General features: G+C 52.3%; 110 protein-coding genes (1 of these 110 cut by a window edge). 94 read left to right on the top strand and 16 right to left on the bottom strand.

Translation table 11 applies throughout. The annotated features are described in order from the left end of the window. Nucleotides 1–599 carry the 3' portion of a GGDEF domain-containing protein gene (locus ACFSB2_RS22065; protein ID WP_377945263.1) on the top strand. It extends 586 nt beyond the left edge of the window, so only the last 599 of its 1,185 coding nucleotides appear in the window; its start codon lies off the left edge, out of view; the stop codon is at nt 597–599. A gap of 33 nt (nt 600–632) precedes the next feature. Here ACFSB2_RS22065 and ACFSB2_RS22060 read toward each other — a convergent pair whose 3' ends face one another. Both ACFSB2_RS22060 and ACFSB2_RS22055 read right to left on the bottom strand, forming a co-directional pair. Continuing rightward, the gene (locus ACFSB2_RS22060; protein WP_377945262.1) at nt 633–2,402 is read right to left on the bottom strand and encodes a cache domain-containing sensor histidine kinase; all 1,770 of its coding nucleotides are present in this window, start codon (nt 2,400–2,402) and stop codon (nt 633–635) included. Then, a complete protein-coding gene (locus tag ACFSB2_RS22055) occupies nt 2,384–3,943 on the bottom strand; it encodes a helix-turn-helix domain-containing protein (protein ID WP_377945261.1) in 1,560 nt (519 codons plus the stop codon). Before ACFSB2_RS22055 ends, ACFSB2_RS22060 begins: the two co-directional genes overlap by 19 nt. A 339-nt stretch (nt 3,944–4,282) precedes the next feature. Here ACFSB2_RS22055 and ACFSB2_RS22050 point away from each other — a divergent pair, with 339 nt between their 5' ends. From ACFSB2_RS22050 to ACFSB2_RS21980, 15 genes are all read left to right on the top strand, one after another. Then, nucleotides 4,283–5,143 carry an ABC transporter permease gene (locus tag ACFSB2_RS22050; protein WP_377945458.1) on the top strand — a complete coding sequence of 287 codons (861 nt, stop codon included), beginning with the start codon at nt 4,283–4,285 and terminating at the stop codon, nt 5,141–5,143. Continuing rightward, nucleotides 5,137–5,997 (top strand): carbohydrate ABC transporter permease, encoded by an 861-nt coding sequence (locus tag ACFSB2_RS22045; protein WP_377945260.1) that lies wholly within the window; start codon nt 5,137–5,139, stop codon nt 5,995–5,997. The genes ACFSB2_RS22050 and ACFSB2_RS22045 overlap by 7 nt, the downstream gene beginning before the upstream one ends. Before the next feature lie 23 nt (nt 5,998–6,020). Next, nucleotides 6,021–7,538 carry an extracellular solute-binding protein gene (locus ACFSB2_RS22040; RefSeq protein ID WP_377945259.1) on the top strand — a complete coding sequence of 506 codons (1,518 nt, stop codon included), beginning with the start codon at nt 6,021–6,023 and terminating at the stop codon, nt 7,536–7,538. A 31-nt stretch (nt 7,539–7,569) separates the two neighbouring features. Continuing rightward, nucleotides 7,570–8,394, top strand: coding sequence for a phytanoyl-CoA dioxygenase family protein (locus tag ACFSB2_RS22035; protein WP_377945258.1), 825 nt, complete (start codon nt 7,570–7,572; stop codon nt 8,392–8,394). A 68-nt stretch (nt 8,395–8,462) separates the two neighbouring features. Continuing rightward, complete coding sequence (locus ACFSB2_RS22030; RefSeq protein WP_377945257.1) at nt 8,463–10,703, top strand: FAD-dependent oxidoreductase; 2,241 nt, start codon at nt 8,463–8,465, stop codon at nt 10,701–10,703. Nucleotides 10,704–10,895: 192 nt separating this feature from the next. After that, nucleotides 10,896–11,822: an aldo/keto reductase gene (locus ACFSB2_RS22025; protein ID WP_377945256.1), complete on the top strand. Its 927-nt coding sequence runs from the start codon at nt 10,896–10,898 to the stop codon at nt 11,820–11,822. Nucleotides 11,823–12,011: 189 nt separating this feature from the next. Then, on the top strand, nt 12,012–12,851 hold the full coding sequence (locus ACFSB2_RS22020) for a class I fructose-bisphosphate aldolase (RefSeq protein ID WP_377945255.1): 840 nt from the start codon (nt 12,012–12,014) through the stop codon (nt 12,849–12,851). A 41-nt stretch (nt 12,852–12,892) separates the two neighbouring features. Next, the gene (locus tag ACFSB2_RS22015; RefSeq protein WP_377945254.1) at nt 12,893–14,035 is read left to right on the top strand and encodes a Gfo/Idh/MocA family protein; all 1,143 of its coding nucleotides are present in this window, start codon (nt 12,893–12,895) and stop codon (nt 14,033–14,035) included. A gap of 21 nt (nt 14,036–14,056) precedes the next feature. Beyond that, on the top strand, nt 14,057–15,295 hold the full coding sequence (locus ACFSB2_RS22010; RefSeq protein ID WP_377945253.1) for a carbohydrate kinase family protein: 1,239 nt from the start codon (nt 14,057–14,059) through the stop codon (nt 15,293–15,295). 40 nt (nt 15,296–15,335) lie between these two features. Beyond that, a complete protein-coding gene (locus tag ACFSB2_RS22005; protein WP_377945252.1) occupies nt 15,336–15,884 on the top strand; it encodes a D-lyxose/D-mannose family sugar isomerase in 549 nt (182 codons plus the stop codon). A gap of 119 nt (nt 15,885–16,003) precedes the next feature. Next, nucleotides 16,004–16,765, top strand: a complete 762-nt coding sequence (locus tag ACFSB2_RS22000; RefSeq protein WP_377945251.1) for a DeoR/GlpR family DNA-binding transcription regulator — start codon at nt 16,004–16,006, stop codon at nt 16,763–16,765. Nucleotides 16,766–17,382: 617 nt separating this feature from the next. After that, the gene (locus tag ACFSB2_RS21995; RefSeq protein ID WP_377945250.1) at nt 17,383–18,165 is read left to right on the top strand and encodes a phytanoyl-CoA dioxygenase family protein; all 783 of its coding nucleotides are present in this window, start codon (nt 17,383–17,385) and stop codon (nt 18,163–18,165) included. Between the two features lie 17 nt (nt 18,166–18,182). Next, nucleotides 18,183–19,715, top strand: a complete 1,533-nt coding sequence (locus tag ACFSB2_RS21990; protein WP_377945249.1) for an ABC transporter substrate-binding protein — start codon at nt 18,183–18,185, stop codon at nt 19,713–19,715. 104 nt (nt 19,716–19,819) lie between these two features. Beyond that, nucleotides 19,820–20,749, top strand: coding sequence for a carbohydrate ABC transporter permease (locus ACFSB2_RS21985; protein WP_377945248.1), 930 nt, complete (start codon nt 19,820–19,822; stop codon nt 20,747–20,749). A gap of 56 nt (nt 20,750–20,805) precedes the next feature. Further along, on the top strand, nt 20,806–21,636 hold the full coding sequence (locus ACFSB2_RS21980) for a carbohydrate ABC transporter permease (protein ID WP_377945247.1): 831 nt from the start codon (nt 20,806–20,808) through the stop codon (nt 21,634–21,636). A 306-nt stretch (nt 21,637–21,942) separates the two neighbouring features. Here ACFSB2_RS21980 and acs read toward each other — a convergent pair whose 3' ends face one another. From acs to ACFSB2_RS21955, 5 genes are all read right to left on the bottom strand, one after another. Next, complete coding sequence (gene acs / locus ACFSB2_RS21975; protein ID WP_377945246.1) at nt 21,943–23,898, bottom strand: acetate--CoA ligase; 1,956 nt, start codon at nt 23,896–23,898, stop codon at nt 21,943–21,945. Nucleotides 23,899–24,072: 174 nt separating this feature from the next. Beyond that, nucleotides 24,073–24,492, bottom strand: coding sequence for a DUF1292 domain-containing protein (locus ACFSB2_RS21970; protein WP_377945245.1), 420 nt, complete (start codon nt 24,490–24,492; stop codon nt 24,073–24,075). After that, the gene (locus ACFSB2_RS21965) at nt 24,449–24,832 is read right to left on the bottom strand and encodes a YlbF/YmcA family competence regulator (RefSeq protein WP_377945244.1); all 384 of its coding nucleotides are present in this window, start codon (nt 24,830–24,832) and stop codon (nt 24,449–24,451) included. Before ACFSB2_RS21965 ends, ACFSB2_RS21970 begins: the two co-directional genes overlap by 44 nt. 27 nt (nt 24,833–24,859) lie before the next feature. Next, nucleotides 24,860–25,078 (bottom strand): hypothetical protein, encoded by a 219-nt coding sequence (locus ACFSB2_RS21960; protein ID WP_377945243.1) that lies wholly within the window; start codon nt 25,076–25,078, stop codon nt 24,860–24,862. Between the two features lie 212 nt (nt 25,079–25,290). Beyond that, nucleotides 25,291–25,785, bottom strand: a complete 495-nt coding sequence (locus ACFSB2_RS21955; protein ID WP_377945242.1) for an IDEAL domain-containing protein — start codon at nt 25,783–25,785, stop codon at nt 25,291–25,293. 234 nt (nt 25,786–26,019) lie between these two features. Between ACFSB2_RS21955 and ACFSB2_RS21950 the strand changes: the two genes are divergently transcribed. Next, nucleotides 26,020–26,220, top strand: a complete 201-nt coding sequence (locus tag ACFSB2_RS21950) for a hypothetical protein (RefSeq protein WP_377945241.1) — start codon at nt 26,020–26,022, stop codon at nt 26,218–26,220. Between the two features lie 142 nt (nt 26,221–26,362). Here ACFSB2_RS21950 and ACFSB2_RS21945 read toward each other — a convergent pair whose 3' ends face one another. After that, nucleotides 26,363–26,728 carry a YgaP family membrane protein gene (locus tag ACFSB2_RS21945; protein WP_377945240.1) on the bottom strand — a complete coding sequence of 122 codons (366 nt, stop codon included), beginning with the start codon at nt 26,726–26,728 and terminating at the stop codon, nt 26,363–26,365. Nucleotides 26,729–26,883: 155 nt separating this feature from the next. Here ACFSB2_RS21945 and clpP point away from each other — a divergent pair, with 155 nt between their 5' ends. The 6 genes from clpP to ACFSB2_RS21915 all read left to right on the top strand — a co-directional run bounded on the left by clpP (nt 26,884) and on the right by ACFSB2_RS21915 (nt 32,800). Beyond that, complete coding sequence (gene clpP / locus ACFSB2_RS21940) at nt 26,884–27,462, top strand: ATP-dependent Clp endopeptidase proteolytic subunit ClpP (RefSeq protein ID WP_377945239.1); 579 nt, start codon at nt 26,884–26,886, stop codon at nt 27,460–27,462. 257 nt (nt 27,463–27,719) lie between these two features. After that, on the top strand, nt 27,720–28,874 hold the full coding sequence (locus ACFSB2_RS21935; protein ID WP_377945238.1) for a cysteine desulfurase family protein: 1,155 nt from the start codon (nt 27,720–27,722) through the stop codon (nt 28,872–28,874). A 13-nt stretch (nt 28,875–28,887) separates the two neighbouring features. Beyond that, complete coding sequence (thiI, locus tag ACFSB2_RS21930; protein WP_377945457.1) at nt 28,888–30,060, top strand: tRNA uracil 4-sulfurtransferase ThiI; 1,173 nt, start codon at nt 28,888–28,890, stop codon at nt 30,058–30,060. A 162-nt stretch (nt 30,061–30,222) separates the two neighbouring features. Continuing rightward, nucleotides 30,223–30,462 (top strand): hypothetical protein, encoded by a 240-nt coding sequence (locus ACFSB2_RS21925; RefSeq protein WP_377945237.1) that lies wholly within the window; start codon nt 30,223–30,225, stop codon nt 30,460–30,462. A 322-nt stretch (nt 30,463–30,784) separates the two neighbouring features. Beyond that, nucleotides 30,785–31,408 (top strand): RsfA family transcriptional regulator, encoded by a 624-nt coding sequence (locus ACFSB2_RS21920; protein ID WP_377945456.1) that lies wholly within the window; start codon nt 30,785–30,787, stop codon nt 31,406–31,408. A gap of 147 nt (nt 31,409–31,555) precedes the next feature. Continuing rightward, nucleotides 31,556–32,800 (top strand): Ger(x)C family spore germination protein, encoded by a 1,245-nt coding sequence (locus tag ACFSB2_RS21915; protein ID WP_377945236.1) that lies wholly within the window; start codon nt 31,556–31,558, stop codon nt 32,798–32,800. Here the strand turns inward: ACFSB2_RS21915 and ACFSB2_RS21910 are convergent. Together ACFSB2_RS21910 and ymfI are read right to left on the bottom strand one after the other, a co-directional pair. Beyond that, the gene (locus ACFSB2_RS21910) at nt 32,797–33,279 is read right to left on the bottom strand and encodes a hypothetical protein (RefSeq protein ID WP_377945235.1); all 483 of its coding nucleotides are present in this window, start codon (nt 33,277–33,279) and stop codon (nt 32,797–32,799) included. The two genes, ACFSB2_RS21915 and ACFSB2_RS21910, sit on opposite strands and share 4 nt — an antisense overlap. 161 nt (nt 33,280–33,440) lie before the next feature. After that, on the bottom strand, nt 33,441–34,238 hold the full coding sequence (gene ymfI / locus ACFSB2_RS21905; protein ID WP_377945234.1) for an elongation factor P 5-aminopentanone reductase: 798 nt from the start codon (nt 34,236–34,238) through the stop codon (nt 33,441–33,443). A 556-nt stretch (nt 34,239–34,794) separates the two neighbouring features. On the opposite strand from ymfI, the gene bshC reads away from it, so the two are divergent. The 28 genes from bshC (at nt 34,795) to ACFSB2_RS21765 (ending at nt 64,031) form a co-directional block, all read left to right on the top strand. Then, nucleotides 34,795–36,432 (top strand): bacillithiol biosynthesis cysteine-adding enzyme BshC, encoded by a 1,638-nt coding sequence (gene bshC, locus ACFSB2_RS21900; RefSeq protein WP_377945233.1) that lies wholly within the window; start codon nt 34,795–34,797, stop codon nt 36,430–36,432. Between the two features lie 267 nt (nt 36,433–36,699). Next, complete coding sequence (mraZ, locus tag ACFSB2_RS21895) at nt 36,700–37,131, top strand: division/cell wall cluster transcriptional repressor MraZ (protein ID WP_377945232.1); 432 nt, start codon at nt 36,700–36,702, stop codon at nt 37,129–37,131. Between the two features lie 33 nt (nt 37,132–37,164). Next, the gene (rsmH, locus tag ACFSB2_RS21890) at nt 37,165–38,100 is read left to right on the top strand and encodes a 16S rRNA (cytosine(1402)-N(4))-methyltransferase RsmH (RefSeq protein WP_377945231.1); all 936 of its coding nucleotides are present in this window, start codon (nt 37,165–37,167) and stop codon (nt 38,098–38,100) included. 22 nt (nt 38,101–38,122) lie between these two features. Beyond that, a complete protein-coding gene (locus ACFSB2_RS21885) occupies nt 38,123–38,515 on the top strand; it encodes a septum formation inhibitor (protein WP_377945230.1) in 393 nt (130 codons plus the stop codon). A gap of 6 nt (nt 38,516–38,521) precedes the next feature. Next, nucleotides 38,522–40,753 carry a penicillin-binding transpeptidase domain-containing protein gene (locus ACFSB2_RS21880; protein ID WP_377945229.1) on the top strand — a complete coding sequence of 744 codons (2,232 nt, stop codon included), beginning with the start codon at nt 38,522–38,524 and terminating at the stop codon, nt 40,751–40,753. Nucleotides 40,754–40,968: 215 nt separating this feature from the next. After that, a complete protein-coding gene (locus tag ACFSB2_RS21875; protein ID WP_465252491.1) occupies nt 40,969–42,942 on the top strand; it encodes a stage V sporulation protein D in 1,974 nt (657 codons plus the stop codon). Nucleotides 42,943–43,063: 121 nt separating this feature from the next. After that, nucleotides 43,064–44,587, top strand: a complete 1,524-nt coding sequence (locus tag ACFSB2_RS21870; RefSeq protein ID WP_377945228.1) for a UDP-N-acetylmuramoyl-L-alanyl-D-glutamate--2,6-diaminopimelate ligase — start codon at nt 43,064–43,066, stop codon at nt 44,585–44,587. A gap of 12 nt (nt 44,588–44,599) precedes the next feature. Then, complete coding sequence (mraY, locus tag ACFSB2_RS21865; RefSeq protein ID WP_377945227.1) at nt 44,600–45,568, top strand: phospho-N-acetylmuramoyl-pentapeptide-transferase; 969 nt, start codon at nt 44,600–44,602, stop codon at nt 45,566–45,568. 148 nt (nt 45,569–45,716) lie between these two features. Then, the gene (gene murD / locus ACFSB2_RS21860; protein ID WP_377945226.1) at nt 45,717–47,105 is read left to right on the top strand and encodes a UDP-N-acetylmuramoyl-L-alanine--D-glutamate ligase; all 1,389 of its coding nucleotides are present in this window, start codon (nt 45,717–45,719) and stop codon (nt 47,103–47,105) included. Nucleotides 47,106–47,213: 108 nt separating this feature from the next. Beyond that, nucleotides 47,214–48,290, top strand: a complete 1,077-nt coding sequence (spoVE, locus tag ACFSB2_RS21855; RefSeq protein ID WP_377945454.1) for a stage V sporulation protein E — start codon at nt 47,214–47,216, stop codon at nt 48,288–48,290. 70 nt (nt 48,291–48,360) lie between these two features. Beyond that, on the top strand, nt 48,361–49,458 hold the full coding sequence (gene murG, locus ACFSB2_RS21850; protein ID WP_377945225.1) for an undecaprenyldiphospho-muramoylpentapeptide beta-N-acetylglucosaminyltransferase: 1,098 nt from the start codon (nt 48,361–48,363) through the stop codon (nt 49,456–49,458). A gap of 310 nt (nt 49,459–49,768) precedes the next feature. Further along, on the top strand, nt 49,769–50,692 hold the full coding sequence (gene murB / locus ACFSB2_RS21845; RefSeq protein ID WP_377945224.1) for a UDP-N-acetylmuramate dehydrogenase: 924 nt from the start codon (nt 49,769–49,771) through the stop codon (nt 50,690–50,692). 6 nt (nt 50,693–50,698) lie between these two features. Then, nucleotides 50,699–51,967 carry a UDP-N-acetylglucosamine 1-carboxyvinyltransferase gene (murA, locus tag ACFSB2_RS21840; RefSeq protein ID WP_377945223.1) on the top strand — a complete coding sequence of 423 codons (1,269 nt, stop codon included), beginning with the start codon at nt 50,699–50,701 and terminating at the stop codon, nt 51,965–51,967. 207 nt (nt 51,968–52,174) lie between these two features. Next, entirely contained in the window at nt 52,175–52,951 is a 777-nt protein-coding gene (locus ACFSB2_RS21835) for a cell division protein FtsQ/DivIB (RefSeq protein WP_377945222.1), read from the top strand. Continuing rightward, entirely contained in the window at nt 52,948–53,664 is a 717-nt protein-coding gene (locus ACFSB2_RS21830) for a DUF881 domain-containing protein (protein WP_377945221.1), read from the top strand. The genes ACFSB2_RS21835 and ACFSB2_RS21830 overlap by 4 nt, the downstream gene beginning before the upstream one ends. A gap of 15 nt (nt 53,665–53,679) precedes the next feature. After that, complete coding sequence (locus ACFSB2_RS21825; RefSeq protein ID WP_377945220.1) at nt 53,680–54,417, top strand: DUF881 domain-containing protein; 738 nt, start codon at nt 53,680–53,682, stop codon at nt 54,415–54,417. Continuing rightward, nucleotides 54,414–54,791: a small basic family protein gene (locus tag ACFSB2_RS21820; RefSeq protein ID WP_377945219.1), complete on the top strand. Its 378-nt coding sequence runs from the start codon at nt 54,414–54,416 to the stop codon at nt 54,789–54,791. Before ACFSB2_RS21825 ends, ACFSB2_RS21820 begins: the two co-directional genes overlap by 4 nt. Before the next feature lie 99 nt (nt 54,792–54,890). Further along, nucleotides 54,891–56,120 (top strand): cell division protein FtsA, encoded by a 1,230-nt coding sequence (gene ftsA / locus ACFSB2_RS21815; RefSeq protein ID WP_377945218.1) that lies wholly within the window; start codon nt 54,891–54,893, stop codon nt 56,118–56,120. A 76-nt stretch (nt 56,121–56,196) separates the two neighbouring features. Beyond that, nucleotides 56,197–57,324 carry a cell division protein FtsZ gene (gene ftsZ / locus ACFSB2_RS21810; protein WP_377945217.1) on the top strand — a complete coding sequence of 376 codons (1,128 nt, stop codon included), beginning with the start codon at nt 56,197–56,199 and terminating at the stop codon, nt 57,322–57,324. Nucleotides 57,325–57,592: 268 nt separating this feature from the next. After that, nucleotides 57,593–58,612, top strand: coding sequence for a sigma-E processing peptidase SpoIIGA (locus ACFSB2_RS21805; protein WP_377945216.1), 1,020 nt, complete (start codon nt 57,593–57,595; stop codon nt 58,610–58,612). After that, nucleotides 58,539–59,264: an RNA polymerase sporulation sigma factor SigE gene (sigE, locus tag ACFSB2_RS21800; protein ID WP_377945453.1), complete on the top strand. Its 726-nt coding sequence runs from the start codon at nt 58,539–58,541 to the stop codon at nt 59,262–59,264. The genes ACFSB2_RS21805 and sigE overlap by 74 nt, the downstream gene beginning before the upstream one ends. A 194-nt stretch (nt 59,265–59,458) precedes the next feature. Then, complete coding sequence (gene sigG, locus ACFSB2_RS21795) at nt 59,459–60,238, top strand: RNA polymerase sporulation sigma factor SigG (protein ID WP_377945215.1); 780 nt, start codon at nt 59,459–59,461, stop codon at nt 60,236–60,238. Nucleotides 60,239–60,297: 59 nt separating this feature from the next. Beyond that, nucleotides 60,298–60,594, top strand: a complete 297-nt coding sequence (locus ACFSB2_RS21790; RefSeq protein ID WP_377945214.1) for a YlmC/YmxH family sporulation protein — start codon at nt 60,298–60,300, stop codon at nt 60,592–60,594. A 168-nt stretch (nt 60,595–60,762) separates the two neighbouring features. Then, on the top strand, nt 60,763–61,566 hold the full coding sequence (pgeF, locus tag ACFSB2_RS21785) for a peptidoglycan editing factor PgeF (RefSeq protein WP_377945213.1): 804 nt from the start codon (nt 60,763–60,765) through the stop codon (nt 61,564–61,566). 46 nt (nt 61,567–61,612) lie between these two features. Further along, complete coding sequence (locus ACFSB2_RS21780; protein ID WP_377945212.1) at nt 61,613–62,326, top strand: YggS family pyridoxal phosphate-dependent enzyme; 714 nt, start codon at nt 61,613–61,615, stop codon at nt 62,324–62,326. A 48-nt stretch (nt 62,327–62,374) separates the two neighbouring features. Next, entirely contained in the window at nt 62,375–62,662 is a 288-nt protein-coding gene (locus ACFSB2_RS21775) for a YggT family protein (RefSeq protein WP_377945211.1), read from the top strand. Beyond that, nucleotides 62,659–63,426, top strand: a complete 768-nt coding sequence (locus ACFSB2_RS21770; RefSeq protein ID WP_377945210.1) for a YlmH family RNA-binding protein — start codon at nt 62,659–62,661, stop codon at nt 63,424–63,426. Before ACFSB2_RS21775 ends, ACFSB2_RS21770 begins: the two co-directional genes overlap by 4 nt. A gap of 101 nt (nt 63,427–63,527) precedes the next feature. Continuing rightward, entirely contained in the window at nt 63,528–64,031 is a 504-nt protein-coding gene (locus ACFSB2_RS21765) for a DivIVA domain-containing protein (protein WP_377945209.1), read from the top strand. Nucleotides 64,032–64,302: 271 nt separating this feature from the next. Here ACFSB2_RS21765 and ACFSB2_RS21760 read toward each other — a convergent pair whose 3' ends face one another. Then, on the bottom strand, nt 64,303–64,533 hold the full coding sequence (locus ACFSB2_RS21760; RefSeq protein WP_377945208.1) for a hypothetical protein: 231 nt from the start codon (nt 64,531–64,533) through the stop codon (nt 64,303–64,305). Nucleotides 64,534–64,547: 14 nt separating this feature from the next. Continuing rightward, nucleotides 64,548–65,366, bottom strand: coding sequence for a phosphosulfolactate synthase (comA, locus tag ACFSB2_RS21755; RefSeq protein ID WP_377945207.1), 819 nt, complete (start codon nt 65,364–65,366; stop codon nt 64,548–64,550). A 106-nt stretch (nt 65,367–65,472) separates the two neighbouring features. Here comA and lspA point away from each other — a divergent pair, with 106 nt between their 5' ends. The 17 genes from lspA to ACFSB2_RS21670 all read left to right on the top strand — a co-directional run bounded on the left by lspA (nt 65,473) and on the right by ACFSB2_RS21670 (nt 83,312). After that, entirely contained in the window at nt 65,473–65,940 is a 468-nt protein-coding gene (lspA, locus tag ACFSB2_RS21750; protein WP_377945206.1) for a signal peptidase II, read from the top strand. Beyond that, entirely contained in the window at nt 65,937–66,878 is a 942-nt protein-coding gene (locus ACFSB2_RS21745) for an RluA family pseudouridine synthase (RefSeq protein ID WP_377945205.1), read from the top strand. The genes lspA and ACFSB2_RS21745 overlap by 4 nt, the downstream gene beginning before the upstream one ends. A gap of 255 nt (nt 66,879–67,133) precedes the next feature. Continuing rightward, nucleotides 67,134–67,679 (top strand): bifunctional pyr operon transcriptional regulator/uracil phosphoribosyltransferase PyrR, encoded by a 546-nt coding sequence (gene pyrR, locus ACFSB2_RS21740; protein WP_377945204.1) that lies wholly within the window; start codon nt 67,134–67,136, stop codon nt 67,677–67,679. Nucleotides 67,680–67,738: 59 nt separating this feature from the next. After that, the gene (gene pyrB / locus ACFSB2_RS21735) at nt 67,739–68,659 is read left to right on the top strand and encodes an aspartate carbamoyltransferase (RefSeq protein WP_377945203.1); all 921 of its coding nucleotides are present in this window, start codon (nt 67,739–67,741) and stop codon (nt 68,657–68,659) included. Between the two features lie 59 nt (nt 68,660–68,718). Continuing rightward, complete coding sequence (locus ACFSB2_RS21730) at nt 68,719–70,011, top strand: dihydroorotase (protein ID WP_377945202.1); 1,293 nt, start codon at nt 68,719–68,721, stop codon at nt 70,009–70,011. Then, nucleotides 70,008–71,129 carry a glutamine-hydrolyzing carbamoyl-phosphate synthase small subunit gene (gene carA / locus ACFSB2_RS21725; RefSeq protein WP_377945201.1) on the top strand — a complete coding sequence of 374 codons (1,122 nt, stop codon included), beginning with the start codon at nt 70,008–70,010 and terminating at the stop codon, nt 71,127–71,129. The genes ACFSB2_RS21730 and carA overlap by 4 nt, the downstream gene beginning before the upstream one ends. Beyond that, entirely contained in the window at nt 71,108–74,362 is a 3,255-nt protein-coding gene (carB, locus tag ACFSB2_RS21720; RefSeq protein WP_377945200.1) for a carbamoyl-phosphate synthase large subunit, read from the top strand. Before carA ends, carB begins: the two co-directional genes overlap by 22 nt. Further along, nucleotides 74,359–75,102 carry an orotidine-5'-phosphate decarboxylase gene (gene pyrF / locus ACFSB2_RS21715; protein ID WP_377945199.1) on the top strand — a complete coding sequence of 248 codons (744 nt, stop codon included), beginning with the start codon at nt 74,359–74,361 and terminating at the stop codon, nt 75,100–75,102. Before carB ends, pyrF begins: the two co-directional genes overlap by 4 nt. A gap of 150 nt (nt 75,103–75,252) precedes the next feature. Further along, nucleotides 75,253–75,903, top strand: a complete 651-nt coding sequence (gene pyrE, locus ACFSB2_RS21710; RefSeq protein ID WP_377945198.1) for an orotate phosphoribosyltransferase — start codon at nt 75,253–75,255, stop codon at nt 75,901–75,903. Between the two features lie 151 nt (nt 75,904–76,054). Next, nucleotides 76,055–76,438 carry an ATP-binding protein gene (locus ACFSB2_RS21705; protein WP_377945197.1) on the top strand — a complete coding sequence of 128 codons (384 nt, stop codon included), beginning with the start codon at nt 76,055–76,057 and terminating at the stop codon, nt 76,436–76,438. Further along, nucleotides 76,419–77,945 carry an ATP-binding protein gene (locus ACFSB2_RS21700; protein WP_377945196.1) on the top strand — a complete coding sequence of 509 codons (1,527 nt, stop codon included), beginning with the start codon at nt 76,419–76,421 and terminating at the stop codon, nt 77,943–77,945. The genes ACFSB2_RS21705 and ACFSB2_RS21700 overlap by 20 nt, the downstream gene beginning before the upstream one ends. 150 nt (nt 77,946–78,095) lie before the next feature. Continuing rightward, on the top strand, nt 78,096–78,593 hold the full coding sequence (locus tag ACFSB2_RS21695; RefSeq protein ID WP_377945195.1) for an Lrp/AsnC family transcriptional regulator: 498 nt from the start codon (nt 78,096–78,098) through the stop codon (nt 78,591–78,593). Beyond that, the gene (locus tag ACFSB2_RS21690) at nt 78,590–79,762 is read left to right on the top strand and encodes an aminotransferase class I/II-fold pyridoxal phosphate-dependent enzyme (protein ID WP_377945194.1); all 1,173 of its coding nucleotides are present in this window, start codon (nt 78,590–78,592) and stop codon (nt 79,760–79,762) included. Before ACFSB2_RS21695 ends, ACFSB2_RS21690 begins: the two co-directional genes overlap by 4 nt. A 53-nt stretch (nt 79,763–79,815) precedes the next feature. Next, the gene (locus tag ACFSB2_RS21685; RefSeq protein ID WP_377945193.1) at nt 79,816–80,166 is read left to right on the top strand and encodes a P-II family nitrogen regulator; all 351 of its coding nucleotides are present in this window, start codon (nt 79,816–79,818) and stop codon (nt 80,164–80,166) included. 11 nt (nt 80,167–80,177) lie between these two features. Then, nucleotides 80,178–81,464 carry an ammonium transporter gene (locus ACFSB2_RS21680; RefSeq protein ID WP_377945192.1) on the top strand — a complete coding sequence of 429 codons (1,287 nt, stop codon included), beginning with the start codon at nt 80,178–80,180 and terminating at the stop codon, nt 81,462–81,464. Nucleotides 81,465–81,743: 279 nt separating this feature from the next. Continuing rightward, nucleotides 81,744–82,511: a GDSL-type esterase/lipase family protein gene (locus ACFSB2_RS21675; protein ID WP_377945191.1), complete on the top strand. Its 768-nt coding sequence runs from the start codon at nt 81,744–81,746 to the stop codon at nt 82,509–82,511. A gap of 57 nt (nt 82,512–82,568) precedes the next feature. Beyond that, complete coding sequence (locus tag ACFSB2_RS21670) at nt 82,569–83,312, top strand: SDR family NAD(P)-dependent oxidoreductase (protein WP_377945190.1); 744 nt, start codon at nt 82,569–82,571, stop codon at nt 83,310–83,312. Nucleotides 83,313–83,394: 82 nt separating this feature from the next. Here the strand turns inward: ACFSB2_RS21670 and ACFSB2_RS21665 are convergent, their stop codons facing one another. Further along, nucleotides 83,395–84,642 (bottom strand): Glu/Leu/Phe/Val family dehydrogenase, encoded by a 1,248-nt coding sequence (locus ACFSB2_RS21665; RefSeq protein WP_377945452.1) that lies wholly within the window; start codon nt 84,640–84,642, stop codon nt 83,395–83,397. A gap of 209 nt (nt 84,643–84,851) precedes the next feature. Then, nucleotides 84,852–86,642 carry an Rqc2 family fibronectin-binding protein gene (locus ACFSB2_RS21660; protein WP_377945189.1) on the bottom strand — a complete coding sequence of 597 codons (1,791 nt, stop codon included), beginning with the start codon at nt 86,640–86,642 and terminating at the stop codon, nt 84,852–84,854. A gap of 161 nt (nt 86,643–86,803) precedes the next feature. Between ACFSB2_RS21660 and ACFSB2_RS21655 the strand changes: the two genes are divergently transcribed. From ACFSB2_RS21655 to spoVM, 15 genes are all read left to right on the top strand, one after another. Further along, entirely contained in the window at nt 86,804–89,545 is a 2,742-nt protein-coding gene (locus tag ACFSB2_RS21655) for a calcium-translocating P-type ATPase, SERCA-type (RefSeq protein ID WP_377945188.1), read from the top strand. 141 nt (nt 89,546–89,686) lie between these two features. Beyond that, nucleotides 89,687–90,562, top strand: a complete 876-nt coding sequence (locus ACFSB2_RS21650; protein ID WP_377945187.1) for a YicC/YloC family endoribonuclease — start codon at nt 89,687–89,689, stop codon at nt 90,560–90,562. A 27-nt stretch (nt 90,563–90,589) separates the two neighbouring features. Then, nucleotides 90,590–91,189, top strand: coding sequence for a guanylate kinase (gene gmk, locus ACFSB2_RS21645; RefSeq protein WP_377945186.1), 600 nt, complete (start codon nt 90,590–90,592; stop codon nt 91,187–91,189). A 57-nt stretch (nt 91,190–91,246) separates the two neighbouring features. Beyond that, on the top strand, nt 91,247–91,447 hold the full coding sequence (gene rpoZ / locus ACFSB2_RS21640; protein ID WP_377945185.1) for a DNA-directed RNA polymerase subunit omega: 201 nt from the start codon (nt 91,247–91,249) through the stop codon (nt 91,445–91,447). 87 nt (nt 91,448–91,534) lie between these two features. Then, nucleotides 91,535–92,755 (top strand): bifunctional phosphopantothenoylcysteine decarboxylase/phosphopantothenate--cysteine ligase CoaBC, encoded by a 1,221-nt coding sequence (coaBC, locus tag ACFSB2_RS21635; protein WP_377945184.1) that lies wholly within the window; start codon nt 91,535–91,537, stop codon nt 92,753–92,755. Beyond that, nucleotides 92,752–95,181 carry a primosomal protein N' gene (gene priA / locus ACFSB2_RS21630; protein ID WP_377945183.1) on the top strand — a complete coding sequence of 810 codons (2,430 nt, stop codon included), beginning with the start codon at nt 92,752–92,754 and terminating at the stop codon, nt 95,179–95,181. Before coaBC ends, priA begins: the two co-directional genes overlap by 4 nt. A 127-nt stretch (nt 95,182–95,308) precedes the next feature. Then, entirely contained in the window at nt 95,309–95,788 is a 480-nt protein-coding gene (gene def, locus ACFSB2_RS21625; protein WP_377945182.1) for a peptide deformylase, read from the top strand. Next, the gene (gene fmt, locus ACFSB2_RS21620; RefSeq protein ID WP_377945181.1) at nt 95,788–96,729 is read left to right on the top strand and encodes a methionyl-tRNA formyltransferase; all 942 of its coding nucleotides are present in this window, start codon (nt 95,788–95,790) and stop codon (nt 96,727–96,729) included. The genes def and fmt overlap by 1 nt, the downstream gene beginning before the upstream one ends. Beyond that, nucleotides 96,726–98,102: a 16S rRNA (cytosine(967)-C(5))-methyltransferase RsmB gene (rsmB, locus tag ACFSB2_RS21615; protein ID WP_377945180.1), complete on the top strand. Its 1,377-nt coding sequence runs from the start codon at nt 96,726–96,728 to the stop codon at nt 98,100–98,102. The genes fmt and rsmB overlap by 4 nt, the downstream gene beginning before the upstream one ends. Continuing rightward, nucleotides 98,099–99,148 (top strand): dual-specificity RNA methyltransferase RlmN, encoded by a 1,050-nt coding sequence (gene rlmN / locus ACFSB2_RS21610; protein ID WP_377945179.1) that lies wholly within the window; start codon nt 98,099–98,101, stop codon nt 99,146–99,148. The genes rsmB and rlmN overlap by 4 nt, the downstream gene beginning before the upstream one ends. Nucleotides 99,149–99,183: 35 nt before the next feature. After that, on the top strand, nt 99,184–99,945 hold the full coding sequence (locus ACFSB2_RS21605) for a Stp1/IreP family PP2C-type Ser/Thr phosphatase (RefSeq protein ID WP_377945178.1): 762 nt from the start codon (nt 99,184–99,186) through the stop codon (nt 99,943–99,945). Beyond that, entirely contained in the window at nt 99,942–101,972 is a 2,031-nt protein-coding gene (pknB, locus tag ACFSB2_RS21600) for a Stk1 family PASTA domain-containing Ser/Thr kinase (protein WP_377945177.1), read from the top strand. The genes ACFSB2_RS21605 and pknB overlap by 4 nt, the downstream gene beginning before the upstream one ends. A 19-nt stretch (nt 101,973–101,991) precedes the next feature. Next, nucleotides 101,992–102,861, top strand: a complete 870-nt coding sequence (gene rsgA, locus ACFSB2_RS21595; protein ID WP_377945176.1) for a ribosome small subunit-dependent GTPase A — start codon at nt 101,992–101,994, stop codon at nt 102,859–102,861. 5 nt (nt 102,862–102,866) lie between these two features. Continuing rightward, entirely contained in the window at nt 102,867–103,526 is a 660-nt protein-coding gene (rpe, locus tag ACFSB2_RS21590; RefSeq protein WP_377945451.1) for a ribulose-phosphate 3-epimerase, read from the top strand. 119 nt (nt 103,527–103,645) lie between these two features. Then, nucleotides 103,646–103,729 carry a stage V sporulation protein SpoVM gene (spoVM, locus tag ACFSB2_RS21585; protein WP_377945450.1) on the top strand — a complete coding sequence of 28 codons (84 nt, stop codon included), beginning with the start codon at nt 103,646–103,648 and terminating at the stop codon, nt 103,727–103,729. Nucleotides 103,730–103,803: 74 nt separating this feature from the next. Here the strand turns inward: spoVM and rpmB are convergent, their stop codons facing one another. Continuing rightward, entirely contained in the window at nt 103,804–103,995 is a 192-nt protein-coding gene (gene rpmB / locus ACFSB2_RS21580; RefSeq protein WP_377945175.1) for a 50S ribosomal protein L28, read from the bottom strand. 182 nt (nt 103,996–104,177) lie between these two features. Between rpmB and ACFSB2_RS21575 the strand changes: the two genes are divergently transcribed. The 6 genes from ACFSB2_RS21575 (at nt 104,178) to ACFSB2_RS21550 (ending at nt 110,705) form a co-directional block, all read left to right on the top strand. Beyond that, on the top strand, nt 104,178–104,531 hold the full coding sequence (locus ACFSB2_RS21575) for an Asp23/Gls24 family envelope stress response protein (protein ID WP_377945174.1): 354 nt from the start codon (nt 104,178–104,180) through the stop codon (nt 104,529–104,531). A gap of 151 nt (nt 104,532–104,682) precedes the next feature. After that, nucleotides 104,683–106,728: an ATP-dependent DNA helicase RecG gene (recG, locus tag ACFSB2_RS21570; protein WP_377945173.1), complete on the top strand. Its 2,046-nt coding sequence runs from the start codon at nt 104,683–104,685 to the stop codon at nt 106,726–106,728. A 214-nt stretch (nt 106,729–106,942) separates the two neighbouring features. Then, on the top strand, nt 106,943–107,146 hold the full coding sequence (locus ACFSB2_RS21565; protein WP_377945172.1) for a small, acid-soluble spore protein, alpha/beta type: 204 nt from the start codon (nt 106,943–106,945) through the stop codon (nt 107,144–107,146). A gap of 251 nt (nt 107,147–107,397) precedes the next feature. Further along, nucleotides 107,398–108,198, top strand: coding sequence for an archaetidylserine decarboxylase (gene asd, locus ACFSB2_RS21560; RefSeq protein ID WP_377945171.1), 801 nt, complete (start codon nt 107,398–107,400; stop codon nt 108,196–108,198). A 194-nt stretch (nt 108,199–108,392) separates the two neighbouring features. Then, nucleotides 108,393–109,541: an NAD-dependent epimerase/dehydratase family protein gene (locus tag ACFSB2_RS21555; protein WP_377945170.1), complete on the top strand. Its 1,149-nt coding sequence runs from the start codon at nt 108,393–108,395 to the stop codon at nt 109,539–109,541. A gap of 9 nt (nt 109,542–109,550) precedes the next feature. Beyond that, nucleotides 109,551–110,705 (top strand): glycosyltransferase family 4 protein, encoded by a 1,155-nt coding sequence (locus tag ACFSB2_RS21550; RefSeq protein WP_377945169.1) that lies wholly within the window; start codon nt 109,551–109,553, stop codon nt 110,703–110,705. 111 nt (nt 110,706–110,816) lie between these two features. Here ACFSB2_RS21550 and ACFSB2_RS21545 read toward each other — a convergent pair whose 3' ends face one another. Beyond that, a complete protein-coding gene (locus tag ACFSB2_RS21545) occupies nt 110,817–112,175 on the bottom strand; it encodes an amidase (RefSeq protein WP_377945168.1) in 1,359 nt (452 codons plus the stop codon). A 528-nt stretch (nt 112,176–112,703) separates the two neighbouring features. Here ACFSB2_RS21545 and rsmD point away from each other — a divergent pair. The 5 genes from rsmD to rpmF form a co-directional block, all read left to right on the top strand. Continuing rightward, nucleotides 112,704–113,327, top strand: coding sequence for a 16S rRNA (guanine(966)-N(2))-methyltransferase RsmD (gene rsmD, locus ACFSB2_RS21540; protein WP_377945167.1), 624 nt, complete (start codon nt 112,704–112,706; stop codon nt 113,325–113,327). Further along, entirely contained in the window at nt 113,328–113,804 is a 477-nt protein-coding gene (gene coaD / locus ACFSB2_RS21535) for a pantetheine-phosphate adenylyltransferase (RefSeq protein ID WP_377945166.1), read from the top strand. 27 nt (nt 113,805–113,831) lie between these two features. Then, on the top strand, nt 113,832–114,686 hold the full coding sequence (locus ACFSB2_RS21530) for a patatin-like phospholipase family protein (protein WP_377945165.1): 855 nt from the start codon (nt 113,832–113,834) through the stop codon (nt 114,684–114,686). A gap of 23 nt (nt 114,687–114,709) precedes the next feature. Then, complete coding sequence (locus ACFSB2_RS21525) at nt 114,710–115,213, top strand: YceD family protein (RefSeq protein WP_377945164.1); 504 nt, start codon at nt 114,710–114,712, stop codon at nt 115,211–115,213. A gap of 36 nt (nt 115,214–115,249) precedes the next feature. Beyond that, a partial coding sequence (gene rpmF / locus ACFSB2_RS21520) for a 50S ribosomal protein L32 (protein WP_377945449.1) occupies nt 115,250–115,343 on the top strand: 94 nt, incomplete at its 3' end.

Below are 115,343 nucleotides of genomic sequence, written 5' to 3'. Positions count from 1 at the left end.
CGAGGAAAGTGCCATTCCCGCTAAGCTGGATTTCGGGGCTGGCCTTTTATCTGATAATATGGTTTGAACTTCGGATTGAAATCAAGGAAACGCAGCGCCAATTGAATGTTGACAGCTTGACAGGCGCCTATACCAGACATTACGGAGAATCGTTCCTACAAAAGGTACGCCAGACTGCACAAGTCGGTGTGCTCTATTGCGATATCGACAATTTTAAGCAGGTGAACGACAATTTGGGCCATCCGACGGGGGATGAGGCCTTGGCGCTGTTTGTCAAACAGTTGAAAAAATTATGCCGCAAAGAAGACATCGTCGTGCGCATGGGTGGAGACGAATTTGTCATCATTTTCCCTGGTGCTCAAAAACAGCATGGTGAGCATTTCGTCAAAAGGTTTGAAAATCAACTGAAAGGATTTTCTATATCATCGCGGGATGAGAAAATGGATATACAGGCGAGTTTCGGTTGGGCGTGGATTGATGTCAGAGGGGACGCGTCTGCCGTTCTTGCAAGATCTGATTCCGCCATGTATGAAGCGAAGCAATCAAAAAAGCAACCAGATTCATCGGCGGCGCCAGTGCACCATGTTTTAACCGAGTAAAAGAGGGTGGCATTGTGGCGTCTCTCAAATGAATCATTCGGGCGCGTTGCCCGTATCGCATGTCTGCACAGGGAGGCAGATCCGCGCCACCGTGCCTGTTCCCCATCTGCTTTTTATCCTCAGATGATGGTGTTCACCGAAGTAGATTTGGATCCGTTCATGGACATTTTTTACACCGATTTTGTTCAGTCCTCGTTTCTTGATGTGCCTTTCCGTATTGGCGAACAGTTGACTCACTTGCGCTTCGTGCATGCCGACACCATTGTCGAAGACGTACAGCATCAGCTTGTCGCGCAGAATGTGACCGCGTATCCAGATGGTGCCGTGTTGTTGGTTTGGGAGAATGCCATGGAAGATGGCATTCTCCACAAGTGGTTGCAGCGTCAACTTGGGCACCTTGCTGTCCAAGATGTCCTCGGGGATGTCGATGTTGAGTGAAAAGCACGAACCGTATCTGACCTGCTGGATTTGTGCAAACATCTGTAAAGCTTGAATTTCTTTTGCCAATGTGATGAAAGGCGACACTTTGTCAAAGCTCATCGAGATCAGGCCCACCAAGGAGTGAATGGTTTCACGCACTTTTTCGGTTTCACCTTGTTTTGCCAAACTGCTGATACAAGCAAGCGTGTTGTAAAGAAAATGTGGGCCAATCTGACTCTGCAGCATTTTTAACTCGTAATCTTTTTTGCGCGCCTCCAGTTCTCCATTGGTGGTGAGCAAGTCTTGAATGCGCTTGAGCATTCGATTGTAGCTCAGCGCCAGACGGCCAATTTCATCCGTCCGATCCGTCGACACAAAACTGGGGTTGGTCAACGCTTGGATTTCATCCATTGTGGCCGCAAGTCGGCGGATGGGTTTGCTAAAATTTCTGCTGAAAAAGTAGACAATCAAACAAAGCACAGCAAACCAAATGACACCGATGATCCAATAATAATGGTACATCCGGATCATATCTTGATAAAATACATTTTTGTCGACCAAAGATATAATGTTCCAACCGAGGTAATTCGTGTTCGATTTAATGATCATCAGCGATTGACCTTTTAATTGCACACTTGTCAAGCTGTTTGGCAAAGTCGTCAGCATCTTTAAAAAAGCTTGGTTCAGCCGCGGGGGAAATGTGGAGGCCTCCAGAGATGACAATGTGCTGGGGGAGTCATAGGTGATCAATTTTTCGTCACCTGTCAGGAGTACGAAATTTTCATATTTCCCATATAAAACATTGGATAGACTGTTGTTCAATTGTGCTAAGTCGATCTCGACAATGGCTGTCCCTAAGGCGTTGCCACTGTTGTCGGTAATGGGACGTACGAATGCAATCGTTTTTCCGGATATCGGCGATTGGTACGGTGAACTCGAATTGATGGCCCCATAATTTTGCTTTGCCAGGCGACATAGTTTCGCTAAATATGGATTGCCAATGGTCGCATAAGCAACTTGATTGCTGGCGTACACCGTGCCGTCTTTTTTGACCAGGTAAATGGTCTGGATGATGCCGTTATCTAATGCGCAATATTGCTCAAGCGTTTCCTCGACTTGGATTTGATTGTGGTTCTGCAATAAATCTTTTCTAGACGACAAAAGGAGAAGAATGTCTTCAACATTGGATACGTAGGAGTCAATATACTGATTGGTTTGATGAATGAACACTTGCAAATCGCTGTTGAGTTGATCCTCGAAGATCAAACCCATGACATGCGTATCCAGCGTTGTCAATGGGACAAACAAAACGAGTGAGATCAAGACGAGCGTGATGAATTGTTTGGTGGCCAGTTTCCATCCCTTTACCCATTGTAAGCGCATTGTTTGGCCAGTCCTCTCTTGTATTCCTTCGGTGTGCTACCTGTCCACTGCCGGAATACGCGTGAGAAATAGCGATAGTTGGGGATGCCGACCGCGACAGCAACCTCATACACCATCAGATTGGTTGTGCGCAGCAATTTCATAGCGCTTTCAATTCTGCATCTGGTCATATATCCGTTGAACGTTTCTCCTGTTTCTTGCCTGAAGATACGGCTCAAATAGGTTGGACTCAAACTGACTTTTGCGGCGACAAATTCCAATGTAAGATTGCTCGCCAAATTTTCAAGAATGATCCTTTGGGCATGACGCACTTCAATATGACCGCCGATACTTTGCAGGTCATCCATGGATATATTGTCATTTATCATGCGAACGGCATCCATTAATTTGATAGAGGCGAGAATGTCTTCGATGATTGCTTCTAAGTGAGCGAAGAGATGGAAATCTCGTTGCCATTCTGTGACCCAGGTCACGAGCATTTGCTTCACTTGTGAGACATCAAACTCGTCGGAACGTGCCCATTCAGTAAATTCATGCTGCAAAAAGTGTTTGATTCCACCTACGTGTGTGCAATTTTTTTGTTTTTTTGTCTCGATATGAAGGAGATCTTGTTGCTCGATTGGATGGGCTGCCTGTGGCATCCCTGATAAAATGGCCTGATGTTGCACCGTATGCTGCCACTCATCTGTGTAGAAAAGCGCGCGTTGCAACTCCGGGATACATTGCATGAATTGTACCAGATCAAATGCGGTTTCAAGTCGCGATCCGAGCACGCTGAAGCTGCAGATGTGTGGTATCTCAACCGTGATGGCTGCCTGTAGGCGTTGCAGCAAGTGAAAAATAGGATGCTCTGTCGCATGTATATTGATCTCTTTATCTCTTGTTAGCAGAAGATATTCGTTTTTACGCATCAAAAATACATCTATCGAAAGGTCTGTACGTTGGATTTCTTCAAAAAAGAAATCGCTTACAAATGGTTCGGCCATTTGCATGCTTGCGTGGGGTAAGTGCAACATGATGTAACAAGGCATAGCGGGCAAATGCGCTTCTATTTTCCCTTTTGTTTCCAATTGCATTTCTTGCAGCGCGCCACTCAAGCGCGCGGATTGTAGTTGATGGAGTTCCTTTTCCCATAACAGACGGGTATGTGCCCGTTCCCGCAGCAAGGTTTTTCGCGCTTTATCGAGCACTTGCTCAATCTCTTTATCGCAAAGCGAGATTTTGATGAGATAGTCGAGTGCGCCAGCTTGGATGGCCTCTTGCGCATAGTGAAAATCAAGATGACATGTGAGTAGAACCACTTGGACATGAGGATATTTTTGTTTGATTTTATGCATCAATTCAATGCCATCCATGATGGGCATAGTGATATCGGTCAAAACGACATCTGGAATCTGTGGCGCGTCAAAGTGACACCACGCATCCAAGCCATTGGACGCGGTGCCACACAGTGAGGCCCCAAATGATTCCCAAGGCAACTCGGATAATTCTTGTAGCAATGGCTGCTCGTCTTCGACCACAAGCACCCGCAGTGATTGCATACACATGACCCCCATAAAACATCTTTTTTGCTGCAATATGCAAACTTCTTTCCATTCATATTTTCTTTGGCCTTTGGACAATTTTAATATACACACTATGCCCAAATGCGTCTTGGCTCAGCAGGCAGGTTCACAAGATTGTGCACATAAACGCAAGATATCTGAATATGCGGACAGCTATGGTGCAAGTATGATTTTTGATAAAGAAAGGAGGTGAATAAAATGGCAAAAAGTGAACACGGCATGTCTGCATCCGTTACCGTTGGCACCAACTTGCTTCAGCAGCGCAAAGTAAGCGCCCTCACCAGACGCTTGTGGCGTTTTCGCGCATTTTACCTGATGTTGTTGCCTGGGGTGATCTGGTACATCATTTACAAATACATCCCTATGGCTGGCATTGTCATCGCGTTTAAAGATTACAGCATCTTAGACGGTATTTTTGGCAGCCCTTGGGCACATCCATGGTATGGGGATTTTGTCCAATTTTTTCAATCGCCGTACTTTGCCGAACTGATGCGCAACACGCTTCTCATCAGCCTGTATAAGTTGGTTTTTGGCATGGTGCCGCCGTTGATCTTAGCCTTGTTGATTCACGAGTGCACGATTGGCTGGTACAAGCGTTTGGTGCAGAGTCTCACTTATATGCCGCATTTTTTATCGTGGGTGATCATCTACGGCATCTTGATTGCCTTTCTGTCACAGAGTTCGGGACTGCTCAATCATTGGTTGGTTGAACTAGGTGGCCAGTCCATTCCCTTTATGACGTCGACGCATTGGTTTCGCGGACTGCTCGTGTCGTCAGACATCTGGCAGAGCATGGGCTGGGGCGCCATCATGTATCTGGCTGCCATGGCGAGTATTGATCCGGCGATTTACGAGGCGGCGCGGGTGGATGGCGCGAGTCGCCTGCGCGTCATCTGGCACATCACATTGCCTGGAATTCGCTCGGTCATCGTTTTGCTGTTCATCCTGCGCTTGGGAAGCATCATGGATGCAGGCTTTGATCAGATCTACATTCTCTATAATCCGCAAGTCTATGCCGTTGCGGACATCATCGATACATGGGTTTTCCGTACAGGTCTGCAGCAATTAAATTTCAGTCTGGCTACTGCAGTAGGGCTGTTTAAATCGGCCATTGGGTTGATTCTGGTGCTTGGCAGCAACCGTTTGGCGCGGAGATGGGGGGAAGGAATTTGGTAAAAACCACGCAAGACAGGGTGTTTAACGGCGTTGTCGTGCTGATTTTAGGTGTTGTTGGGGCCATTTGTCTATTCCCTTTGTTATTTGTGGCCTCTGCGTCACTCACACCGTTCGCAGATATTCTGAAAAATGGCGGTTATGTGCTCATTCCTTCTTCCATCACATTCAGCGCTTATCAGGAACTGCTCAAATACGCTGGCGTCGTGCGGGCCTTTGGTGTGACCGTCACCATCACGGTGCTTGGCACGCTGATCAACATGGTGCTGACGACATTGATGTCCTATGCCCTAAGTCGCAAGGAATTGCCAGGACGGAGTTTGTTTTTGTTCATGGTGGTTTTCACGCTGTTGTTCAGCGGTGGGCTCATTCCCTTGTATCTGGTCGTGCGGGCCACTGGGCTGACCAACACCATCTGGGCGATGATCATCCCAAACGCCATTTGGAGTTTTAATGTGCTCGTGATGAAAAGTTTTTTTGAAAACTTGCCTGGCGAACTGTTTGAAGCAGCGCGAATGGACGGATCAGGCGAATTCCGCATGCTTTGGCAGATTGTCATTCCGCTTTCCGTGCCAGTGATGTTGACGATTGGGTTGTTTTATGGCGTGGGCCATTGGAACGAGTACTTTCAAGGGATAATGTATATCACCAACACAAATTTGTATCCGCTGCAGGTGGTCATTGATAACATTCTGACACAATCGCAGCAGTCTATAGAAAATGTGGATGCCACTGTGCCGACCATGACCATTCAGATGGCGGCGGTGGTCATCGCCAGTCTACCCATCATTGTCGTCTATCCTTTTTTGCAAAAGCACTTTACCAAAGGCATGCTCATTGGCTCCATCAAAGGATGATATATCAAGGGGGTTACATTGTCATGAAGCATTTGAGTGGGGGAAAATGGCGCAAAACGTGGGCTTTGGTCACACCGCTTGTGTTGACCAGCGGACTTGTGGCGGGCTGCGGTTCCGCAAAAGCGGGGGACAGCAGCCAAAAGAGCAGCGTGGTTTCGCTGCGCATCATGGAGAACCAATCGACGTCTTTACCATCGCCAGATCAGGACATCATCTTGAAGACGTTAGATCAGAAGCTGGGCGTAAACATTACACTCAACGATTTTTCACAATCGACCGATTACGAGAATCAGTTGAATGAACAAATGGCAGCTGGCGACTTTCCGGATTTGTTTCAAGTGCCGGATCAAAATACGTTGATGACCCTGCAAAAACAAGGCGTGTTGCTCGATCTCACTCCCTATTTGAAAAAGTTAGGCCCGACGACGAAGCTGATTGGCGACAATCTCAAAGATGGCGAGTTAAACGGCCAAGTGTATGCCATATCGAAAGCGCCCAATCTGAACTACAGCACTTACTGGATTCGCAAAGACTGGTTGAAGAAGTTGGGGTTACAGGAACCGACCACATTAAGCCAATTGTTCAATGTGGCCAAAGCGTTTACAGATGATGATCCGGACGGCAATGGGAAAAAGGACACCTACGGCATTACGGGTGTTGGGTTGAGCGCCTTCGCGCCGATATTTGGCGCTTTTGGTGTGGGGATGCCTGGCGATTTCTACATCAAGAACGGCAAGCTCGTTAACGCTTTGTTTGATCCAAATATGCCGAAAGCCCTCGCTTATATTCACACAATGGTCCAAGCTGGTGTGGTGGATCCTTCCATCATGTCGTACGACGGGGCGCCACAGGTCCAAGAGCCTGCTTTTGAGGGGAAAGATGGCATCATGTGGATGGATTGGCCGAATGTGATGAAGGACAATTTCAAGCAGGAATGGAAAAAAGTCAATTCAAATGCGCAGTGGGTTCAATTGCCTGCGCCAAAGGGACCAGGCGGACAATACAACGGTACGTATGATAAAGACTCTTCTTCTGGCATGTACGCCATTCCGAAGTCATTGGCGAAGGATCCGGCAAAATTGAACAAAGTGTTTGATTTGCTGAACTACGTATCTAAGCCAGCAGGAAACGATCTCGTCGATTATGGATTGGCGGGTCGCGACTACAAGATGGAGAATGGCAAGATTGTCACATTGCCAAAATTAGATGAAGAGGGCGGATATTTTTTTGTTTATCAGTTCACGGGCCGCCCAGAGCAGCAGTATCTGGACACCAAATTTTCCACGCTCACGCAATATATCAAGTTTGCGGCGGATCAACCTGTGATTGAGACCGTAAACGGGTTTATCAACTTGCCGCAGAATTACAATGCGAATGATGCCAACACCTATATCACGCAGGAAATCACGAACTTTATCTTCGGCAAGCAACCATTGAGCCAATACCAAGCTTTTCTCAACACGCTGCAGACGCAGTACAAATACAAGATTTATCTGCAGTCAGCGCAGGAACAGATTCAAAAACTCGGTATGACAAAATAGTGCTTCAGTCTCGTAGAGGAGGGCGAATCGCATGCTCGAAAAAGAGATGTTGGCCCATGTCCAACAGTTTCAGCAACAGGGTTTTCTAGTGCTGAAACAGGTATTATCGAAAGAAAAAGTAAAGCGTTTGAATCAAGCCATCGACGAAATCATCAAACACGAGCCGCAATCTCTATCGTATAATATTTATAACAGCGTTGAGAGAAGTCAGGAGATTGCCAGCTTGATGGATGAACCCTCCATCTTGCCGCTCATGGTCAATATTTTAGGGTTTAACATTCAACTTCACATATCCCATCTGACCATTCGCCATCAAAATCCGACACCTGAACAAGCGGTGGGAACGCAAAGTTTCATCAATTGGCATCAAGACGGACCACATCCAAAATTCCCAGCGATGAATGGCATTACACCTTTGTACTATGTGAAAACGTGTTATATCTTGAGTGATTTGTCACAGCCGGATCGTGGAAACACCAAAGTGATTCCGGGGAGTCATCGACGTCCTTTTCAACCGGAGCACGTCGATGTGAATGCTGCTGTGCACGACGAAGTGCAAATCACGGGTGAACCTGGCGATGTGTTCGTATTTGGTCAAAACTTATGGCATGCTGCGGCGCCGAATCGTTCTTCCATCACGAGAAGGCTGCTCTTTCTTGGCTATAGTTATCTTTGGATGAAACCGATTGACTACCGCGCGCCGTCGGAACAGCTTTTACGCGCGGCCACTCCGCTGCAAAAACAGTTGCTGGGCTGTGTTGATGAAGATCCGTTTCGCAATTATGTGCCAAAAGCGGATGAACTGTTGCTCAAGGATCTATATCTGGGTCATGCAAAGCGTGGCGTGTATCAGTAAGCTGAACCTGGGTGTTGCTTGTATGCGCTTTAGCACTTGAAGCTATCGGTGATAAAGAGGGGCTTGATATGAGAACTGAAGTTGTCCAAACTGAGATCACAGTGATTGGCGGCGGGCTTGCCGGGGTGTGCGCAGCCGTCTCGGCGGCTCGATTGGGCCAGCGTGTCGCGCTGGTGCAGAATCGTCCGGTGTTGGGCGGGAATTCGAGCAGTGAAGTACGGGTGTGGGTCTGCGGCGCAACGGCGCATGGGACAAATCGCTACGCACGTGAAACCGGTATCATGGGCGAGATGTTTGTGGAGAACCAATATCGCAATCCAGATGGAAATCCGTATTATTGGGATTTGGTTGTGCTGGAGACGGTTCAACGAGAAAAGAATATTCAGTTGTTTCTCAACACGGATGTGCACGAAATTGAAGCTGACGGTCCGGAGGACCATCGCACAATTCGCTCCGTCACTGGTTGGATGATGGGTTCCGAGCGGCGAATTCGCTTTGAGAGCCAATACTATCTCGATTGTACGGGGGATGGCTTGATTGGTTTTTTGGCTGACGCAAAATATCGCGTGGGCCGCGAGGCACAGCAGGAATTTGATGAAGCTTGGGCGCCGCAAGTTGCGGACGACGTCACGCTTGGCAGCACGATTTTGTTTTACACCAAAGATGCGGGTCATCCTGTCAAGTACATCCCGCCAGCTTTTGCGAAGGACATCACAAAGACGTCGATTCCGCTGCGGCGCGTCATCCGCAGCGGAGACAACGGCTGTCACTATTGGTGGATAGAGTGGGGCGGCGAACTAGACACGGTGCACGAAAATGAGCGCATCCGCGATGAACTCTGGGCGGTGATTTATGGCATCTGGGACTATATCAAAAATTCCGGGCGCTTTGACGCGGACACCATGACGTTGGAATGGATAGGCGCGCTCCCAGGCAAACGAGAGTATCGGCGGCTGATAGGCGACTATGTGCTCCGCCAGCAAGATATCATCCAGCAGACGCCGTTTGCAGACCGGATTGGCTTTGGCGGCTGGTCGATAGATCTCCACCCGCCGCAAGGTATGTATGCGACCGAGTCGGGATCAAAACATCTCCATCCGGACGGCATCTACCATATTCCATTTCGCAGTCTTTATTCTGTCAATGTCGATAATCTGTTGTTCGCCGGTCGGAATATCAGCGCGTCGCACGTGGCGTTTGGCACCACGCGCGTCATGGCCACCTGCGCTGTGATTGGCGAGGCGGCTGGGACTGGAGCGGCGCTCTGTGTAGCGCATCAAGCGGCGCCGCGCGAAGTGGCGGCACAGCACATGGAAGAGCTACAGCAAGTGCTTCTGCGCCAGGATGCTTCCGTCATCGGCTTACGCAACCAGGACGCGCTCGATCTCGCTCGGCAAGCGCAGATTACTGCGTCCAGTCACTTGAAGCGCATTGAAGTGACGGAAGCGCACGAGGCAATCCCGTTGGACGTAAACATGGGGATTCTTTTGCCAGTTCATCCCGCCTTGTCTGGCGTCGAGTTGTTGCTGGATGCGACTGCTGATACGACAGTGACAGTGGAATTGTGGGATACTGGCAAACCGGAGAATTACGTCCCGCAGCAATTGGTGGCGAATGCGACCGTCGCTGTCCGGCAGGGAGAACGGCAGTGGGTGCCCGTCGATATCCAGTGGACGCCGGAAACAGCGCAAAATGGGTTTCTCATTGTCAAGGCAAATGCAGCTATCTCGCTGTATCAATCACACTTGCCGCAGACGGGGATCATGTGTTTTGTCGAAGAAGCGCCAGATCCGCACAATCGCGACGATATGCGCCATCAGGCCGTCGTCAGATGGAATCCTCGCAAATTGCTGCGCACACCGCTGTGTTTGAAACTGACTGGCGATACGGCGGCTTTTGCGCCAGAGCGGATCATCGACGGATATCGCCGCCCTTATGGTGGGCCTCATATGTGGAGTTCTGAACAGATGGTGGCAAACCGGGAAGAATATCTGGAGTTGACTTGGGTGGAACCGATACAAGTTTCGCAAGTACATCTGATTTTTAACGACGATGTGAATGAGGATCTTATCAATTTGCATCATCATCGAACGCCGTTTGATGTCATTCCCGAATTGATAAAGGACTATCGAGTGGAGGCTATGGTGGATGGTATGTGGAAAACCCTGACGCATGTGCAGGGGAATCGTCAGCGCAGGCGGGTTCATGATGAATGGGCCGCTGTGCAAACGGACCGTTTGCGCGTGTTGATGGAGTCGACAAACGGTTGCGCGCGCGCGGAAGTGGCGGAGGCGCGCGTATACGCCTGACGTTGGGGAAGACGCCCTACAGCCTGGGACAGGGCGTCTTCCGACGCATGCACGTTTCAACTGATGCGCCGATTTGAAGCATGATTTCGCATATTGCAAACATATGGTTGGGTATCGATCACGCCATTTCTATCAAGATGTGCAGGATGAAACGGCGAATCTCTCTTCTAGTGGAAGGAGTTAGAAACAAATATGCGGACGATTGAAATTCCAGGACTTGAAAAGCGCTGTTCTCAACTCGTCATGGGGTCGATGGTCTTTTCACCGGAAGATATGGATTTGTGTGAAGGGATTTTAGACAGATTTGTCGAGTATGGCGGCAATGCCATCGATCTCGCGCACATTTACAACGGCGGGAAAAGCGAACTTGCTGTTGGGCAATGGTTACAAAAGCGGGATCGCGAAAAATTGTTGTTGATTGACAAAGGCGCGCACCCGAATGCCGCTGGGCCGCGGGTGAACGCCAAGGACATCGCAGCAGATTTACAAGATAGCTTGGAGCGCTTGCATGTCGAAATGATCGATGTCTATTTGCTGCATCGGGACGATACTTCCGTGCCGGTTGGCGACATTGTCGAAATTCTAAATGAGCACAAGAGCAAAGGCAGAATTGACGTGTTTGGCGCATCCAACTGGACTTGGCAGCGTATTGAGGCAGCCAATGAATACGCTTACGCACATGGGCTGACGGGCTTTGCCTGCAACAGTCCCAATTTGAGTTTGGCGACTGCCAATGAACCAAGGTGGGCAGGATGTATCACGGCAGATGCGGAAACTTTGGCTTGGCACGCGCGTTCTGGAATACCGCTGCTCTCGTGGTCTTCGCAGGCAGGCGGTTTTTTTACTGGCCGTTTTTCACCGGACAAAACCGACGATGCGGAAATGGTTCGTGTCTACTACAATGCGGAGAATTGGCGACGTTTTGACCGCGCAAAGCAATTGGCGATCCAAAAAGGGGCGGATGCCATCACCATTGCGCTTGCGTACGTGCTCCATCAACCTTTTCCTACAGCGGCCATCATTGGCCCGCGAAGTCGCGCTGAATTGGAATCCAGTGTAAAGGCCATTCAGGTGGGTTTGGAACCGGAGGAGATTCGTTGGTTGCAGACAGGGATGTAATGCACTCTGCACGAAGACGAACGCGGGTGAAATTTGAATAGAATATCCATACATCACTGAGGAGGCTTTACCAGGACAGGTAGGGCCTCCTGTTTATTTCATGGACACAAATATAAAGAATAGATATACTTTGTTTTAAATGAACATAATTATGTTAAATTAGAACACGGACGTTTGGAGGTTAGGGATGTGTCTGTAGCACCGAGGATGAATCGGCTGTTTGCCGCAGATGGAAAATGTTTTGATGTGGCTGTCGATCACGGTTTCTTTAATGAATGGGCGTTTTTGACTGGAATTGAGCATATGCAGCGAGCCATTGAAATCATTGTCGAGGCGGCGCCTGATGCGATTCAATTGAGTGTTGGTCAAGCGAAACTTTTACAAGACATCCCTGGCAAGCAAAAGCCTGCGCTCGTGCTGCGGACAGACGTAGCCAATGTCTATGGCAACAGTTTGCCAAGTCATCTGTTCAGTCAACTCATTGCCTCGCCTGTGGAGCAGGCCTTGCTCCTTGATGCCGCCTGTGTGGTTGTGAATCTATTTTTGCTCCCCAATTGTCCTGAACTTTACCATCAGTGTGTACAAAATGTATGTCGCCTGAAACCTGAATGTGAGCGCTATGGCATGCCGTTGATGGTCGAGCCGTTGGTCATGCAGGAGAATGAACAGGCCGGGGGCTACATGGTCGACGGCGATTTGCGCAAGATTGTGCCGCTGGTGCGCCAGGCGGTCGAATTGGGCGCTGATATCATCAAAGCGGACCCCTGTGATGATGTTGCAGATTATCATTTGGTCGTGGAAGCGGCATCTGGAAAACCAGTTCTGCCTCGCGGGGGAGGCAAAGCAGCGGAGCTGGAGATCCTTTCTCGGACACACGCGCTGATGCAACAAGGCGCTCGCGGCATTGTGTATGGCAGGAATGTCGTTCAACATGCCCATCCCAAACGAATGACGCGTGCATTGATGGCTGTGGTTCACGAAAGCGTCACCGAATCAGCGGCGCTGTCGATATTGACGGATGCTCAGTAACTCTGGGCGCTGCACCATTGTTTACATGGGAGGGATTGGTGATGAAGCATATTCGCTTTGGCGTCATTGGCTGCGGCTTGATGGGCAGGGAGTTTGCCAGCGCGGCTGCTCGGTGGTTTCATTTGTCCGATTTGGATTTTGCGCCGCAAATTGTCGCTGTATGCGATGCGAATTTGGCGGCGGCGAACTGGTTTAAACAGCGTGTTCCCACGGTGCGGTTGGTGACGAATGATTATCAAGAATTGCTGATGGACAAGGAGATTGACGCGGTGTACTGTGCGGTGCCGCATCATTTGCACGCCCAAATTTATGTGGACATCATTCGAGCGGGGAAACACCTGCTTGGAGAAAAGCCATTTGGCATTGACTTGCAGGCGAATGAGGCCATCCTTGCCGCAATTGAACAAAACCCCAATGTGTTGGTGCGCTGTTCCTCTGAATTTCCGTTTTTTCCTGGCGCTTATCGCATTGGTCAATGGATTCGGGAGGGGCGATATGGTCAAATCATCGACGTGGAAGCAGGGTTTTGGCACAGCAGCGATTTGGATCCAGGCAAAATGATCAATTGGAAGCGACGTGTCGCGACCAATGGCGAATATGGATGCATGGGGGATTTGGGCATTCACGTGGTGCATCTGCCGCTGCGGTTTGGCTGGCGACCGAAGAACGTACGGGCGTTGTTGGCCAAGGTGGTGCCGGAACGGCCAGATAAACAAGGACAGATGGTGCCTTGCGAAACTTGGGACAACGCGGTGCTCGGTTGTGAGGTGCAGACGCCGGATCAAGCTTTCCCGATGTTGCTTTCGATGAAGCGGATTGCGCCAGGCAATGCCAACACTTGGTTTATTCGGATCAATGGCACAAAGTTGTCCGCTGAATTCAGCACGAAACATCCAAAGCAGGTGAGGAGTCTTCCTTATACACCAGGTGGCGCGCAGGCCTGGAGAATCGAAGATGTGCCATATCAATCTGCATACCAAACGATTACAGGCGAAATTTTTGAATTCGGTTTTTCCGATGCAATTTTGCAGATGTGGGCGGCTTTTTGTGATGAATTGGTGAATGGAAAGGCGATGTTGCAACCTTTTTACTGTGCCACGCCACAAGAGGCGGCAGAAAGCCACAGGCTGTTCACTGCAGCATTGGCGTCGCGTGTAAGCGCTGCGACGGTGGCGATGGCGTAGCGGAACAGGGGGAATCCAGTGGTGCAAGAAAGCTGCGCTCATGTGATTGTAGCTGGCCATATCTGTTTAGATGTCATTCCTGATATGGAGAACCATGGTGTTGATGTGGCTGATTTGTTTGCGCCAGGAAAGCTCGTCGATGTCGGCGCTGCTGTGCTTGCGACAGGCGGAGCGGTGTCCAATACAGGGCTTGCCCTGCATCGTCTCGGCGTGCCGACACGGCTATTGGGCAAAGTCGGCGCTGATTTGTTTGGCCGGGCGGTGTTGGATCTCATTAATGACTATGCGCCGATGTTGGCAGACAATATGATTGTGCGCAATGGTGAACAGACCTCTTACAGCATCGTGATCAATCCGCCAGGTGTAGATAGAATTTTTTTGCACTGCCCAGGCGCGAATGACACCTTTTGTGCGGACGATGTGCCGCTCAAACAAATCAGTGGATCGCGCCTATTTCATTTTGGCTATCCTCCACTGATGCGCCGCATGTACGAAGATGGGGGTGTGGAACTGTCTACACTGCTGCAGCATGCCAAGGCATGTGGCGCGACGACATCCCTGGACATGGCGAGTCCAGACCCGGTCTCTGCCGCGGGGATGGTGGATTGGCAAACGTTTCTTCGCCGCGTATTGCCGCATGTCGATGTGTTTCTGCCGAGTGTGGAAGAAATATTGTTCATGCTGGACAAGGAATACTTGGCGTATTTGAAGCGAACAGAAGCGGGTATCGCGCCCAAACTCAATGGGGCTGTGCTCCATGAGATCACTCAGCAACTGCTTCAGTTGGGGGCGGCGATTGTCGGTTTGAAACTAGGGGATCAAGGATTGTACGTCCGGACGACGGGGATGGCCAGTAGATTATCTGCAATGGGGGGCGCGATGGCGAACGTGGATGAGCGCTGGCTGGACAGAGAACTGTTGGCGCCATGCTTCGCGGTCGATGTGGTTGGGACCACGGGAGCAGGCGACTGCACCATTGCAGGTTTTCTGGCAGCATTGTTGCATGATCTATCACCAGAAGAGGTTTTGACAAGGGCCGTGGCAGTGGGCGCTTGTAATGTCGAAGCGGCGGACGCCACCAGTGGTGTGCCGACTTGGGGAAAAGTGGAGCAACGCATTGCATCTGGCTGGGAACGCCGTTCAGTCGAGCTGGATTTGCCTGGCTGGATATGGGCTGCCGAGTCGTCTATCTGGTGTGGGCCGCATGATTCTGATTTGGGGCAGACGCGCACGCTAGCAAACCATGATATGGAATGTTGAGTCCTGGTGCTTCGCACAACAGTAGTCAGGAGTGGTGAGGATGTTGACAAAGGGGCAATTGCAAATCGCGCAAAGGCAGGCGGCGCACATGTTGGCGCAGGCGCAAATCGTACTGTCGTTGGAAGAGCAGGCGCAAATCGAGATCGCCGATTTTGGCCTAGGAGAATTGGAGCTTACGGGGCTTGAACTGGTGACGTATATCAATACGGACCGCTATTGCGCCAAAGAACTGGTGTTGTTTCCACACCAGACCTGTCCGGAACACAAACATCCACCAGTCGGTGAGGATGTTGGTAAAATGGAAACCTTCCGCTGCCGTTGGGGCAAGGTCTGGCTGTACGTCGAAGGGGATGCCCAAAAGCAGTTGGGTGCGCGCATTCCGGCAGGCAGCGAGGCATATTACACCGTATTCCACGAAATTGAGTTGCATCCAGGGGAACAGTACACCATCCCGCCCAATACCCTGCATTGGTTCCAGGCGGGGGATACAGGGGCGGTCGTCTCGGAGTTTTCCAGCACCAGTCGCGATGAGTTCGATATTTTTACGGATCCACGAATTGAACGCATCCCGCGGCGCTTTGAAGGATGATGAGTGTGCGACGAGTGGATATGGGGAAGGGTCGGAGAGGTGTTGTGGTTTTGATGGAATTTATCACTCATATTGTGAATAAGTCGATTTTGTTGATGGGGATGGAGCTGTGACACTACATGTCTAGTCGCAATCTGAACGAACGTCAGTCTCGCATTTTGGAGATGCTGAGTACGGATGGGGAGATGAAAATCAATGAATTGAGCCAGATCTTTGCGGTGTCAGAAATGACCATTCGCCGGGATCTCGAGAAGATGGAGCAGTACGGCTTAGTGCATCGCATCTTTGGTGGAGCGATCCCGGCGATTGGAAACGATATCGCGTTGCATGAACGTGAGGGGGTGATGACGGCCGAGAAGATGCGGATTGGGCGTAAAGCATCAGAACGAGTGTCCTCTGGCCAGGCCATTTTCCTTGATGCTGGAACGACGACTTTACAAGTTGCGCGTCATCTGCGGCCAGGTATGGATATTACCGTTGTGACCAATGCCATCAATGTCGCCGCTGAACTCATGGAAAAACATATCCCTACCATTGTCATTGGGGGGATTTTACGCGAAGGAACCTCATCTTTGGTTGGCCCAGACGCTGAGGAGGCAATCGCTAAAATGGCGTTTGACGCTGTGTTTTTGGGCGCGTCTGGCGTAACTGTGGAGCATGGGTTCCACAATTCAAACGTGTTTGAAGCCGAAGTGAAGCGTGTTGCCATTGAACAGGCATCTGAAGTGAACATTGTGCTGGATCACAGTAAATTTGGCGTGCGGTCACTCTATTCATTTGCCGAACTGCGTCGTGTACATCGATTATTTACAGACGTATGTCATGATGAACGCTTGCTCGCGGCGTGTCGCAAATGGAGTGTTGAAGTGGTCATGTGTTAGCGCGTTTTATAGCTGTGTAATGTTTCAATCATAACGAATATTGTTAGAGGATCACACCAAACAGTCATGTTTGGTGTATTTTCACGCAAATCTCCAGTGCCAATCTGTCAATATTCTCGTAAATTCCCCTGCATTTCTGATGGTTTATTCGATTTTATATGAGAAAATTCAATGTGGACAAAGAGAAACAGCGCGCGTATAATCTTTGTTACAAATGAACTTTAATTGTCTTAAAGTAACATAGTCTGCTTTGCTAAATGAAAGGGGGCTGCTAGAAATCACAATAGATATAGATAAAAGACAATTTGATTCAAATAGGTTGGATAACAAGCGGCTGGATGCATTCTCTAGAAACGACGATGAACACAATTGTAGTGTCATCGTAATGTAAGCGATTTAAGTGGAAAAGACATCAATTCTGCATGTCACATGGATATCAAAATTCCCAAGGTTAAAATCTCTGAAAATTCGGTTCGGTATGAATTATCGATGGCTTTATGTTCGTATCAACACCTTTGACGCATTTGTATCGATCTCGTTTGTAACTGATGGGTGAGCCATTGTGCGATGCGGGGCAAAATTTGTCACATGAGAATGCGGATCGGGAGGACGAGTTGATGACGAAAGTGCAAACCGCAGCTAGAGAGCAGTATGAAAGAGAAGGTTACGTATTGTTCCCCGAAGTGTTAGATCAGGAACTGATTCAAGAAGCAAGGGAGCATCTAGCGTGGCTATTGGAGAAAAATCCAGGGTTGCGTCCTGAACAATTGAACACTGAGCTGATGACGGATGATCCCTTTTGGGTTCGATTGGTCAGTGACAGCCGCTTACTTGACATTGCGGAACAATTTGTCGGTGAGAACATCGCCTTGTTTGCTTCTCATTATATCAGCAAACCTCCTTATGATGGACAACCTGTTTTTTGGCATCAAGATGGAAGCTACTGGCCCTTGGAGCCCATGGAAGTCGTGACCCTATGGCTGGCGGTGGATGATTCCCTGGAGGAAAACGGTTGCATGCGCGTGATTCCAAAAACGCACAAGATGGATTTGCAGCAGTTGCGCCTGCGCACAGATGTCGCCAATGTGCTCGGCTCGGAACTAGACCCTCAATTGGTAGATGAAGATGCAGCGGTTGATCTCGTGCTCAAAGCAGGGGGTGTCTCGGTTCACCATCCCAACATCGTGCACGGTTCAAATGCCAATCATTCTGCGCTGCGTCGCTGTGGATTGACCATTCGCTACATTCCCACAAGCACGCGTATCGTTTCCGACAAACCATGGCCAAGCGCTTTTTTATTGCGAGGCGAGGCAGTGCCAGGTGTCAACGATTACTTGCCTAAACCAAAGTATGTCGAAGGTGTACACATGCCATTTCGCGGCTGTGCGTCTTGGAAATAAAGACAGGGGGTAAAAAAATGAGAAAGGTTTACGCAGGTGTTGGATTATTTACAGTTGCTGTCATGACGATTGCTACAGGTTGTGGCAACAGCGGAAGCCAGTCCACTTCGACTGGGAGCGTGGCTAAACAGGCCTTGACGGCGTCGGGCATTCCGAAGCTGAACTATAAAGGAGACATCACATTTTTTGCTCAAGCCTATACGCCGGTAGGTCCAGGAATTAAGTCGGTTGCCGGTTCGGCAAAACTCCACGAGTTGGAGACACTTGCTAAAAAATTCGAGAAAATGTATCCGAACATCAAGATTCAGTTTGTGGATCCCAGTTTCCAGGATACCAACCAGCAAGTTCAAACCAAAACCGCTGCTGGGCAAATGTACGATATCTACTTCAACCAATATGAAAATTTCAACTCGGTTTTCCCGCAAGGGATTGTGTATGATTTGAATCCATATTTCAATCAGCCGAATCCGTTCATTCCCGGCAATAAAAAGTGGAAGAGTGTGATGAATCCAAATATATTAAGCGCGACCGAGGCACCGGGTGGACAACAGTATAATTTGGACGCTGATTATGTGGGCGTTGAGTTCTATTACAATAAGACATTGTTTAATAAGGCAGGCATTTCAAGCCCGCCGAAGACTTGGGCAGAACTGATTGCAGATTGCAAACAACTTCAGGCGCACGGCATTCAACCGGGGGCGGATGTGCCAACATATGACTGGTGGGTACGAGTGGCGCTAGGAAATTATCTAGGTTTGTCGACGTTGAAAAAAATCGCAGGCTTTGACAAGCAACCTGGTATTTCAACGCTAGACAATGCGATTGCCTACCACAAAGGGATTTTGAATCCGACTACGAATCCGAAAATCATGGCCTGGTGGCCTTTGGCGGCGCAATTGTATCAATACTGGAACAAAGATACCACAGTGATTCCATGGGACAATGAGCCGACGGGTGCACAGACGGGAACGAAGCTTTTCGATGCTGGCAAGGTGGCCATGGTCTTTAATTTAACGGCCATCCCGAATACGGTGCAAACTGCAAACAATGGAAAGGCACCATTCCAGGTCGGATCTTTCGCTTTTCCGTCTTTGGCAGGTACCAGCAAGTACGCGACATCTTATAACAGTGCTGGGGATGCGGGTGGCCCGCAGGCGGCTTTCCAGTACGCGATATCGACGGAAAAAGCAGATTCTTCGATGACTGCGGATAAATTCCAAGCTTGTCTTGCCTGGTTGCAATTTATCTCAACACCGCAAAATGCGCAAGCAACCATCAACGAGCTAGGAGAATTTGTGCCTACCTTGAAAGGCACCAAACCCGTTCCTGCGTTACAGTCTGTTGAACAACTACTCAATAAGCCCTGGTATCAAGAGGATGGTGGGCAATTCTTTACTTCTGCTGAGTATACGACCGTTCGCAACATCTTCCAGGAGTATGTCTCGGGCAACCTGAGTTTGGCCCAAGCGACACAGCAGTATGAGCAGGCAGTAGAGAAAGGTTTTAACGCATACGTAGCTCAACAACATATTGATTTTTCGAAGTATTAAGTTCAATTGATGATTGGGAATGGGCGCAGCTTGAACCCTGTTCGCTTATTCCCAATTTGCAACTCCAATACGGTTGAAAAAGATGGTTGAAAGGAGCTGTGGTCATGCTCGCTGGTAAGACGGTCAAACTGCAAAGCAATGTATCTCCAGTTACAAGGAAGGCGCGAACAAAGAAACACTCTTGGATTGCCTATTTGTTTTTGCTTCCTACGTTTGTATCCATCGTCATATTTAGTTATTATCCCGCGATCAGAGCGCTGATGGGTGCATTTACCGATTGGGATGGCTTTAACTCGCCACAATTCATCGGTTTTCAGAACTTTTCTCGCTTGTTTCACGATCCAGTCTTTTTGGCCTCTTTGTGGCACATTTTAATTTGGACTGTAATCGGCATCCCATTATCCATTCTTCCGTCTTTTGCGGTAGCGGAGTTGATTTTCCATCTTCGTGGACAGCGATCCCAATACGTTTACCGTACAGTTTTTATTCTGGCGATGGTGATTCCGGGTGTGGTTGTGATCCTGTTGTGGGAGTTCATTTATCAACCGTCGGGAATTTTGAATCAACTGTTTCAAGATTTGGGTTTATCCTCCTGGAAGCGCGAATGGCTGGCGAATCCACATTATGCGTTGGGTTCATTGATTGGATTAGGGTTCCCTTGGGTGAATCCATTCAACTTGCTGATTCTGTATGCTGGGTTACAATCGATTCCCGTTGAATTGATGGATGCAGCGTCCGTGGACGGCGTCGGTTTATGGAATCGAATTTTTAAAATTGATATTCCTTTGGTGACTTCCCAGTTCAAATTGCTGCTGATCTTGGCCATTGTCGGCGTTTCCCAAAATCTATTGACCCCAATGCTCCTCACAGGCGGCGGACCAGGCACATCCACGGTGACACCGGTGTTTTACATGTATCAAACGTCGATTGATTATGGGCAGTATGGGTATGGCATGTCGGTCGCTTTCCTGATTTTCTTATTCGTCGGCATATTGGCAGTTGTCAACATGAAGTATGTTCAGTCGAGCGATTAAATTGATTTCACCTGGGTTGTTGTAAGAGATAGTTCTGCGAACGGAGTGAAACGAATATGGCTTTGCGACTCAGAGGATTAGCCCTGCACATCATCCTTGTGATGCTCGGAATCTGCACGCTGTTTCCCATCTTCTACATGCTCGTCAATTCATTGAAAACTGGCGTCCAAACGGCGCAGAATCCCTGGTGGTTTACTTCTTGGCACCTGGATTGGGCAAATTATAAATTGGCGTTGCAGGCGACGCTTTCTTCCTATACAACTTCCATCATAATTACAGTGGTCAGTGTCGTATTGACCCTGGCGTTCGCTGCCCTAAGCGCGTATGCGTTCGCCAGGTTGCATTTCATTGGAAAAGAAGTGCTGTTTATCGTCATTTTTGCCCTGTTGCTCGTACCAGGTTTTCTGACTTTGATCCCGCTTTTCATCGAGATCAAAAATCTGCATTTGCTCAACAGCGATTGGGGATTGATTTTCCCATATGTGGCGGGAGGCCAGGCATTTGCCATTCTCGTGCTTCGTTCGTTTTTTCAAAGTCTCCCACAGGATTTGTTTGAATCTGCCCGCATTGATGGGGCGGGGGATATCCGGATTTTCTGGAACATCGTCATTCCTTTGTCGTTTCCCATTTTGGTGACGCTCGCCTTGATGAATGTCATCAACATTTGGAGCGATTTCATCTTGCCGTCGCTTGTATTGAATGGCTCTGCTGAGACACTTGCGGTTGCCATCGTCAATTTCCACGCGCCCGCGCTTGCGCCGTCTGCGAACGCCTTCAATATACAGTTGGCAGCGTTCACACTCTCTGCGATCCCGCTGGCCATTCTTTTCAGTTTCCTGATGCGTTATTTCGTAAGAGGGATCACGAGCGGGGCCATCAAGATGTAGTGGTGTCAACATGAGGTATACTGATCAGGATGCAGAGGAGCCGCCAAGCTCCTCTTTTTTGCGTTACTGAGTATCTTCAATGTCACATTTATCAACGCGCACACAGGTTGGATTTTACTTCAATCCACCGATTTCTTGCATTCGAAATTGCTGAAAACCATCGACGGTGGTCGTTCGTGGACTGTGCAATAAGCACCGCCGTCAGCAGCCAGGCGGTTAAACGCAATGCTTGACCGAGAGCGCGACAGGCGACAGACAAACAGGTGAGGTGCACCACATCAGCGGCTACCTCACCTGCCTCGTTTGTTATTCCGTATCTTTATACTGTGCCTTCAATTCTTCAACCACTGTCGGATCCGCGAGCGTGGTTGTATCTCCGAGGACACGACCTTCGGCAATATCTCTGAGGAGCCGCCGCATAATTTTTGCGCTGCGGGTCTTTGGCAATTCTGCGCTGAAGATGATTTCTTCTGGACGCGCCATCGCGCCGATTTTCTCGACCACAGACTGTTTGAGTTCTGCGATAAGCGCGTCGTCTGTACGAGCACCTTCTCTGACACTGACAAACGCCGTAATGGCTTGCCCTTTGATGGCGTCTGAACGACCAATCACCGCTGCTTCTGCCACCGCCGGATGGGCGACCAAAGCGCTTTCCACTTCAGCTGTGCCGATGCGGTGGCCAGATACGTTGATGACATCATCGATGCGGCCGAGAATCCAGATATATCCCTGTTCATCGCGGTGTGCGCCATCACCTGGCAGATAAGTGTCTTTGAATTGGCCAAAGTACGTTTTTTGGAAGCGTTCGTCATCTCCCCAGACGGTGCGCAGCATGGATGGCCACGGTTTTTTAATCACCAAATAACCGCCATCTTTGGCGTCGACCGAATTGCCTTGTTCATCGACAATGTCGATCTCAATGCCAGGCACAGCGCGGGTCGCCGAACCTGGTTTTGTCTCGACAATGCCTGGCAGTGGGGCAATCATGGCGCAGCCAGTTTCGGTTTGCCACCAGGTATCGACAATCGGGCACCGCTTTTTACCGATGTGCTCGTGATACCACATCCAAGCCTCAGGGTTGATGGGTTCGCCGACCGTGCCCAATAAACGCAGGCTGCTCAAATCGTGTTGTTCCAGGTATTGCGGGCCCCATTTCATAAATGTGCGAATGGACGTGGGCGCGGTATAGAGAATCGTGACCCCATAGTGATCGACCATTTCCCAGAACCTATCCCTTCCGGGATAATCCGGTGAACCTTCGTACATGACCACAGTCGCGCCTGCGCTGAGGGGGCCGTATACAATGTACGTATGGCCTGTGATCCAGCCGATATCTGCTGTGCAGAAGAAGATGTCGCTATCTTTGAGGTCAAACACGGTTCGCATCGATGTATTGGCGCCTGTCAGGTAACCTGCAGTGGTGTGGACGATGCCTTTCGGTTTCCCAGTCGTCCCGGAAGTGTAGAGCAGGAACAAAATGTCCTCTGAATCCATCTGTTCAGGCTCAAACGGCGTGGTGGGAGATTGTTTGATGAGTTCATGCCAATAGGCATCTCGTCCATCTTTCATCGTGATATTCGATTCCGCACCGACCCGTGATACGACCACCACTTGTTCAATGGGGGTCTCTTCCACAGCGATGTCCGCATTGGCTTTGAGCGGAATTTGTTTGCCGCGTCGCCAGCCGGCATCAGCTGTGATCAGGATTTTGGAATCCGCGTCAATGATGCGCTCACGCAGGGATTTCGCTGAAAAACCACCAAAGACAATGGAGTGTACAGCGCCGATTTTCGCGCAAGCGAGCATGGCGACGGGGAGTTCGGGAATCATCGGCAAATAAATGGTGACGCGGTCCCCTTTTTTGACACCCAATGATTTCAACATATGCGCAGCCTTATCCACTTCGCGGCGCAACATGTCGTATGTGATGACGCGTTGATCTCCAGGTTCACCTTCCCAGATGATGGCCGCTTTGTTTTTGCGCCAAGTTTCCGTATGGCGATCTACACAATTGTAAGCGGCGTTCAATTTACCCTCAATGAACCATTTTGCATGTGGGGGCTGCCAACTGCAAACGATTTCAAATGGCTTAAACCAACTTAACTCGCCTGCTTGTTCTGCCCAATATGTCTCGGGGTCGTCAAGCGCACGCTGATAGATGTTCTCGTCTTGGAAATTTGCCTGTGCACGAAACGATTCGGAAGGGGGGAAGGTCCGATTCTCATGGAGTAGTGTTGAAAGCTTTTCGGTTTCTACTGTCATGTGTAGATCCCCTCTCAAAAAATTAATGGTCTCGTTCACATTATATTGGAACTATTTAAAATGACAACCTCGAAAGAAAGGAGAGCGAGGCAAACAAGGGATACCGGCATGAAACGAGCCCTGCTCGCAGTGTGCGGAGCAAGGCTCGTATGCACAAATGGGTGATGGCGGTGTTTACGCTTCGTCGTCCTCTTCATCTTCAAAAAGGTCATCGTTGTATGCGTCGACAACCTTTTGCCATTCTTCATCGTCTTCGATCTCGGCGAGCACCATTTGGTCGCCTTCTTCACCGTCGATACGGAAGATGACGCCTTCTTCCATTTCTTCGTCGATAGGCAACAAAACAGCGTAATCTTTTTCATCGACGGTGAGAACCTCGCCAAGCACAAACTGATGTTCCTGACCGTTTTCATCTTCAAGCACAATCACTTCGTCTTCGTCGTGTTCGTGGTCATGTGTATGTTGATGCTCGTCCGCCATGATTTCATCCCTATCCGTTATCAAAATTTGGCTGTTCGCCATTTTCTGCGTCAGCATATCATCGTTTGATTTAAGTGTCAACGTGACTGGAATGGGCGAGTCCGTCCGCGTCACGCACTTGTACCGCTGAAGAAAGTCGATCCGTGACGGCTGTCAGCAGCTCTTCCAGTTCCTTTTGCGCTTGTTCATAAGCCTTGATTTCTGGTATCTCCTCCATTTTCTGCAATACTTCGTCTGTTTCCTTTAGTAAATAGCTGTAGTGCATGGGAGGGACCCGACGGGCTTGGAATTCGGCGACTTGTTCTCGGAGTTCGTGAAACTTCCGCAACAGATGAGCAGCTTCGCGATTGCGCTCCATGGCTGCTTGCGCATCTCGGTATGCAGCAAGCTCCGGCGTGTGCAAAATGAGCTCGGCGAGATCATCCGCTTCGGCAAGTAAGTCATTTCGATCCACAGTTCACACGCTCCAATGTGAATGGTTTTACACATCATGGCCGGCATGATGGCGGTCGTGCAGATGATTGTATGCTTCATAAGGTTTTGTGGGCTTATTTTCAATGGCATCGCCGATGACGCCAAGGATGATGCCACAGATCATGAAAATGGCAAGGAGCACAAAAGCGTGTACGATGATACCAATTAGGACAAATGCGAACATCAAGCCAAAGAGGAGGTACAGCAACCTTCTCGTCCTTTGCATGCGTATCCGCCCTTTCCCAAACAATCATCATTTTGCTTTTAGCATAACCAAAAATGGATTGCGGTAAAGATCCAGTTCAACTGAAATAAAAAAGGCGTGCATCAAGGCACGCCTTCATTATCGCATATTCGCTTCATCGGTGACTAGAGACATGTGAAAATCCATCAAACTTAAAAAGGCGAGGATTTTTTCACATGCTTCTTTTGCTTCTTTTAGATGTATCGTCTGGTTTGCCATCCAGACGGGTCGCCTTGTTCGTTTTGTAGTTCGGTGAGTTCCTTGACTGCGATATCAAATGCCAGTTTGTCACGGGCGTCCAGTGCCTCGTCGATTCGTTTCTTGACCATCTCTCTGCGCAATGCTTTTGCCTCAACTTCCGACAAAACTTCCTGTACCTCTGGCGGAATTGGAATATCTGGTAGATTCACAAATACGTAAAGTTTATCGCTGTTCATCGACTGTTGCATGAAGAACGTCTGCAGACACTGCAACACTTCTTCTGGTTGACTCACTTTTTTAATGCGTCCATTGATGGGAATGCGCGCAATCATTCCATGTCGGCCGATAATCAGTTGGGGCACGTTTTCTAAAACAATATTGGTCGCCTCGAGTTGCGCATGACGAGCGGCAAGAAAGTCGATGACGGCGTCCGCGCCGCTGGGGAGTAGTTTGGTTTTTAGTACAAGAATTTCTTCCTTTGTCATCATCGAAATCACTCCCTAAACACTTCTTGAGAAAAATTGGAGTAAGTTCTTGTATCATACGCCTTGACGGTCACTGTAGGTTGTCATGGAAGCCTAAACGGCAAATGGTGTGATGTTCATTGTATCAAAGTCGCACGTCAGATGAAAGTGCTATTCGCCTATTTTGCCATCACATACACCCTTTTCCGGTCTAGCTCGGACCTCACTTGAGGATACTACGTGCGGAGGGGATGGCGGATGGACGAGTGGGTGTATTTTGCAGGGTTGTATGAGTCGAAATTCGAAGCGTATTGTGCTGTGATGTGGGTGGAAGCGGACGACCGGATTCGCCGGACAGCACGTCCGACCAATGTGGAAATATACCGCACTCGTAAAGGAAAATACGGTGTACGCTTCAGTCGACAGGAGGCAGGAGTGCCAACGGCCACATCGGTTTAAACATGAGGGTAAAGAAAAACAGGGTCAGTCCACTCAGGTGATCTGTCAAAATCGCTTGAGCGGGAATGACCCTGTTTTATTTTGGTACAATTTGTGCGTAAAATATTAATGATGAAAAGGCTTGTTTCGATGTTGCAAAAATTTATTCCGATGGTTCGTGACTGTGCAGTTCTGACTGGCACGAGCTCTCTTCTGAAGTTGGTTTGGATTGAGGGGGGTGCTCAGTCTCCTGGTCACACGTTTTGGGCGCCGATGACTGTTTTGGCGACAGCGGCGCAATTGCGCTTGCTTTATTGCGGTCCTCCATGTTGCAAGACAAGGTTTGGCTGACGTATTGCAACGGACACCAGCCCGTCACGCTTTCCGCCACTTTCATCGCGCCGAACGACAGCAACAGCGCGTTGCCAAATGGGGAATGACGACGACGGCGGGTGGTTGCACAACCAATGGCCAAGATACCAGTGAACATTCGCATGTAGCGGTCAGCAGTCCCGATGTTCTGTTGCAAGCCAAAATCACCTCTTTTCATGTTTTGTGAACTCAGTATTTCCTGAACAGCCGCGTGTATGAGAAACGAATGTCAATTGACTTTGACTATTCTTGACTAAATGGTGTTTTTCGTGCATGATGGGTATTGTATTGAATAAGAAGGAGGCGTGTCAGATGAGCCTGATTCCGTATGTAGTTGAGCAGACATCTAGAGGTGAGCGCAGCTATGATATTTATTCGCGCTTGTTAAAGGACCGCATTGTCTTTTTGGGTACGGCAATTGACGACGATGTTGCCAATGCCGTTGTGGCGCAGTTGCTTTTCTTGGCGGCGGATGATCCTGAAAAAGATATTCAAATGTACATAAATAGCCCCGGCGGGTCGGTATCTGCTGGTCTGGCCATTTATGATACAATGCAACACATTAAACCTGCAGTCAGCACGATGTGTGTAGGCATGGCTGCCAGCATGGGCGCTGTACTTTTGACGGCTGGTGAAAAGGGCAAGCGCTATGCCTTGCCGAATTCTGAAGTGATGATTCACCAACCACTCGGTGGCGCAAGAGGGCAAGCTTCGGATATCGAAATTCACGCGAAACACATCCTGAAAACGCGCGAAAAGTTGAACAAAATTCTGAGCGATAGGTCTGGTCAACCGTTGGAGCGCGTGGAGCGGGATACCGACAGAGACAACTTCTTGTCTGCGGCGGAAGCAAAGGAATACGGCTTGATCGACGAAGTCGTCGTTCGCTGATCCGTCGCAAAACACGGGCGTCAATGTTTTGAGAGCCCGCAAGTGAAACGATTTTGTGAGCGTACGCGTCAACACCAGCTGAGTGTAAAATCAGGCTGGTGTTGACGCGTCTTTTTTGGTGGCATTATGCTTGTACGCGGCAGACTGCCATCCATGATGCTGCTTGCGTCAACAGCAGCATAGAAATGTGCGTTTATGAAGTATCACGGTTGGTGCGCGCAAAGCCATCAATTCACTTTCAGACAGGGGGGATGATGATGCCGGATCAAACGCTATATTTGGATCACGCTTCGACTTCACCTTTGCGGCCGACAGTCAAGCAATGTGTGACGGAGGCGCTCGACATCTATGGCAACCCTTCGTCATTGCATCATTTAGGGATGATTGCGGAAACGCGGTTGTCAAAGGCGCGTGCGCAAGTGCTTGCCGCCCTCGGCGCGAGAAATGGACAGCTTGTGTTTACGAGTGGAGGCACAGAGGCCAACAATCTCGCGATTTTGGGAAGCGCAGTGCAACTCAAAAATCGGGGTCGCCATATGATCACGACTGCAGTTGAGCACCCTGCCGTGCTTGAACCTATGCGGCAGCTTGAACGTCAGGGGTGGGATGTCACGTACATCGCGCCGGACGCCAACGGGGATATCGCGGTATCTGATATATTGCAAGCGGTACGCGAAGATACGGTTTTAGTGAGTGTTATGCACGTCAACAACGAAACAGGCGCGATAATGCCCGTGCAGAAATTGGCTGCACAGCTCAAAGCCTATCCCAAGTTGCGATTGCATGTTGACGGAACGCAAGCGTTAGGGAAAATGCCACTTTATCTAGGGAAATGGCCCATTGATTTATATACGGTGTCTGCACATAAAATTGGCGCTTTAAAAGGAACCGGCGCGCTTTATGTCCGAGAGGGACTTCGCTTATCTCCGCTAGTGCATGGCGGCGGACAAGAATTTGGCTTGCGTTCTGGTACGGAGAATGTGGTTGGCGCAATCGCTTTTGGCCTGGCAGCGCAAGAAGTGAGTGAACACTTGGGGGATGCGAATTTGGCAGTCCAGCACTACGAGCAATTTGTCGCCGGTTTGCGCGCGATTCCGGGGTGGACCGTTTATCAGCCGAAAACCGCTTCCTTTTATATCGTTGCAGCGTCACTAGCGGGATTGCGCGGCGAAGTCATCGTGCATGCGCTGGAAGCACAAGGGCTGTATATTTCCGCAGGGAGCGCTTGTTCAACGGCGCAAGGTACAAAAAAACGCAGCCATGTCCTGACCGCAATGGGGGTTGAAGCACGGCAGGCGGAGGCGTTTGTGCGATTTTCCTGGCAGCCGGAGACACCTTGGTCGCAACTTGCCGCCGCGCTTGAAATCGTTCGTGAACAGACATCTTGGTTAAAAAGCATGGTGGGGGTCTAAACAGGTGGATCGTATGTATGAACACATTCTTGTTCGCTACGGCGAAATCAACACAAAGGGAAACAATCGTTCGCAGTTGGAGCGTCTGCTTCTTTCAAACATTCAAAATGCGCTTGGCCAGTGGCCGCAAATCAAAGTTCGGCGGATCAGCAGTCGAACATTGGTCAGTTTACATGGGGCGCCTGTGGAAGCGGTGTTGGGAAAACTAGAAAAAGTATTTGGCATTCGTTCGTTGAGTCCTGTCATGGCAGCGCCGCTTGATGTCGCCGCGATAACGGAAGTTGCTGCGCAAGTGCTTGAGGAAGCGCGTCACTTGGGGTCGACTTTCAAAGTGAAAGTGCGCCGTGGCAACAAGCAATTTCCGCTCGATAGTATGGAACTGGCGCGTCATGTGGGCGGTGCGCTCGCAGAGCGGTTTACTGAATTGCAGGTCGATGTCCATGAGCCAAACGTCACGGTCCATATCGATGTCCGTGATGACGGCGCATACGTATATGCAGATGTCGTTGAGGGGGCAGGCGGCTTTCCGGTGGGCATGAGCGGACGCGTGGGCGCGTTGCTGTCTGGCGGTATTGACAGTCCCGTTGCGGTTTGGCAGGCCATGCGCCGTGGGCTTGTGGTTGATCTCGTCCATTTTCACAGCTTTCCGTTTACGAGTGAACGCGCGCAGCGCAAAGTCGAAGATTTGGCAAAGACGCTTGCAGGCTGGTCGGGATCGCTCAATCTCAATCTCGTTTCATTGACACAGACACAGGCCGCCATTCGGAAATCCTGTCCTGAAGGACTTCGTACCATTCTCTTGCGCCGTATGATGTTTCATATCAGCACAGCCTTGGGCAAACAGTATGGTTGGTTGGCGTTTGTCACCGGGGACAGCTTAGGCCAGGTGGCAAGTCAGACACTATCTGGGCTTCACGTGGTTGATGAAGTGACCGATTTGACCATCATCAGGCCGCTTGTCGCCGAGGACAAATTGGACATCATTCGCCGTGCACAGGCAATTGGAACTTATGAAACGTCCATTTTGCCATATGACGATTGTTGTTCTTTGTTTGCGCCAAAACGTCCGAAAACACAACCAAAGCGAGATGAAGTGCGTTTGGCTGAGGCAGAGCTCGACGTGGAAGGTCTGATTGCAGCAGCGCTGCAAGCCGTTGAAGTGAAAAAAATAGACCGCGATGCGTGATGTGTCCCGCATCAGCAAAATCATGAAAATACGAGTCCATCAAGGCAGCGCGGCTGGTGTACACCAAAGTACCAATTCATTTCCAGGGTAGATCCATCGTTGACAATGGACGAAGCATGAGCTTTCCCACAGTGGGCAACACTACCGCTAGGAGTGAGGCCTGTGGGAATCGTTCGATTGATATATCGCACTTTTAAGTTGTTTTCGCTATTTTACACACTGTGGCAAACGACGCGTGTGACGCGTCTGTTCTTTGTTGTTCGCATGTTGATACGCCTGTTTCGCAAACGCTCCGCTAGGCGCAAAAGGCCAAAGATGGCGTTTACGTTTGTCGGAGCCAATCACACGGAGATATATCGACGGCGCGGTTGGCGGCGAATTCACAGAAAAAGTGAAAATTGATGAAAGAAAACCCCGGACGGACAGGGCTGATCAAATGTGATCGGATCTGTTCGTCTGGGGTTATCTCATTTGGGGACAGACAATCATGTGAACTGTCCGGCATCATCACCAAGACGTTAGTCTTTTGCGGGCATCGCAGGTGGTGTGCGCCAAGGTATCGATTTCATTTTCAGAGTAGCGATGTGATGTTTAAGCCCTTGCAAAATTGGATATAACAAATGATAGTCTCGTGATAACTCTTAAGTACGCACGTGCGGATGTGGGTTACTAACAAACAAAAGAACTGTAGGAGGAATTTAGGATGCGTCAAACATCACGCGCCATGCGCCAAGATGCATGGACAACAGAAGACGATGAAGTGTTGGCAGAAGTTGTTTTAAAACATATTAAGCAAGGGAGTACACAACTGGCTGGTTTCAACGAAGCTTCGCGCAGGCTTGGCAGAACCGCTGCAGCTTGTGGCTTTCGCTGGAACGCCTGTGTGCGCAAACAGCAGCGGCAAATCATCGAAATTGCCAAAGAGGAGCGCAAGAAGAGCAAATCGGAACGCGTTCAAGCGCAAATGGAAGGCGGAGATTTGGATCACCCAACAGCAACGCTCATGTCTTGGGCCCAAGTTCTACGCTTTTTGCGCCAGGAAAAAAACACGGCTCAACACTGGGCTTCAAGGTGGCGCAATGCGGAACGCCAATGTAACGAATGGAAAGCGCGCTTCAAAGAATTGCAAGAGGAACACGGACAAATTCGCGAGGAATACATGCAACTCAAACATGATTACGAAACGGTTTCCGAAGATTATAAGGCGCTGGTTCAAATCATGGAAAGAGCGAGAAAAGCGACATTGCTTGACGGCGGCGAGTTGGCGCAAGGGTTTATGTATCAAATTGACGAATACGGCAATCTCGAACGTGTGGAGCACGAGGAGCCAATGGAGCGAGCTGAATAAGCTCGCTCCATTTTTTAGCCATACATATTTTTGTGCATGATGTAAATGTTTCCGTGTCACCCTATTGGCGAGGAGCGTCCGAGGAAGGTGACCGTCATTATGTTTAGAAAACGTGGTAAACAAAGCATTTGTGCTGGAAGGCGCCATGTGTTAAAGCGATTGTGTGTTGTGCTGATCTTACTGTCATCACCTGTGGCCATGACTGGCTGCTATGACAGGCAGGAACTGGAGCAACAGGCGTTTGTCAGCACGCTTGGAATTGACAAGGGGCCAAACGGACTGATTGATTGTACGCTTCGCATTTCAGTGCCAGTCAATCCGTCGGGCGCTGGAGCGAAAGGTGGCATGGAGCCTTTGGCCAGCACGAAACCTGTGACCGTACGCGCGCACAGCATCAATGAGGCCATGGTATTAGCGGGAGGATCCATTGAACGCACCATTACCTTTTCACACCTGACACTGATTATCTTTGGCAACGAACTTGCCAGAGATGGTGTCCTCACGTATATTCAGCCACTCATTCGCTATCAGCAATTCCGCCGCAGTGTGCTCATGTCCATTTCTAAGACGACTGCCCTCGACGTGATCCAAGCGGACAAGCCGATGCTCGACACCTCAATCGTTCGGGTGGCCGACGGTATGGCGATGGTGGGCGAGAGATCCGGCATTATTCCAGTTTGCCGCTTGCATGATCTCGCCAGCGCATTGGAAAATCCGCATCAATCTGTCATTGCACCGCTTTATAACATCAATGACTTCGTCAAAAACGACGATGCGACATTGCCTGATAACGACAAGATTTCCTATGAGGCAGGCAAGGTTCTGCGCTTGGGCGGCAACCCTGTAGAGTGGATGGGGGCAGCGGTCTTCAAAGGGGACAAAGTGGTTGATTATTTGAATGGGGAGGATTGTATATACATACGGATGCTAGAAGGCGGGCTGTACCACGCAAAACTGGACTTGGACGATCCGTCCGAAACAGGTCAGGATATCAGTGTATCCCTCCACAAGGAGCGCGCGCCGCAATACAAGATTTCGCTGACCAATCCAGTGCAGATTCATGTGAATTTGCCCGTAGATGTGGATGTTGACAATGTGGCGAGCGGGATCGACTATGCCCAAGCTGGTAAACGCCGTATTCTGGAAAAAGGATTGAGCGAACAGGTAGATCAAAAATTGCATCAGGTGTTGGAGCGGCTGCTGGTCAAGGACAAAACAGATGTGGTTCCTGTGTCAAAGTACATTCGAGGCAAGTTTAGAACGTATCAACAATTTGCTGATTATCCTTGGGATGAGCAGATGAAAGACGCCAAAATTGTGGTGAATGCCGATGTGCATGTTCGGCGTTTTGGCGTACAAATGGATCCATTGCGCAAATTAGACCAGGATTAAGGCCACAACATGGTGGCCGTAGCGCCAGGGACACGGTTTGGCACTGGTTGTCGTTGTCCCCGCTCCTGCGTTTCTCTAAGTGGCCTTTGCGGTCGTTGGTAGCCCCAAGGCGAACTGTAACGTGGTACATGTGGGTTTGGCAACTGCAGATGGGGTGGAACTTCCACGCCTTGTGGACCGGATTCTTTTTCATTTGAAGAAGTATCATCAGCAGAATCATCGTTCGTCTGGAGATTGGACAGCGTGGTTTGCGCCACGCTCTTGAGCAAAATGTTGAACATTGGACTTTCGACGATTGTGAGCAATTGTTTCGCCTGCCATTGTGTCGCATCGCCAAACGCGTCGCGCAAGGCCGTTGAAATGGCCAGCGTGAGCCGTAGATATTCTTTATGAGAAAGGCCAAGTTTCTTTGCCTCAGCACGAATTCTTTGTTCCAATTTCGCCTGCGCCACTGATGTTTTACGTGTTTTCTGTCTCATGGTCGGATTGTTCACTCCTTTCGCGCCGTTTACAAAAAGGAGGGCCAGGTCGGCGCACGGCCACCGGCCTGGCTTTTGCTCGCGGTGCTGATTCAGCGAATGCAAACAGGTGCAGATGCTGAACGGACAAAAGCCCGCCTACGCACAGGCGGACGATAAAATTAGGTCATTCGCCCGCCATTGGGGCTGATGACTTGGCCTGTGAGAAAACTGGCCGCATCAGACACGAGGAATCGCACGAGCGCCGCGACATCTTCTGGTTGACCGAGACGGCCCACTGGTGTTGCATCAACCATGTCCAATTGTTCTTCGCGGCTGAACATACCGAGCATCTCTGTTTCGATCACGCCTGGCGCGACGGCATTTACAGTGATTTGCAGACTGCCCAGCTCCTGCGCCAAAGATTTGGTCAGGGCGTTCATCGCGCCCTTGCTGGCTGCATATGCGGCCTCATTGCTGGCACCGTACAGACCGTGTATGGAGCTGATGTTGACAATGCGCCCGCTGCCCCAGTGGCGCATATATGGGATGGCTTCCCGACTGCACAAAAAGACGGATGTCAAATTCGTATCGATGATATGGCGCCACTGTTGGACAGATAAGTCCATGAGCAGTCCATGATCGGCCAGTCCAGCGTTGTTTACCAAAATACTTGGTGTGCCAAGCGCGGTTGCGGCGACGAACAGTTGTTTTACCGCCTGTTCATCTGTCACGTCCGCCTTTACACTGATGGCAGACACACCTTGGGCGTTGCAAGTCTCGACCACTTGCTGTGCCGCAGCCTGCTGTTGGCGATAGTTGACAACGACCGAAACCCCTGTGCGTGCCAGTTCGATGGCGACGGCTCGGCCAATTCCCCGTGAAGCGCCTGTCACAATGGCGACTCGCTTCCTCTGCCCATCAACTGATGGCGCGCTGATATGGTTGACCTGCTCTATGTCAATCCGCTCCTCTTCCAAATGGCTGATATTTCAAAGGTAGCATATTCAGGCAATAAAAAAACCGCCGCAGCATATCTGGGCGGTTGATCGGAAGTTCGATCAAAGTGCGAAAAATAAGGGGGATGGCAAGTACAAGCGAGTATATTGCCACATCAAAAGGATTGCCGAAAACGGGGGATCTTAAACTTCTATTCTGCGAAAACAAACCTTTTTGAAGGTTTGAAGGTTAAAATATGGGGCCATCGCCATTCGACTTACTTTACTTTAGTGGGTAGATGTTGTTATGATAACACTGACACATCTGTGGTTGAGTCCTGTCAACTTTCGTTGGTATGTGTGCCAGCGGCGTGGTAAAGAAAATTGCACTTTATTTGATTGGATGAAATGTGTCAAATACATAGAGGCGTTCGGCGTTTTCATAATGCGGCTGGTGTGGGAAACATCACGTATGGCGGTCTTTTCATTTGTTTGCACAATCATGACTTGACGTATTCAGAGAGTGTCACGGGCAGAAGTTCAGCCGGACAACCTCTTATCTGTTTTCGGACAACCGAATTAAAGGGGCTGTTCATTTTTGAAATGTTCAATTCATCAATCGCCAACTGGCAATCGTCTAACGGATGCGCAGTTATTTTCATTTGCGGATGTTGCACATCTGTATGATGAACAAAATCCAATTTCACCAGAGACTTATCGCAAACGAGCTGAAATGATCACACCTTACTTTGACGATGCCCACCGTCAGCAATTGGTGGAGGCCATCGAAGCGTACGGGCAGCGAATCGGTGTGTCGCCCGCACAAAAAGCGGCGACAGCGCGTTTGCGAGATCCGCGCAGCGTCGCTGTTGTCACAGGGCAACAAGCGGGTCTTTTCACAGGGCCGTTTTACTCTATCAGCAAAGCGCTTTCAGCGGTTGGCGTCGCGCGTGAGCTGGAACGCGAATTAGAACGCCCAGTGGTCGCGGTGTTTTGGGTGGCTTCAGAGGATCACGATTTTGCGGAAGTAGATCACGCCTATTTTCTCTCGCATCAGCAGACGACACAACGCGTGCAATTAAAACATGCGTTTGACAGTCATCAAATGGTGTATTCCGCCCCTTTGGATCATTCGCAAATCCAGTACGTCTTACAGGTCATCCAAGATGATTTGCCTGATCATACATACAAAGCCGAGATGCTTCAAACCCTCGCGGATTGTTGGCAAACAGGCGACAGTTTGGCCGTCTGGTTTGCGCGTTTGATGTCGGTTCTCTTGCAGAATCAACCCATCGTCATCGTCGATCCCTGTTTACCGGCTTTGCGTCAATTGGTTGGGCCGGTTTTTGCCCGGACACTACAAAACTTCGACGTTTTGCAGGCCAAATTGCAAGATGCGTATGACGAAGTGGCTGAAGCCGGCTTTGAACCGGAAGTCATTCGCGATGCAGCGCACTCTACGGTCTTTCATGTCGTTGACGGCAAACGGTATGTGCTCGAACGGCGTGAGGGTGGTCATTTTACTGCGCGGGGATATGGACTTGATTTAGATGAGGCCGCCTGGATTCGCATGGCGATGGAAGAGCCAGAGCGGTTTAGCTCCAACGTCTTGTTGCGTCCGGTCATTCAAGATCACCTTCTGCCGACACTCGCATATGTCGGCGGTCCGTCCGAAATTGCCTATCATACGCTGTCGCGCGCCGTCTTTCACACGCATGAACGCCTGTTGCCGCCTTTGATCATGCGTCAACGATTTCGCATCGCGGGACCGGGCGTCGCCCGCGCCATGAAACAGTGGGACATTTCCTTTGAAGACGTGCGTCAACCCGTTGACTTGGTGGCGACGCGTCTGCTGCAGGATTTTTCTTCCGCTTTGTCTGCTAAAGTCGCAGGCATGAAGGAACTGGTTCATCACCAGTTAAGTGAACTCGCCGATGATTTCGCGGTCTATGGACCGCAGGTCGCTGAGATGGTAGGGCGTCAAGGCAAAGAGCACGAATCGCTTTTGACTAGACTTGAGTCCAAAATTTATCGTCTGGCGGAACAGCGTCACATAGCGGATGTGCAGCAGTTAAGGCGCATTCAGCATTGGTTTTGGACGGATGGTCACGAACAGGAACGCCGTCTTTGTCCACTCAATATCTGGGCCGAGTTGGGGCAGGTGTGGTTTGAATCGCTGCCAGCCTGGGGCAATTATCGTCAACCAGCGCCTTATCTGGAGTTGTCTGTGGAGTAATCCATGTTTATCAACCATGCGACTCATATCAAATTCTATGTCGCAATGACTGGGTATCAGTGTTTTTGAAGGCGCGTTGTTCGCAGATGCCGTCTCTTTACGCAGAAATGCGCGCGAATTTCACAGATTCTCCAGCCCGCTAACGGATTCCCGTCAGCGGGCTTTTTTTTGTTTTGAAGGCAGGACTTTTGTGCTGTGGGGCGAAAAGCTATTAATGTGGTGAGTAGTGGGGCAAAGTGGGGATTCAGGACTTGGCGGTGAATTCGCGTGTTCATGGGAGAATTTGAACATTCACTCGATACGAAGGGACGTTTGACAGTGCCAGTCAAGTTTCGTGATGGCCTGGGAACGTCATTCGTCGTCACACGCGGGCTCGACAAGTGCCTGTTCGTATACCCAATGGAAGAATGGCAAATATTAGAATCCAAGTTGAAATCGTTGCCGATGACGCGTTCCGATGCGAGATCTTTCGTGCGTTTCTTCTTTTCAGGCGCGAGTGAATGTGAACTTGACAAGCAGGGGCGCATGTTGCTGCCGCAAAAATTGCGTGATTATGCAGGTCTGGATAAAGACTGCACAGTGCTTGGCGTCTCTAATCGCGTGGAAATTTGGGATGCAAACGCTTGGAACAGCTATGCGGATGAGGCAGAAACTTCATTTGCGGACATCGCTGAGAAGCTAGTGGATTTTTCATTTTAAAGCGGTGGATAGTCGATGGAGGAGAAGGTAAACTTGGCGTTCATACATGAGACGGTTTTATTAGAGGCGACCGTGGATGCGATTCAACCGCGAGACGGGGGCCGCTATATTGATGCGACCTTGGGTGGTGGCGGTCACACGCGGCTTCTGTTGGAACGAAGCGCGCCGACAGGCTGTGTGCTCGCGTTTGATCAAGACACGACGGCAATTGAAAATGCGCGTGTGACACTGGCGGATATGGCTTTTCGCCTGCAGACGGTCCACGCGAATTTCGCGCACATTGAGCAGGAAGCGACCAATCGTGGATTTCAACAAGTAGACGGCATCTTGTTCGATCTCGGCGTATCATCGCCGCAGTTTGACGTTGCCGAGCGGGGATTCAGCTATCGGCAGGACGGCCCGCTTGACATGCGGATGGACAGGCGTCAGCGCATGACGGCAGAGACGTTTGTCAACGAGGCGTCAGTTGAAACATTGACCAATGTCTTTTTTCGCTACGGCGAGGAGAAATTTAGTCGCGCGATTGCGCGCAAAATTGTCGAAGCGCGGGAAGTGTCGCGGATCACGAGCACTGTCGTATTGGCGGATCTCATCAAAGCAGCCATTCCGGCTGCAGCGCGGCGCAGCGGTCCACACCCGGCCCGGCGTGTTTTTCAGGCGATACGCATCGCTGTAAATGATGAATTGGCCGTTTTGCAAACAGGCATCGAAGGCGCATTTTCGCTGCTAAACCAAGGAGGACGCCTAGCCGTCATCAGTTTTCATTCCTTGGAGGATCGGATTGTCAAGCAAACGTTCCGCGATTTTGCCACTGGGTGTATTTGTCCGCCAGAGTTGCCCATTTGCACATGTGGTCGCACACCGCGCGGACGCTTGGTGTCTCGTAAACCGATAGCGCCTACTGAAGAGGAACAGACGAACAATCCGCGGGCGAGATCGGCCAAATTGCGGGTGATTGAGAAATTGTAATGTGAATGTGGGAGGAAGACACATGTCTGCAGTTCGGGAAGAAATTCGCACATCTCGGTTTGAACAACAGTCTGTCCGGCTGCCGCAACAACAAGATGGCTTTGCAACGCGCGGGCAAGCGAAGTCGGCGCGACGCGCACGGATAGCGAACCGCATCAGCCTCGGCGTGTGTTGTGCCATCAGTTTTTCGATTGTGTGGATGGTGGCGTCGAAGGGGGCAGCTGTCTACCAGGAAAGCTTTCAAAATACCAAGTTGCAGACACAGGTGAACGAGCAGAGCGCGACGAACGCCACAGTGAATGCAACGGTCGCACAGTTGAAGCGCCCGTCGCGCATTCTGCAGGAAGCGCTGAACAAATTGCATATGCAATATAAAAAACCGCTGACCATTCCAGCAGATCCTGCTGGGAAGTGATGCGCGATGTCAAAATACAATTCCGGCTGGCAGCGTAAAAAAGCGACACAGCCACGCAAACAATCGAAACGGAGCAAGAAGCGTCTGTGGGTGGTCCAAGGCGGTCTGATTCTTGTTCTATCAACCATTTTATGGCGTGTTTATGATGTGCAAAAAGTATACGGCGACCAACTCGAGAAAAATGAGAAGCTGGCAGTGGACGCCGACAATACACTCCTTGCCCCGCGCGGCGCCATTCTGGACGCGCAGGGCAACGAATTGGCCTATGATGTGCCAGCTTCCTATGTGGATATCAAGACGGCAGATTTGAAAAAGTACGCCGCCCAAATCGCTGCGGAGATCGCGCCGATTTTAGGCACGAGCACGAGCAAAGTGGTCAATTTGCTGCAGGAAGATTCGCCGTGGGTGCGTTATCCCAAACCGATTCTGGCGACGGCGCAGACCAAGTTGCAGGCGGCGTTTGACGCGCACAAGTGGGCGCCAGCGAACAAAAGCGTCCAGTGGAGCGCCGATGTCACTTTCAGTCCGACCGAGCAGCGGTTGTATCCCTATGACGATTTCGCCGCCAACACCATCGGCTTTGTCGAACCGGATCAAAAAAATCAGTCAGACATTGTCGGTGTCGGTGGTATCGAAGAAAAGTTCAATAAACAGTTGAGCGGCACAAATGGAACGGTAGATTTCCAACGAGACGCCTATGGCTATCCGCTGCCAGGCAGTGTCCATGTGACGAAAAAGGCGCAGCCAGGCGACAACATTCAGTTGACACTCGATGAGACGATTCAAGGCTATGTCGAAAGTGAAATGGCGCAGTTGGTCAAGCAGTACAAGCCGCAGCACGCGGCCATCATCGTGACCAACCCCCAAACCGGCGCCATTTTGGCGATGTCCAGCGCGCCGTCGTTCAATCCCAATTCGTATGCGTCAGCCAGCCCTGACGCACTGTACACGAACTGGGCGGTCAACAGCAGTTTTGAGCCGGGGTCCACGTTTAAGCCGTTTGTCTTGGCAGCGGCGCTGGCGACCAATTCCGTCTCACTGTATGACACGTACATGTCCGGTCACACAACGGTGGATGGGCAAACGATTTCCGATTGGGACCCCGCTGGGTGGGGCGTACTCACTTTTCAACAAGCGTTAGAAGAGTCCAGCAATGTCGGCTTTGCCAAGATTGCCGAGAAGCTCGGCTGGCCGAATTTGGACCATTACATGAACTTGTTTGGTTTTGACAAGCCGACAGGGGTCGACTTGCCTGACGAGGCTTCGTCTATTCTGTTCAAGAAGTCACAGCAGGGGGAACTGGAGTTGGCGACGTCCGGTTTTGGCCAAGGGATTTCTGTGACACCACTGCAACAGGTGGCGGCAATGGGTGTCATCGCCAATGGCGGCAAATTGATGCGACCGTATGTGGTGAGCAAAATCACCTCGCCGGACGGAAAAGTCATCAAACAGGTGAAGCCAACCGTCGTGCGGCAGAATTTCATTCCGCAAAATGTGCTGAATGAAGTCAAAAATACGATGGTGCTCGACGTGTCTGATCCAAAGTACGGCCTAGATTCGAGCGCAAAAATCGCCGGTTACGAAGTGGCTGGGAAAACGGGAACCGCCCAGGTGGCCAATCCGAAAACCGGACAATATTACAGTGACCGATTCATCACGTCGTTCATGGGTTTTGCGCCGGCCCAGGATCCACAAGTGGAAGTCTACGTCACAGTGGACTGGCCGAAAACCCCTGAAGCAGATACGTGGGGCAGCAGCATCGCGGCGCCATATGCCAAAGCCATCATGAAAGAGACGCTCGATTACGATCACATTGCGCCGACGGGCGACGTGCCATCTGCTTCGGCAGACACGCCGAAAGGCAATCAGGTGCAATATGTGCAAACGCCGAACATCGTCGGTCTTTCACAGCAGGCGGCCAAAGCCAAATTGTCATCAATGGGACTGGACTCGATGTTTGTCGGCACAAGTGGGACAGTGGAAAAACAGTGGCCGCCAGTTGGGGTCGAAGTGACCAAAGGCAGTAAAATGTACGGTTTGTTGCAGCACGCCGAGGGCAGCAAAGTGAGTGTGCCCAATTTGACGGGGCTCTCACTGCGTGATGCGACCAACTTGCTTGCGGCGCTGTCGCTGAATATCTCGCCAACCGGCAATGGGTTTGTGACAAAGCAGGCGGTTGCGGCAGGGACGAGTGTGGCGAGCGGCACAGCGATTCCCGTCACTTTGAGTCCACAGTAAAGCGTGATCGACGTGCTCAAGTCCAGACACATCCACAGTGTGCTGCCTGTGTGCTTGGACGTTTTCAAACAAATTGCATGCAGCATCTTACACGGCCCTTGAAAGGGCCTGTTTTTTCTTGTCCCAATTCGACGTCTTGCACGTGCCCATTCGCTTCTAGCAGGGGAGTTGTCCGCATAGGATGATCTCGATGAACAAGCTTGGAGGCGAAGGATGTGCGTGTGACTCGCGGAATGATGCGGCGCCGTTTGGTGCTGCTCTTGCTCGTACTCTTAGGCGCCATTTTGGTACTGGTGGGCCGTTTGGTATTTGTGCAGCTCATTCAGTCTTCGTGGCTGTCAGGTGAAGCGAAGAAGACATGGGATAGGAAGATCGAACTGTCAGGCATTCGAGGCAGCATTTTGGATGATGATGGACAACCGTTGACCTATACGGCGAGTGCGCCATCCATCATCGCTGTGCGCGCGCAGGTGAAGGATAAAGCAGGTACGGCCAAGGCGCTCGCTCCGATTTTGAAGATGCCGGAAGGCACCATTTTGAAGCAATTGGAAAAAAAGCAGTTGATGACCTATATCAAACCCGGCGGCAAGCGGATTTCCCAAGAGCAACTGACGCAGATCCGCAAGTTGAATCTACCTGGCGTCTACATCACTGAGGAAGGAAAACGCGCTTATCCGTATGGCGATCTCGCCGCTCAGGTGTTGGGCATCACTGGATCGGACAACCAGGGGATCACCGGCTTGGAAAAAGAGTATGACACAGTGCTACAGGGTAAGCCTGGCAGTATTACGTTTTACGCCAAGGCGAACGGCGAGTTGATTCCGAATGAAGGTGAACAAGTCAAGCCTGCGACAGATGGCGATGACGTGAAGACGACCATTGACTTGCAGATTCAACAATATGTAGAGAACGAAATAGAACAGGCTGTCGTGGAGTACAACCCGGACAGTGTCACGGCGATTGTGGAGGATCCGCAAACGGGCGCCATCAAGGCAATGGCCAACTACCCAACGTTCGATCCCGCCAATTGGAAGGATGCCCCGGCTTCGACGTACAATCGGAATTTGGCGATTTGGCAGACGTTTGAACCTGGTTCCACATTTAAAATCGTCACCCTGTCTGCTGCGGTGCAGGAAAACAAGGTGAATTTGCAGGACAAGTTTTACGATCCCGGTTATTATGAAGTGGCTGGTCATCGCATTCGCTGCTGGAAGGCAGGCGGGCATGGATCAGAGACGTTTCTCAACGTGGTCGAGAACTCCTGCAACCCCGGTTTTATCGCGCTGGGAGAGCGGTTGGGCAAGAACACGCTGTTCTCTTACATCAAGAAATTCGGTTTTGGGCACAAAACGGGCATCGATTTGCCTGGTGAAGGAAATGGCATTCTGTTCAATGTAAATAAGGTCGGTCCATTGGAACTGGCGACGACGGCGTTTGGCCAAGGCGTTTCCGTCACGCCGATTCAACAGGTGATGGCCATGGGGGCTGTGGCCAACGGCGGCAAGCTCATGAAACCATATGTCGTTCAGGATGTGTTGAATCACGATACAGGAAAAGTTGTTTCGCAGACCAAGCCAGACGTTGTTCGCCAGGTGATTTCGCCGAGCACTGCCAAACTGGTGCGCAGCGCGCTGGAAAGTGTGGTGGCGCGTGGAAGTGGCAGCAAGGCTTATAAAGCGGGGTTGCGCATTGGCGGCAAGACGGGGACGGCGCAGGTTGCTAAAAACGGTCGTTATGAATCGGGACACTACATCGTTTCATTCATCGGCATGGCGCCTGCCAACAATCCAAAATTGATCGCCTATCTTGCAATTGACAACCCACACCCGAAAAACGGCGTAGTGTTTGGCGGTGTCATCGCGGCGCCGATTGTCGGCAACATTTTGGAGGACAGCTTGGAACATATGGGCTATATGCCGACGAACGACGGCATTCCGAAGCTCTACAAGTACGGTGACAATGTCCCAGTGACGGTGCCCAACTTCCAAGGGCTGTCTTTGGCCGATGCCAAAAAGTTGGCGCTTCAAAGCAGCGCCCATTTGAAGGTGAATTTGCAGGGCAGCGGGAAAACCGTTGTGGCGCAATCGCCGGTCGGCGGCAGCAAAGTGGATGATGGATCGACCATCAGGCTGTTCCTGGGCGATGGACCGAGCACAAGAAAAATTGACAAGTCGAAACAAAACCAATAGACTGCCATCCGTGGCGCTTCCGCGACCAGTAGGATGATGAATATATCCCATTCATATCATCGACATCCGGCAATGACGTAAGGTGTCAACGCTGGAGTGCTGGCCGCGGTTGGACATGAGGATGTCAACTGGTTGGAGGGAACTGACGGTGTTGTTAAGTGAACTGCTTCAACCTTTATTTGCATACCAATGTAATGAAAATGCTGATGTGGCTGTCTTGGATATTCAAACCAATTCACGACGTGTGCATCCAGGAAGCTTGTTTGTCGCGGTGCCAGGGCACACGGTGGACGGGCATGATTTTGCGCCAAGCGCAGTTGAATCTGGGGCGGTGGCTTTACTCGTTGAACGCCGTATCCCTGATTTGACTGTGCCACAGGTGGTTGTGCCAGACACGCGCCGCGCCGCAGCTTTGTTGGCGGATGTCCTATATGGGCATCCTTCGCACAAGTTGCGGATGATCGGCGTGACAGGCACCAACGGCAAGACGACGGTCACGCATATCATTGCGCACGTGCTGGAGACCGCTGGAAAACAGACCGGTCTCTTAGGCACTGTCGGCGGCCGAATTGGTGCAGAGACATTTCCGCTGCAAAATACGACCCCGGAAGCAGTCGATGTGCATGGTTATTTGCAACGCATGGTCGATGCGGGGTGTTCCCACGGTGTGATGGAAGTGTCTTCACATGCGCTTGTCGAGCGCCGGGTGGCGGGGGTGGACTACAAAATCGCCGTATTTACCAACCTCACGCAGGATCATCTCGACTTTCACAAGACAATGGAAGATTACGCGCAGGCGAAGCGCCTTTTGTTTGCGCGTCTCGGTAATCTCTATGCATCTACACGCGAGAATAACACTTACGCGATTGTCAATCAGGATGATCCCTATCGTGATGTCATGCTCGATGCGACCGTGGCGCAGTCATTGACTTACGGTTGTTCCGCTGGCGCCGATGTCCGTGCGGAACACATTCGTCTGACGCACAACGGGACGATGATGGATGTCATCACGCCCTGTGGCCACATGGAAGTGACGACCAGCCTGATTGGCCGGTTTAATGTCTACAATGTGCTCGCCGCAATCGCCGTCGGCATTGTCGAACAGATTCCGTTCGACGTCATGCGAGAAGCGCTGCAAAGCTATCCTGGTGTACCCGGGCGCTGTGAGCGGGTGGATGCTGGTCAGCCGTTTGGGATTTTTGTCGATTATGCGCACACCCCAGACGGCTTGGAGAACGTGCTTACAAGCGTGCGGGAGTTTGCGTCTGGCGACGTCATCACAGTGGTTGGCTGTGGCGGTGACCGGGATAAGACAAAGCGTCCGCTGATGGCGGCCATTGCGATGCGGCACAGTGATTTTGCCATCTTTACGAGCGACAACCCACGGACAGAAGATGAAGTTGCCATTCTCGATGACATGGTGCAGGGCATTCCGCCTGGTGCGGACCATTATTTGCGCTGCACGGACAGGCGCGAGGCCATTTATGCAGCCGTCGGCCGAGCAAAACCCGGGGATGTCGTCGTCATTGCTGGCAAAGGCCACGAAGATTATCAAATCATCGGGCGGACGAAAGTGCATTTTGATGATCGCCAAGAGGCGCGCGCGGCGGTTCAAGCCAGAGGGACGACCACCGAACAGGTGTAGGAGGAAACGAAGTTGGATTTACAGGCGTTGTTGTTTACAGCCATTGCTGCATTTGCCATTGCTTTGCTGCTCGGGCCGATTTGTATTCCGTTGCTGCACCGACTAAAATTTGGCCAATCCATTCGGGAGGAAGGGCCGCAACATCACAAGGCCAAAGCTGGAACGCCGACGATGGGCGGCGTCATGATTCTGCTCGCAGTGGTTTTGACGACGCTCAAGTTTGCTGTTGACAGTCTGGATACGCTGATGCTCCTGTTGGGGACAGTGGGCTTTGGCCTGATTGGCTTTGCCGATGACTTTATCAAGATTGTAAAGAAGCGGAATTTAGGGTTGACGGCGAGGCAGAAGCTGCTCTTCCAATGTATTGTGACCGTGATTTTGTTTTTCTTGCTTTGGTGGGAACAAGGTGGGTATCATTCGTTTAGCATCCATATTCCGTTTTCCAACTGGGCGATTCCCGTTGGCATTTTCTATGTGCTCTTTCTTTTGATTGTCTTACTGGGCACAACCAATGCGGTCAATTTGACAGATGGCTTGGACGGGCTTCTGTCTGGGTGCGCCATCATGGTGTTCGCTGCGTATGCTGTTTACGCGTACTGGAACACAAATTACGACGTGTCGCTATTTTGCGCGGCAATGGTCGGCGCCCTCGGCGGTTTTTTGGCGTTTAATCGCCATCCTGCCAAAGTGTTCATGGGGGACACAGGCTCATTGGCCATCGGCGGCGGCTTGGCGATGGTGGCTGTGCTCACGCACAGTGAACTGGCGCTGATTCTGTTCGGCCTGGTCTTTGTCGCAGAGGCGTTGTCGGTCATGATTCAAGTCTTTTCCTACCGCACATTTGGTCGCCGCGTCTTTAAAATGAGTCCGCTGCACCACCACTTTGAATTGTCTGGTTGGTCGGAATGGGAAGTCGTGATCGCGTTTTGGCTGGCTTCGTTTATTTGCGCGTTTGGCACACTCGCGCTGCTCTCTCGTTAGGTGCCCTAAGGTGTCGGATTTTTTAGGGCAGAGAGCACTTTTAGGTTTTGGATATTCATTCATGTCACGGAGATGACGCGGGACAACGACTTCGCGAAGAAGTTGTGTTCCGTCCTCATTTTCGGACAACTTGCGGAAGGTGAAACAGATGGCAAGTGTACAAGCGCAAGTGGACGAGTGGATCCGCGCGCCGCGTGATGTATTGATTATCGGCTTTGCCAAGAGCGGCGCCGCGGCAGCAGACTTGTTACTGCGGCATGGTTTTCGCGTGACTGTGAACGAGGTGCAGCCGCGTCCTATCGACGATGCGGATGTAGAACGCCTGGAAAAAGCAGGCGTTCATTTTGTGTTTGGCGGGCATCCCGCCACACTGCTCGACACACCGTGGCAGTTTATCGTCAAAAATCCTGGCATTCCCTACAACAAGCCATTGATTGCAGCTGCTGTCGAAAAGCAGATCCCGTTATTTACGGAAATTGAAGTGGCCAGTTGGTTTACACAGTCGCCACTCTATGCCATCACAGGTTCAAACGGCAAGACAACGACCACGACATTAGTGGGAGAAATGTTGCAACAGTCTAATCTCAACCCTGTTGTAGCAGGCAACATTGGCATTGTGATGTCAAGTGTTGTCGAACAGTTGACACCCGCGAGGCCGCTTGTGCTCGAAGTCTCCAGTTTTCAACTGCTTGGGACGCAGACATTTCATCCACGCATCGCCATGTTGCTCAATTTCTTTCCGGCGCACTTGGACTATCACGGCAACTTCGAAGCTTATCAGGCCGCGAAGTGGGTTCTGTTTAAAAACCAGACCAGTGCGGATATCGCGATTTTGAATCGGGATCAACCCCTTGTGCGGGATGGCGCAGGCGCTTTGGCGGCGCAGATTCATTGGTTCAGCCAAGAGACTGCTGATTTTGCAGATGGCGCAGCTGTAGAAGACGACGTTATCGTGTTGGTGAAAAATCACGAACGCCGCCCGTTGTTGCCTGTGGAGAAGGTCGCGTTGAAAGGTGGACACAATCTCGCCAACTTGTTGGCCGCCGCCGCGATGGCGCAGGCGGCAGGGGCGTCTGACGCGGCCATCCGCACGGTGGCAGAGACGTTTGCGGGCATTGAGCACCGTTTGGAGTTTGTGCGTGAAGTGGCAGGGGTCAGATATTACAACGACTCAAAAGCCAGCAACCCGACAGCTGGGCGGCAGGGGCTGCACGCGTTTGACAAGGACATCATCTGGTTGGCAGGGGGCCTTGACCGCGGCATTGACTTTTTCGATCTCGTTCCCGATTTGCGCAACCGCGTCAAAGCGGCCGTGCTCTTGGGGGAGACAAAGGCGCAATTGAAGGCGGCGTGCGAGGCTGCAGACGTGCCAGTCATCGAGGAGGTCGCTTCGCTGGAGGTAGCGGTCGCACGCGCGCATCAACTTGCGACGCCAGGGGACACCGTGTTGCTTTCGCCAGCTTGCGCAAGTTGGGATATGTTTAAGTCGTTCGAGGAACGGGGAAGCATGTTCAAAGACGCTGTGCATAGACTGTAGAGTCACTATGTGGACGACCCTGGATAAAAAGCCAGGGGCGTCAGCGTCTGAGGAGGGGCATCCGTGCTTCGAGCCCGCAATTCCAATTCTGCACGTAGTTCGATTGATATGGTCATTGTCGGTGTAATTGTCATCCTGCTTTGCATGGGTATTGTGATGGTTCACAGTGCCTCATCGGTCGTCGCGGCAAATAAATTTGGCGATCCGTTCTTTTATCCCAAGCGCCAGTTGATCTGGGCAGTCATCGGTGTCGTCGCGATGTTCTGGTTTGCGCGTTTTGATTACCACAAGTTGCGCCAGCACGCGCCCAAGATTGTGGTCATCAGCTTCGTGATGCTCGTCTTGGTGCTGTTGATTGGCGTCAATCGCGGCGGATCGAAAGCGTGGTTGGGCTTTGGTTCATTGGGCATTCAACCGTCCGAGTTCGCCAAATTGGGGTTGATCATTTTCCTGGCGCATCTCTTAAGTGAATCGGGCGACCGGATGCAGTCGCTGTGGCGTGGATTTATGCCACCTTTGGGGCTGGCCTTGGCTGCGGTGGGGCTGATTATGCTGGAGCCTGATTTGGGGCAGAGCGTGGTGATTATGGGCACGACGCTGCTGATGATGTTTGCGGCAGGCACGCGTTTAAAGCATTTGGGCGGTTTCTTTGGCTTGGGGATTCTTGGATTCAGCGGATTGGTCGCCATGGCGCCGTATCGGATTCAGCGTGTGGTGGCGTTTTTAGATCCGTGGAAGGATCCGCAGAACTCTGGTTATCAGATCATCCAATCGCTGTATGCGATTGGTTCTGGGGGCGTGTTGGGGCTGGGCCTCGGCAACAGTCGGCAAAAGTTTTTGTACTTGCCCGAACCCCAGACAGATTTTATTTTTGCGATCATCGGCGAGGAACTAGGGTTCCTTGGCTGTTTGGCCATCTTGCTGCTGTTTGGTGTCATTGTCTGGCGCGGTGTGCGGACATCCATTTTCGCGCCAGATGAATTCGGATCTTTACTTGCAGTGGGGATCACTGGCATGATTGCTGTGCAAGTGTTGATCAACATTGGTGTCGTGACCGGCTCCATGCCTGCTACGGGGATTACGCTGCCGTTCATCAGCTATGGCGGCTCTTCGTTGACACTGATGCTGACGGGTGTCGGCATTTTGTTAAACATCTCGAAACAGGCGGTGTTTCCGCAACGTTAAGGGCTGTCGGCTGGCACATCCACGCGAAACTTTCCGGAAACCCGGTCAGTAATCCGACAGAGGTGATTTTGTGAGAATCGTATTGACGGGCGGCGGCACGGGTGGACATATATACCCGGCTTTGTCCCTATGGCAATATATGAGGGCGCGCGTTGAAGACCTCGACGTGCGCTATATTGGCACTGAAGCGGGGTTGGAAAAATCGATTGTGGGCAAGACGGACATTCCGTTTGCCACAGTAGAGGCCGCTGGCTTGCGGCGACAGATTTCGGTGGCCGCTTTGCGGACGGCGCTCAAGACGGGGCGCGGCTACTTTCAGGCCAAAAGATTGCTCAAACAGTGGCAGCCTGATGTCGTGGTTGGCACGGGCGGCTTTGTCACGCTGCCGGTGATATTTGCTGCGCATGCGTTGCGGATTCCCAGTGTCGTTTGGGAGGGAAACGCGCGGCCGGGGCTGACCAATCAGCTGTGTGCTGGTCGCACGGACGCAGTGGCTGTCTCGTTTGCGGGCAGTGAGCGGTTCTTTAGCAAGGCGAAGAAAGTGGTGCTGACAGGCAATCCGCGCGCGAGTGAAGTGCTGGATATCGACGCTGGCCAGCGGCGCGCGGCGATGGATACATACCGAATCCTGCGCGGGCAGAAGGTCGTCGTCATCTACACGGGCAGTCGTGGGTCAGAATCGGTGAATCAGGTGATTGCGCGCATGTTGCCGCGCTTTTTTGCGCATCCAAATTGGCGCGTGCTGTTTGTCACGGGCGAACGGCACTACGAAGAGGTCAAGGCGATGCACCCAGATTTGCCGCGCCAAGTGACGATTCATCCGTTTATCTACGACATGGCCAGTGTATTGCCGCATGCGGATTTGATTGTCAGTCGGGCAGGGAGTGGCACCTTGGCTGAAATCTGCGCGCTGGGAATTGCGTCCATCCTGATTCCAAGTCCTTATGTGACGGCGAACCACCAGGAGGAAAATGCAAAAGGTTTGGTGACGCAAGGGGCGGCCGCCATGATTCGCGAGGCCGAATTGACGGAAGACACGCTGTGGCAGGCGATAGAAAACCAACTGGAAGACGATGCGTTAGAGCGCATGAAAAAAAGGGCCAAAGCGTGCGGGACGCCTGATGCGGTCAACAAGCTGTATCAGATTGTCCAAGAAGTGATCAGGTAATGTGGTTCATGGTTTTATACGCGCATGTCATCCTTATATTTGTCAAAAAATAATTTGATATTCAACATCTATTTGTCTAGTGTGTTCGTCAAATTTTAGTACAATATGATTTGGTGCTTAGCGAACGTTCTCAGAGAATGGCACGGGGTTTCGCAACCGTGTCCTTTTTTTGTCTACATAATGTTGTGGTTCTGCGTTGTGAAATACGCGCTTTCAATCGCTGAAAAAGCACAGATTCTACAGTGTTGCATATGATGCCATGCGGAACCTGGGCGTAGGCGTGTGAAGTATCGACAATGGAGGTTCGCTCATGGTCTCTGAAACATTATTGCCTGTTTTTTCGTCATACGGGGTGGAAGATGTCCGCTTCAATGAATCGATGGCGGCGCACACCACTTGGCGCATCGGTGGAACGGCCGACGTATTCGTGGTGCCCACAACCATTTCTGCACTGACAGGCGCGGTGCGCGCGGCCCGGGAACTTTCGCTGCCCATCACGGTCATCGGGCGCGGCTCGAACGCGCTGGTGCTCGACGGTGGCATTCGCGGGCTTGTCATCAAATTGCACGATGGCTTTGCAGACATCCAGTTTGAGGGGCAGAGTGTGATTGCGATGGCCGGACGCTCGTATGTCTCGGCGGCGAATCTCTCGGTGCGCCATGGCTTGGCAGGGTTGGAGTTTGCCACTGGCATCCCAGGATCTGTCGGCGGCGCTGTGATGATGAACGCTGGCGCCTACGGCAAAGAGACGTGTGAAGTGCTGGAATGGGCCGATGTCATGGATGAGAATGGCATTATACAGAGAATGACAAACAGCGATTTTTGCTTTGGATATCGCTACAGCATTCTCAAAGACCAGCCAGGCATCGTCATTCGCGCCAAGTTTCAGCTCAAAGAGGGGAATCGGGAAGCGTTGACGGCGACCGTCAAAGAGTGGAAGCTGCGCCGCGCGCAAACACAGCCGCTGTCTTGGCCGAACTGCGGCTCTGTCTTTCGCAATCCGGAAGGGACACATGCCGCGCGATTGATTCAAGAAGCAGGACTCAAGGGTTTGCGACATGGCGGCGCCCAAATCAGCGAAAAACACGCCAATTTTATTGTGAACTGCGGGGATGCGAAGGCAGCTGATGTCCTTTGGCTGATTCGTCACGCCCAGAACACCATCCGCGAACAGGTTGGGATCGATTTGGAAACTGAGGTTCGTGTCCTTGGCGAACCGACCTCAGGGAGGTGACCGGGTGTGGATATTTTACGTATACACGGGGGTACGCCCCTGAACGGAGAAACGCACGTCTACGGTGCTAAAAATGCAGCATTGCCGATTTTGGCTGCAACGGTGATGGTATCAGGTACGAGCGTGATTGAAGATGTGCCAGATTTGGAAGATGTCCGTGTCATGATGCAAATTCTCGAACGTCTCGGCGCCCGCGTTCGGTGGAGTGCCCCTGGCACAATTGAGGTCGATGCATCGACGATAAACAAGACGGATGTTCCGGCAGAACTGATGCAGCGGATGCGCAGTTCAATCTTTCTCATGGGACCGATGTTGGCGCGTTTTGGCGAAGTGACCTTGTCAAAACCGGGCGGTTGCGTGATTGGACAGCGGCCGATTGATTATCATCTGCACGGAATGCGGCAATTGGGTGCCAAAATTGATGAGCAGCACGGGTATATCCGCTGTACGACACGCCGGCTCGTGGGCACTTCCATCACACTTGATTTCCCCAGCGTCGGCGCGACTGAAAACTTGATGATGGCCGCGGCATTGGCTGATGGCGTCACCGTCATCGAAAACGCGGCGCGGGAACCGGAAGTTGCGGATTTGGCGCAGTTTCTTTTGGCAACCGGCGCCACAATTGACGGCGCAGGTGAGGACACGGTCGTGGTGCGCGGTTGTTCCAACTTGCACGGGAGCGCTTATCGGATTGTGCCGGATCGAATTGTGACAGGCACGCTATTGCTGGCAGCCGCTGCGACGCACGGCGAGATCACACTTCACGGCGCGCAATCCGGGCATTTGGGCGCGATATTGCAAAAACTGCGCGATACTGGTGTCCGGGTGGATGTAGACCGTGATATAATAACGGTCAAATGTGAACAACATCCCCGCGCGGTTGATTTTCGGACCGCTCCATTTCCCGGCTTTCCGACAGATTTGCAAGCTCCGTTTATGGCATTGCTGACGACTGCCAATGGAACAGGCGTCATCCATGAGAGTGTATTCGAGGCACGCTTTAAACATGTCGATGAATTAAAGCGGATGGGTGCGGACATCGCCGTGGATTTGCGAACGGCCGTGGTGCGAGGGGTGCAAAGCCTATCCGGCGCCCGTGTGGTGGCAAGTGATTTGCGCGCTGGCGCCGCACTGCTTGTGGCGGGCCTGATGGCTGACGGTGTCACCGAAGTGGAAGGCGTACACCATATCGACCGAGGGTATCAATCGATTGAGCGACATCTACAGACGCTCGGCGCGCGGATTGAACGCGTCTCCAATCAAGTCCCCGTCTAATCCGTGTGCTGGCCAGCGTGAGCGCGCTGGTCAATGAACGTAGTCGAGCAAAGTGTGGCGCATCGGGTTGGTGCGAGAAAGCGTGCGGTTGCTTCGGTGTCGGCGGGCGGAACGTCCGCTCGTCATCGCGGCAAGCGGTTCGGATGAATTTGTATCACCTGCGCGCTATGAAATACGGGGACACGCTCATTAAAGGACGTGAAATTATTGCCGCAAATCACCATCACGCCAGAGGAGCGACAACGTCGAAAGGCGCGAAATCGAAAAATTGTCATTGGTTTTTTTGTGTTTATCGGCCTCGTAGTCGGTTTGGAATCACCGCTGACGCGCGTGCGCCACATTGAGGTGACAGGCAACTCGACGATTGTCAGCCGGGAGATTGTCAGCGACACCGACATCCATACTGGCGAAAGTTTGTGGCAAGTCAACAGCGCGCATGCGGCTGCCAAGGTGACTTCCATGGAACCGATGGTCCAGTCGGTGTCTATCAAGACAAGCTGGTTGCAGGGCACCATTCACGTGGCTGTTCACGAGCGCGATGTGGTCGCCATTTACGAAACTTCTGGTGATTTTTACGAGTTGTTGAACAATGGTGTCGTTTACGCGGCCATCAAACCGACAAATGGATTGCCGTTCCCTGTGATCACATCTGGGCAAAAACAGGTGACAACTGGACAGGCTGTCAGCCCAGAGGTCGCTGAGATCTGCAAACAACTGCCAAAAATCAGCGCTGCGGAGCTGGTGAACGTGTCAGAATTTCACGCCAATGGCGATGGCACGGTGTCATTGTATCTCGACAATCGATTTGTCGTAACCTGTGACATCCAAGGCCTGGTTGGTGACATGAATGCCATGCATGATGCAGTATCCTACTTTATTCAAAAAGGGTACAAGCCTGGTACGATTGATTTGAGCGGTTCGCCGCCATATCGGTACACTCCGTATTCCAGTTCTAGCACGGCGACGGGAGGGAAATCACCATGAACACGCGCGCAAAGTTGACCCTTTCTTTGACCGTCGTGTCTATTGTGCTCGGTTTTATGGTTTCGCTTGGGTATCGTCAGGCGGAATTGTCTGCGAAGTTAGGCTCGGTTGAACTGGGCGGATCGGCCGTTAATCGACAGTTGACACAGCAATTGTCCAACATAAAGGCGTCCAATCAAGCTGCTGAGCAGCAACTTGCGGAAGTGATGTCGCAAATCAGCGATTTTGAGCAAAAATCTACAGGCTCTGACGATCAACTCAAGATTCTGCAGACGAAGTTGTCTGACGAGCGCATACTTGCTGGGGTGACGCCAGTGCATGGCCCGGGCGTTGTGGTAACCTTGATGGACGGCGGGACGAGCGCAACCAATGTGGAGCAGGAGTTGACGCACGACTGGAACATCCGCAGTGTGGTGAACGAACTGTTTACCGCTGGAGCGGAGGCTGTCTCCATCAATGATTATCGCGTGGTTGCAACCTCTGCTGTCGAATGTCAAGGGCCTGTCGTATCAGTCAATGGACATCGTCTGGGTGCGCCATTTGAAATTCAGGCAATCGGTTCGCCAACCACGCTGAAGAGCGCCCTGTCGATAACTGGCGGTATTTTGGACGCGCTCCGTCAACAAGGCGTGCAGGTTTCGACACCGCAAACAAAGAGCGATATCGAAATGCCTGCCTATACTGACCCGCTGCAAGCCGCGGGTGGAAACTGAAAGGTGATATAACGCATGCCACGACGCCGAATTGTCTGGGGCGTAACTGCCATCTGCGTTGCACTTGGGTTTATGCTGTCGGCGCAGATATCATCGCGTCCTTCATACAGCGGGCAGTCGACCAGTTATATCGATTTGCGCACGCAGGTGCAGGAAGCTGCCCAAGAGCATCAGTTGCTGGAAGACGACATTTCCAAGGCGCGCGCGCAATTGGATGAGTATCAGGCTGCTGGCGGCAGTTCTTCAAGGTTGCAACAAGTGCTTAAAGGCGATGAAAAGAGCGTGGAACAGGAAGCGGGCATCACACCTGTGAGCGGCCCGGGTATTGTCATTACGATTCAAGATGCGCCGACGTCGGTGGCGGATCCGCAAGCGGTGGCCACATTCCAAAGTGAGGCCGACCAATTTATAGCGGAAATTGTAAATGATTTGTTTGGCAACGGTGCAACAGCCATCAGTGTCAATGGCCATCGGCTTGTGACGACGTCATCCATTCGCATGGTGTCAGGACTCTCCGGAATCGGGGCCGTGCATGTCAATGGGCATCCAATTGCCGAACCGTATGTGATTTCGGCAGTTGGCAACATCGCCGACATGAAGGCGGCGTTGACTGTCAATCAGTTGGCTGAACTGTATCCCATCATGGGAGAATCCTATCAGGTGGCTACCTTTTCAGGCGCGAAAGGCGTAAAAGTGCCTGGATATGTAGGACCATTGCCGGGACAGTATGCGAAGGAGGGAAGCGGCTCATGATTTGGCTGCCTGTATTAGGGCTCGTGGTTGGCGTTGCGCTGGGACTTGTTTCCGATGTTGCCATTCCCGTTGCGTATTCCAGTTATTTGTCCATTGCGATTTTAGCTGCATTAGACACAGTTTTGGGAGGAATCCGCGCAAGTTTGGAGAAGTCATTCGACGGCGCGGTATTTCTCACGGGTTTCTTTACGAATACGCTGATTGCTGCGTTACTTGCTTATATTGGAAATCAGTTGGGCGTCGATTTATATCTGGCGGCGGTTGTCGCTTTTGGGGTACGCTTGTTCAATAACATCGCCGCGATTCGACGCAGCGTCTTTTTGTTGATGAGACAACGGAAATTGCAAAGAGAGAGCGCGCGTCAGCGAGAATGAATCATGAATATTTTTCGCGACATGAAGAGGAATGTCGAAAAGCATGTGGAAATAGATAGAGAATCGCAGTCTTCGGCGCTCTAGGGAGGTGCCACTCGGTTGGCCAAAGAAGATTACATCGTCAGTCTTGACATCGGCACTTCGAAAATTCGAGCCATCATTGGGGAGCCTACGGGCAATAGCATCAATGTCATCGGAGTGGGTTCTGCCTCCGGTGAAGGGTTGCGGCATGGCTCCATTGTGGATATAGATTTGACTGTTGAATCCATTCGAGAAGCGGTAGATCACGCTGAGCGAATGGTTGGCATCCACATTTCGTCTGCTTATGTTGGTATATCTGGAAACCATATTCAATTGCAAAGTAGTCATGGTGTCGTCGCAGTGTCTTCCGCAGATAGGGAGATTTCGGATGAAGACATTGAACGCGTGTTGCAACAAGCACGCGTTGTTGCCATTCCGCCAGAGCGGGAAGTCATCGATGTCGTCGCAAAGGAATTTGTCGTCGACGGACTACATGGCATCATGGATCCTCGCGGCATGCTGGGGGTTCGCTTGGAAGTTGAAGCTTACTTGATTACTGGCAGCCGCACGGCGATTCACAACGTCGTACGCTGTGTAGAGCGCGCTGGTATTGAAGTGGCAAATCTGGTGCTTGCGCCAATGGCCGCAAGCCATATTGCGCTCTCCAACGATGAGCGAAAACTTGGCGTTGCGCTTGTCGACGTCGGCGCTGGCGCCACTTCGGTCACCGTGTTTTACAATGGTGTGTTGATGGGAACCAGTGTCATTCCGATGGGTGGCGACTACGTCACACACGATATTGCCATCGGGCTGCGCACCAGCACCACATCGGCTGAACAGGTGAAACTGCGCCACGCCTGCGCACTCGTCTCCCAGGCGTCTGAGCACGAGATGTTTGAAGTGCCGCGCATGGGTGGCAATCAGGAAACAGAATACTCCCAGTATGATTTGGCAACGATTGTCGAACCACGCATGCAGGAGATATTCGCGCTCGTGCGAAAAGAAATAGAGAAGATGGGTTATGCGGACGATTTGCCTGCTGGTTATGTGTTTCACGGGGGCGTCATGTCAACGCCTGCAGTTGCTGAACTTGCCAGCGAAGAGCTTCAGGCGCCCGTTCGCATTGCAATCCCCGAGTTTTTGGGCGTGCGAGATCCCTCTTTTGTCAATGTGATGGGGACCATCGCATACGCCGTGCGCACAGGGTTGCGCGCGGCGCCGATGGAACAGGCGCCTGTGGCGCGTCAAGCGAAATCGGGCGGCGGCATGTTTTCACGTCTCAAAGACTGGTTGCGTGATTTCGTATAAGGCTAAGTATTCAGTTTGCGTCCTTCAGGGTCATGGAGGCAAGCGTGAGCCATAGAGAATTGAGGAGGAGCAAGTCATGCTGGAGTTTGATTTTGAATCGGATTCCCTGGCGCACATCAAAGTGATTGGCGTCGGCGGCGGTGGCTGCAACGCAGTCAACCGCATGATAGAGTCCGGCGTCAAAGGCGTCGAGTTTATTGTCGTCAATACAGATGCCCAGGCGTTGAAATTATCAAAAGCTGAAATAAGACTGCAGATTGGCGAAAAATTGACAAGGGGTTTAGGGGCAGGCGCCAATCCGGACATCGGGAAAAAAGCTGCAGAAGAAAGTCGTGAGATGCTTGCCAATGCGTTAAAGGGCGCAGATATGGTGTTTGTCACAGCTGGTATGGGCGGCGGAACGGGAACAGGCGCCGCACCGGTCATCGCTGAGATTTCGAAGGAACAAGGTGCTTTGACAGTCGGTGTCGTGACCAAGCCCTTCCGCTTTGAGCAGCGGCGCCGGATGGTTCAGGCGGAAATGGGTGTGTCCGATTTAAAGGAAAAAGTCGACACATTGATTGTCATACCGAATGACCGACTTTTGGAGATTGTAGACAGAAATACACCAGTGCTAGAGGCGTTCCGTGAAGCGGACAACGTGTTGCGCCAAGGTGTATCCGGCATTTCTGAATTGATTGCAACACCGGCGTTAATCAATGTTGACTTTGCCGATGTGAAGGCCATTATGACTGAACGTGGGTCAGCACTTATGGGCATCGGGATTGCAAACGGTGAAAATCGCGCTTCTGAAGCGGCCAAAAAAGCCATTTCATCTCCGCTGTTGGAAACTTCCATCGACGGGGCGCGGGGTGTACTGATGCACGTCGCTGGCGGTACCAACTTAAGTCTCTGGGAAGTCAATGAAGCTGCAGACATCGTCTCCACCACAGCCGACGCCGAAGTAAATATGATTTTTGGCGCGGCGATAGATCCTGATTTAGAAGACGAAATTGTTGTCACCGTCATTGCGACTGGATTTGAAGGCAACCAAATTCAGCATGAACCGGCGCCACAGGTCGGAGGGCGTCACGCCGCTCCACCACAGCGCCAAAGCCCGTTGAATGACCCGCCGCCTTCGATTCCGAATGGTGGGAATTCGTGGGATGTCCCCGCATTTATGCGGCGTCGTGAGGGTAAGTTCGGTCGAGATCGCGATAAATAGGATTGGTAATAAATTGCGTTTTAGTGGAAAAAAAGAGGTGCGACGTAGATGTCGCATCTCTTTTTCTGTTAAGCGCCATTCATCACTTGCATTTGCTCCATGTTTGACCCGTGTGGTACAACGCGCTGCACAAGACTTCCTCCATTTCTACATTTCTCGGTGTGCTTCTACAAAAAGTCTATGAGATTTCAGTCAAGTTCCGACAGGCTTTGTAATAGAGATACATTATACTTTCTCTACAACATTTAAAACGGCTCGAGGTGGTCTTGTGCCTGCGACGCCCGTTGTGTACATCGATGTCGTCTGGTTCGTCAATCTCGTGATGGACACCATGTTACTGTGGACAACTGGATGGCTGCTCAAGCGGAAGATGAGAAGGTCCCGTGTTTTTCTCGGTGGTCTCACTGGCGCATGTTATGCACTTTTGCTGTTCTTCCCAACTTTGTCCTTGCTCACCACTTGGCCTGGGAAGGCGCTGATGTCCGTATGCATGGTCTGGCTGGCGCTACCGAAAAAGAACATTTTGGATTTGATCCGCCTGATTCTCGTCTTCTACTTTGTCTCTTTTGTCTTTGCAGGCGCAGCAGTTGCATGCGGGTTTGCGATTCCAGGCATGTCGCTTGGCAAAGCACTTTCCATCGACGGCCATGGACTTGTGTTCACGACCTCTGGTGAAACGCTTGCCTTAATGGTTGCTGTGCCATTGTGCATATGGGGGATGCAACGTCTCTTGCATCGATTGCGCAAGGTTCAACAGCAGACGCATTGGTTGTACACCGTAGAAGCGACGTTTGCCAATCATATCATTCGATTTGTCGGGTTGCTCGATTCTGGCAATCAGTTGTACGATCCTGTGTCCCGGCGGCCCGTTTCACTCGTGGACCTAGATGTGCTATTGCCAGTCTTGCCAGAGGAAGTCCAAAAAGCGTTGGCGGCTGGCAGTGACATGCTCACTGCGGTTGCGTCCGTCGCTGCATCGAGAAACTTTACGCTCGTTCCATTTCAGGGCGCCAGTGGTCAAGGATTGACCATTGCTTTAAAGCCGGATCATGTTTATATCAAGCAAGGTGAGCGCGGTTGGCAGCTTGAATCCGCACACTTGTTTGCCGTATATCCAGGTCGACTGAATGCGGAAGGAACGTTTCGTGGGATTTTGCACATGGACATGATGAATGGAGTTGACAGCATTGAAGGGAATCAAGACACTCAAGGACCTGAACATGAAGTTGCGTATCCGCCTCCAGTTGCTCTTCATTCGAATTCGAGTCAAACTTCAAGGCAGCCCTGAGGAAGTTTACTACGTAGGAGGCAGTGAAGCCCTGCCTCCACCGCTCACACGTGAAGAGGAACAGTATTTGCTGGAGAAGTTACCATCGGGAGATCAGTCAGTTCGCTCGATGCTGATCGAGCGCAATTTGCGCCTCGTGGTCTACATAGCGCGTAAGTTCGAAAATACAGGCATCAACATCGAGGACTTGGTATCCATTGGCACAATTGGCTTAATCAAAGCAGTCAACACGTTCGATCCGTCGAAAAAAATCAAGTTGGCGACGTATGCATCCAGGTGCATTGAAAACGAAATTTTGATGTACCTCCGGCGAAACAACAAACTCCGTTCGGAAGTCTCTTTGGATGAACCGCTCAATGTGGATTGGGATGGCAATGAATTGCTTTTGTCCGATGTGTTGATTGGCACCGATTCCGATACGATTTATCGGACGGTGGAAGACGAGGTGGATCGTGAGCTGCTTTACGATGCGCTGGAGAAGTTATCGGAACGGGAACGAAAAATTATGCAATTGCGCTTTGGTCTTGGCACAGAGAAAGAAATGACCCAGAAGGATGTCGCTGATTTGCTCGGTATCTCACAGTCCTACATCTCACGCTTGGAAAAGCGGATCTTAAAGCGGCTCCAACGCGAATTTAATAAAATGCTCTAAATCGCTTGTCCAAAAAGGCCGCAAAATCGTTGATATGTCGGCCTTTTTGGACAACCTCTCCCCTCATCTTTCCAGTTGTTCCCCCCTTTTTGCTGGTGCATAAGTTGGTCGCATTCGGACATACTGAAGACGGATTCTGGAAATTATTGAGTTGTCCGTGGAAGACCAGCAGGCACCTTTTGGGGGGAACTTCTGTGAAACGCAACAAGGTCGAAATCTGCGGTGTGAATACTTCGCAACTTCCGGTTCTCACCAACGCGCAGATGCGCGAGCTATTTTCGCGATTGCAAAGCGGCGAGCTCCATGCACGCGAACAGCTTGTCAATGGCAACCTTCGCTTAGTTTTATCCGTGATTCAACGCTTCAACAATCGTGGCGAATATGTGGACGACCTGTTTCAGGTGGGTTGTATTGGTCTGATGAAAGCCATTGACAATTTTGATTTAGGTCAAAATGTCCGCTTCTCCACGTATGCGGTCCCCATGATTGTCGGCGAGATCAGACGATATTTACGAGATAATAATCCGATTCGCGTCAGTCGTTCTTTGCGTGACATTGCGTACAAAGCTTTACAAGTGCGCGATACGCTGACCACCAGGCACTTGCGCGAACCGACGATTTTGGAAATTGCCAAGGAAATGGACGTGCCAAAGGAGGAAGTGGTGTTTGCTTTAGACGCCATTCAGGATCCGGTTTCCATGTTTGAACCGATTTATCACGACGGCGGCGATCCCATTTTTGTCATGGATCAGATTCATGATGACAAGGAGCAGGACGCCAGTTGGGTGGAAGGCATTGCGCTGCGTGAAGCGATGCAAAAATTGACGGATCGCGAGAAGAAGATTCTGTCCATGCGTTTCTATGAGGGCAAGACGCAGATGGAAGTCGCGGACGAAATCGGCATCTCGCAAGCGCAGGTTTCACGCTTGGAAAAGGCGGCTATCAATCGGATGCACAAGCATATTCAGTCGTAAATCTGTCTTCCTCTGTCATATACATGGTAATATGACATCTCGGGGAAGGCGGAGTCACTGTGATGCGTATATCCGATTTACAGACGAAAGATGTCGTCAACGTGGAAGACGGCAAACGTCTGGGATCTATCGGTGATTTGGAAGTGGACACCGACAGTGGCCTGATTCGAGCCATTGTGATACCAGGTCAAGGCCGTTTTTTTGGAATGGTGGGGGGGAGTCAGGATTACGTCATTCCGTGGAATCAAATTGTGAAGATTGGATCTGATGTCATTTTGGTGGATTTGCGCCCTGCGCACGAGACAGGGTATTATCTTCCACCTGAATCTGGAAAGCGCGGGACAGGCGGCTATTGATTCGGCTGCCACGCGCGATGCGTCCCGCACCAGCAATTCCACGGAGAAATCTGCGAACCAAAGGGCATTGCGCATGCTGGCACCAAGGCATGATTTTCATCTCATCAAGCATAGAACGGATCGCCAAAATGGGCACGACTCATGTATCATGAAGACGGAGGGATGAGCGTGCTGACAAACTGGCATCAGGAACAGGATGGCGGTATTTGCGTGCAACCCGCGTTTACAAGACTTGGGGTGCACGCTTTATTTTCATTTCGTCATCACCCGCAACAATCTGACGAAGATTTGGATGTGGCCTTTCACCAGCGGCTGGCTCACGAAAAAACGCGTGAAAATCGCCAATATGTCGCGCAGCAGTTGGGGATGCCACTCGCAAATTTTGTGTTTGTCCAACAAGTGCACGGCACAGAGGTACTGACAGTGGATGCGGCAGCATGTGGGAATGGGATGGATGCATCAGCGAGGCGGATTGCTGCAGATGCGTTGCTGACCAACGAAAAATGTGTGGCGCTGGCGATTTTGACGGCAGACTGCGTGCCGGTGTTGTTTTATGATCCCGTTTCTCAGGTGATTGGCGCGGCCCATTCAGGCTGGCGCGGCACGGTCGGACATATCAGCGTCAAAGTGCTGGAAACAATGAAGCGGCAGTATCACACCCGAATGGAAGATGTATTTGTCAGTATAGGTCCGTCGATCCGCCGTTGTTGCTATGAGGTCGATGATGTCGTTGCCAAGCCGATGCAAGCAGCATTTTCACGGCCTGTACTGTTTCCGCGGTTCAAGCGCCCTGGAAAATACCTCTTGAGTATGCAGGCAGCCATCAGGGAAGACATCGAACGCCAGGGGGTGCCACCCGCTCAGATTGAGGACAGTGGCGTGTGTACATCCTGCCGGGTCAAACACTTGTTTTCCCATCGTCGCGAACAAGGGGAAGCAGGACGGCAAATGGCGGTCATTTCCATGCCTTGAGCATGACGGTCTAGTAAGTCTGTAACACGGCTAGGAGAGAGATGGAATGTATGAAAACGATATAATTGCTCGAAACGTAGTCGGCGTGCGCGCTGAAATCGGTGCAGCACTCAAAAAAGCCGGGCGAGAAGCAGACGCTGTACGTCTAATTGCCGTGACCAAGACGGCGACAGCGGATGTTCTGCCTGAACTATTGAAAAATGGTGTTAGCGATGCCGCGGAAAATCGCTGGCAAGTTGCGCGGGACAAGTTCGAGCATCCCAGTGCCAGCGCGTTTGATTGGCATTTTATCGGCCCGTTACAAACGAATAAATTAAAATATGTATTACCCAGATTCTCCTGGATTCACGCGGTGGATAGATTGGAATTGGCGCAGGCGATATCGGATGAGGCAGGGCGGCGAAACTGTTTGCCACAGTTGTTGTTGCAGGTCAATGTCGCGCGCGAGCCACAGAAGCACGGTTTTGCGCCAGAAGAGGCGCTTGCTGCCGCAAAGGTTGTTGCACAAATGCCGAATCTGTCCTTGCGCGGCTTGATGACCATGGCGCCATTGGTAGTGGACAGCGAGGAAACAAGGCCGGTGTTCCGCGGCTTGTACCAACTTTGGCAAGAAGTTCAACGTACACTCGGTATCGCGTCGTTTGATCAACTATCGATGGGCATGTCAAACGATTTTTGCGTCGCCGTCGAAGAAGGCGCAACTATGGTGCGCATCGGCCGGAGCTTGGTGTCGCCATCGCCAACAGATGACAAGATGTGATGACCGTGCTCAAATTGGAATGCACTTGATGAGAAAGGGGGCTTTGGCATGGCTGTTTTAGTTGAGATCACCCAAGGACTATTTACGGCCTATTGGTATGTTTTGCTTGCGTCTGCCATCATCGGTTTTCTGCCAGACATTCGCCAGACAAACCTTGGGCAAACGTTGGCGCGCATTACAGATCCGTATCTGAATCTGTTCCGTCGCATCATTCGCCCTTTGCCGATTGGACCTGTCATGCTGGATGTATCTTGGATTGTCGGTGTCGGCGTCTTTATGGTAGTTCGCACGCTCGTTTTCAGTCTGTTGTCAAGCCTGTTGGGGATGCTCACATGAATCAAGCGGCATGGGTGCGCGAGCGCGAACGGCCATTCGTCCGCAATGCAGAGGACTGGTGCAACCAGGTACATCAACAGCAAAATTGGTATTTGACCGATTTCCTCACGCCACGCGAACAGTATTTGACCACGAGTGTGGCGGTAAAAAACGGCTTGGTCAACGAGTCGTTTGGTGGATATACGGGATGCGAACGGCAGCGAATGTTGCTCATGCCAGATAACTGGTATCCGACGGCTGAAGATTTTGCCGTCGATTGTCTTCAACTTACGGCGATTGCTGGAGAAATTGCGCACAAAGACGTGTTGGGCAGTGTTTTGGGCCTCGGCCTCCACCGAAAGATGGTGGGCGATATTGTCGTTGATGATGCGACTGCATATCTGTTTGTGACCCATACAATGGGGCAATATATTTATGATCACCTACATCAGGTTGGTCGTGCGACTGTTTCTGTGGCGCGTCCGTCGCAGATCCCGGCGCTGCCGCTGCCAAATTACCAGCCTGTGGACATCAGCGTGCCATCACTGCGGCTAGATGCTGTTGTTGCCAGAGCATGTCAATTGTCGCGCGGCAAGTCACAGGAGACAGTGGAGCGAGGGGCAGTGACGCTCAATTTCACAGAAGCGTCAAATGGCGACGAAGTGCAGATTGGCGATATATTGTCTGTGCGTGGTTTTGGCCGGATCAAGATACTTGAAGCGCTTGGGACAAGCCGCCGCGATAAATTGCGTTTGCGCATCGGTGTGCTTCGCTCGAATATGTAGCGGGTTTCGGGCAGGAGTTTATCTTTGTATGTCGAAATACGTTCCGAGAGATGTCGATGAATACGCATTTGTGTCGGTTTGTCGAATAAGGAGGATGTCGTATGCCCCTGTCACCTATAGACATTCACAATAAAGAGTTCGGGCGGTCCTTTCGGGGATATAATGAAGATGAAGTGGATGATTTTCTTGAACGCGTCATTCAGGACTACGAGGGACTCATTCGTACGAATAAGCAATTAGAAGAGGAAATTCAAATGCTCAAGGACAAGCTCGAGCATTATGACAGTTTGGAAGACAGTCTAGGGAAATCCATTTTGGTCGCGCAGGAAATGGCTGAAGAAGTCAAAAGCAATGCGCGCAAGGAAGCTGAACTGATTATCCGCGATGCAGAGAAAAATGCGGACAAGATTGTCAGCGAGGCGTTGAATAAATCACGCAAAACAGCGTTAGACGTTGAAGAAATGCAGAAACATGCCGCAGTTTTCCGGGCGCGGTTTCGGTCGCTGGTTCAAGCGCAACTCGAAATGTTGGATTCGGGAGATTGGGGCGCGTTTGACAAAGATTTGGCGTTGCGCGCAGCCAGTGTAGCACAATCGGGCATCTGATGGCGTGAGCGGACGTGAAAAACCAGCAACCGGATGCGGTGTGCTGGTTTTTTGGTATCGTCAGCCATTCGCATTTCAATTTAAACGCCGTGCGATGAGGAACAAACAGAAACCGACTGCGAGCGCGATGCTACACACTGGAGTGAAAGAGGTACTCATTTGAAACCATAGTCGTGTCAGCCAAGAGGCGACCAATAAGATTGCGCTAATCCATATGAGTACCCAAGCTATGGTCAATAGTTGGTTTCGTCGCAACCGAATTCTCCCCAATTCATGTCTCTATCCTGAAAATAAAGTCGATACCCTGGTGCTGCGCCATCCGCGATGCTGGTGCGGGAAGCAGCACGAGTGGTGGCTTATCCTGAAAGCGCCGCTCATATCCATCATACACCGCAGCTTGTGACAGGCGGGTGACAGTCTGGTGAACATCGTGTGATGGTGTAAACCACGCATGGCTGCAAAGGTGAATGGTCATGTGTTCACGATGATCAACTTGACGCACCCTCACCCAACCCTTTACAGATTTTCATCGTCTGTCAGCGTCGTGGCAAATGTATCAGCGCGCAGCCCAAGACGCAAACACTCCAGCGCGATCACGTCATTGACAGCGATATTCCCCAAATTGACGCTTTGGCCGAAACGGTTGATCAACGCCACTTGTTGGGATTTTTTCGGCGCTTCCCAAATGATTTTGTCCATGACTTCTTCCGGGAGGGATGCGATAAACGCTTCCAGAATGGATGTGTCAATTTTTCCGGCGTCGCCATAGATGCCCACTTGCTCTCCGGATTCTCGACCTTCAATGACGATGAAATCTGCTCCTGCTTCCGTATCGGCGATGACTTGCGCGCGGTAAGCTTCGATGTCGGTGTGCGCATCCAGCTTTTTACCGACTTCAGAAATGACCACCTGCATGATGGATTTTGCCTTGGCGATACATCGTCTGCGTGTATCCAAGGACATGTCGATGGTTCCGTCAGAAATCTCCACTGCGGTGAAACCGAGCTTGTGACAGCGTTCCAAGTAGCGATCATACACATTTTGTTTGAGGGCGATTTCTCCAAGTGTGCCACCTGGGCATGTGTGCACAGAGAAGACACGCGCCAACGACAGTTTCTGTCGCAGCACGTTTGTCGGATAAAGGCAGCTTGTGCCAAAGCCCAGCTTGAGCACGTCCATGTAAGCAGAGCCGATTTCCAGTAAACCGCTGAGCTGTTCATAGCATGTACCCGTATCAATGACCATCGTCACGCCTGTTTGCCGTGGCTTATGTGCACGCTTCCCGAGCGGATAACGAATGATTTGTGAGAAAGCGCCAGAGTCTGATAAGATCACAATGTTCACGCTCCCTGCGCACGTTTGATCCACGGTATGCTGTGCCTATCGTTGGTTGTGCAGGGCAAAGGAGAATAGTCCAAACGGAAATAGGTGAAATTCATTGTTGTATCTTGTTGCAATCATCATTTATGCGTTGGATCAATTGTTAAAATGGTTGATACGCGCCAAATTGGCCGATGGACAAGGCGTAACTGTGATTCCAGGTGTACTGCAGATTTACCATATTCAAAACACAGGCGGCGCATTCAGCATCTTGCCGAACCAGATCTGGCTGTTCGTCTTGGTGGCGCTGGTTGTGATTGTCGCTGTCATCGTGATCTCCCGCAAGATACATGCCAATACTTTGACAAAGATTGGGCTTGGGCTCTTGCTCGGCGGCGCCATTGGCAATATGACCGACCGTGTTCTCATACACTCGGTCACAGATTATGTGTATTTTTCCATCATCCACTTCCCGATTTTCAATCTGGCCGACGCGTCGATTGATGTGGGTGTGTTGTTGCTGCTGATTCAAAGTTTTCGCAGCAGCAGTCGCAACGGAAATGAAAACTCAAAGGAAGATAAATCATGAGGGACGGCATACGAGAAACATATACAGTCAACGAGGAAGATGTGGGCGAGCGCCTCGACAAATGGCTGACTGAGCAAATGCAGGACAATGATTGGGATCTCTCTCGCTCGACGGTGCAAACCTGGCTGAAATCGAGCATAGTGACACGGATACCGACGGGAAAAATCAAGGCGAGCGATCAGATTGAGGTCAATCAGCAATATGTTGTGGATTTGCCAGCTGAGGAACCGGTCACCATTGTCGGTGATGACTTGCCGCTTGATATCGTGTACGAGGACGAGGATGTGGTGGTGGTGAACAAGCCGCGCGGTTTGGTCGTTCACCCAGCGCCTGGCCATCTCCGCGGCACGTTGGTCAACGCGTTGGTCGCGCGGGGGATCATATTGTCCAGCCTTGGCGGAGAGATGCGTCCAGGGGTCGTTCACCGCATCGACAAAGACACAAGCGGTTTGGTGATGTTGGCGAAGACGGATAGAGCATACTACTCATTGACGGCCCAGTTGCAGGCGCACACCGTAGAGCGGCAGTACACTGCCATTGTGCACGGGCGCATGACACACCAAAATGGGACGATTGAGATGCCGATTGCGCGTGATCCGCAGGATCGCCAACGGATGGCCGCCATTGCTGGCGGCAAACAGGCCGTGACACACTTTCAGGTCATCGAGCGATTTGACAGGTACACTTTGGTGCGCTGTCGGCTGGAAACCGGCAGAACCCACCAAATCCGTGTGCACTTTGCCGCGATCGACCATCCGCTCGCTGGCGATCCGGTGTATGGACGGCGGCATACGCTACAGATTGCAGGTCAGGCGCTGCACGCTCAGACACTTGGCTTTGAGCATCCAAGCACGGGTGAATGGCGCGTGTTCAGCAGTGAGTTGCCAGAGGATATGGCAGGGCTGTTGACTGGTTTGCAGGCAGGTCGGATTCGCTAGGCGGTTAGTGTCAGCGAGGCGACAATTCGCTTTGTTTTCCAAGTTGACACAAGGCATCAAAGCTGGTAGTCTATGAACAAATTTAAAACTGCCTTTAAACCAATCCCGTGAGGTTGGAAAGGAGTCGTGTGAATCACGACGGATACGAGGTGGAGTGTACCCACTGCCAGTGTCCTCGTGAAACGGCCACTTCCCAAACTTGGGCAGTGGCCGTTTTTGTTTGGCGACTTCCTCCAGCGAAAGGCGGAGCAGACAATGGAACAAGCGAAGGTACAAGCGACACAGATTATGGATGATGCGGCCATGCGTCGCTCGATGACCCGGATGGCGCATGAAATTATTGAGCGCAACAAAGGTTTAGAGAATATCGTTTTGGTTGGCATCTTGACGCGCGGGGTGGTATTAGCGAAGCGCATTGCCAGCAAGCTGGAAGAGATTGAAGGACAGCGCGTCCCTTGTTTGACACTGGACGCGACGCCGTATCGCGACGACTTGCAGTCAAGCGATGCGAGACCGCATGCAGCCCCCGAGTTGGCGGTGGCGGGCCGCAAAGTTGTGCTGGTCGATGATGTGCTTTACACAGGCCGCACCGTGCGGGCAGCGCTCGACGCCATCATGCAGGCGGGGCGCGCACAGGTGGTTCAACTGGCGACACTGGTCGACCGAGGGCATCGGGAATTGCCCATTCGCCCGGATTTTATCGGCAAGAATGTGCCGACAGGACGCAATGAACAGGTAATTGTCAAATTGACAGAAGTCGATGGTCAGGACGGCGTGTGGATTGCCAACCAACGCGCCTGAATGAACGGGAATACAAGCGAGATCGCTCACGGGAAAAAGCCAGGATAAGGAGTGCGCTCATGTTTCACGCAATGACGGTTAAACAGTTTGAACTTGCTGCGGTGGAGCGATTGATGGAACACGCAGAGAAACTGCGGACGATGGATAGGCGCGCGCTGTTGGGACAACTGCAGGGGAATCTGGTAGCGACATTGTTTTATGAGCCGAGCACACGCACGCGACTCTCGTTTGAGGCGGCGGTGTATCGCCTGGGTGGTCAAGTGGTCAGCGCTGAGAACGCCCGTGAAAACTCCTCGTCGAAAAAAGGGGAGACGCTGGCTGACGTGTTTCGCGTGGTCGGCACGTATGTCGACGCCATCGTGATTCGCCACCACAGTGACGCAGAGTTGGATGAGGCGGTTTCCTACTCGCCAGTGCCTGTCATCAACGCTGGCGCAGGCAGCGGCGAACATCCAACGCAGGCCTTGCTCGATGTCTACACCATTTGGCGCGAACTCGGACGCCTGGAGAACATGACGGTGGCCGTGCTCGGCGACCTGAAATACGGCCGGACGGTGCATTCGCTCCTGCGCTTGCTCACACGTATGCAGGGCATGCACGTGAAACTATATCATCCACCGATGTTGGGGTTGCCTGCGGCGCTGCTGGCAGAACTGGAGCAATCGAGCATCGAAGTCACGCAGTGTGACAGTGTGGCGGACGCTTTGAAAGACGCGGACATTGTGTACCAGACGCGCATACAGTCGGAGCGGCTGGAAGGGTTTGACGAGCAGTGCGCCACGGATGATTACGCGATCCACGTGGATCACCTGCTACAGTTGCCAGCACACGCGCGCATCCTGCATCCGTTGCCGCGGGTTGGCGAAATCGACCCAGCGATAGATCCCGATTTGCGCGCCGCATACTTCCGCCAAGCGGAAAATGGGCTGTATGTGCGGATGGCGCTGTTAGACCAGATTTTAAACGGCAGCCTGACCTGATTTTGAGCAGCAGCACCGAGGCGCCGACTTAATTTTCAGAGTGGAATAGGAGTTTTGGCATGAAGATACGGATAGATGGCGGCCGCTTGCTTGATGAACAAACTGGCGAATTGTATGGGGCAAACGTCTACTATGATGATGTAGAAGGACGCATCTTGGCAATCGGGCGAGATTTGCCGTCAGCGGACAAGACGATACAACTTGACGGGCAACTCGTTCTACCAGGGTTTATCGACATGCACGTGCACTTGCGGGACCCTGGTTTTACGGCAAAAGAGACGCTGGCTTCTGGTGTCCAGGCCGCAGCGGCAGGCGGCTTTACCGAGGTCGCCTGCATGCCAAACACCTCCCCGGCGACGGACACAGCGGCGGTTGTCGCGGACATCGTGGGGCGGTCGCGCGACATCGGCAAAGCGGGTGTCCATCCGATCGCATGTATCACGGTGGGACAGGCCGGTGAAGCGTTGACCGATTTTGCAGCGCTCAAAACGGCAGGGGCCATCGCGCTGTCGGATGACGGTCGCGGCGTGCAGCACGGCATGCGCATGCTGGAGGCGATGACCGCGGCAAAAACGCTGGAAATGCCCATTGTCATCCACTCCGAAGACGAGACGTTGTCCGGGGATGGCGTCATCCATCCGGATGCGGCGCGCCGCCTTGACCTGCCAGGCATTTTGGGGGAATCGGAAGCCGCGATGATCGCGCGCGACATCCTCCTGGCCGAGCGGACAGGGGCGCATCTTCATGTCTGTCATGTCAGCACCGAACAGTCAGTGGCGTTGATCCGCTGGGGCAAAGCGCGCGGTGTTCGGGTGACTGCCGAAGTCACACCACATCACTTGCTTTTGGACGAAAGCATCATCACGCACGATGACGCCGTGTTCAAAGTCAATCCACCGCTGCAGAGCGAACGCGACAGACTGGCCTGTTTAGCGGGATTTCTCGATGGCACGCTCGACATCATCGCGACGGATCACGCGCCCCACACAGAGGCGGAGAAATCGCTTGGCATCGCCCGGGCGCCGTTTGGCATGGTCGGCATCGAGACGGTGTTCCCCCTGTTGTACACATACCTAGTGGTGCCAGGGATTGTATCCCTGCCACATCTTGTTTGGGGCATGACGCGGCGTCCGGCGGATGCGTTCGGATTGCCAGGCGGTTCGCTGCGCGCAGGCGCTGTGGCGGACATCGCAATCGTCGACATCGTGCAGGAGCGGGCCATTGAACCAGCGGCGTTCTACTCACGCGGCCGCAATACCCCATTTGCGGGTTGGCAAGTGACCGGTTGGACGACACACACGATTCGCCGGGGCAAACTGATTTACCAGCAGGGAGAGGAGCGTTTGGCATGACGAGAACAGAGAGACAACCAGCCCGGTTGGTGCTGGAGAGCGGACTTACATTCACGGGCGTCAGTTTTGGCGCAACCGGCGAACGTTTTGGGGAGGTCGTGTTCAACACAGGCATGACCGGTTATCAGGAAATCCTCACGGATCCATCGTATTATGGACAGATTGTGACCATGACCTATCCGCTGATAGGCAATTATGGCATCAATATAGACGACGTGGAATCGCGCCAACCACATGTTCGCGGCTTTGTTGTGCGGGAACTTTGTGAATGGCCTTCACATCATAAACAGATTGCTTCCATCGAAGCGTATCTCCAGGAAAACCAGATCATCGGTCTTGCTGGCATCGACACCCGGCAGTTGACCAAGGCCATCCGCTCGGAAGGCACCATGAAGGCGGTCATTACGACGTCTGATGAATCCGTGGCGTCTCTGATAGAACGCATGCGGGAGGCGCACATTGTCGATGCGGTCAAACAGGTGACCACCCAGACGGTCTATCGCAGTCCAGGCGCTGGTCATCGCGTGGTGCTGGTGGATTACGGCATGAAAGCAGGCATCTTGCGTGGATTGCTCGAACGCGGCTGCGATGTCATCGTCGTGCCAGGGACATCGACCGCACGTGAAATCATGGCTTGGCGGCCGGATGGCGTGATGTTGAGCAACGGTCCTGCCAACCCACTCGATGTGCCGTTCGCCATCGAGGCGCTGCGCGAATTGATTGGGCAAGTGCCGATTTTCGGGATTTGTTTAGGACACCAACTGTTCGGCTTGGCATGCGGCGCAAAGACGAAAAAGATGAAGTTTGGCCACCGAGGTTCCAATCACCCTGTAAAACACCTGTTGTCAGGCCGAGTGGACATCACTGCGCAAAATCACGGCTATATGGTGGACGCGGATTCCCTTGCGGATACACCGCTTACGCTGACCCATATCAACCTGAACGACGGAACAGTTGAAGGATTGGCGCACAAATATGCGCCCGCCTTCAGTGTGCAGTACCACCCAGAGGCGCGCCCAGGTCCAACAGACGCGAATTACTTGTTTGATGAGTTCATTGCAATGATAGAAGCTGTGCAAAAGGGGAGTTTTGTGCCATGCCAAGACGCAACGATTTAAAGAAGATCATGGTCATCGGCAGCGGTCCAATTATCATTGGTCAGGCTGCAGAATTTGACTACGCGGGCACACAAGCTTGCCAGGCGCTGAAAGAAGAAGGATATGAGGTCGTCCTTGTCAACTCCAATCCGGCGACCATCATGACAGATCCGGATATTGCGGACCGCGTATACATTGAGCCGATTCGCCTTGAATTCATTTCGCAAATCATCCGCAAAGAACGCCCAGACGGACTGTTGCCGACGCTCGGCGGTCAAACGGGCTTGAATATGGCCGTGGAGTTGGCGAAAAGCGGCATTCTCGAAGAAGAGGGCGTGGAACTGCTGGGTACGCCACTCTCGGCCATTGAACAGGCAGAAGACCGCGAACTGTTCCGCAACTTGATGGCTGAATTGAACCAACCCGTGCCCAAGAGCGCAATTGTGCACACACACGCCGAAGCTGAAGTGTTTGCCAAAGAGACCGGATTCCCCATCATCATCCGCCCAGCTTACACACTTGGCGGCACCGGTGGCGGCATTGCACAGAACTGGCAAGAATACGGCGAGATCGTCGAAAGAGGATTGAGCCTGTCCCCAATTCACCAGGTGTTGGTCGAGCAGAGCATCGCCGGTTACAAGGAAATCGAGTACGAAGTGATGCGCGATAGCAATGGGACGGCAATCGTGGTCTGTAATATGGAGAATTTCGATCCGGTGGGCGTTCACACTGGCGACAGCATTGTTGTGGCGCCGAGCCAGACGTTGTCCGACGCGGACTACCAGATGTTGCGCGACGCGAGTTTAAACATCATTCAGGCTTTGGGCATCGAAGGTGGCTGTAATGTTCAGTTGGCACTGGATCCCAATAGCGCAAACTACTACGTGATCGAAGTGAATCCGCGCGTGAGCCGCTCGAGCGCCTTGGCTTCTAAGGCGACGGGTTATCCGATTGCGCGTATCGCGACGAAAATTGCGGTGGGTTACCGCCTGGACGAGTTGCGCAATCCCGTGACCGAAGAGGCGTATGCGGCGTTTGAACCGGCGCTCGACTACGTTGTGACGAAAATTCCGCGCTGGCCGTTCGATAAATTCCGCAGCGCCCAACGCCAATTGGGGACGCAAATGAAGGCGACCGGTGAAGTGATGGCCATCGGCCGCAGTTTTCCGGAGTCGCTGATGAAGGCGATTCGCTCCTTGGAAATTGGCGTTGACTCCTTGTGGTTGAAACAAGCATCCAATTGGTCGGAAAGCGAATTGGAGCGCAAAGTCGCTGTGGCGGAAGATGACCGGTTGTTTGCGGTCGCCGAGGCCCTTCGGCGCGGTTGGACGGTTGAACGCATTCACAGTCTCAGTCAGATAGACCGTTGGTTCCTGTGGCATCTTGAAGAGATGGTCGGGCTGGAACAGCAGTTGGCCGCTTTAGGCACGACGCACGCGCCGATGACAGACATCTTCAAAAACGAAGCCAAGCTTCTGGCGCGAGCCAAGCGCAACGGTTTCCCTGACGTCGAACTGGCGCGCCTGTTGGGAACCGATGTTGCGACATTGCGCGAGTGGCGCAAGGCGCAAGGGCTGGTGCCGGTTTACAAGATGGTCGACACATGCGCGGGCGAGTTTGCCGCATCCACGCCGTATTATTACAGCACGTTTGAGCAAGAGGATGAAGTGACGCTGTCGGATCGAAAAAAAGTGATTGTGTTGGGGTCTGGTCCGATTCGCATCGGTCAGGGCATCGAGTTTGACTACTGTTCTGTGCACGCCGTCTGGGCTTTGCGCCGTTTGGGGTACGAGGCCATCATCATCAACAACAATCCAGAAACAGTGTCCACCGATTTTAGCACGTCCGATAGATTGTACTTTGAGCCGTTGCATGTGGAGGATGTGCTCAACGTCATCGACAAGGAACAACCAGAAGGCGTCATCGTGCAATTTGGCGGTCAGACGGCCATCAATTTGGCGGCGCCGCTGGCGGCAGCCGGGGTGCGGATATTCGGCACTTCGCGCGAGGACATCGACTTGGCGGAGGATCGGGAAAAGTTCGATGATTTGCTGGCGCGTCTGGAAATCTCGCGGCCGCAGGGATCGACGGTGACATCAGTCGACGCGGCAGTGACAGCAGCCGAGGCGCTTTCTTATCCGGTCTTGGTGCGTCCCTCCTATGTTTTGGGCGGCCGGGCGATGCAAATCATCTCCGACACGAGCGAACTGTTGCAGTATATGGAAGAAGCCGTCGAAGTTTCACGTGAACATCCGGTGCTCATTGACCGCTATGTGCAGGGGCTTGAGGTGGAAGTGGATGCCATCTCTGATGGTGAAACGGTGATTATCCCTGGCATTATGGAGCATGTCGAGCGAGCGGGCGTCCACTCCGGCGATTCTATCGCGGTTTATCCGCCGCAACATCTGGTGTCGTCGGTGAAAGCGACGATTCAGGACTACACGATGCGATTGGCGCGTGGGTTGAGTGTGCGCGGGCTGGTCAACATCCAGTTCATTGTGCACGACGACATTGTCGAGGTCATCGAAGTGAACCCGCGTTCGTCGCGGACAGTGCCGTTCTTGTCAAAGGTCACAGAGGTGCCGATGGTGGATTTGGCCATGCAGGCGGCTTGCGGCGGTTCACTGGCGGAAATGGGCTATCAGAGCGGTATTCTGCCGGAAGCTGATACAGTCGCCGTGAAAGTGCCGGTGTTTTCTTTCGCGAAGTTGCACCGTGTCGACATCAGCCTCGGCCCAGAGATGAAATCGACTGGCGAGGTCATGGGACGCGACTACAACTACGAGAAAGCATTATATAAAGGCATGGTTGCTGCAGGCACCATCGTGCCGTCGCATGGCACGGTTCTCGCGACGATTGCCGACAAGGACAAAGCAGAAGCGCTCCCGCTCTTGGCGGAGTTCGCGCACTTAGGGTATCGGTTGGCTTCCACGGAGGGAACCGCTCGCTATTTGCGAGACAGGGGCTTGGAAGTGCGCGTCGTCAACAAATTGGCTCAGGGCACGCCGAATCTGGCAGACGATATTCGCCAAGGCCGCATTCAGTTGGTCATCAACACGTTGACAAAAGGGCTCAAGCCTGAGCGTGATGGGTTTCGCATTCGCCGGACCGCTGTCGAACATGGCGTCCCTTGCTTGACGTCCTTGGATACGGTCAAATCACTGCTGGATATTCTCAAGCTCATTCATTTCCAAACGCTCGCCCTAGGTGATACTGGGACAGCATCATCAACCAAAGGCGGGTGGCAGCGGTGAGCGTTGTCGACACGCTCTTGTCGCCGCGTTTCGACGCGGCGCGCAAGGCCAGTTATCTGGCGCTCGATGTAGATACCGAGGCGGCTGCACTGCAGCTTGTGGAACAGTTTACGCCTGTGGTAGATGGGTACAAGGTCGGATTGGAACTGTTTCACGCCGCCGGGATGCGTCTGGTGGAAAAGTTGTTGCAGCGCAACTTGCGCGTGTTTCTGGATATGAAGTTGCACGATATTCCGAACACGGTGGCAGGAGCGCTGCGCGCCATTTGCGAATATCCAATTGAGATGGTCAACGTGCATGCGCAAGGTGGATTGCGGATGTTGACCGCCGCCCGGGCAGCGGTGGCGCAAGCGCCGTATCAACCGCTGCTGATTGGCGTCACTTTGCTCACGAGTTTAGATGAGGCAGATTTGGCAGCCATGGGCGTTCAAGGCACACCGGTGCAAGGGGTGGAGCGCCTGACGAAACTTTGCCAAGCGGCGCAGTTGGACGGTGTGGTCTGTTCAGCGCAAGAGTTGGCGCATCTGGCCGCGCTTGTGCCTGATGGGTTTGAGCGCGTCGTGCCAGGCACACGTCTGGCGACGGACGACCGGCATGATCAACAGCGCATTCTCACGCCGCGCGAAGCGATGCAAAGAGGCGCCACACGGCTGGTCTTGGGGCGCGGCGTGCGCACAGCAGATGACCGATGGCAGGCGCTTCATGCTTATTGGACAGAGATGACGAATGACCATGTGTGATGCGTTCTATCGACTTTATTTTCAGAATAGACCGCCATGCGTGATGCATTCCGCACCAGCAGAATCATGAAAATGTCAGTCAATCGGAGCATCGCGGATGGCGCAGCACCAGGGTATCGACTTTATTTTCAGAATAGGGGATGGGGATGAATGGAACTGTTTCGCGACAGTTATGTGCAAGATGTGGACACGTTGGCTGCCGGTTTGCTGCAAATCGGCGCGGTGGAATTGCGCCCAAATGAGCCATTCACATGGTCGAGCGGATGGAAATCCCCCATTTATTGCGACAATCGCCTCGTGCTTGGCTATCCCTTGCTGCGAAATCTGGTGATTGAGGGATTTGAGCAGATTGTACAAACCGATTTTCCAGTGGCTCAAGTCATCGTCGGCACGGCGACGGCAGGCATTCCGCATGCGGCGATTTTGGCGGACAGGCTGTCTTTGCCCAATGCGTATGTGCGTTCACAAGCGAAAGCGCACGGGCAGGGCAAGCAGATTGAGGGCTATGTCCGTCCGGGTATGAAAGCCATTGTCATCGAGGATACGCTGTCCACAGGCAAATCCGCATATGACGCCGTCGAGTGCCTCCAAGCAGCAGATGTCGAGGTGATGGCGGTATTCACCATTCTCTCATACGATTTCGATGTAGCCAGCCAGCGAATTGAGGCATCTGGTGTGCCCGCTTATCGGCTGGTGCCATATCGCGCGTTGGTGCGTGTCGCACACGAGCGCGGTGTCGTAAGCGACACAGATGTCAACTTGTTGATGAGTTGGCGGACTGCGCCGGAATCATTTCGGTAAACGGTTGAACTGCATCGATTGTTGCGACCAAGCGCGCATGCAAAGTATGCGTCCTTGGTCTTTTTTAGTTCTGATGTCTTGTCCACAACGCCGCCTAAATCATTTATAGTATATGTAAATGTGTTTGCCGGTCACAGTTGGGGTGTGCGCCATGAGTGAGCAAGTGATGATTCAATCAGAAAACGATGTCTACCACGCGTTAGGTCTGGTCAGGCGGACGATGAAACAGCTCGCCTTTTCGGAAATGGATCAACAGATGATTCTGGTCAGCGTGTCGGAATTGACGCGCAATGTGCTCGATCACGCTGGCGGCAAAGGGAGTTTTCGCTGTATTCCAGTGGCTGGTGGTATACAAATTGAAGTCGCGGACAATGGGCCGGGCATTCAAAATATAGAAGACGTTTTAAACGGTGTCGTGAAAGCCCCTACGCGGGGCTTAGGTTTGGGATTGTCTGGTGTGAATCGACTGATGGACAAGCTCCAAATTGAAACGTCGGCGGGGGGGACGACCATCATTGCAACGAAATGGAGATGACGACGAGGATTACACCATCAGCAGATTGGCCGCCATTGGTGAAATTTCTGCTGGTATTGCGCATGAAATCAGAAATCCGCTGACCTCCGTCAAGGGGTTTCTACAGCTCATGCAAAAAGAGGCACCACATCGATATTTAGAAGTGGCGAGCGCCGAACTGGAGCAGGCGATTGCCACGCTTCACAATCTCTTGCAGGTGTCAAAGCCAGACCTTGATGATGAGCGTTACCAACCCATCAATTTATGTTCCGAACTGGAATCTATCCTGTACTTATTTAAAGATCAGACATACCGCGTGCAAATCAGAAAAGAATTCTATGACACAGACTGCAATATCTATGGCAAGCGCAATCAACTGAAAAAAGTGTTTTTTAACCTCTTAAAAAATGCTTTCGAGGCCATTGTCGACACTGGGTCCATTACGGTGACACATCGACTGTACGGCAACCGTCTACAGGTCTCCATTCGCGATACAGGGGCAGGTGTGCCAAAACAGTACATCTCACTCTTGGGAACACCGTTTTTCTCAACCAAGGACAACGGCGTTGGCATGGGGCTGACCCAAGTGTTTTCTACGGTTTATGAGCATGGCGGCAGCATTGATGTAGAGAGTCAAGAGGGTGCAGGCACGACGTTTACTTTGGATTTTCGCGTCAATCAAACTGAGGTGATTGGTGGGATCGATTTGAAATTGGCATATGAAGAAGGGCAGACATTTCAAGCATACATGGTTCAAAATCGCGACGCGTTTTATAAGCATTTTGAAACGGAAGCATCGAGTAGTTTTGGTTACATGCAGGATATTGATTTGAAATCATTGGATATTTTGACGATGATGGATCGGCTCATCAATATTTTGATTGAGGGAAATCGGCACGAAATGGCTGTACTCGGCAAAGAGCTTGGGCGCCAAATCGCTAAAGAAGATTATCCGATTGTGCTCATATCCGAGCTGATGCAGACTTTTCGCAAGTGCCTATGGGATTTTCTCTATCAATATCACCGCAACGTGCCCATCACTGAAGAAGAGGTATTTGTGCTCGAACGGAAATTTAACCATGAGTTAGATCACTATATGACACACTATGTCTCCAGCTACACCGAGTACAAAGACGAAATTTTGAAGTCGCATCGCGAAGTCATCGATGATTTATCCGTACCGGTGATCCCGCTTTCTAACACCCAGGCCATTTTGCCGTTGGTCGGCACAATTGATACATATCGCGCGAAACGGATACAGGAGAACACGCTGACGCAAATTTCGGAATTGAAGATTGAACAGATCGTCATCGACGTCTCAGCTGTCGCGTTCTTGGACACGGCGGTGGTGGGGCACCTGTTCCGAATTGTGGAGGGGATCAATCTGCTTGGCTGCGAAGCGACCATCACGGGGATCCGCCCTGAAATCGCCAATACGATGATCACGCTTGGCATCACGCTGTCAGGGAAAGTAAAGACCAAGGGCACATTGCAACAGGCGTTGGAAGGCATGGCCGCTGGAGAATAACCGCGTTTTGGGAGCTAGGCATCGCGTTGGCCAGCGCTCTGGATAAGAGAAATGTGCCAATTTTGAACCAAGTATTTCGAGCTTGCTGATTTTGCTATAGAATGGACAAATGAACAAAGTCGTTTCACATGACCACGAGGTGCTCAAAACATGACAGATGAACGAAAATTACAAATCTTACATCTCCTGCACGACAACTCTCGCCTTTCTATCGATACCATCGCTAAGATGCTTGGCGAAAAGATAGAAGAGGTGCATGAAGCCATTCAGGAGATGGAGCAAGATAATATCATCCTGCGCTATTCTGCGGTTGTCAATTGGGACAAGGTTGCGACTGCTCGACGCGTGACGGCCGTCATCGACGTCAAAGTGGCGCCCCAGCGAGAAGTGGGTTTCGATTCTATCGCGGAAAGAATCTATCGTTTCCCAGAAGTGAAATCTGTGATGCTGATGTCTGGCGCATATGATTTGCAGGTGACGATTGAGGGACCTGATATTTTGAAGGTTTCTCGCTTTGTCTCGGAAAAATTGGCGACGATTGAAAATGTCAATTCAACCACGACCCATTTTCTGTTGAAGACATATAAAGCAGACGGTGTGATTTTTGAGGATTACGACGATGAACGACGGTTGGTGATCACGCCATGACCGTGAATTCACTGTACGAGCGGCTGTCGCCCACCGTGCGCGATATCCCGGCATCGGGGATTCGCAGGTTTTTTGATTTGGCCAATGAAATGGAAGATGTGATTTCACTTGGCGTCGGTGAGCCGGATTTCGTGACGCCGTGGCATGTGCGTGAGGCGTGTATGTACGCTTTGGAGCGGGGCTTTACCACATATACGTCCAATCGTGGGCTGCCCGAACTGTGCCAGGCGATTGCCGAGTATCTCGAAAAATTCCAACTGCAGTATGATCCGGACCAGGAGCTGATGGTGACGGTGGGGGGCAGTGAAGCCATCGACATCGCCTTTCGCACACTCATTTGCCCTGGTGACGAGGTGCTGTTGCCAGAGCCGACCTATGTCTCTTACCGCCCGTGCGCGTTGTTGGCAGGTGCGCGTGTTGTCGATGTGCCGACGAGAGCGGAAGATCAATTTCGCTTGACGGCGGCGGAGTTGGAGAAACATATTACGCCTGCGAGCAAAGTGCTGGTGATTTGTTACCCCAACAACCCGACGGGGACCATCATGACGAAAGCGGATTTGGAAGCCATTGCCGAAGTGGCGATTGCGCATGATTTGTTCGTCATTTCCGATGAGATCTACGCCGAATTGACCTATGGACAAAAACATTTTAGTATTGCCTCCATCCCGGGTATGAAAGAGCGGACCGTCGTCATCAGCGGGATGTCCAAGGCGTTTGCGATGACCGGATGGCGTTTAGGATATGCCGCAGCGCCAAAGGAAATTTTAAATTCGATGTTAAAAATCCATCAATACACAATGCTTTGCGCGCCACACATGGTACAGATGGCTGCGCTTGAAGCGCTGCGAAATGGCGAAACAGAAAAACAGCGCATGATTGAAAGTTATGATCAGCGTCGACGTTTGATCGTCAATGGATTTCAAGAGATTGGCCTCGCTTGTCACGAACCAGAGGGGGCTTTCTACGCATTTCCCGACATTCGCGCGACAGGACTGACCTCCGAGGCGTTCGCGGAGGGATTGTTGCGCCATGAAAAAGTGGCAGTGGTGCCCGGCAGCGTGTTTGGTAGCACAGGTGAAGGATTTATTCGCTGCTCGTATGCAACATCGGTCGAGCAGATACAACGTGCGCTTGCACGTATGGGGCGGTATATGCAGACCATTTGCTGACGGCATATTGCCGCTTGCGCAATGCTGTTGTCACTTTTCAAGGGGGGATTCTCTTGAAACGCATCGACGCGATTATCCGGCCCGAGAAATTGCAAATTGTCATCAAGTCGCTGCAAAAAATCGGCGTATTCGGGTTTACGGTCATTCCTGTTCAAGGGCGTGGGCAAGAGAGAAATACTTCGGGCGTCTATCGTGGACATGTCTACGATATCAATCTACATCCGAAAATCAAACTGGAGATTGTCGTGTCTGACGCATATGTGGATTCGGCGATCCAGGCGATTCTACAATCTGCGCAAACCGGTGAGACGGGAGATGGAAAAATTTTCGTCTACGACATTCTCCAAGCTTACAATATCCGAACGGGGAAAACGGATGAATCGATTGACGAACTGAATCGGTAGGAGGAAGACCCATGGATATAACCATTGCGCTGAATACAGTCTGGGTGGTTCTAACAGGGGCATTGGTGCTATTCATGGAGGGCGGTTTCAGTCTGCTTGAAGCCGGGCTTGTACGCACAAAAAACGCGGTCAACGTCACGATGAAAATCTTTGTGGACTTGACGTTTGGGGCGATTGTCTTCTATCTTCTCGGCGCCCATCTGATGTTTGGGCACGATGTGCTGCACATCATTGGCTGGGGCAGGGCGATGGCGCCAAAGAACATTCCAGTCGCGGCCTTTATGCTTTTTCACATGGGATTTGCCATCGCTGCCGTCTCTATCATTTCCGGCGCGGTGGCGGAGCGGATGAAGTTTAAGTCTTACATTGCCATCGTGGTCGTGACCTGTGGTCTGATTTACCCAATTTCCGGTCACTGGATTTGGGGGACGAACGGGTGGCTGGCGGATTTGCATGTAGAGGATTTTGCCGGATCCGCCGCCATTCACACGATGGGCGGTTTTATGGCGCTGGCATTGGCATACGTGGTCGGTCCGCGCAAGCATCGGTTCAATGAAGATGGCAGCGTCAACGTGTTCGCGCCCAGCAACATCCCACTCGCATCTGCGGGCGCGTTTATTTTGTGGTTTGGCTGGTTTGGCTTCAATGCGGGCAGCACGCTCAACGCGTTTGACGCACAGCTCTCACGCATTGCCTTGAATACGTTTCTGGCTGCCGCGGCTGGCGGCATGGCGTCCATCGTGCTGAGTATGTACAAGTACCGCGCCGCCGACCCCAGCATGACCATCAATGGATCACTTGCCGGATTGGTAGCCATCACGGCCGGATGCGCGTATGTGCCATCGTGGTCTGCCATCGTCATCGGCTTGATTGCTGGCATGCTCGTGATCTTTGCGACCAGTTGGACAGATAAAGTCAAGATTGACGATCCGGTCGGGGCCATCGCGGTTCACGGCGTAAATGGGTTCTTTGGCACCATCGCCGTGGGGCTTTTTGATGAAAAACAGGGTCTTCTCCTGACGGGGCACATTCGGTTGTTGCTCGTGCAATTGCTCGCAGCGCTCGTTGTCTCTGTATGGGGCTTTGGCACGGCCTTTCTCGTGGGGAACGCACTCAAGCGAACCATTGGCATACGCGTAACGAGCGAAGAGGAAGACGAAGGTCTCGACATCGCCGCGCATGGTATCCCAGCTTACAATGAGCTTGAACGATTCAGCGATGCGCCGAATATGTCGATGTCAAATGAAGTGCTGTTTCACGCGCATGCGAGGGAAGATCAATCGATGTACGAAACGTAAATTGTCTGCACCGCGAAAAACACCTCTTCCATTCGTTTCGGCGCGTGGGGAGGTGTTTTATTGTTATGAGGCAAATGCAGTTGTTGGGAATTCACAACATCTTATCATCGGACGAGTTTTATCAAGAAAGTTTTTATTTTATTTCAGTACAATAGGATTCGTTGCCTGATGAGACTTGCGCACCCGGATTTGCGGCGTTTGCATCATGCACAGTCGAGCGGGCTGCTGTGCAGATGCGACAGGCAAAATGGTTGAAAAAGATATGGAATCGAGGTTCTTATGCGTAAACGTAAAAAGTGGATGTGGATAGGCAGTGCAGTCATCATCGTATGTATCGCTGGCGGTTCTTTTTTTGTCTGGAAACAACATGCGGACAGTCAGATGAAAGCGCCGGTCGTGAACAATCCGAAACCTGTCGCGATGGATGCGGGCAGTGAAGTCCGCGTCATGGCTGTGGGTGGATCCGTTGCACATGGCTGGGACGACAATGTCACCGATGGCGGATATTTAGCAAGAGCATTTAAGACACTTTCGCAAAAGACGGGTGTACAATACCAATTTTTGAATAAATCGGTCGAGGGGGATGGGCCTGATCAGATGGCTGCCAAATTCCCGGCCTTGTTAAAGGACAATCGGCCACAGGTGTTGGTGATTTCGTGGGGCATGCTCGACGACATTTCGAAAAAGACGCCAGTCGCCACATTTAAAAAGGATGTTCATTCAGAAATTCAGCAGGCTTTGGCGGCGCATATGAAAGTGCTGGTCGTTACGCCGCCTGTGACCGCCGCCTCCTACGCGGTTCACGATGGACCATTGGAGGACCAATTAGTGGAGGATGAAATCCAGGTCGCCCAAAGTTTTCATAGTTCGGATGTCTATGTGTTTAATGTATTCGATGAAATGAAGTCGTATTTAACGGCGCATCACCAGGACGTTTCGATGTACGAGGGAGACGGATGGCATCCCAATGCGGCAGGCCATGAACTGGCCGGGCAACTGCTGGCGCAGGATATGCTGAATCAGTTTGTCACGACGACAAAACATTGAGTGTAGCGTGATCGAACATGTATCAGAAAGTGGAGTCTACATGGAAGGATGATTCGAATGGGGCGCTTGATGGGAAAGGTCGCATGGATTACTGGCGCCGCGCGCGGACAAGGATTTGAAGAAGCGCGATTGTTTGCGCAGGAAGGCGCCTGTGTGGTGATGACGGATATCATCGACGGGATCACGCAGGCAGCGGAACAGTTACGGGAAACGACTGGCGAGGTGTTTGCGTTTCGGCAGGATGTGACGTCAGAGGTTGAATGGCGATGTGGCGCCGAGGAAATCATCCAGCGGTATGGACGAATTGATATTCTGGTCAACAACGCAGGTGTCACCAGTCGCACGGGGATTGTGGCGACGACGAATGAAGAGTGGCAGCGAGTGATGGACGTGAACGCCAAAAGCGTGTGGCTGGGGATGAAGTCGGTGATTCCACATATGCAAGCGGCGGGCGGTGGCGCGATTGTCAATGTCTCTTCCATCTATGCGTTGGTTGGCAGTGGCGCATCGGCTGCCTATCAAGCGTCCAAAGCGGCCGTTCACTTACTGACGAAGACAGCCGCAGTCGAATACGCCCGTTCGAACATCCGAGTGAATTCTGTTCATCCCGGCATCATAGAGACGCCGATGATTGCGGATATGGATGAACAGCGTTATCAAATATTAACCGAGGGCACACCGATGGGCAGACTGGGACAAGCCGTTGAAGTCGCATCTGGCGTGTTGTTTCTGGCGTCTGATGAGGCGTCGTATATCACAGGCGCAGAATTGGCCATTGATGGTGGATACACGGCCAGGTGAGCGGGTTTTGTGAGCGATTTTATCTCATTGAAAAAGGGCAGTGTGGGTACGCCACACTGCCCGCTCCATTTCTTTCGAACACTTACACCCAACCGCGCCAGCGCATCGCTTCGGCGAATGGTCGGATACCGACCATGTAGGCTGCCAGACGGGGAGATACGTCGTACCGTTCCGCCGTTTGCAAGATGTTCTGGACGGATTGAATCATCATGTGCTCCAAGCGGCTGTTCACTTCCGCTTCGCTCCAGTACCAACCCTGATTGTTTTGCACCCATTCAAAGTAAGAAACAGTCACGCCGCCCGCATTGGCGAGCACGTCTGGCACCACGAGAACGCCCCGTTCGTGCAGAATTTCGTCAGCAACAGGCGTGGTGGGGCCATTGGCAGCCTCGATGACGATGGATGCCTGAATGTCGTGCGCGTTGCCTTCGTGCAATTGGTTTTCCAACGCAGCAGGAATCAGCACGTCACAAGGCTGGGTGAGCAAATCCTCATTGCTGATGACATTCTGGAATGCAGGGGTCACCATCCCAAACGAGTCCTTCTGGTCGATGAGTGATGGCACATCAAGCCCTTTTTCGTCGTACAAGCCACCGCCCGCGTCACTGATACCGACGACTTTGGCGCCCATTTCGTGGAGGATCAACGCGACATTGCTGCCGACGTTGCCGAACCCTTGTACGATGACCCGCAAGTCGCGCACATCTTTTTTCTGTCGGCTCGCCGCTTCGCGCATCGCGATGCAGACGCCAAGCGCGGTCGCCTGATTGCGTCCTTGTGATCCGCCAAGCACCAGGGGTTTGCCTGTAATGAAGCCAGGTGAATCAAACTCGCGGATATGGCTGTACTCGTCGTACATCCAGGCCATAATCTGTGGATTCGTGTAGACGTCCGGCGCCGGAATGTCTTTGGCAGGGCCGACAATCTGGCTGACTGCTCGCACATAGCCGCGCGCGAGACGCTCTTGCTCATTCATGGACATGCTGCGGGGGTCGCAGATGATGCCGCCTTTGGCGCCACCGTAAGGGAGGTTGAAAATGCCGCATTTTAAGCTCATCCAGATGGAGAGCGCCTTGACTTCGTCCAACGATACATTGGGGTGAAAGCGAATGCCGCCTTTGGTCGGTCCAATCGCGTCATTGTGCTGTGCCCGATATCCTGTAAAGACTTCGGTATGTCCATCGTCCATGCGTACAGGAATTCGCACGGTGAAAACGCGGATAGGTTCTGCTAAAAGGTCATAAACAGGTTCTTCATAGCCAAGTTTCTGCAATGCTTCACGCACTGCTGCTTGGGTATTGGTCAATACGTTATCGCCAGGGGAAGGCATACTTGCGCCAGCGACCAGACGTTTATTGATCTCTTGGGATGGCATGGCGACACGCTCCTTTTCGACTATGTACAAATCGTCCATATACGCTATGTTCTCCAAAATGCGAAATTGCCCACTTCATAATAAACCAGATATGTAGGGATGAAAAGCGCCTTTGCTGCACGCTTCCACCCCTGACATGTTTATCTTCGCTGCTTGCGCCTGCTTCAGTCTGCTTTGATGAGATCATGGTTCGATCTCGACAATATCGGTTCGACAAGCGCTCGTTCCGGGGTGACAAACAGCGTCCGCTGGTGATCATATAATACTAGCCCTGGGCGTGCGCCGTTCGGCTTCCAGATATGGCGAACCTCGGTGAAATCGACTGGCACATTGGCAGAATCGCGGCCACGGCTGAAATAGGCGGCCAAGAGTGCAGCTTCTTCCAATGTCTCCTGGGGAATCTCTGCGCTGCCGTCACGGCGGATGACCACATGAGATCCCGGTTGGTCTTTTACGTGCAGCCAAATATCACTTCCGTCACTTTGGCGCAAGGTCAGTTTGTCATTCTGGAGATTGTTGCGCCCCACTCGCATCACAAACCCGTCTACAGATGTGTAGACATCTGGCTTATTGTCGATTTTTTCCGCTTTCACCGGCTTCTTGCGCTTGGTCGGTTTCTCCTGGAGAAATCCCTGCTGCAGCAGTTCGCGGCGGATGAGTTCCAAATTTGCCAAACTGGCATTGTGCAGCGATTCGTCGACGGCTTCCAGGTACCGGATGTCATTTTCCGTCACCGCCAATTGTTCCGCCACCGAAGTGGACGCCCGTTTGCGCTTAGATGCTTGTTTATAGTAGTACTGAGCGTTTTGAATGGCGTCGAGGGCCGGGTTGAGATCTATCGCGACAAGTTGGTTGTCCTCGTAATAATTCGGCACCACACAACGCGATTCACCCTTTTTGATTTGGTGGGCAAATGCGGTCAACAACTCCGCTTTCACGCGATAGATGTGCTCATCTTCGCTTTCGGTCAGCGACTGTTGCAACTTAATTTGTTTACCGCGCAGTTTATCCAAGTGCTCAAAAACCACGCGGTGCAATTCGTCTTGCAGGTGGGAGTGGTACAACACTTCACCTGTGTCGGCAAAGCGGCGGCGAATGGCTTCACTCATGGATGGGCAAGGGGCATAGTCGGTTTTGTGTGTCAACAGAAACGGCGCGCATTCCATCGCCCGGCCAAGATTGTCCAAAGCGACGCTGGCCGCTTCCTCATTTTGCTCCACGATTGTGCCAAGCCGTCTGGTCACCTGACAAATGTGGTCAACAGCCGTTTCGGTCGCGCTGTGGCTTGCGGCAGCTTGCGCTCGGTGCAGAATCTCGCGCGCAGACGTCGGTCCAATCCCCGCGATTTGCGCGACGAGCAGTTGGACGTTTGGACGGCTCAGCCAGTGTTCACGGTCAAATTCCATCAACTGCCCGGCAGTGATTTCCGACATCGGCGTCTTGTCCTGTGCAGGCGGCGCGATATAGGGCGCGCCAGGGACGACTTCTCGATGCCGCGACATCTGTTCTGTCACCCGGACAATGGCGTCGATGATCCGCAGTGCGCCATCTTCCTGGCGGCAAAGAATGATGTTGCTGTGGCGGCCCATCAATTCGCAGATGAGAAAATAAGTGCGCAAATCCCCGACTTCATCCATCGCTTCCACTTGCAGTTCCAACACCCGGTCCCAGCTGTGTTGCTGGATAGCGACAATCCGGCCGCCTTCGAGATGTTTGCGCAGGCGCATGCAAAACATCGGTGGCTCCATTGGGTTTTCCGGCCGTTCATCCACTAAAAAGTGCATGCGGGCAAACTGCTTGTGCGCGGATAGCAACAAGCGGCGCGCTGGCTGGCCTGCTACACGCAATGTCAATACCAAGTCGCGATCACTTGGCTGGTGAATCTTTTCAATTTTGCTTTTGCTAAATGTCTCGCCAAGCTCGTTGGCGAGACGGCGCATCGTCAATCCGTCCATGGAGAGGCCCCCTTGTTCTTCAACTGAGTATACCGTCAATTGCAAAAGCGAGGCAACGCGAAAACCAAACAAAGTCCGATGCCAAACGGTCGTTTGAACAACTTTCTAAAATGGTCAACTGGCCGCTTGGACATGAACTCGCGCAGACAAGCATACAGATTATGAGACAAGTTCATGAAGGGGTGGCTCCGGTGGATCAGAACTGGCATGCGCTAACATCAGCCGAATGTTTCTCGGCACTTGACAGCTCTGCGTCCGGCCTTTCGTCCGCACAAGTGGAAGAGCGGCGAAGTGTGCACGGTCTCAATCAGTTGAGTGAAGGAGACAAAGTGTCTCTGCTAACCGTATTTCTGAATCAGTTCCGCGATTTTATGATCATTGTTTTATTGGCGGCGACACTCATCTCTGGCCTGCTCGGTGAGTATACAGACGCCATCACGATTGTGGCCATTATCTTCTTAAACGGCGTCCTTGGTTTTATCCAGGAAATCCGCGCCGAAAAATCGCTGTCGGCGCTCAAAGAACTGACAGCGCCAATGGCGCACGTGCGCCGTGACGGGCGGATCGAAAGTGTGCCCGCTAAGGAATTGGTGCCTGGTGATATCGTCTTGCTCGAAGACGGAGACAGGGTGCCTGCGGACGGGCGCATCTTTCACGCTAGCATCTTCGACGTGGAGGAATCCGCGCTGACTGGCGAATCTGTGCCAGCCAGCAAGGATGCCAATGTCACCGTCGAAGTGGAGAGCAATCTCGGTGACCGTTACAACATGGTGTACATGGGGACGATGGTCACACGAGGAAAAGCCGAAGTGGTGGTCACCGCCATCGGCATGAACACAGAAATGGGGAAAATCGCCGATTTGATGCAGCAGTCGGAAGATTCGGCGACACCGCTGCAACAACGTCTGGATCAACTCGGCAAACTGCTTGTCTGGATTTCGTTGGGCATCACGCTCCTGGTCGTCGTTGCAGGGGTGATGCACGGCCACAAGTGGTACGAGATGTTCCTCTTTGGCGTCAGCCTCGCGGTTGCTGCCATTCCGGAAGGATTGCCTGCAATCGTGACCATCGCGCTCGCGCTCGGCGTGCAGCGAATGATCCGGCGCAACGCCATCGTTCGCAAACTGCCTTCAGTGGAAACCCTGGGCTGCGCAACGGTGATTTGTTCCGACAAAACCGGCACGCTGACACAAAACCGTATGACTGTACAACGTATTTTTGCAGATGGCAGCTGGTTTTCCGTCACAGGAACCGGCTATGACCCAGAAGGCGAGTTTTTGCAGTCGGAGAAGGCGATAGATCCGAATCGACGTCCTGCGCTCAAGAGCTTGATTGAAATCGCGGGAACGTGCAACAACGCGTCGATGATCGCCAAACAGGTGGACGATCAGCAAAGTTGGGCAGTTCAAGGGGATCCGACGGAAGGCGCGCTGCTGGTCTTGGCCAAAAAAGCGGGCTTTGCCGACCCGGAGGCGGTTTATCAGCGGTTGGAAGAGGTGCCATTCGACTCGGAGCGGAAATTGATGAGTGTGTTGGTGCAATCCGGGCAAGATGTGTTCGTCTTTGTCAAAGGAGCGCCAGATGTTCTACTGGATCGCGCAAATCGAATTTTGCTCAATGGCCGCGAGGAGACGATGGGGCAGAGCACGCGCAAGCGTATCATGGCTGCCAATCAGGAGATGGCAGGGGCAGCATTGCGCAATTTGGGTTTCGCGTACCGTCGGTTTAAGAGCGTTGAAGCGGCCAAGCGCGCGGCCGATTGGGAAAGCGAACTGGTTTTTGTCGGGCTGTGCGGCATGATTGACCCGCCGCGCACAGAGGCGTTTGAAGCGATTCAAGTGGCGCGGCAAGCAGGCATAAAAACGGTGATGATCACAGGGGATCACCAATTGACAGCAATGGCCATTGCGAAAGATCTGGAGATCTTGCCGGAGGACGGCCGCGTGATGACTGGCGCTGAACTGGACCACATCGACGACGTTCAATTGGAGCAAGTGGTGGAAGACGTGTTTGTGTATGCGCGTGTCACGCCTGAACACAAACTGCGCATTGTCCGGGCACTGCAAACGCGTGAGCATGTGGTGGCGATGACGGGGGACGGCGTCAATGATGCGCCTGCCATCAAACAGGCGGACATCGGGATTGCGATGGGCCAATCAGGAACCGATGTGGCGAAGGAAGCGTCAAGCCTCGTCTTGGCGGACGACAACTTCGCAACCATCGTGGCCGCCGTCGAAGAAGGACGCGGCATTTACGACAACATCAAAAAATTCATCCGCTATCTCCTGGCGTCCAACGTCGGCGAAATTGTCACGATGTTTTTGGCGATGTTGGCAGGATTGGCACTGCCGCTCGCGCCCATTCAGATTTTATGGGTGAACCTGGTGACCGATGGCCTACCGGCCATTGCGCTGGGGGTGGATCCGCCGGAGAACGACATCATGAAGCGGCGTCCCCGCAATGTGCGCGAAGGGATTTTCGCCAAGGGGATGTCCGTCAAAATCCTCTCGCGCGGCATCCTGATTGGACTGGTCACCCTCGCGGTGTTCGTCTGGTCGATGCACGCCAATGGTTCCCTCGTCCACGCGCAGACGATGGCCTATGCGACACTGACGATGGCGCAACTAATTCTCGTGTTTGACTGCCGCAGTCTGGAAGGCGGCATCATGAAGCGCAATATCTTCGGGAATATATGGTTGATACTTGCCGTGCTGTCATCTGTCATCCTGTTTTTGTTGACCATCTATGTGCCCAATTTGGCGAAGGTGTTCCACACAGCGCCGCTTGGCTTACTGGATTGGATCATCATCTTGGTGCTCGCCGCTATCCCGACTTTCGCGCTGTCATTGCGCCGCATCGGCCGCAACGCTCTGCGCCCCAAAACCAGCGCGAGCGCAGCCTGAGGGCGACCGACGCGCGAAACCGATCTTCACTTTTGGACGGCATGCAACCGCGCCGTCCTTTTTTGTGGTCAATTTCAGGCCATTTCCGGTTGTCGATCCCGCCGATTCATCGTAAAATAGACGCACTTGGAGGCTAGGACAATGGCCATTTTGAGTATGACAGGCTACGGACAGTTCACGGCTGTGCATCAGGACACCCGAATTTCTGTGGAAATGCGCACGGTGAATCATCGTTTTGCCGAATTTCACATTCGCTTGCCGCGCGAGTGGCTTTCGCTCGAAGATGGCATTCGTCGTCAACTGGGGGCGTCTATTCGCCGCGGGCGCGTCGACGTGTTCGTCAATGCGGAAGGATTGGCGGCCAAACAACTGGTGGAAGTCAACTGGCCATTGTTAGATCAGCTGATTTCTGCTGAAATTGCGCTTTGCAAACGTTTCGAGCGGGCATTTGACGTCGATACTGTTCGAGACTGGCTCAAATATCCTGATGTCATGCAGATTCGAACGGGCGAGATGGATGCAGACGATGTTCGCGCTGCTTTGGAAACGGCAGTTTCAGAGGCGACACAACAACTGCTTCGCATGCGCATGCAGGAAGGGGAGCGCCTGCAGGCGAACTTACAAGAGAAACTGCAAGCGTTGCGTCAACAGATATCCTTTGTGGAGGCACGAGATAAGGTTGCGGTCGCCACGCGTACGGCTCAATTGAAGACACGCATCCAACAACTGCAGGTGGACGTGGAAGAGGGGCGGTTAGCACAAGAAGTGGTGTTGCTTGTCGATCGCACTGCTGTGGACGAAGAGGTCGTCCGGTTGGCAAGCCACATCGAAGCGTTCGCACAAGCGCTCATGCAGTCTGGCAGTGTGGGGCGTCGACTCGATTTTATCGTCCAGGAAATGAACCGTGAGGTGAACACCATCGGTTCCAAATGCGCTGATGCGATGATTGCCAAAGCGGTTGTGGAAATGAAAGTGTACATTGAGCAGTTGCGGGAACAGGTGCAGAACGTGGAGTGAAGATGCTGGGAGCGAAGGATGAGGTCAATGGAGAGAAAGGGGATCTTGTTCGTGTTGAGCGGGCCGTCTGGCGCAGGCAAAGGGACGGTCTGCAAGGCCTTGATGGACACGAAAACACCTTTGAAATTGTCGATTTCGGTGACGACGCGTTCCCCGCGCGACGGCGAACAGGAAGGTTTGAACTATTTTTTTCGCAGTGTGGCAGAATTTGAAGAGATGATTGCGGCCGACGCGCTTTTGGAGTGGGCCAAGGTGTACAATAATTTTTACGGCACGCCGCGCTCTTTCGTCGAGCAGCAACTGGCTGCAGGTCACGATGTCTTTTTGGAGATAGACATTCAAGGGGCGATGCAGGTCAAGCGCCGTTTTCCCAATGGCGTGTTTATCTTTTTGATTCCGCCATCGCAGCGCGAGCTGGAATCGCGCATTCTTGGCCGTGGGTCCGAGACGACAGAGTCGTTCAATATCCGCACGTCTGCCGCACGTGATGAACTGCAGAAAATGCGCGAATACGACTATGTGGTCGTCAATGATGTCGTTGCCGACGCATGTGTGCGAATTCGTAGTATTATTGAAGCAGAGCACGCGCAGGTCAGGCGCAACTTATATCTTATTGAAAACTGGTAAAAATCCCTGTCGCATGTTTAACGACAGCACGGTATGATATGCTAACGAGGTGATGTTATGCTGTATCCTTCTATTGATAAACTGGTAGGTCTCGTGGATAGCAAGTACTCTTTGGTGGTGCTCACCGCCAAACGGGCGCGCCGCTTACAAACGGAAACTTACAATCACCCTGGTGCTTCCACGACGCGCAATGTCAGTCGTGCGCTTTGGGAGATCAACGACGGAAAAATTACGAGTGCACAGTCGTCTGGACAGTGACGCGCGCATCGATAGGTGGATGAGGCAGAGCAGCCGACTGGTTGTTCTGCCTTTCTTCGTGAAATTTGTGGCCTAGGGGGCGTGGATATGGCTGAACAACAATCTATTTTAGTGGGGGTTGGCGGCGGCATTGCAGCTTATAAATCGGCGGCGTTGTGTTCGTTGTTGGTGAAGCGCGGATATGATGTGCAGGTGCTGATGACAGAACACGCGACACGGTTTATTCAGCCGTTGACGTTGCAAGCCTTGACGAAACACCCCGTGATCTTCGATACATTTATTGAACCCAGTCCCTCGGAAATCGCGCACATTGCGGTGGCCGACCGAGCCATGTTGTATGTCATTGCGCCAGCGACGGCAAATCTAATCGCCAAATTCGCGCACGGCTTAGCGGACGACATGGTCACGACGACAGCGCTCGCGGCGACTTGTCGCACGGTCATCGCCCCGGCGATGAATGTCCACATGTACGATCATCCGGCGGTACAGGCCAACTTGCAGATTCTGCGCGAACGGGGCGTCATTGTCTTGGATCCGGGTGAAGGCCCGCTTGCATGCGGCTACACGGGCAAGGGACGGATGCCAGAACCGGAGGATATCGCGCAGGTCGTGGAAGCCATGCTGGCAGAACATCAGGATTTGGCGGGATTGCACTTTGTCATCACTGCCGGTCCGACTGTAGAGGATATTGATCCCGTCCGCTATTTGTCAAACCGCTCAAGCGGGAAAATGGGCTATGCGCTGGCTCAACAAGCTGTGCAACGCGGCGCAGAGGTGACATTGGTCAGTGGACCGACCCACTTGCATCCAGTGCCCGGGGCCAAAATGATGTATGTGCGCAGCACCACAGAGATGTTGAGCGGCGTGCAACAGGCGATGAAGGATGCAGACGTGTTGATTGCCGCAGCGGCGCCCGCAGATTATCGGCCTGTGCAGGTGTATCGGCAAAAGTGGAAAAAGGCAGACGGCTTGCCGCAGCTTGAACTGGAGCAGACACCTGATATTTTGGCCAATGTCAGCCTTGCGCGCAAAGCGGGACAGACCATTGTCGGGTTTGCCGCCGAAACGCGCGACGCCATCGCTTTTGGTCGGCGCAAGCTGACTGAAAAAGGGTTGGACTTGATTGTTGTCAACGATGTCAGTCAGCCAGGCGCAGGATTTGATGTGGACACCAATCAAGTCATCTTGTTGACGCAGTCGGGCGAAGTGGACGAACTGCCGCTCATGGCCAAGTCGAATGTGGCCGACCGGATTCTGACGCGCGTCAAGTTGATGCGGTCGCAAAAGAACGGAGAGCCTCAAGGATGACCAAGTCGGCGAGGGTGGTGGAGGTTTACCTTGACACCCCGGGGCTGGCCTTGGACAAGCCATTTGACTACTATGTGCCAGCCCATATCGAACAGACCATCGCGGTGGGGCAACGCGTCTTTGTCTCGTTCAACCGCCAGTACAAAGCAGGCATCATTTGGCGGGTGCGCGGTGTTGAAACCTTGCCGGACAATGTCAAGCCCATTTTGAATCAGATTGACACAGCGCCTGTTCTGACCAACGAACTGCTCGTGCTCGCCACGTGGCTGTGCAATCGTTACGCTTGTACGATGAACGAGGCCATTGGCGCAATTCTGCCTGGCGCCTTTCGTGTCCGGGGTGAGGCGTATCTGAATGTGCCGCCAACGTCAAACGTGCCGGACGATGTGCGGGCAACTGAAGTATGGCGCGTCGTAGAGGCGGAGAATCCGAGCATGGAACTGCTCCAGGGGCGTTTTGGCAAGCGAATCAAATCGCAGTTGAACGCCTGGTTGGAGCGCGGTTATATCCTGGAAGAGGTGCGGGTGAAAGAGGAAGTGAAAGCGGCGCAAGCTCGCTTTCTGGAAGCGCGCTTGGATGCTGACGCGCTTCTGGCGTTGGCTGCTCAAAAGGAACGCAGGGCGCCGCGACAAGCGGCGCTTTTGCGTATGTTGGCCGAGCAGTCGTCGCTTGAATGGCAGACTGCGGAGATCGCGCGGACAACGGTCGAAGCGCTGGTCAAGGATGAGGCCATCGAAGTGGTTGTGCGCGAAAAGTCGAGATTGGCATGGGCGGCGGTCCCTGTCGTCGATCCACCCGTTTTGACCCGTTGGCAGGCACATGCGCTGGAACAAATTGGCCTGGCATTGGCGGTCGGATCGAGACAAACGCTGATTTTGCATGGCGTCACGGGCAGCGGGAAGACCGAGGTGTACATCCGCGCGATTGAGCAAGCGCTCATCGCGGATAAAGGGGCCATTGTCCTGGTGCCAGAAATTGCGCTGACGCCGCAAATGGTTGGGCGCTTTTACGCCCGCTTTGGCGAGCGCATCGCGGTCTTGCATTCAGGGTTGAGCAAAGGAGAGCGGCGCGACGAATGGTCGCGTATTTTGCGCGGTGAAGCGAACATCGTGGTTGGCGCACGTTCCGCCGTATTTGCGCCGATTCACAATTTAGGTCTTTTGATAGTAGATGAGGAGCATGAGCCTTCATATAAACAGGAGGAGGCGCCACATTACGACGCGCGCGATGTGGCCATTGAACGGGCAGCAGCCGCCCAGGCAGTGGCGATTCTAGGATCTGCCACACCGTCGCTTACCGCTTTGCATCTTGTTGAGACAGGGAAAGCCAAAATCATCTCGTTACCGGTGCGGGCGAACGGCAGACCGCTGCCGCAAGTGGAAGTCATCGATATGCGCGAGGAATTAAAAGCAGGCAACCATTCGCTTTTCAGTGACCGCTTGGCCGAAGAGATCGAAGCGACCATCGCGGTGAAACAGCAGATCATTTTGTTTCTCAATCGGCGCGGTTATGCCGCCGCCATGCTCTGTCGGGCTTGCGGCGAGCGGATGCGCTGTCCGCACTGCGACATCAGCTTGACGGTGCATCGCACGGGGACGATGACGACACTGGTTTGTCACTATTGCGGCCATCATCAGCCACATCAACCGAACTGTCCAGCCTGTGGCGAGCCGGCCATGCGCGCGTTTGGCATGGGGACGGAACAGATTGAAGACGCCTTGAGGAAAGCGTGGCCCAAATTGCGCGTGCTGCGCATGGATGTGGATACCACGCGGAAAAAGGGGTCGCTCAAGCAGATGGTCGACGCGTTTGAAGCGCGTGAGGCAGATGTGTTGATTGGCACGCAAATGATCGCCAAAGGGCTCGATTTTCCGCATGTGCGCTTAGTGGGCGTGATCGCAGCGGATACGATGTTGGCGGTGCCGGATTACCGAGCGCACGAACGGACATTTCAGTTGCTGACCCAAGTTGCCGGTCGGGCGGGGCGGGCGAAGACCGATGGCTTGACCATCATCCAAACGTATCGTCCTGACCACGTAGCGGTGATGGCGGCTGCTAGACACGATTTTGAGACGTTTTATCGCGAGGAGCGAACCGGGCGAGCGCTTTTTCGCTATCCGCCTTTCTGCGAGTTGGCTGTCTTTGTCGCGTCGCACACGGATGAGCGTTTGGCGCGCGGGGCGGCGATGCGGTTTGAGCGTGAACTGCGCCGCTTTGAAGGAGACGCCGAGTTGGTGATTTTACCCGCTTCGCCCAGTGGAATACGTCGCATTGAGGATAAATTTCGCTATCAAGTTGTGTTAAAGTATGAACGGTGGGATGCTGTACAATTTGCGGTTGTAGAAGCGTTTCGCCTAGTTAAGTTGCGAATGAATCAATACGGCGGCGCATGTCGGTTGGATGTCAATGCGCAGCGAATTGGTTAATTGGATAAATCGTCGCCGTGTTGTTGCATACGCGCTTGGAATCAAAGGTTTTCCGGCGCATGGCGAACAGCAGGCGGCAGTCGTTTTCAAGTGGGACAAGTGAACATGATGTGAGGGGGACATGCGGATGGCCATCCGTATTATCCGCGTTGGAGAAGATCCAGTATTGCGGCAAAAAGCGAAAGAAGTGACCAAATTTACGCCAGCGATTGCCAAGTTGCTCAACGATATGGCAGAGACGATGCGTGACGCGGACGGCGTAGGATTGGCAGGCAATCAGATCGGCATTTTAAAACGGCTGATTGTCATGGATGTTGGACAAGGGGTAATTGAACTGGTCAATCCGGTGATACTTGAAAAAAGAGGCACGCAATATGGTTCGGAAGGCTGCCTCTCCTTGCCTGGGTTATCTGGAAAGGTGTCGCGCGCAGAATATGTGCGCATTCGTGCGCAAGACAGGCACGGTGAATCGTTTGAACTCGAGGGACGGGAACTGCTTGCGCGCTGTATCCAGCACGAGATCGATCATCTAGATGGCATTCTGTTTACCGATTATTTGCAGCCGCACGAAATTGAACGCGCCGTCGCGGCAGAGGAGCGTTCCTGATGGCGGTGCGCGCAATATTTATGGGGACGCCTGATTTTGCGGTGCCAACGCTAGAAGCGTTGGTGGCGCAAGGTTGGGACATCTTGGTCGTCACACAGCCGGATAAAAAAGTTGGCCGCAAGCGCGTGCTGACGCCGACACCGGTCAAAAAAGCGGCATTGGCGCATGGTTTGCCTGTGCTGCAACCAATCAAAGTGCGCGCGCGCGAGGCGTTAGCTCAACTGGCTGCATTTGCGCCTGACTTGCTTGTGACAGCCGCCTATGGTCAATTGTTGCCGCAAGCGCTGCTTGACATGCCGCGAGTCGGCGCAGTGAACGTGCACGCCTCGCTTTTGCCGCGCTGGCGCGGTGCGGCGCCGATTCATCGCGCCATCATGGCGGGCGACAAGAAGACAGGTGTCACTTTGATGGAAATGGTGCGCGAGTTGGATGCGGGGCCCATCATCGCCCAAGCGGAGGTTCCCATCACCGAGCAGGACAATGTCGATTCACTGCACGATAAATTGGCCCACCTCGGAGCGGAAATGTCGATTCAGTATCTGCCGCAGTACTTGGAGGGGCAATTGCAGATAAGAGAACAGCCAACCGATGGCGTGACCTATGCGGCGCGCTTGGAGCGCACGGACGAGTTCGTGGATTTCAACCAACCAAGCCAAGTCGTGTACGATCACATCCGCGGGCTGGCGTCGTGGCCAGGCGCGACGACTTTTGTCGGGGGGGAAGCCATCAAATTGTGGGCGGTCGAACCTATCGGCACAGCTGTCCGGCTGAAGCCTGGGGAAGTTGCGCGCGTACACAAAGACGTCTTGGTCGGTTGCGCGGACGGCTGTCTGCGTTTGCTTGAGCTGCAGCCTGCCGGCCGACGGAAAATGAGCGCCGGTGATTGGCGGAGTGGGTTGCATCAAGCGTCGGTGCAGTTCGAGAAAGGTCCTGGCGTATGAAGCAAACGGCGAGAACGGTCGCATTTCAAACTTTGAAACGGGTGTACGAAGATGACGCCTACACCAATGTCACATTGCAGCACGCGCTTTCGACCAGCCAACTTGCGCCGCGCGACAAGGGGCTGTGCACCGAGTTGGTGTATGGGACCGTGCGGCGTCAGTTGACGCTGGATGTGCTCTTAGAACCCCATGTAAAGCGTCGTCTGCAAGCGTTGGATGTCGCTGTGCTCACGCTTTTGCGGATGAGTGTGTATCAGCTTGCGTATTTGACGCGCGTTCCTGCTTATGCGGTCATTGATGAAGCCGTCAATTTGGCGAAGGTTGTGGCTCGACGGGCAAGTGGATTTGTCAATGGTGTCCTGCGCAGTTATTTGCGCGACCAACTGACATTGGATGAGCGTCTCTACCGCTGGCAGACGAAAACTCACCCAGACGAATGCCAGAACTTGTCCATCCGCCATTCCTATCCGGGCTGGATGGTGCAGCGTTTGTTGTCGACGTATGGCAGCGCGCGAACGGAAGCGATTTTAGCCGCAGGCAATGAACCGTTGCCTTTGACGCTGCGCGTCAATCCCCTGCGTATGAATCCAGCGGACGCAGCGGCTGCACTTGAGGCGGTCATTGGCCAGGACGCAGTGGAACCAGGACAGTTGTCCCCGCAAGCGCTGCGAACCAAGGCGGCAGTCGATGTCGAGAAGCTTCCTTTATATTCGTCCGGCGCGCTCACTTTGCAGGATGAAGGGGCGATGTTGATCGCGCCGTTGCTGCAGGCGAAGCCGGGGATGCGGATTTTGGATATGTGCGCCGCGCCAGGCGGCAAAACGACGCACATTGCCGAATTGCAGCAGGATCAAGGCGAGATCGACGCATATGATGTGTATCTGCAAAAGGTGCGGAACATCCAGGCAGCTTGCCAGCGGCTCGGTTTGCAGAGTGTGAGCGCACGCCTTGGCGATGCGCGCGAAATCGCCGCAGAAGACCAGCTGTATGATGCGGTGTTGGTCGATGCGCCGTGCAGTGGGCTTGGCGTCATGCGCCGCCGCCCCGATTTGCGTTATCGGCGCAAAGAAGCGGACATCGCCTCGTTGGTGCAGTTGCAACAGGAACTGCTACTCACGGCATGCAAAGTGGTGCGGCCTGGCGGCGTCGTGGTTTACGCGACATGCACGCTGTTGCCGGAAGAGAATCAACAAGTGGTACAATATGTGCTTCAGCAGTTGCAGGGAAAGGTCACGCTCGATGACATCAAACACGAACTCCCTCCAATGCTTCATACTGAGATTGACAAAGGTTTGCTGTTGACGCCAGAGCGGTTTGGCACAGACGGTTTTTATATGGCACGGTTGCGAAAACAACAGGAGGTGACATCGTGATCAATTTATATAATTTTACACTCGCTGAGCTGGTGGATTGGATGCGGGAAACGCACGGCGAACCGGCTTATCGAGCGCGCCAGCTGTTTGAGTGGATGTATCAGAAGCGAGTGACGTCGTTTGCGGAAATGACCAATTTGCCAAAAGGGCTGCGCGAGCGTTTGACAGCGTCGTGCGTGTTGGGCACGGCGACCGAAGTGACGCGGCAAGTGTCGCAGGTGGATCCCACCACAAAGTTTCTGCTGGGTTGGCCGGATGACGTGACGGTGGAAACTGTGCTCATGCAGCACAACTATGGGAACAGCGTCTGCGTTTCATCGCAGGTTGGCTGCAAGATGGGCTGCACATTCTGCGCGTCTACACTAGGCGGCATGCTGCGCGCGATGACAGCTGGTGAAATGGTCGAGCAGTTGATGTTCAGTCAGCGTCTGTTAGATCCTGAAGACAAGCGGGTCTCTTCAGTTGTTTTGATGGGTTCCGGCGAACCGATGGACAACTACGAGCAAGTGATGCGCTTTGTCGACATCATCAGCGATCCGCTTGGTTTGGGCATCGGCCAACGACATATCACCATTTCCACAGTCGGTTTGGTTCCTGGCATCAAACGCTTGGCAGACGAGGGGCGTCCCATCACGCTGGCCGTTTCGCTCCACGCGGCGAACGATGCGCTGCGCTCCTCGATGATGCCAGTGAATAAGGCATATCCGATTGCGAAGCTGATGGAAGCATGTCATGATTACAATCAAAAAACAGGCAAACGAATCAGTTTTGAGTATGCGTTGGTCGGTGGCAAGAATGACAGCGTGGAAGACGCCAAAGAACTGGCGCTTCTATTGAAGGATTTGCCTTGCCACGTCAATTTGATCCCGGTCAACTATGTGCCGGAACGAGCGTATACGCGCACACCGAAGAAACAGATATACGCTTTTTGGAACGCGCTCACAGAACACGGTGTCAATGCAACCATTCGGCGTGAGATGGGACACGATATTGCTGCGGCATGTGGCCAATTGCGGGCACAACATTTGAACAAACGCGCGCAGTAGGGTAAGGGGTTTTTGACACACAGGGGTGTATGAGAATGCTGTATGCTGCAAAATCGCATATCGGTTTAGTTCGGACCATGAACCAGGATGGGTTTGTGATTCTCCCAGAACTGAAAGGCTACCAAATGTATCTTGTGGCCGACGGCATGGGCGGCCCTTCTGCTGGTGATGTGGCCAGTCGGTTGGCAGTCGAAGAGGTTCGCGCTTATGTACTGGCGCATCTGCAAGCGGACAGTGATGTAATGGAAGTGTTGCTGGCTGCAATTCATGCCGCAAATGAGACCATCTATCGGCAAGCGAGCGAAACCCCTGCCTATACGGGCATGGGTACGACGGTCGTCTGCGCGCTGGCGGATGAAGCGAAAGTGCATTTTGCGCACGTTGGCGACAGCCGCGGTTATTTGCTGTCAGACGGCGCGTTGCGTCAGGTGACGAAAGATCACAGTTTGGTGGCGGAACTGGTTCGCCGTGGTCAATTGACGATGGAAGAAGCAAAGACGCATCCGCAGCGCAACATCATGACTAGGGCTGTAGGGACAGAGCCAGTCAGTCAACCGGATATCGACACGGTGGACTGGCGCAAAGGGGACGTTTTGCTGCTGTGCTCTGATGGGCTGACGAATTATGTCGATGACGAGGAAATCGCTGGTTTTGCGCGTCGAGCGTCACAATGCCAACGTGAGGAGACGTTGTCTGAACTGGTTGAAGAGATGATCGAACTCGTTTTAACTCGCGGCGGTTCGGACAATGTGACGGTTATCGTGGGTGTCCACAATGAGGAGCGTGACGTAATTTGACGGCGCGTATACTTGGTGGACGCTACCAGTTGCAAGAGGCGATTGGCGGCGGTGGAATGGCCATTGTTTACCGTGCCGTCGATACGCTTTTGGATCGCGTGGTGGCCATTAAAATGTTGCGGGCGCAGTTTGCCGAGGACGAGGAGTTCGTGCTTCGGTTCCGGCAAGAAGCGCAAGCGGCGGCACGGCTTGCCCATCCGAACATCGTCAATGTGTACGACGTCGGCGTTGACGAGAAAGAGTATTACATTGTCATGGAGTATGTCGATGGTCCGACACTGAAAGATGTGATCATCGAGCGGGCGCCGCTGCCTGTGGAAGAGGCCATTGATATCAGCAAACAGATTTGTAATGCGTTGTCACAAGCGCACGAACAACACATTGTGCATCGGGATATCAAACCACACAACATTTTGCTCACAAAGTTCGGTGTGGTGAAAGTGACTGACTTTGGCATTGCGCGTGCTGTGACGGGCAATACCATCACGGACAGGCAGGCGACGTCTGTGTTGGGATCCGTTCACTATTTTTCGCCGGAGCAGGCGCGCGGCGCCAAGACGGATGCCAAAAGCGACATTTACTCGCTCGGCGTCGTGATGTATGAGATGTTGACGGGCAGTCTGCCGTTTAGTGGCACGTCGCCGGTCAGTGTCGCGTTGAAACACTTGCGCGAACGGTTTATCGAACCGCGGGAGATGAACAAAGCGATTCCGCAGAGTTTAGAAAACATCGTTTTGCGCTGTCTGGTCAAATCGCCTGATGGTCGCTATGCGGATATGAACGCGGTGAAGGCGGATTTGGCGGATGCCGTGAAACATCCCAACGTGCCAAAGTTTCAAATGCCGCTAGAAATGAACGAGGATGAGACGATTGCTGTACCTGTGGTCGGCGAAGGATTTTCAGACGTTTCCACAGAGTTGCGCAAAAGTGAGAAAGGGAAAAAGTGGTGGAAACGCGCCCTGTTATATGGCGGGATCGCGATACTTGCCATCGCTGCGCTTGGCGCAGGTGGATATGCGGCCATTGAAGTGGTGACTAGAATTGTGCGCGTGCAAAACTTGGCCTTGCCGTCGGTGGTCGGGAAGCCAGAGAAGAAGGCAGTTCAAACACTTGAACAAGCAGGTTTCCCAGCGGATCACATCTCAGAGAAATATGCGCCAAACGCCAACAAGCCCAAAGGCACTGTGTATCAGCAGGATCCGACCGGCAATACACAGGTGAAAAAAACGCGCGAAATCACCTTGTATGTCAGTCAGGGCGCGCCGAAGATCAAGGTGCCGCCAGTGGCGGGGCAACCTTATGATCAAGCGAAGGAATCATTGGTCTCAGCTGGTTTTTCCGCTGATAATATCAGTGAACATGAACAAGAGAGCACAAGTGTTCCTGATGGTCAAGTGATTTCATCGTCTCCGGCAGCCGGGACGAAGGTGGCAAGCAACGGCAAGATTGTGTTGAATGTCAGCGTGCAGAAGATGACGACGGTTCCCAACATCGTGGGCGAATCGTACAGCCAGGCGGTGCAGGATCTAGAGACCGCAGGATTGAAAATCGGTAAAGTGACACATAACAAGATCAGTAATATGCCGGATCAAACCGTGTATTATGTCTACCCTTATTTGGAGGGCAACAGCGTGCCTGTTGGATCGACGGAAAATCTGCTGGTGGCGGACAATCCAGGCGGATCGTCCACAACACCTGACAACAATACGACAACATCTGACAATAGCACTGGTTCCAATAGCACGACGCCGGGCGATAATACGACGACCAACACCACCACGACAGGGGCAGGTGGGACGCCGCAGCCGCACGAGGTCGATGTCACTGTGAAGCGGCCGCATGGACAGCCTGTCGATTTGGAGATCACAATTACGGATGCACGCGGCAACAATCGCGTTGTGGTCAATCAGACGTTGAGCGAGACAGAGACATTTCAGGAGACGCTGTATCTCGCCCCAGGGCAGAGCGGTGATTTGCAAGTTTCTGAGAATGGGCAAGTTGTGAAAAATTATCCGGTCCAAGGTTGACCGACAAAGGAGGACCTGCGTGGCAGAGGGAAAAGTGATTCGCGCAATCAGTGGTTTTTTTGATATATACGACACAGGTGTGGTGAGGCGCTGTCGCGCCCGCGGCGTGTTTAAAAAGCAAGGGGTCACCGTGCTGGTCGGAGATGAGGTTGAATATGAACCGATTGGACAGCAGGAAGGCATCGTGAACTCTGTAAAACCGCGTCAGACCGAATTGATCCGCCCGCCGATTGCCAATGTGAATCATGTGCTTGTCGTTTTCTCTTATGTCACGCCGGATTTGAATTTGTTGATGGTAGACAAGACCATTGCAGCGGCCATTATCGCGGGGGTGACGCCGAGTTTGGTGTTGACCAAGCGGGATTTGGCGTCGTTGCCCGAGGCCGAGCAGGTTGTGGACATATACCGCGAGTGCGGGCTTGAAGTCGTTTCCATCTCGACCAAAGAGGCCTCTTCCGTCGACTTGGTCCGTGCTTTGATGCAAGGCAAAACCAATGTTGTCGCCGGACCGTCTGGCGCTGGCAAGTCCACCTTGGCCAATGCCTTGGCGCCTGGTTTGGCATTGAAAATGGGGGCAGTCAGCGAGAAAATTGGCCGGGGACGGCAGACGACGCGGCATGTTGAATTGTTTCAGCTCGATGCGGAAACCTGGCTCGCTGATGCGCCTGGGTTTAGCCAACTGCAATTGAATGTCGAATCGCGGGCGTTGCGCAATTATTTCCCAGACTTCGCGGCGTTTGACTGCCCTTACCGCGGCTGCCTGCACATGGACGAGGAATCCTGTCTGGTCAAGGCGGCTGCTGAATCAGGTCAGTTGGCATCATCGCGGTACGAAAATTATCGACAGATATATCAAGAAATTCGGGAAAGGGAGGAACGAATGTATTGAGCACAGTGATCGCGCCATCTATTCTTGCGGCCGATTTTGGCAAATTTGCGGCAGAGGTTGAAGATGTGATAAATGCAGGGTGTGATTGGATTCACATCGATGTGATGGATGGGCAGTTTGTTCCGAATATTACCATGGGGCCTCAAGTCGTTGAAGCATTGCGATCCCGCTTTCACTGCACCTTGGACGTTCATTTGATGGTGCAAAAACCTCAGCAGGTGATACCGGACTTTGTCCAAGCGGGGGCTGATGTCATCACCATCCATCAAGAGGCGACGCCACATGTGCATCGCGGCTTGGAGATGATTTTGCAAAGCGGCGTCAAGGCGGGATATGCCCTCAATCCGGCAACGGGGCTTGACGGGCTTGCATATGTCGCGGATATCATCGATGTGCTCTTGATTATGACGGTAAATCCGGGGTTTGGCGGCCAGAAATTGATACCGGCCACGCTGGACAAGATTCGCGCGGCGCGCCAACGGCTTGTCGATCTCAATCGCAAGCAGGTGCGTATCGAAGTGGACGGTGGCATCAATGCTGAAACCATAGGCGCGGTAAAAGACGCGGGCGCGGAGATATTCGTGGCGGGATCCGCCATCTTTGCCGAGGTGGATCGAAAAAAAGCGATTGGGGCTTTGACGACCGCGCTGGCAGCTGGGAAATAAAAGGACAACGAATTTAGACTTGTCTCTGCACATTTCGACAGGTCGCGAATATACATAGGTAGCGGATGAGGCACTTGCCCAGTTAGTCTGGTGCAGGTTGGACGAGGGGGGAAAGGGTCTTGAAATTTTATACCATCAAGTTGCCGCGGTTTTTGGGTGGCATTGTCAAGGCAGTCCTCGGCACCTTCACAAAAGACACATGAACCGCCTGTGTGCAGCATGGTCGAGACATTGAAAAAAGCACCTCTAGGGGTGCTTTTTTCACACATGCTGTCAATTATACGGCGCGCGTGACCTTGCCTGCCTTCAGACAACGTGTACACACGCGAACCCGCTTCACAGTCCCATTGACATTGGCGCGCACCGATTGAATATTGGGCAGCCAACGACGTTTTGTGAGGATGTGCGAGTGGCTCACTTTGTTGCCGACCTGAGGTCCGCGTCCGCAAATTTCGCACTTTCTAGCCATGCGAGCACCTCCTTGACCATCATTTATCCATTATTTCCATTTTCTCTTTGGTTCAAATCGCCCAAATTGACCCTGCATATTCTAGCACATGAAAAGAGATGCCGCAACTGTGCTTTCGAGGACACGCCTGTTTATAGTACAATAGGTGCAAACATCGAGAACGAGGTAGGGAGGGCTTCCCCATGCCGAAGACAATTGAGACGCAATATGGACAAATCTTCGTTGGTGAGGACGTGATCGCCACGACCGCAGGCTTTGCGGCTTTGGACTGCGCTGGCCTTGCTGAAATGGCATCTAGACGTCAGGTGAAAGACAGGGTCACAGAGGCGCTTGGACGTGACAATCCGGGGCGTGGTGTGGAAGTTCGACTCAATGGAGACGAAGTGCACGTTGATTTGTTTGTCATTGTGGATTACGGCATAAATATTTATGAGGCCGCCCAAAACATTCGCCATAAGGTGGATTATGTGCTTTCTGACACCGTTGGTGTAAATGCGACATCCATCAACATCTTTGTCCAAGGTGTCAAATTGTGACGAATCGTGCTGTGAGGGCAAATGCACTGCCGTGCGTATTTGTTTTGCGCCACGCTGAAACATGAAAAAACAGTGGTCATGGCACGGATGATGGCGCGGTACTGATGTGCCGCAGGATTTTTTGGAATCGCTTGACTGGAGTGCGCTTTCTTTGAATCTCGAACAGGTTTCAGTGCGAAGTCTACCAGGCGTCGGTCCGGCAAAGGAAACGGCGCTTACCGCGCTTGGCATACATACAGTAGATGATTTGCTCCATTATTATCCATTTCGTTATGAAGATCGTCAGGTGAAACCGCTTGCCGCTTGGCAAGATGGCGAGCGCGTGACGGTGCGCGCGCTGGTGGCTGGCGAGGCGGTTGTGCGTTGGCGCGGTCCAAAATCGATGCTATCTGTGCGTCTTCGTGTTGACAATCAATTCCTCGTATTGGCCACTTGGTTTGGACAACATTACTTGAAAACGCGTCTCGGTGATGGTCGAATCATCATCGTGACTGGCAAGTGGAATGCGCAAAAACGCTTGATTGTGGTCAGTGAGACATCGTTTGATGCATCCGAACAAAAGCGTTCCACCAGTCCTTTTTTACCCATTTACCACGCAAGTAAAGCAGTGGGTTCGAAACAGTTGCATTTGTTGATCAACAAGGCAATTGAAGTGTATGGGGCCGATTTGCCCGAGCGTCTGCCATATCCGCTCATGCAAAAATATCGCTTGTGTTCACATCGTGACGCAGTCATTGCGATGCATCAATCCGGGCAGAAAGAAGCGTTGCGTCAGGCAAGGCGGCGTCTGACGTTTGAGGAGTTTTTGCTATTTCAACTTCAGTTGCACTGGTTTCGCAAACACCGCGAGCAACCGACCGGCACGGCCAAAATGATTCCTGCCAACGCGTTGGCGCAATTTGAAGCCCATTTGCCGGCTGTTATGACTGCTGCGCAGCAGCGTGCGTGCCAGCAGATTGCAGAGAATTTGCGCGCTTCGACGATGATGGCGCGACTTGTTCAGGGAGATGTTGGTTCCGGCAAAACGTGGGTGGCGCTGTTTGCCTGTTTTGCGACGTATTTGGCAAAAGAGCAGTCAGCTTTGATGGCGCCGACGGAAATTCTTGCAGAGCAGCACTACCGCGAGGCAAAACGAATTTTGGAGCCGTTGGGCATGCAAATTGGCCTTTTGACGGGCAGCGTATCGGCCAAATTGCGTCAGCAGACACTCGCGGCATTGGCGGCGCACGAAATGGATGTGTTGGTTGGCACACATGCGCTGCTAACCGATGATGTGGCGTTTGCCAAACTGGGGCTTGTTGTCACGGACGAGCAGCATCGCTTTGGTGTCTCGCAGCGTTCGCTGCTGCGGACCAAGGGGGAGTCGCCTGATATTTTAATGCTGTCGGCGACGCCGATTCCCCGCACTTTGGCTTTGGCGGTCTATGGCGACGTAGATGTCTCTGTGCTCAATGAATTGCCGCGCGGCCGTCAGCCTATCACGACAGTCGCATATTCCCTGCGCCAAGAGGAGGAGGCGATACGGCTTGTCCGTCGCGCGCTGACACATGGACAACAGGCATTTATCGTCGCGCCGACGATTGAAGAATCAGAGACGATGGAACTGGCTGCAGTGACAGACGTGTACGAGCGGTTGAAGGACAAACTCGCTGGGTTTACTGTGCAATTGCTGCATGGTCGCATGAGCGCGAGAGAGAAAGACGACATTATGCGCGCTTTTCGGGACAGGCAATCACAGGTGCTTGTGTCGACCACCGTCATTGAAGTGGGTATTGACGTGCCGAATGCCACTGTGATGGTGATTTATAATGCAGAGCGCTTCGGATTGGCGCAACTTCATCAGTTGCGTGGCCGCGTGGGCCGGGGAGCGGTTGCAAGCACTTGCGTCTTGTTGGCTGAAGCGGGCAACGATACGGCAAAGGCGCGTATTCAAACGATGGTGCAGACGCAGGACGGTTTTGAAATTGCGGAAAAGGATTTGGAACTGCGCGGACCGGGTGAGTTTTTGGGGTTTCGTCAAAGTGGGTTGCCGCAATTTGCTGTGGGGGACATCGTCCAGGATGCGAATGTCATGACTGTCGCCAGGGAAGAGGCGACTGCGATGCTCGCTTCGGACGCGTTTTGGCTTTCGCCAAATTACGCGGCGCTTCGACAGGCTGTCGCAAAGTTGCCGGAGCAGGCGTTTTATCGGGATTAAATCGCCGTGTGTGATGCGTTTCACCCGAGCAGAACGCCGCAATCCGGGTGTTGCGGATGACTTGGCGCAAGGTGGCGTTTTTGCGATGGATCCCAGCGTTTAAACGGCCTGCGAAAAAAAGTTGTGGATCATGAAATTTGGTCGTAAGTGGTAAACATAATTTCTCCCCTGTCGAACCATAATAGGTTTACCACGACAGGGGAGGTGAAAAGGCATGGCGAATCAACAGGGGAGCAACAGCAACAACCTTGTGATTTCTGGCGCATCTCGTGCGCTCGAGCAAATGAAGTACGAAATCGCTTCCGAGTTCGGTGTGCAATTGGGCGCTGAAACAACCGCTCGTCAGAACGGTTCCGTGGGTGGCGAAATCACGAAACGTTTGGTGGCTTACGCTGAACAACAGTTAGCTGGCCGCTAAGACCTAAGACCTTGTCTCATGAAGGAGCTGGCACATGCCAGCTCCTTTTGTGCTGTTTCGCTTTGTGAACGTCGTCTAGACAAAATCCACGCAAACCCATATATTTTACCTTGAGCGTCGTCGCAAAAGCTGACCATCAAAGCCTGTCCGAAAGAGGATAAATATGCTACGACCACTCGGGCAAACTTGTAAATGCTGTCTGAAATGAGGAGAATATGTACGCTTCAGTCATGTCTTTTATGTTGCGAATGATGCCGAAGCGACTATATACAGCCGCTTTAGGGAAATTTGCAAAGAGCAGGTGGAGTGCAAAATTTGTACCGTGGTACGCCAGACACTATGCAATAGACACCTCAGAGCTTGCAAAACCGATATTGTCATATGAAACATTAGGCCAGTTTTTTACCCGCCAATTGCAGGCCACTGCACGGCCGATTGGTTCAGATTTAGTTTCTCCAGTCGATGGCACAGTGAGTACTTTGGGGGATATTGACGGTGTCCAGTTGCTGCAGGTCAAGGGACATCCATACACGCTTGATGAGTTGCTTGGAGATGGACAGGCGGCGCAAGCGTTTGTAGGTGGGAAATATTTCACAGTTTATCTCAGTCCCAGTGACTACCATCGCATTCATGCGCCGTTAGCTTGTCGGGCTTTGCGTTGCTGTCATATTCCTGGGACGCTATATCCAGTCAACGCACATGGCGTACAACATATTCCTCGTTTGTTTGTGCGCAATGAACGTGTGATTACGTATTTCCATTCTGAAGCCGGCCCCTTCGCGCTTGTCAAAGTGGGTGCTGCAGGTGTTGGTTCGGTGATCACCCCTTATGTTCCAGCGCGCACATGGCGGGATCGCCATCGTGGCCAGGTTTTGGATGTTGCATGTGAGCAATCATTTCAACGCGGCGAGGAAATTGGATTTTTTGCGCTTGGTTCGACCGTGGTGGTACTATTTCCATCTTCGGTCGATGTGACGTTCATGGTCTCGACTGGTGCACGTGTGCAGATGGGGCAAACCATCGGTCAAATGCGCGAAGACACGGGGTTGTGATGCTTGGTTTACAGGTTGCCAAACATGTGGATGCAGGTCGTGTCATTGGAAAAAACCGTCACAAAATGGACGCAAGATGAGTGGGAAAACCAACCTGCCTGTTTCGTGCACTTGCTCGCCATCGCGAAAACTTGTACATTGTAAAGGTATACACTTAAGTATACATATAAGAATTTTTGGGGTGAAACGTTGACGTGAAAATTATTATTGCCGGTGGTGACGGCTTTTGCGGCTGGCCGACAGCACTTTATTTCTCTCAAAAGGGTCATGAGGTAGCCATTGTTGACAATTTGATCCGCCGTGAATGGGACAAAGAACTTGGAACTCAATCGCTCACACCGATTGCTTCGATGGAAGATCGTTTGAGCGTATGGCAAGCGCAGTCTGGCAAGTCTATCAAGTTTTACTTGGGGGACTTACAGGACTATGATTTTGTCGAACATGTCTTTCAAGACTTCGAACCAGAGGCATTTGTTCACTACGCCGAGCAACGTTCCGCACCCTATTCCATGATTGACAGAGAGCATGCAGTTTTTACACAGGTCAATAATGTGGTTGGCAATTTGAATGTATTGTTCGCCATGAAAAAGATTACACCTGATTGCCATCTCATCAAGTTGGGCACAATGGGCGAATATGGTACACCGAACATCGATATTGAAGAAGGTTATATTCGCATCGAGCACAATGGTCGTGAAGACGTGTTGCCGTACCCGAAACAACCGTTCTCGTTCTACCATTTGTCCAAGGTGCACGATAGTCATAACATTATGTTCGCATGTAAGGCTTGGGGCATCCGCGCAACCGATTTGAACCAAGGTGTGGTTTACGGTTTGTGGACGGATGAAACCAAGTTGGATGAGCGACTATACAATCGCATCGACTTTGACGGCGTGTTTGGAACTGCACTCAACCGTTTTTGCATTCAAGCGGCGGTGGGGCATGACCTGACAGTCTACGGTAAAGGTGGACAGACGCGGGCATTTCTCGATATTCGGGATACGCTGCAATGTGTGGAGTTGGCTGCGCTCAATCCGGCAGATGCAGGCGAATTCCGCGTTTTCAACCAATTTACTGAACAGTTCTCAGTGTTGGAACTGGCGCAACGCGTGCAAGCGGTGGCCAAACAAATGGGCATTGAAGCGAACATCGCCCATTTGCAGAATCCGCGTGTAGAGAAGGAAGAACACTATTACCATGCTGCGCACACCAAACTGTTGGATTTAGGATTGAAGCCGCATTTGCTGTCGGATGAATTGATTCAAGGTCTGATTGAAACCGCGTCGCGGTATCAGGACCGTGTTAGTCGAGATGTCATCCGGCCGAGTGCAACTTGGAGGTAGGAATTTCTAATGCGAATTGCGATGTTTACGGAGACGTTTTTGCCATCGACAGACGGGATTGTCACACGCCTTTGCGCCACTCTTAAACATTTGGAAGAGGAGGGGCATGAAGTCTGTCTGTTCGCCCCGTCTGGTGCGCCAAAAAAATATGCCTCCGCAACCATCGTAGGAATACCTGCTATGCCGTTTATTCTTTATCCGGAAAAACGGTTTTCATTGCCGATGCCTCGGATTGGCCGCGCCATCAAAAAATTTCAGCCCGATTTGGTGCACGTGGTCAATCCGGCGTTCCTCGGACTTGGGGGCATCTACTACGCATGGAAATTCCACCTGCCGCTCGTTGCTTCTTACCACACAAATGTTCCTGCTTATGCGCGACACTATAAACTGAATTTCTTGGAACCTGCGCTGTGGTGGTATTTTCGGACCTTACACAATCGGGCTCAATTGAATTTGGCGACGTCGCGGGCGACGATGGAAGAACTGGAACGGCATAAGTTCGAAAATCTCGGTCTGTGGGAACGTGGCGTTGATTTTGACTTGTACAACCAAGCGACACGCTCTGCGGAAATGCGTCAGCGTCTGGCCCCTGCAGCAAAAGACGGCGACTCGGTACTGTTGTATGTGGGGCGGCTTGCTTCCGAGAAGAATATCGAACGAATTCGGCCTTGTCTCAACGCGTTCCCGAATCTTCATTTGGCCATCGTCGGCGATGGGCCATATCGGTCGGAGTTAGAGCGCCTTTTTGCCGGGACAAAAACTTCGTTTACCGGCTATATGCATGGTTCAGAACTGGCGAGCGCCTATGCTTCAGCGGATGCGTTTTTGTTTCCGTCGACCACCGAGACGTTGGGGCTTGTCCTGTTTGAGGCGATGGCAACTGGGTTGCCAGTGCTGGCGGCAGATAGTGCGCCAACGCGCGAGGTGTTGGAGAATGGTGAAGCAGGATTCATTTTTGATTCCAATTCGACAGAATCGATGATTGAGTCTGTTAAAGTGATGTTGACCGATACGCAGAAGCGTGAAGCAGTTCGCAAACGTGGTTTGGACATCGCGAAGTCGCTGGATTGGCACGGACCGAGTGAACAGTTACTTGGTCATTACCAATCCATTTGTGCTACGCATGGAATCGTCAGTCAACCGATGGAATCCAGTTCTCGCTGAACAGGATACACAACAAATAAGGCGCCACGTAAGTCCGTTCACGTGGCGCCTTATTTGTTGTGCCGTCCTTCTGTAGATGAACGCATACGCGCGTCCAGTCAACGCGATGAATCACGTGTGGCAGATATGACGTTCTATGTACGCGGCATCTCGCAATAAACGTCCGTCGTGCCCCCAACGACGCACCATTTGCAATCCGAACGGCAGGCCAGCAATCGTCCCTGCAGGGAGTGTGATGGCTGGGAAACCCGTTAGATTCCACGGATTTGTGAAACGGGTCATCAACTGACGCAAAGGAACCTCATTGCCGTGAACCTGTATCGTGACGGTTCCAATGATTGGCGCAGTCATCGGTGTTGTAGGCAGCAGGATCACATCGTTATCCGTCAATATATCCGTACAAAAGGATTGCAAATATCGACGAAAGTCCAGCGCGCGAATGTAATCCTTGGCCGTGATGTCCGCAGCTGCCATCAATCTTTCAAACACGTCCTCACCGTAGGTTTGCGCGTGTGACACTAAATCTTCCGCATGGTGCGCAAATGCTTCAGCGCCCATGATGTTGGCCTGGTGTACGCCGATTTCATCAGTAGGCATTGGAAAGTCGAAAGTGTGCACTTCGATGACACCTTGTTTGCAAAGCAGCGCGATACACGCCTCAAACGCCTGGCCAATCGCGTCTGTTGCATATCGGTCGACAAATGACTGAGGTACGCCGACACGCAGGCGCTGCGCGCGCGGTGAGCGCAGTTGGTGAACAAGGGAATGGGCGGTTTCAGTTTGGGCCAACACATCCGTCAGGATAGCCGCATCTTCGACGGTATGCGTAATCGGCCCGATGTGATCCAACGTTGGCGCCAGCGGAAAGGCCCCTTCTAGGGGGATGTATCCGTGTGTGGGTTTATATCCGACGACACCGGTAAATGCCGCTGGAATGCGCACACTGCCCCCAGTATCGGTGCCGACGCTGGCGACTGCGAGATCAGCCCGCACAGAAGAGGCGCTCCCGCCGCTCGATCCGCCCGTCATGCGTGCTTCATCTACAGGATTCCGCGCTGGCCCAAAATGGGGGTTTTCATTCGTAACACCATAGGCAAATTCGTGCAGATGAGTTTTGCCGAGAATGATGGCTTGTGCATCCTGCAAACGCTGGATTGCGATGGCGCTCATTGACGGTCGGTGCTGACGAAAGCGCGCGTTGCCGTAACTTGTCGGCGCAAATGAGGTGTCAAACAAATCCTTGACGGAGATGGGGGCACCCGCAAGCCGTCCCAAGGCTTGTGGGTATTGTGCCCGCAGCTTATCCACAGCGTGCGCGGCCTGTAATGCACCATCGCTGCAGACATGCAGGTAGGCGTTTAAGCGCGGATTTATTTCTGCGATTTGTTGTAGATAGTGTTCGGTGATTTCCACACTTGTCTTCTGGTTTTCGGATAGCTGTGTGAGGCATGCTGCCAACGTTAGTGACATGTGTCTTCTCCACGTCCTCTGATGATGATGCTAAAATTATACTACGAGCAAGCTGTCAAGCGGGAGTAAAGTTGGTGCTTTGCTGGAAATTTTGCTGGAGCATTCGTCCTGAATGCAGAAAACCCACGCCCGGGTAAGCGTGGGTCTGCCGTGCTTGCGTATCGCCAGCACGTTTCTGGGAGAGGAGAAACCGGAGAAAGAGTGGATGGGGACCAAATCTCTTTGCCCTCGGTTGCCTACAACAGCTATCGCCGTTGATAGTCATAGCATAGACATTCAAAAGATGGATCATACGTGGCAAGACGGAGGACAGAGAAATACAAAAGTAGGCTCGGTTTATGGAGGGAGAATTGATTTTCGCTGTTTTTGCACCTGTGTTAAAGTGGGGGAGTAAACAAAAGGTGAGGCGCCATTGCCGCCCGTTTGGCGGCGTGAATATGCCTGGCAATCGGAGTTTTGCAGGTCGCACGGTATATGAGGCGTCACCCGATTTTGAGGGATAGTCAGACATTAGGAAGAGGACAGAGGATGCGCGTTGTTGCGGGAAAGTGGAAGAGTCATGTGTTAATCGCACCCAAGGGAAGGGATACTAGACCAACGACGGATCGGGTGAAAGAGTCGATGTTTAATCTGCTTCCACATCAACTGTCTGGTGTGGTGGTGGATCTTTTTGCAGGCTCTGGCGCGTTGGGCCTTGAGGCGCTGAGTCGAGGCGCAGAGCAGGCGGTGTTCGTGGATAAGGACAGGAGGGCGCTTGCGGCGGTTCGCGACAACTTGCGCCGGCTGGATGCAAACAGTGATGCACTTGTTCTGACAGGCGACTGGCGGCTTGCCGTTTCGCGAATTGTGGCGGACTTTCCGGAAGTCGCGTGGGTATTGTTGGATCCTCCTTACGCTGAGCGTCTTTGGGAACCTGTATTTGCCGCGTTGGCAGACAAGATGGTGATCACAGGCGGCATCGTCTGTGAACATCCCAAATCTACGCCGCTGCCTGAAAACATGTATGGCTTTACACGTGTAAAACATAGAGTGTACGGTGATATTGCCGTGAGTATTTACGCGCAAACTGCGATTTCGCATGTGGCGGGTGCGCACGTGCCTGATGTTGATTGCGATGATGATATCGAACAAACTGAGGAGAGACGAAAATAGATGCGTCGCGCCGTTTATCCAGGAAGCTTTGATCCGATTACGTTAGGCCATTTAGACATTCTTCAGCATGCTGCAGCGCTATTCGACGAGGTGGTTGTCGCCGTCTTGCACAATCCGCTCAAACAGCCACTGTTCACAGTCGAGGAGCGGCTTGAGCATGTCACATTGGCAACGAGCGCTTATGCGAATGTCCGAACCGAGGCGTTCGCGGGATTGCTTGTCGATTATTGCCGGGAAAAGCAGATCGATGTGGTGGTGCGCGGTTTGCGCAACGCGTCAGATCTGCAATCCGAAATGCCGATGGCGCAGATGAACCAAACGTTGCACAGTCAAATTCACACCGTATTTGTACCGAGCGCGCCTGCTTTCTCTTTTGTGAGTTCATCGCTCGTGAAAGACGTTGCCATGCACGGCGGAGACGTGTCTCAATTCGTCCCAAAACACGTACTTAACGCGCTCCATCATCGTTTGTCTTAAATCCATTCGACAAATGAGGTGAACAAAGTGCGTGAAATCACAGTTGGACTTGCACTGGGATCAGGCGGTGCAAAAGGGCTGGCCCATATCGGCGTGTTGTCTGCACTGGTCGATCACGATATTCCCATTGGGGCCATTGCGGGCTCGAGCATGGGAAGCCTGGTGGGGGCAATCAGTGCCATGGGCACATCGCCTGCGATGATGCGCGGGCTTGCTGTCGCTTTGCGCCGCAAGCACTGGGTGGATTTCACGATGCCCAAAATGGGACTGGTGCAAGGGGACAAAGTACACCAATTGGTTTCTTTCCTCACGCGAAATGCGTCGATTGAAGATACGAAAATTCCGTTGGCGATTGTCGCGACGGAATTGATTTCACGCCAAAAAGTCGTTTTTCGCGCAGGTTCCATCGCCGACGCAGTGCGCGCCAGCATCGCCATTCCTGGCGTTTTTGTCCCTTTTTTTCACAATGGCGGCGTCTACGTCGACGGCGGTGTGCTCGAACGCGTGCCGACGCAGGCTGCGTGGGATTTGGGGGCGGATGTGGTGTTGGGGGTGGATGTGGGCATTACGCCAGAAGGCACAGTGCCAAAATCCATGGTTGATGTCATTATGCAGAGCCTGGAACTGATGCAGGATCACGCGCGTATCAATGAACAAAAACCCGCTTCTCTGACGATTCGGCCAGCGGTATCCCAGATTGGGACGACCCAATTCACGCGCGCGGCTGAGGCGATTGAGGCTGGATATCGCGCGGTGCGCGCCGCTTTGCCGACGATTGAGGCGCGCATTGCAGAGGCCAAAACTGAAAAGCGGGAACATGTGGAGCGCCCGCGCTATGATCGCGATTCGGGCACTGTTGAACCGCCACCTGAAAAGGTTTAGAAGTATAGAAGGAGAAATGCATCATGCTGTTGAATATCAAAGCGGTCAAAAGGTCAGGGCAGATTGCGTTTGACCAAACGCTTGACTTGCCGCGGGTTGCGCGAGACGTGATTGACATCGCGGCGATTTCGCCTGTTCACGTCGTGGGCATGGCGACCTATACAAGTCCCTTGTTGACGATTGAAGGGGTCGTGGAAGCGAGGATCACATATGTTTGTAGCCGGTGTTTGACAAATTTTGAACAGGATTTGTCCACGCATCTGTTGCAGTCCTACACCACTGATCCGCAACAGGTGGACGAGGAAATCCCGTGTTTGACCGAAGATGAACTTGATGTGTCGGAAAACATCGAAGAAGCCATCTTTTTGGCGCTGGATGAACGGCCGCTTTGTCGAACGGACTGTAAAGGCTTGTGCGCCGATTGTGGCACGAATCTGAACGAACATACATGCGGATGTGATACGCGGCCGATAGATCCGAGGTTGGCCGCATTAAAAGACTTGCTTTCAAGTGAACAATCGGAGTAAGATGATGAGCGGTAGTCTGCAAAGGAGGTGCTGATTGTGGCTGTACAACAACATCGTAGTTCAAAGACGAGAAAACGTCTGCGTAGAACGCACTTTAAACTTGAAAAACCAACCTTGGTCAATTGCCCGC

Origin of the sequence: Alicyclobacillus fodiniaquatilis (assembly GCF_042678105.1) — a bacterium.
In the GTDB taxonomy this organism is placed as follows: Bacteria; Bacillota; Bacilli; order Alicyclobacillales; family Alicyclobacillaceae; genus Alicyclobacillus; species Alicyclobacillus fodiniaquatilis.
This window is presented reverse-complemented; position numbering and strand designations above follow the sequence as displayed.

Coding starts and splice junctions, on each gene's coding strand:
- ACFSB2_RS22060 (WP_377945262.1), bottom strand. CDS start 2,402: ATGCGCTTACAATGGGTAAAGGGATGGAAACTGGCCACCAAACAATTC.
- ACFSB2_RS22055 (WP_377945261.1), bottom strand. CDS start 3,943: ATGCAATCACTGCGGGTGCTTGTGGTCGAAGACGAGCAGCCATTGCTA.
- ACFSB2_RS22050 (WP_377945458.1), top strand. CDS start 4,283: ATGTTGTTGCCTGGGGTGATCTGGTACATCATTTACAAATACATCCCT.
- ACFSB2_RS22040 (WP_377945259.1), top strand. CDS start 6,021: ATGAAGCATTTGAGTGGGGGAAAATGGCGCAAAACGTGGGCTTTGGTC.
- ACFSB2_RS22035 (WP_377945258.1), top strand. CDS start 7,570: ATGCTCGAAAAAGAGATGTTGGCCCATGTCCAACAGTTTCAGCAACAG.
- ACFSB2_RS22030 (WP_377945257.1), top strand. CDS start 8,463: ATGAGAACTGAAGTTGTCCAAACTGAGATCACAGTGATTGGCGGCGGG.
- ACFSB2_RS22025 (WP_377945256.1), top strand. CDS start 10,896: ATGCGGACGATTGAAATTCCAGGACTTGAAAAGCGCTGTTCTCAACTC.
- ACFSB2_RS22015 (WP_377945254.1), top strand. CDS start 12,893: ATGAAGCATATTCGCTTTGGCGTCATTGGCTGCGGCTTGATGGGCAGG.
- ACFSB2_RS22005 (WP_377945252.1), top strand. CDS start 15,336: ATGTTGACAAAGGGGCAATTGCAAATCGCGCAAAGGCAGGCGGCGCAC.
- ACFSB2_RS22000 (WP_377945251.1), top strand. CDS start 16,004: ATGTCTAGTCGCAATCTGAACGAACGTCAGTCTCGCATTTTGGAGATG.
- ACFSB2_RS21995 (WP_377945250.1), top strand. CDS start 17,383: ATGACGAAAGTGCAAACCGCAGCTAGAGAGCAGTATGAAAGAGAAGGT.
- ACFSB2_RS21990 (WP_377945249.1), top strand. CDS start 18,183: ATGAGAAAGGTTTACGCAGGTGTTGGATTATTTACAGTTGCTGTCATG.
- ACFSB2_RS21985 (WP_377945248.1), top strand. CDS start 19,820: ATGCTCGCTGGTAAGACGGTCAAACTGCAAAGCAATGTATCTCCAGTT.
- ACFSB2_RS21980 (WP_377945247.1), top strand. CDS start 20,806: ATGGCTTTGCGACTCAGAGGATTAGCCCTGCACATCATCCTTGTGATG.
- acs (WP_377945246.1), bottom strand. CDS start 23,898: ATGACAGTAGAAACCGAAAAGCTTTCAACACTACTCCATGAGAATCGG.
- ACFSB2_RS21960 (WP_377945243.1), bottom strand. CDS start 25,078: ATGCAAAGGACGAGAAGGTTGCTGTACCTCCTCTTTGGCTTGATGTTC.
- ACFSB2_RS21955 (WP_377945242.1), bottom strand. CDS start 25,785: ATGATGACAAAGGAAGAAATTCTTGTACTAAAAACCAAACTACTCCCC.
- ACFSB2_RS21950 (WP_377945241.1), top strand. CDS start 26,020: ATGGACGAGTGGGTGTATTTTGCAGGGTTGTATGAGTCGAAATTCGAA.
- clpP (WP_377945239.1), top strand. CDS start 26,884: ATGAGCCTGATTCCGTATGTAGTTGAGCAGACATCTAGAGGTGAGCGC.
- ACFSB2_RS21935 (WP_377945238.1), top strand. CDS start 27,720: ATGCCGGATCAAACGCTATATTTGGATCACGCTTCGACTTCACCTTTG.
- thiI (WP_377945457.1), top strand. CDS start 28,888: ATGTATGAACACATTCTTGTTCGCTACGGCGAAATCAACACAAAGGGA.
- ACFSB2_RS21920 (WP_377945456.1), top strand. CDS start 30,785: ATGCGCCAAGATGCATGGACAACAGAAGACGATGAAGTGTTGGCAGAA.
- ACFSB2_RS21910 (WP_377945235.1), bottom strand. CDS start 33,279: ATGAGACAGAAAACACGTAAAACATCAGTGGCGCAGGCGAAATTGGAA.
- ACFSB2_RS21885 (WP_377945230.1), top strand. CDS start 38,123: ATGTCTGCAGTTCGGGAAGAAATTCGCACATCTCGGTTTGAACAACAG.
- ACFSB2_RS21880 (WP_377945229.1), top strand. CDS start 38,522: ATGTCAAAATACAATTCCGGCTGGCAGCGTAAAAAAGCGACACAGCCA.
- ACFSB2_RS21870 (WP_377945228.1), top strand. CDS start 43,064: ATGTCAACTGGTTGGAGGGAACTGACGGTGTTGTTAAGTGAACTGCTT.
- murD (WP_377945226.1), top strand. CDS start 45,717: ATGGCAAGTGTACAAGCGCAAGTGGACGAGTGGATCCGCGCGCCGCGT.
- spoVE (WP_377945454.1), top strand. CDS start 47,214: ATGGTCATTGTCGGTGTAATTGTCATCCTGCTTTGCATGGGTATTGTG.
- murB (WP_377945224.1), top strand. CDS start 49,769: ATGGTCTCTGAAACATTATTGCCTGTTTTTTCGTCATACGGGGTGGAA.
- ACFSB2_RS21830 (WP_377945221.1), top strand. CDS start 52,948: ATGAACACGCGCGCAAAGTTGACCCTTTCTTTGACCGTCGTGTCTATT.
- ACFSB2_RS21825 (WP_377945220.1), top strand. CDS start 53,680: ATGCCACGACGCCGAATTGTCTGGGGCGTAACTGCCATCTGCGTTGCA.
- ACFSB2_RS21820 (WP_377945219.1), top strand. CDS start 54,414: ATGATTTGGCTGCCTGTATTAGGGCTCGTGGTTGGCGTTGCGCTGGGA.
- ftsZ (WP_377945217.1), top strand. CDS start 56,197: ATGCTGGAGTTTGATTTTGAATCGGATTCCCTGGCGCACATCAAAGTG.
- ACFSB2_RS21780 (WP_377945212.1), top strand. CDS start 61,613: ATGTATGAAAACGATATAATTGCTCGAAACGTAGTCGGCGTGCGCGCT.
- ACFSB2_RS21775 (WP_377945211.1), top strand. CDS start 62,375: ATGGCTGTTTTAGTTGAGATCACCCAAGGACTATTTACGGCCTATTGG.
- ACFSB2_RS21770 (WP_377945210.1), top strand. CDS start 62,659: ATGAATCAAGCGGCATGGGTGCGCGAGCGCGAACGGCCATTCGTCCGC.
- ACFSB2_RS21765 (WP_377945209.1), top strand. CDS start 63,528: ATGCCCCTGTCACCTATAGACATTCACAATAAAGAGTTCGGGCGGTCC.
- ACFSB2_RS21745 (WP_377945205.1), top strand. CDS start 65,937: ATGAGGGACGGCATACGAGAAACATATACAGTCAACGAGGAAGATGTG.
- pyrR (WP_377945204.1), top strand. CDS start 67,134: ATGGAACAAGCGAAGGTACAAGCGACACAGATTATGGATGATGCGGCC.
- pyrB (WP_377945203.1), top strand. CDS start 67,739: ATGTTTCACGCAATGACGGTTAAACAGTTTGAACTTGCTGCGGTGGAG.
- ACFSB2_RS21730 (WP_377945202.1), top strand. CDS start 68,719: ATGAAGATACGGATAGATGGCGGCCGCTTGCTTGATGAACAAACTGGC.
- carA (WP_377945201.1), top strand. CDS start 70,008: ATGACGAGAACAGAGAGACAACCAGCCCGGTTGGTGCTGGAGAGCGGA.
- carB (WP_377945200.1), top strand. CDS start 71,108: ATGCCAAGACGCAACGATTTAAAGAAGATCATGGTCATCGGCAGCGGT.
- pyrE (WP_377945198.1), top strand. CDS start 75,253: ATGGAACTGTTTCGCGACAGTTATGTGCAAGATGTGGACACGTTGGCT.
- ACFSB2_RS21705 (WP_377945197.1), top strand. CDS start 76,055: ATGAGTGAGCAAGTGATGATTCAATCAGAAAACGATGTCTACCACGCG.
- ACFSB2_RS21695 (WP_377945195.1), top strand. CDS start 78,096: ATGACAGATGAACGAAAATTACAAATCTTACATCTCCTGCACGACAAC.
- ACFSB2_RS21690 (WP_377945194.1), top strand. CDS start 78,590: ATGACCGTGAATTCACTGTACGAGCGGCTGTCGCCCACCGTGCGCGAT.
- ACFSB2_RS21680 (WP_377945192.1), top strand. CDS start 80,178: ATGGATATAACCATTGCGCTGAATACAGTCTGGGTGGTTCTAACAGGG.
- ACFSB2_RS21675 (WP_377945191.1), top strand. CDS start 81,744: ATGCGTAAACGTAAAAAGTGGATGTGGATAGGCAGTGCAGTCATCATC.
- ACFSB2_RS21670 (WP_377945190.1), top strand. CDS start 82,569: ATGGGGCGCTTGATGGGAAAGGTCGCATGGATTACTGGCGCCGCGCGC.
- ACFSB2_RS21665 (WP_377945452.1), bottom strand. CDS start 84,642: ATGCCTTCCCCTGGCGATAACGTATTGACCAATACCCAAGCAGCAGTG.
- ACFSB2_RS21660 (WP_377945189.1), bottom strand. CDS start 86,642: ATGGACGGATTGACGATGCGCCGTCTCGCCAACGAGCTTGGCGAGACA.
- ACFSB2_RS21655 (WP_377945188.1), top strand. CDS start 86,804: ATGAGACAAGTTCATGAAGGGGTGGCTCCGGTGGATCAGAACTGGCAT.
- ACFSB2_RS21650 (WP_377945187.1), top strand. CDS start 89,687: ATGGCCATTTTGAGTATGACAGGCTACGGACAGTTCACGGCTGTGCAT.
- gmk (WP_377945186.1), top strand. CDS start 90,590: ATGGAGAGAAAGGGGATCTTGTTCGTGTTGAGCGGGCCGTCTGGCGCA.
- rpoZ (WP_377945185.1), top strand. CDS start 91,247: ATGCTGTATCCTTCTATTGATAAACTGGTAGGTCTCGTGGATAGCAAG.
- coaBC (WP_377945184.1), top strand. CDS start 91,535: ATGGCTGAACAACAATCTATTTTAGTGGGGGTTGGCGGCGGCATTGCA.
- priA (WP_377945183.1), top strand. CDS start 92,752: ATGACCAAGTCGGCGAGGGTGGTGGAGGTTTACCTTGACACCCCGGGG.
- def (WP_377945182.1), top strand. CDS start 95,309: ATGGCCATCCGTATTATCCGCGTTGGAGAAGATCCAGTATTGCGGCAA.
- fmt (WP_377945181.1), top strand. CDS start 95,788: ATGGCGGTGCGCGCAATATTTATGGGGACGCCTGATTTTGCGGTGCCA.
- rsmB (WP_377945180.1), top strand. CDS start 96,726: ATGAAGCAAACGGCGAGAACGGTCGCATTTCAAACTTTGAAACGGGTG.
- ACFSB2_RS21605 (WP_377945178.1), top strand. CDS start 99,184: ATGCTGTATGCTGCAAAATCGCATATCGGTTTAGTTCGGACCATGAAC.
- rpmB (WP_377945175.1), bottom strand. CDS start 103,995: ATGGCTAGAAAGTGCGAAATTTGCGGACGCGGACCTCAGGTCGGCAAC.
- ACFSB2_RS21575 (WP_377945174.1), top strand. CDS start 104,178: ATGCCGAAGACAATTGAGACGCAATATGGACAAATCTTCGTTGGTGAG.
- ACFSB2_RS21565 (WP_377945172.1), top strand. CDS start 106,943: ATGGCGAATCAACAGGGGAGCAACAGCAACAACCTTGTGATTTCTGGC.
- asd (WP_377945171.1), top strand. CDS start 107,398: ATGCCGAAGCGACTATATACAGCCGCTTTAGGGAAATTTGCAAAGAGC.
- ACFSB2_RS21550 (WP_377945169.1), top strand. CDS start 109,551: ATGCGAATTGCGATGTTTACGGAGACGTTTTTGCCATCGACAGACGGG.
- ACFSB2_RS21545 (WP_377945168.1), bottom strand. CDS start 112,175: ATGTCACTAACGTTGGCAGCATGCCTCACACAGCTATCCGAAAACCAG.
- rsmD (WP_377945167.1), top strand. CDS start 112,704: ATGCGCGTTGTTGCGGGAAAGTGGAAGAGTCATGTGTTAATCGCACCC.
- coaD (WP_377945166.1), top strand. CDS start 113,328: ATGCGTCGCGCCGTTTATCCAGGAAGCTTTGATCCGATTACGTTAGGC.
- ACFSB2_RS21525 (WP_377945164.1), top strand. CDS start 114,710: ATGCTGTTGAATATCAAAGCGGTCAAAAGGTCAGGGCAGATTGCGTTT.